This window comes from Leisingera sp. G5_S3_59_S7, assembly GCF_054968485.1.
On record NZ_JBQKUH010000007.1, the window covers coordinates 1 to 113,711 of the forward strand.

98 protein-coding genes and 1 pseudogene (1 of these 99 running past the window's edge) are annotated in these 113,711 nt (G+C 64.0%); 40 read left to right on the forward strand and 59 right to left on the reverse strand.

What is annotated here, in order from left to right; translation table 11 throughout:
• From ACTRWG_RS05565 to ACTRWG_RS05620, 12 genes are all read right to left on the reverse strand, one after another.
• Positions 1–187 (reverse strand): dodecin (locus ACTRWG_RS05565; RefSeq protein ID WP_462829073.1); only part of this gene is annotated, 187 nt, incomplete at its 3' end.
• An 11-nt stretch (positions 188–198) separates the two neighbouring features.
• The gene (locus ACTRWG_RS05570) at positions 199–2,268 is read right to left on the reverse strand and encodes an oxidoreductase (protein ID WP_027233973.1); all 2,070 of its coding nucleotides are present in this window, start codon (positions 2,266–2,268) and stop codon (positions 199–201) included.
• Positions 2,269–2,349: 81 nt separating this feature from the next.
• Positions 2,350–3,312, reverse strand: a complete 963-nt coding sequence (locus ACTRWG_RS05575; protein WP_027233972.1) for a LysR substrate-binding domain-containing protein — start codon at positions 3,310–3,312, stop codon at positions 2,350–2,352.
• 27 nt (positions 3,313–3,339) lie between these two features.
• Complete coding sequence (locus ACTRWG_RS05580; RefSeq protein ID WP_027233971.1) at positions 3,340–4,836, reverse strand: aldehyde dehydrogenase; 1,497 nt, start codon at positions 4,834–4,836, stop codon at positions 3,340–3,342.
• A gap of 22 nt (positions 4,837–4,858) precedes the next feature.
• On the reverse strand, positions 4,859–5,533 hold the full coding sequence (locus ACTRWG_RS05585; protein ID WP_027233970.1) for a DUF1028 domain-containing protein: 675 nt from the start codon (positions 5,531–5,533) through the stop codon (positions 4,859–4,861).
• Positions 5,534–5,654: 121 nt separating this feature from the next.
• Positions 5,655–6,071 (reverse strand): RidA family protein, encoded by a 417-nt coding sequence (locus ACTRWG_RS05590; protein ID WP_027233969.1) that lies wholly within the window; start codon positions 6,069–6,071, stop codon positions 5,655–5,657.
• Between the two features lie 123 nt (positions 6,072–6,194).
• Entirely contained in the window at positions 6,195–7,469 is a 1,275-nt protein-coding gene (locus tag ACTRWG_RS05595; RefSeq protein ID WP_027233968.1) for a flavin-containing monooxygenase, read from the reverse strand.
• A 297-nt stretch (positions 7,470–7,766) separates the two neighbouring features.
• Entirely contained in the window at positions 7,767–9,230 is a 1,464-nt protein-coding gene (locus tag ACTRWG_RS05600) for an aldehyde dehydrogenase (RefSeq protein WP_027233967.1), read from the reverse strand.
• Between the two features lie 320 nt (positions 9,231–9,550).
• Positions 9,551–10,588, reverse strand: coding sequence for an LLM class flavin-dependent oxidoreductase (locus ACTRWG_RS05605; protein ID WP_462829074.1), 1,038 nt, complete (start codon positions 10,586–10,588; stop codon positions 9,551–9,553).
• Positions 10,585–11,511: a flavin reductase gene (locus tag ACTRWG_RS05610; protein ID WP_462829075.1), complete on the reverse strand. Its 927-nt coding sequence runs from the start codon at positions 11,509–11,511 to the stop codon at positions 10,585–10,587. The genes ACTRWG_RS05605 and ACTRWG_RS05610 overlap by 4 nt, the downstream gene beginning before the upstream one ends.
• Positions 11,508–12,311: an alpha/beta fold hydrolase gene (locus ACTRWG_RS05615; protein ID WP_462829076.1), complete on the reverse strand. Its 804-nt coding sequence runs from the start codon at positions 12,309–12,311 to the stop codon at positions 11,508–11,510. Before ACTRWG_RS05615 ends, ACTRWG_RS05610 begins: the two co-directional genes overlap by 4 nt.
• On the reverse strand, positions 12,283–12,885 hold the full coding sequence (locus ACTRWG_RS05620) for an amino acid synthesis family protein (RefSeq protein ID WP_462829077.1): 603 nt from the start codon (positions 12,883–12,885) through the stop codon (positions 12,283–12,285). Before ACTRWG_RS05620 ends, ACTRWG_RS05615 begins: the two co-directional genes overlap by 29 nt.
• Before the next feature lie 119 nt (positions 12,886–13,004).
• Between ACTRWG_RS05620 and ACTRWG_RS05625 the strand changes: the two genes are divergently transcribed.
• Positions 13,005–13,679: a GntR family transcriptional regulator gene (locus ACTRWG_RS05625; RefSeq protein WP_260004742.1), complete on the forward strand. Its 675-nt coding sequence runs from the start codon at positions 13,005–13,007 to the stop codon at positions 13,677–13,679.
• 98 nt (positions 13,680–13,777) lie between these two features.
• On the opposite strand, the gene ACTRWG_RS05630 is transcribed toward ACTRWG_RS05625, so the two are convergent.
• Positions 13,778–14,695, reverse strand: coding sequence for a LysR substrate-binding domain-containing protein (locus ACTRWG_RS05630; RefSeq protein WP_259970043.1), 918 nt, complete (start codon positions 14,693–14,695; stop codon positions 13,778–13,780).
• 137 nt (positions 14,696–14,832) lie between these two features.
• Here ACTRWG_RS05630 and ugpB point away from each other — a divergent pair, with 137 nt between their 5' ends.
• From ugpB to ACTRWG_RS05655, 5 genes are all read left to right on the forward strand, one after another.
• The gene (gene ugpB / locus ACTRWG_RS05635; RefSeq protein WP_027233960.1) at positions 14,833–16,134 is read left to right on the forward strand and encodes a sn-glycerol-3-phosphate ABC transporter substrate-binding protein UgpB; all 1,302 of its coding nucleotides are present in this window, start codon (positions 14,833–14,835) and stop codon (positions 16,132–16,134) included.
• 72 nt (positions 16,135–16,206) lie between these two features.
• A complete protein-coding gene (gene ugpA, locus ACTRWG_RS05640; RefSeq protein WP_027233959.1) occupies positions 16,207–17,088 on the forward strand; it encodes a sn-glycerol-3-phosphate ABC transporter permease UgpA in 882 nt (293 codons plus the stop codon).
• Positions 17,088–17,939, forward strand: coding sequence for a sn-glycerol-3-phosphate ABC transporter permease UgpE (gene ugpE, locus ACTRWG_RS05645; RefSeq protein ID WP_027233958.1), 852 nt, complete (start codon positions 17,088–17,090; stop codon positions 17,937–17,939). Before ugpA ends, ugpE begins: the two co-directional genes overlap by 1 nt.
• A gap of 11 nt (positions 17,940–17,950) precedes the next feature.
• Complete coding sequence (locus tag ACTRWG_RS05650; protein WP_027233957.1) at positions 17,951–19,006, forward strand: sn-glycerol-3-phosphate import ATP-binding protein UgpC; 1,056 nt, start codon at positions 17,951–17,953, stop codon at positions 19,004–19,006.
• Complete coding sequence (locus tag ACTRWG_RS05655; RefSeq protein WP_027233956.1) at positions 19,006–19,947, forward strand: glycerophosphodiester phosphodiesterase family protein; 942 nt, start codon at positions 19,006–19,008, stop codon at positions 19,945–19,947. The genes ACTRWG_RS05650 and ACTRWG_RS05655 overlap by 1 nt, the downstream gene beginning before the upstream one ends.
• An 87-nt stretch (positions 19,948–20,034) precedes the next feature.
• Here the strand turns inward: ACTRWG_RS05655 and hutU are convergent, their stop codons facing one another.
• The 8 genes from hutU to repA all read right to left on the reverse strand — a co-directional run bounded on the left by hutU (position 20,035) and on the right by repA (position 30,455).
• Positions 20,035–21,717 (reverse strand): urocanate hydratase, encoded by a 1,683-nt coding sequence (gene hutU / locus ACTRWG_RS05660; RefSeq protein ID WP_462829078.1) that lies wholly within the window; start codon positions 21,715–21,717, stop codon positions 20,035–20,037.
• Entirely contained in the window at positions 21,714–22,496 is a 783-nt protein-coding gene (gene hutG, locus ACTRWG_RS05665) for an N-formylglutamate deformylase (protein WP_027233954.1), read from the reverse strand. The genes hutU and hutG overlap by 4 nt, the downstream gene beginning before the upstream one ends.
• The gene (hutH, locus tag ACTRWG_RS05670) at positions 22,493–24,016 is read right to left on the reverse strand and encodes a histidine ammonia-lyase (RefSeq protein ID WP_027233953.1); all 1,524 of its coding nucleotides are present in this window, start codon (positions 24,014–24,016) and stop codon (positions 22,493–22,495) included. The genes hutG and hutH overlap by 4 nt, the downstream gene beginning before the upstream one ends.
• Positions 24,013–25,221 carry an imidazolonepropionase gene (gene hutI / locus ACTRWG_RS05675; protein WP_462829079.1) on the reverse strand — a complete coding sequence of 403 codons (1,209 nt, stop codon included), beginning with the start codon at positions 25,219–25,221 and terminating at the stop codon, positions 24,013–24,015. The genes hutH and hutI overlap by 4 nt, the downstream gene beginning before the upstream one ends.
• Positions 25,222–25,323: 102 nt before the next feature.
• Positions 25,324–26,649 (reverse strand): MFS transporter, encoded by a 1,326-nt coding sequence (locus ACTRWG_RS05680; protein ID WP_027233951.1) that lies wholly within the window; start codon positions 26,647–26,649, stop codon positions 25,324–25,326.
• Positions 26,650–26,982: 333 nt separating this feature from the next.
• Positions 26,983–28,122, reverse strand: coding sequence for a plasmid replication protein RepC (gene repC / locus ACTRWG_RS05685; RefSeq protein WP_027233950.1), 1,140 nt, complete (start codon positions 28,120–28,122; stop codon positions 26,983–26,985).
• Positions 28,123–28,305: 183 nt separating this feature from the next.
• Positions 28,306–29,280 carry a plasmid partitioning protein RepB gene (gene repB / locus ACTRWG_RS05690; RefSeq protein WP_462829080.1) on the reverse strand — a complete coding sequence of 325 codons (975 nt, stop codon included), beginning with the start codon at positions 29,278–29,280 and terminating at the stop codon, positions 28,306–28,308.
• The gene (gene repA / locus ACTRWG_RS05695; protein ID WP_027233948.1) at positions 29,280–30,455 is read right to left on the reverse strand and encodes a plasmid partitioning protein RepA; all 1,176 of its coding nucleotides are present in this window, start codon (positions 30,453–30,455) and stop codon (positions 29,280–29,282) included. Before repA ends, repB begins: the two co-directional genes overlap by 1 nt.
• A gap of 517 nt (positions 30,456–30,972) precedes the next feature.
• Here repA and ACTRWG_RS05700 point away from each other — a divergent pair.
• Both ACTRWG_RS05700 and ACTRWG_RS05705 read left to right on the forward strand, forming a co-directional pair.
• The gene (locus ACTRWG_RS05700; RefSeq protein ID WP_462829081.1) at positions 30,973–32,529 is read left to right on the forward strand and encodes a trimethylamine methyltransferase family protein; all 1,557 of its coding nucleotides are present in this window, start codon (positions 30,973–30,975) and stop codon (positions 32,527–32,529) included.
• Between the two features lie 283 nt (positions 32,530–32,812).
• On the forward strand, positions 32,813–33,481 hold the full coding sequence (locus tag ACTRWG_RS05705; protein WP_154667626.1) for a hypothetical protein: 669 nt from the start codon (positions 32,813–32,815) through the stop codon (positions 33,479–33,481).
• Here the strand turns inward: ACTRWG_RS05705 and ACTRWG_RS05710 are convergent.
• Complete coding sequence (locus ACTRWG_RS05710; RefSeq protein ID WP_027233945.1) at positions 33,419–34,054, reverse strand: hypothetical protein; 636 nt, start codon at positions 34,052–34,054, stop codon at positions 33,419–33,421. The two genes, ACTRWG_RS05705 and ACTRWG_RS05710, sit on opposite strands and share 63 nt — an antisense overlap.
• Before the next feature lie 393 nt (positions 34,055–34,447).
• On the opposite strand from ACTRWG_RS05710, the gene ACTRWG_RS05715 reads away from it, so the two are divergent.
• Positions 34,448–34,603 carry a hypothetical protein gene (locus ACTRWG_RS05715; protein WP_154667625.1) on the forward strand — a complete coding sequence of 52 codons (156 nt, stop codon included), beginning with the start codon at positions 34,448–34,450 and terminating at the stop codon, positions 34,601–34,603.
• Between the two features lie 53 nt (positions 34,604–34,656).
• On the opposite strand, the gene ACTRWG_RS05720 is transcribed toward ACTRWG_RS05715, so the two are convergent.
• From ACTRWG_RS05720 to ACTRWG_RS05755, 8 genes are all read right to left on the reverse strand, one after another.
• Positions 34,657–37,299 carry a molybdopterin-dependent oxidoreductase gene (locus ACTRWG_RS05720; RefSeq protein ID WP_462829082.1) on the reverse strand — a complete coding sequence of 881 codons (2,643 nt, stop codon included), beginning with the start codon at positions 37,297–37,299 and terminating at the stop codon, positions 34,657–34,659.
• Positions 37,296–37,628 (reverse strand): nitrite reductase small subunit NirD, encoded by a 333-nt coding sequence (nirD, locus tag ACTRWG_RS05725; protein WP_259970068.1) that lies wholly within the window; start codon positions 37,626–37,628, stop codon positions 37,296–37,298. Before nirD ends, ACTRWG_RS05720 begins: the two co-directional genes overlap by 4 nt.
• Complete coding sequence (gene nirB / locus ACTRWG_RS05730) at positions 37,625–40,066, reverse strand: nitrite reductase large subunit NirB (protein WP_462829083.1); 2,442 nt, start codon at positions 40,064–40,066, stop codon at positions 37,625–37,627. The genes nirD and nirB overlap by 4 nt, the downstream gene beginning before the upstream one ends.
• Before the next feature lie 4 nt (positions 40,067–40,070).
• Positions 40,071–41,753, reverse strand: a complete 1,683-nt coding sequence (locus ACTRWG_RS05735) for an ABC transporter ATP-binding protein (protein ID WP_462829084.1) — start codon at positions 41,751–41,753, stop codon at positions 40,071–40,073.
• A gap of 6 nt (positions 41,754–41,759) precedes the next feature.
• On the reverse strand, positions 41,760–42,833 hold the full coding sequence (locus ACTRWG_RS05740; RefSeq protein WP_027233939.1) for an ABC transporter permease: 1,074 nt from the start codon (positions 42,831–42,833) through the stop codon (positions 41,760–41,762).
• Positions 42,834–42,918: 85 nt separating this feature from the next.
• On the reverse strand, positions 42,919–44,286 hold the full coding sequence (locus tag ACTRWG_RS05745; RefSeq protein ID WP_027233938.1) for a CmpA/NrtA family ABC transporter substrate-binding protein: 1,368 nt from the start codon (positions 44,284–44,286) through the stop codon (positions 42,919–42,921).
• Positions 44,287–44,552: 266 nt separating this feature from the next.
• Positions 44,553–45,731 (reverse strand): CmpA/NrtA family ABC transporter substrate-binding protein, encoded by a 1,179-nt coding sequence (locus ACTRWG_RS05750; RefSeq protein ID WP_259973016.1) that lies wholly within the window; start codon positions 45,729–45,731, stop codon positions 44,553–44,555.
• The gene (locus ACTRWG_RS05755) at positions 45,728–46,312 is read right to left on the reverse strand and encodes an ANTAR domain-containing response regulator (RefSeq protein ID WP_027233936.1); all 585 of its coding nucleotides are present in this window, start codon (positions 46,310–46,312) and stop codon (positions 45,728–45,730) included. Before ACTRWG_RS05755 ends, ACTRWG_RS05750 begins: the two co-directional genes overlap by 4 nt.
• A 340-nt stretch (positions 46,313–46,652) precedes the next feature.
• Between ACTRWG_RS05755 and ACTRWG_RS05760 the strand changes: the two genes are divergently transcribed.
• Positions 46,653–48,074 (forward strand): homospermidine synthase, encoded by a 1,422-nt coding sequence (locus tag ACTRWG_RS05760; RefSeq protein WP_462829085.1) that lies wholly within the window; start codon positions 46,653–46,655, stop codon positions 48,072–48,074.
• A gap of 33 nt (positions 48,075–48,107) precedes the next feature.
• Here ACTRWG_RS05760 and ACTRWG_RS05765 read toward each other — a convergent pair whose 3' ends face one another.
• The 4 genes from ACTRWG_RS05765 to ACTRWG_RS05780 are packed head-to-tail and all read right to left on the reverse strand — an operon-like array spanning position 48,108 to position 52,583.
• Complete coding sequence (locus tag ACTRWG_RS05765) at positions 48,108–49,448, reverse strand: NAD(P)/FAD-dependent oxidoreductase (protein WP_462829086.1); 1,341 nt, start codon at positions 49,446–49,448, stop codon at positions 48,108–48,110.
• The gene (locus tag ACTRWG_RS05770; protein ID WP_027233933.1) at positions 49,445–50,944 is read right to left on the reverse strand and encodes an aldehyde dehydrogenase; all 1,500 of its coding nucleotides are present in this window, start codon (positions 50,942–50,944) and stop codon (positions 49,445–49,447) included. The genes ACTRWG_RS05765 and ACTRWG_RS05770 overlap by 4 nt, the downstream gene beginning before the upstream one ends.
• Positions 50,945–50,947: 3 nt before the next feature.
• Positions 50,948–51,865 carry a dihydrodipicolinate synthase family protein gene (locus tag ACTRWG_RS05775; RefSeq protein WP_027233932.1) on the reverse strand — a complete coding sequence of 306 codons (918 nt, stop codon included), beginning with the start codon at positions 51,863–51,865 and terminating at the stop codon, positions 50,948–50,950.
• A gap of 7 nt (positions 51,866–51,872) precedes the next feature.
• Positions 51,873–52,583 carry a GntR family transcriptional regulator gene (locus tag ACTRWG_RS05780; protein WP_027233931.1) on the reverse strand — a complete coding sequence of 237 codons (711 nt, stop codon included), beginning with the start codon at positions 52,581–52,583 and terminating at the stop codon, positions 51,873–51,875.
• Positions 52,584–52,797: 214 nt separating this feature from the next.
• On the opposite strand from ACTRWG_RS05780, the gene ACTRWG_RS05785 reads away from it, so the two are divergent.
• From ACTRWG_RS05785 to nqrF, 13 genes are all read left to right on the forward strand, one after another.
• Positions 52,798–53,748: a GlxA family transcriptional regulator gene (locus ACTRWG_RS05785; protein WP_027233930.1), complete on the forward strand. Its 951-nt coding sequence runs from the start codon at positions 52,798–52,800 to the stop codon at positions 53,746–53,748.
• 110 nt (positions 53,749–53,858) lie between these two features.
• Complete coding sequence (locus tag ACTRWG_RS05790; RefSeq protein ID WP_027233929.1) at positions 53,859–54,773, forward strand: LysR substrate-binding domain-containing protein; 915 nt, start codon at positions 53,859–53,861, stop codon at positions 54,771–54,773.
• Between the two features lie 95 nt (positions 54,774–54,868).
• A complete protein-coding gene (locus tag ACTRWG_RS05795) occupies positions 54,869–56,023 on the forward strand; it encodes an aromatic ring-hydroxylating oxygenase subunit alpha (RefSeq protein WP_462829087.1) in 1,155 nt (384 codons plus the stop codon).
• Complete coding sequence (locus ACTRWG_RS05800; protein ID WP_462829088.1) at positions 56,020–57,471, forward strand: aldehyde dehydrogenase family protein; 1,452 nt, start codon at positions 56,020–56,022, stop codon at positions 57,469–57,471. Before ACTRWG_RS05795 ends, ACTRWG_RS05800 begins: the two co-directional genes overlap by 4 nt.
• Before the next feature lie 3 nt (positions 57,472–57,474).
• On the forward strand, positions 57,475–57,714 hold the full coding sequence (locus ACTRWG_RS05805; protein WP_462829089.1) for a hypothetical protein: 240 nt from the start codon (positions 57,475–57,477) through the stop codon (positions 57,712–57,714).
• Positions 57,715–57,804: 90 nt separating this feature from the next.
• Positions 57,805–58,899: an alcohol dehydrogenase family protein gene (locus ACTRWG_RS05810; protein ID WP_462829090.1), complete on the forward strand. Its 1,095-nt coding sequence runs from the start codon at positions 57,805–57,807 to the stop codon at positions 58,897–58,899.
• A complete protein-coding gene (locus ACTRWG_RS05815; protein ID WP_027233924.1) occupies positions 58,896–60,020 on the forward strand; it encodes a mandelate racemase/muconate lactonizing enzyme family protein in 1,125 nt (374 codons plus the stop codon). The genes ACTRWG_RS05810 and ACTRWG_RS05815 overlap by 4 nt, the downstream gene beginning before the upstream one ends.
• A 357-nt stretch (positions 60,021–60,377) precedes the next feature.
• Entirely contained in the window at positions 60,378–61,721 is a 1,344-nt protein-coding gene (locus ACTRWG_RS05820; protein WP_027233923.1) for a Na(+)-translocating NADH-quinone reductase subunit A, read from the forward strand.
• Positions 61,722–61,726: 5 nt separating this feature from the next.
• Positions 61,727–62,935 (forward strand): NADH:ubiquinone reductase (Na(+)-transporting) subunit B, encoded by a 1,209-nt coding sequence (locus tag ACTRWG_RS05825; RefSeq protein ID WP_027233922.1) that lies wholly within the window; start codon positions 61,727–61,729, stop codon positions 62,933–62,935.
• Entirely contained in the window at positions 62,928–63,731 is an 804-nt protein-coding gene (locus tag ACTRWG_RS05830; RefSeq protein ID WP_027233921.1) for a Na(+)-translocating NADH-quinone reductase subunit C, read from the forward strand. Before ACTRWG_RS05825 ends, ACTRWG_RS05830 begins: the two co-directional genes overlap by 8 nt.
• Positions 63,731–64,384 (forward strand): NADH:ubiquinone reductase (Na(+)-transporting) subunit D, encoded by a 654-nt coding sequence (locus tag ACTRWG_RS05835; RefSeq protein ID WP_027233920.1) that lies wholly within the window; start codon positions 63,731–63,733, stop codon positions 64,382–64,384. The genes ACTRWG_RS05830 and ACTRWG_RS05835 overlap by 1 nt, the downstream gene beginning before the upstream one ends.
• Positions 64,384–64,992, forward strand: coding sequence for an NADH:ubiquinone reductase (Na(+)-transporting) subunit E (gene nqrE / locus ACTRWG_RS05840; RefSeq protein WP_027233919.1), 609 nt, complete (start codon positions 64,384–64,386; stop codon positions 64,990–64,992). Before ACTRWG_RS05835 ends, nqrE begins: the two co-directional genes overlap by 1 nt.
• Before the next feature lie 16 nt (positions 64,993–65,008).
• Positions 65,009–66,232 carry an NADH:ubiquinone reductase (Na(+)-transporting) subunit F gene (gene nqrF / locus ACTRWG_RS05845; protein ID WP_027233918.1) on the forward strand — a complete coding sequence of 408 codons (1,224 nt, stop codon included), beginning with the start codon at positions 65,009–65,011 and terminating at the stop codon, positions 66,230–66,232.
• A 204-nt stretch (positions 66,233–66,436) separates the two neighbouring features.
• Here nqrF and ACTRWG_RS05850 read toward each other — a convergent pair whose 3' ends face one another.
• Genes ACTRWG_RS05850 through gstA form a run of 4 tightly spaced genes read right to left on the reverse strand, consistent with a single transcriptional unit; the run spans position 66,437 to position 68,618 of the window.
• The gene (locus ACTRWG_RS05850; RefSeq protein ID WP_462829091.1) at positions 66,437–67,408 is read right to left on the reverse strand and encodes an NAD(P)H-dependent flavin oxidoreductase; all 972 of its coding nucleotides are present in this window, start codon (positions 67,406–67,408) and stop codon (positions 66,437–66,439) included.
• On the reverse strand, positions 67,405–67,626 hold the full coding sequence (locus ACTRWG_RS05855; protein ID WP_027233916.1) for a tautomerase family protein: 222 nt from the start codon (positions 67,624–67,626) through the stop codon (positions 67,405–67,407). The genes ACTRWG_RS05850 and ACTRWG_RS05855 overlap by 4 nt, the downstream gene beginning before the upstream one ends.
• A 3-nt stretch (positions 67,627–67,629) precedes the next feature.
• Positions 67,630–68,010 carry a nuclear transport factor 2 family protein gene (locus ACTRWG_RS05860; protein WP_462829092.1) on the reverse strand — a complete coding sequence of 127 codons (381 nt, stop codon included), beginning with the start codon at positions 68,008–68,010 and terminating at the stop codon, positions 67,630–67,632.
• The gene (gene gstA / locus ACTRWG_RS05865) at positions 68,007–68,618 is read right to left on the reverse strand and encodes a glutathione transferase GstA (protein ID WP_462829093.1); all 612 of its coding nucleotides are present in this window, start codon (positions 68,616–68,618) and stop codon (positions 68,007–68,009) included. Before gstA ends, ACTRWG_RS05860 begins: the two co-directional genes overlap by 4 nt.
• Positions 68,619–68,727: 109 nt before the next feature.
• Between gstA and ACTRWG_RS05870 the strand changes: the two genes are divergently transcribed.
• The gene (locus ACTRWG_RS05870) at positions 68,728–69,609 is read left to right on the forward strand and encodes a LysR family transcriptional regulator (protein WP_462829094.1); all 882 of its coding nucleotides are present in this window, start codon (positions 68,728–68,730) and stop codon (positions 69,607–69,609) included.
• Between the two features lie 219 nt (positions 69,610–69,828).
• On the opposite strand, the gene ACTRWG_RS05875 is transcribed toward ACTRWG_RS05870, so the two are convergent.
• The 4 genes from ACTRWG_RS05875 to ACTRWG_RS05890 form a co-directional block, all read right to left on the reverse strand.
• Positions 69,829–70,293 (reverse strand): hypothetical protein, encoded by a 465-nt coding sequence (locus ACTRWG_RS05875; protein WP_259959654.1) that lies wholly within the window; start codon positions 70,291–70,293, stop codon positions 69,829–69,831.
• A 24-nt stretch (positions 70,294–70,317) separates the two neighbouring features.
• The gene (locus ACTRWG_RS05880; RefSeq protein WP_462829095.1) at positions 70,318–71,025 is read right to left on the reverse strand and encodes a hypothetical protein; all 708 of its coding nucleotides are present in this window, start codon (positions 71,023–71,025) and stop codon (positions 70,318–70,320) included.
• A gap of 33 nt (positions 71,026–71,058) precedes the next feature.
• Positions 71,059–72,828 (reverse strand): S8 family serine peptidase, encoded by a 1,770-nt coding sequence (locus ACTRWG_RS05885; RefSeq protein ID WP_462829096.1) that lies wholly within the window; start codon positions 72,826–72,828, stop codon positions 71,059–71,061.
• A 621-nt stretch (positions 72,829–73,449) separates the two neighbouring features.
• Positions 73,450–73,974, reverse strand: coding sequence for a CBS domain-containing protein (locus ACTRWG_RS05890; RefSeq protein ID WP_027233909.1), 525 nt, complete (start codon positions 73,972–73,974; stop codon positions 73,450–73,452).
• Between the two features lie 110 nt (positions 73,975–74,084).
• On the opposite strand from ACTRWG_RS05890, the gene ACTRWG_RS05895 reads away from it, so the two are divergent.
• From ACTRWG_RS05895 to ACTRWG_RS05905, 3 genes are all read left to right on the forward strand, one after another.
• A complete protein-coding gene (locus ACTRWG_RS05895; protein WP_027233908.1) occupies positions 74,085–74,273 on the forward strand; it encodes a hypothetical protein in 189 nt (62 codons plus the stop codon).
• A 67-nt stretch (positions 74,274–74,340) separates the two neighbouring features.
• The gene (locus tag ACTRWG_RS05900; protein ID WP_027233907.1) at positions 74,341–75,375 is read left to right on the forward strand and encodes an FAD:protein FMN transferase; all 1,035 of its coding nucleotides are present in this window, start codon (positions 74,341–74,343) and stop codon (positions 75,373–75,375) included.
• A 33-nt stretch (positions 75,376–75,408) separates the two neighbouring features.
• Positions 75,409–75,648, forward strand: a complete 240-nt coding sequence (locus ACTRWG_RS05905; protein ID WP_027233906.1) for a (Na+)-NQR maturation NqrM — start codon at positions 75,409–75,411, stop codon at positions 75,646–75,648.
• Between the two features lie 84 nt (positions 75,649–75,732).
• Here ACTRWG_RS05905 and ACTRWG_RS05910 read toward each other — a convergent pair whose 3' ends face one another.
• Positions 75,733–77,160, reverse strand: a complete 1,428-nt coding sequence (locus ACTRWG_RS05910) for an efflux transporter outer membrane subunit (RefSeq protein ID WP_036796809.1) — start codon at positions 77,158–77,160, stop codon at positions 75,733–75,735.
• Between the two features lie 388 nt (positions 77,161–77,548).
• Between ACTRWG_RS05910 and ACTRWG_RS05915 the strand changes: the two genes are divergently transcribed.
• Positions 77,549–78,970, forward strand: a complete 1,422-nt coding sequence (locus ACTRWG_RS05915; protein WP_036796807.1) for an aldehyde dehydrogenase family protein — start codon at positions 77,549–77,551, stop codon at positions 78,968–78,970.
• Between the two features lie 71 nt (positions 78,971–79,041).
• Here ACTRWG_RS05915 and ACTRWG_RS05920 read toward each other — a convergent pair whose 3' ends face one another.
• Positions 79,042–80,580, reverse strand: a complete 1,539-nt coding sequence (locus tag ACTRWG_RS05920) for a trimethylamine methyltransferase family protein (RefSeq protein WP_027233904.1) — start codon at positions 80,578–80,580, stop codon at positions 79,042–79,044.
• 17 nt (positions 80,581–80,597) lie between these two features.
• On the reverse strand, positions 80,598–81,950 hold the full coding sequence (locus ACTRWG_RS05925; protein ID WP_027233903.1) for an MmgE/PrpD family protein: 1,353 nt from the start codon (positions 81,948–81,950) through the stop codon (positions 80,598–80,600).
• A gap of 210 nt (positions 81,951–82,160) precedes the next feature.
• Between ACTRWG_RS05925 and ACTRWG_RS05930 the strand changes: the two genes are divergently transcribed.
• From ACTRWG_RS05930 to ACTRWG_RS05940, 3 genes are all read left to right on the forward strand, one after another.
• Entirely contained in the window at positions 82,161–83,048 is an 888-nt protein-coding gene (locus ACTRWG_RS05930) for a LysR substrate-binding domain-containing protein (RefSeq protein WP_462829097.1), read from the forward strand.
• A gap of 81 nt (positions 83,049–83,129) precedes the next feature.
• The gene (locus ACTRWG_RS05935; protein WP_024092785.1) at positions 83,130–83,354 is read left to right on the forward strand and encodes an AbrB/MazE/SpoVT family DNA-binding domain-containing protein; all 225 of its coding nucleotides are present in this window, start codon (positions 83,130–83,132) and stop codon (positions 83,352–83,354) included.
• On the forward strand, positions 83,351–83,737 hold the full coding sequence (locus ACTRWG_RS05940) for a type II toxin-antitoxin system death-on-curing family toxin (protein WP_259972993.1): 387 nt from the start codon (positions 83,351–83,353) through the stop codon (positions 83,735–83,737). The genes ACTRWG_RS05935 and ACTRWG_RS05940 overlap by 4 nt, the downstream gene beginning before the upstream one ends.
• A 131-nt stretch (positions 83,738–83,868) precedes the next feature.
• On the opposite strand, the gene ACTRWG_RS05945 is transcribed toward ACTRWG_RS05940, so the two are convergent.
• Positions 83,869–86,286, reverse strand: a complete 2,418-nt coding sequence (locus tag ACTRWG_RS05945) for a GcvT family protein (protein WP_462829098.1) — start codon at positions 86,284–86,286, stop codon at positions 83,869–83,871.
• Positions 86,287–86,804: 518 nt separating this feature from the next.
• Positions 86,805–87,275, reverse strand: a complete 471-nt coding sequence (locus tag ACTRWG_RS05950) for an Lrp/AsnC family transcriptional regulator (RefSeq protein WP_051357652.1) — start codon at positions 87,273–87,275, stop codon at positions 86,805–86,807.
• Positions 87,276–87,446: 171 nt separating this feature from the next.
• Between ACTRWG_RS05950 and ACTRWG_RS05955 the strand changes: the two genes are divergently transcribed.
• The 3 genes from ACTRWG_RS05955 to ACTRWG_RS05965 are packed head-to-tail and all read left to right on the forward strand — an operon-like array spanning position 87,447 to position 89,796.
• Positions 87,447–88,193: a YqcI/YcgG family protein gene (locus ACTRWG_RS05955; RefSeq protein WP_027233899.1), complete on the forward strand. Its 747-nt coding sequence runs from the start codon at positions 87,447–87,449 to the stop codon at positions 88,191–88,193.
• A complete protein-coding gene (locus ACTRWG_RS05960; protein ID WP_027233898.1) occupies positions 88,190–88,525 on the forward strand; it encodes a cupin domain-containing protein in 336 nt (111 codons plus the stop codon). The genes ACTRWG_RS05955 and ACTRWG_RS05960 overlap by 4 nt, the downstream gene beginning before the upstream one ends.
• Positions 88,522–89,796: an APC family permease gene (locus ACTRWG_RS05965; RefSeq protein ID WP_027233897.1), complete on the forward strand. Its 1,275-nt coding sequence runs from the start codon at positions 88,522–88,524 to the stop codon at positions 89,794–89,796. Before ACTRWG_RS05960 ends, ACTRWG_RS05965 begins: the two co-directional genes overlap by 4 nt.
• 501 nt (positions 89,797–90,297) lie before the next feature.
• Here the strand turns inward: ACTRWG_RS05965 and ACTRWG_RS05970 are convergent.
• From ACTRWG_RS05970 to ACTRWG_RS05995, 6 genes are all read right to left on the reverse strand, one after another.
• Positions 90,298–91,536 carry an MFS transporter gene (locus tag ACTRWG_RS05970; protein ID WP_027233896.1) on the reverse strand — a complete coding sequence of 413 codons (1,239 nt, stop codon included), beginning with the start codon at positions 91,534–91,536 and terminating at the stop codon, positions 90,298–90,300.
• Positions 91,537–91,568: 32 nt separating this feature from the next.
• Positions 91,569–91,802 carry a tautomerase family protein gene (locus ACTRWG_RS05975; RefSeq protein ID WP_027233895.1) on the reverse strand — a complete coding sequence of 78 codons (234 nt, stop codon included), beginning with the start codon at positions 91,800–91,802 and terminating at the stop codon, positions 91,569–91,571.
• A gap of 4 nt (positions 91,803–91,806) precedes the next feature.
• Positions 91,807–95,748, reverse strand: coding sequence for a non-ribosomal peptide synthetase family protein (locus ACTRWG_RS05980; protein ID WP_462829099.1), 3,942 nt, complete (start codon positions 95,746–95,748; stop codon positions 91,807–91,809).
• 129 nt (positions 95,749–95,877) lie between these two features.
• Positions 95,878–96,627: a maleate cis-trans isomerase family protein gene (locus tag ACTRWG_RS05985; protein WP_027233894.1), complete on the reverse strand. Its 750-nt coding sequence runs from the start codon at positions 96,625–96,627 to the stop codon at positions 95,878–95,880.
• A 57-nt stretch (positions 96,628–96,684) separates the two neighbouring features.
• Positions 96,685–97,644, reverse strand: a complete 960-nt coding sequence (locus ACTRWG_RS05990) for an NAD(P)-dependent oxidoreductase (protein WP_462829100.1) — start codon at positions 97,642–97,644, stop codon at positions 96,685–96,687.
• Positions 97,645–97,711: 67 nt separating this feature from the next.
• Positions 97,712–98,248 (reverse strand): TetR/AcrR family transcriptional regulator, encoded by a 537-nt coding sequence (locus tag ACTRWG_RS05995; protein ID WP_462829101.1) that lies wholly within the window; start codon positions 98,246–98,248, stop codon positions 97,712–97,714.
• Positions 98,249–98,569: 321 nt separating this feature from the next.
• Between ACTRWG_RS05995 and ACTRWG_RS06000 the strand changes: the two are divergent.
• A pseudogene (locus tag ACTRWG_RS06000) lies at positions 98,570–99,363 on the forward strand (IS5 family transposase).
• Positions 99,364–99,414: 51 nt separating this feature from the next.
• On the opposite strand, the gene ACTRWG_RS06005 reads toward ACTRWG_RS06000, so the two are convergent.
• The 5 genes from ACTRWG_RS06005 to ACTRWG_RS06025 form a co-directional block, all read right to left on the reverse strand.
• Entirely contained in the window at positions 99,415–100,668 is a 1,254-nt protein-coding gene (locus ACTRWG_RS06005) for an aminotransferase class V-fold PLP-dependent enzyme (protein ID WP_462829102.1), read from the reverse strand.
• 197 nt (positions 100,669–100,865) lie between these two features.
• Entirely contained in the window at positions 100,866–101,594 is a 729-nt protein-coding gene (locus ACTRWG_RS06010; protein ID WP_259959628.1) for an aspartate/glutamate racemase family protein, read from the reverse strand.
• Positions 101,591–102,856: an NAD(P)/FAD-dependent oxidoreductase gene (locus tag ACTRWG_RS06015; protein WP_462829103.1), complete on the reverse strand. Its 1,266-nt coding sequence runs from the start codon at positions 102,854–102,856 to the stop codon at positions 101,591–101,593. Before ACTRWG_RS06015 ends, ACTRWG_RS06010 begins: the two co-directional genes overlap by 4 nt.
• The gene (locus ACTRWG_RS06020) at positions 102,853–105,078 is read right to left on the reverse strand and encodes a TRAP transporter permease (RefSeq protein ID WP_027233888.1); all 2,226 of its coding nucleotides are present in this window, start codon (positions 105,076–105,078) and stop codon (positions 102,853–102,855) included. The genes ACTRWG_RS06015 and ACTRWG_RS06020 overlap by 4 nt, the downstream gene beginning before the upstream one ends.
• Before the next feature lie 121 nt (positions 105,079–105,199).
• Positions 105,200–106,210 (reverse strand): TAXI family TRAP transporter solute-binding subunit, encoded by a 1,011-nt coding sequence (locus ACTRWG_RS06025; protein ID WP_027233887.1) that lies wholly within the window; start codon positions 106,208–106,210, stop codon positions 105,200–105,202.
• 153 nt (positions 106,211–106,363) lie between these two features.
• Between ACTRWG_RS06025 and ACTRWG_RS06030 the strand changes: the two genes are divergently transcribed.
• The 3 genes from ACTRWG_RS06030 to ACTRWG_RS06040 all read left to right on the forward strand — a co-directional run bounded on the left by ACTRWG_RS06030 (position 106,364) and on the right by ACTRWG_RS06040 (position 110,576).
• Entirely contained in the window at positions 106,364–107,287 is a 924-nt protein-coding gene (locus tag ACTRWG_RS06030) for a LysR family transcriptional regulator (RefSeq protein ID WP_027233886.1), read from the forward strand.
• A 276-nt stretch (positions 107,288–107,563) separates the two neighbouring features.
• Positions 107,564–109,255, forward strand: a complete 1,692-nt coding sequence (locus ACTRWG_RS06035) for a thiamine pyrophosphate-binding protein (RefSeq protein ID WP_027233885.1) — start codon at positions 107,564–107,566, stop codon at positions 109,253–109,255.
• A 205-nt stretch (positions 109,256–109,460) separates the two neighbouring features.
• Positions 109,461–110,576, forward strand: a complete 1,116-nt coding sequence (locus tag ACTRWG_RS06040) for a cystathionine gamma-lyase (RefSeq protein WP_027233884.1) — start codon at positions 109,461–109,463, stop codon at positions 110,574–110,576.
• Positions 110,577–110,628: 52 nt separating this feature from the next.
• Here the strand turns inward: ACTRWG_RS06040 and ACTRWG_RS06045 are convergent, their stop codons facing one another.
• Complete coding sequence (locus ACTRWG_RS06045; protein WP_259959621.1) at positions 110,629–111,519, reverse strand: LysR substrate-binding domain-containing protein; 891 nt, start codon at positions 111,517–111,519, stop codon at positions 110,629–110,631.
• Positions 111,520–111,624: 105 nt separating this feature from the next.
• Between ACTRWG_RS06045 and ACTRWG_RS06050 the strand changes: the two genes are divergently transcribed.
• Positions 111,625–113,283, forward strand: a complete 1,659-nt coding sequence (locus ACTRWG_RS06050; protein ID WP_462829104.1) for a GMC family oxidoreductase — start codon at positions 111,625–111,627, stop codon at positions 113,281–113,283.
• Positions 113,284–113,296: 13 nt separating this feature from the next.
• Positions 113,297–113,711, forward strand: the 5' portion of a protein-coding gene (locus ACTRWG_RS06055) for a mandelate racemase/muconate lactonizing enzyme family protein (RefSeq protein WP_027233881.1). 794 nt of this gene lie beyond the right edge of the window; the window shows 415 of its 1,209 coding nt (coding positions 1–415); it begins with the start codon at positions 113,297–113,299; the stop codon falls past the right edge of the window.

Sequence of the window (113,711 nt, forward strand, 5' to 3'; positions counted from 1 at the left end):
TCTTGAGGCCGACCTGATAGTGGGCGACCTTGCCGTCCTCGACATGGCCGCGGATCTCGCCCACCTCGAACCAGCTGATGTGGTCGATGGTCTTGGACGCCCGGGCAATTGCCCCGCTCACCGCGTCCTCGATGCTGCTGGCGGAACTGCCCACCACATCGACCGTCTTGTAAATTGCGTCACTCATCACCTTTCTCCTCACTCTGCGGCCAGCTCGGTGATCTCGCGGCGGAACGGCAGCGCATCGCCGAGGTCCGGCCCGTCCAGCTCGCGCGCATAGCGGTGGCCTGCGTAAGTAGCCCACGCAATCGGCCCCGGCGCGTTCGCATCGCCAATCAGTTTGACCGATTTGATGCCTGCGTCCAGCCATTCCGCCTGGCGGCTGAGGAGGTTTTCATAAAGGGCGTCGTTGCCAATGCGCGAGGCAACCATCACCACCGCGTCCGCTTCGATGGTCCAGGTGCGGTCCGTATAGGTGCAGTTGCTGACCACGTGACCGGCGTGGATTTCGGTAATGCCCTGATTGAGCACGATTTTCACCCCGGCCTCGACCAGACGCGGATGGATTGCCACCTGCTCCAGCGTGTTGTTGGTCCAGTCGCTGACATAGGCCGACGGCGTGACCAGCGTCACCTGCGCGCCTTTCGAGGCCAAAAGCTCGGCCAGAACCCCGCCCATGTAGTAGTGGTCGTCGTCATAAACCACCACGCGGCCCTCGGGGATGGTGCCGTCCATCAGGTCGTCAGGGGTATAGACCTTGGCACCCTCACCAATCGGCATCGGCACCACATGCTGGCGGGAGACCCCGTCACGGCGCCAGGTGGAGCCAGTGGCGATACAGACGTTCTCAAACCCGAACTCCAGGATGCTGTCCGCGTCCAGCGGGCTTTCGCGGTAGATCTCCACATTCGGACGCTGGCTCAGCTGATAGTCGCGGTAGTCCACGACACGCCCCCAAGCGTTAAGGCCCGGCAGCTGGCGCTCGCGCGTTACCCGCCCGCCGATCACGTCCCTGGCCTCCGCAACCGCCACGTCATAGCCGCGGCGGCACAGCGCCCAGGCGGCTTCCAGGCCTGCGGGGCCGGAGCCCACAATCAGCACGTTATCGCTGCCACCCTTGGTGTTCATCTTCTCCGGATGCCAGCCCTTGCGCCATTCCTCCATGAAGGTCGGGTTCTGGGTGCAGCGGCTGATCGACATGGTCATGTCGCCTGTGATGCAGATGTTGCAGCCGATGCATTCGCGGATGTCCTCGATGCGGCCTTCCTCGATCTTTTTCGGCAGGAAGGGGTCGGCAATCGAGGGCCGCGCGCAGCCGATGAAATCGAGCGTGCCGGATTTCACCATCTTCGCCATAACATCGGGGCTGGTGAAGCGGCCGACACCGACGATGGGCTTCTCCGTCAGCTCATGTATGCCGCGCACCAGCTGCTCCTGCGCGGCTTCCTCCTTGAAACGGCTCGGCCCGGAGCAATCCTCCCACGTGCCCTGCGCCAGATCCCACAGATCCGGCAGGTCCTTGTTCATCTCGATATAGTCGCGCACCTCGGCGTTGGAGAATCCGAGTTCACCAATGGTCTCATCCAAGGAAACCCGCAGGGTGATCGCCATGCTGTCGCCCACCGCATCGCGCATATCCGCGATCACTTCCTGGCTGAACCGCGCGCGGTTTTCCAGACTGCCGCCGTATTCATCCGACCGCTGGTTGGTGGCGCGGCTCAGGAAGTGCTGGAAGATGCCGAACCCATGCGCGCCATACAGGCAGATCAGGTCAAATCCGGCCTCCTTGGACCGTTTCGCCGCGTTCACGAACCAGCGGCGCAGGTCCTTGATGTCCCGCTTGTCCAGCGCACGCGCCTGCACCGGGTCATTGGTGAAGGTGCGGATCGGCAGCGCAGAGGGCGCCAGCGGCACCTCCTTGGAATAAAGGTTCGGGCCGTTGATCCCGGAATAGGCCAGCTGGATGCCCGCCAGCGCGCCGTGGGTCTTCATCTTTTCCGACATCCGGCGCAGCTGCGGGATGTCCTTGTCCTCCCACAGGCGCAGTTCGATGAAGGGGGTGATTTCGCTGGTGTGGTGCATCTCGCACTGTTCGGTGAAGATCACGCCCCAGCCGCCTTCGGCCTTGACGCCCCGCATCTCCGCCGCGGCAGAGGGGTCGCGGTAGCCGCCGCCATTGCAATGCGGCACCTGGTAAAACCGGTTCTTGGCGGTAAGCGGGCCGATCTTCATCGGCTCGAACAGAATATCATAGCGGGGATCGCGCAATTTCCATCTCCTTCGGTGCAAGAGCACTCGAAGGGTACAGGACTGGCCAGGGCGCTAAAGGTCAGCTTGCGGAAGCATTGATTAGCCTGCCGCTAAGCCGGTGGCCTGGCCCTGCGGCGCGGCGTTCAGCCCCGGCAGCGCACCGTCCTTCACCAGCTCCGCGCAGTGTTCGACAAAGGAGCGGATAGTGATCGAATTCTCCGAATCCGGCGCCATCAGCAGGCCCATCCGCATCGGGCGCAGATCGCCTTTCAGCGGGATGAACTTCAGCGTCTTGCCGTCGGGGGACTGGTCGTTGACCGGGCGGATGTTGGCAATCGAATAGCCGTAGCCATTAGCCACCAGGCTGCGCATCACCGCCATGTCGCGGGTGCGTTCGGCCACGTTGGGCTTGATGCCTGCCTCATGAAAGAACGACAGGAAATATTCCGCGCTGAACGGCAAGTCCAGCAGCACCATCGGATGCTCGCGCAGATCCTTCACCGTGACCTCCGGCAGATCCGCCAGCGGATGGCCCTCGGCCACCAGCGCATAGGGCGGCAGCTCCGCCAGGGTGACAAAGCGCAGATCCGCCGGGATATCCAGGTTGTAGGTCAGCGCAATGTCCAGCTCCGCCCGCCGGATGCCGCTGAAGATCGCCGCCTGGTCCAGCTCGATCTGGCGCACGTTCACGTCCGGATAGCGGTCCTCGAACCCGCGCCGCACCGCAGGCAGCACCACTTGGGCAAAGGTCAGCAGGCAGCCGATTGCCAGCGGCCCGCGCACCTGGCCGGAGATATCGCCCGCGATATCCATCAGCCTGTCAGCCTCGCGCAGCACGGTGCGGGCCTGCTCCAGCATCACCCGCCCGGCCTGGGTCAGCGCCAGTCCTTGCGCATGCTGGCGCACAAACAGCGGCAGCCCGAATTCCTGTTCCAGCTGCGCAATCGCCGCCGAAATCGACGGCGACGACACATTCACCTTTTCCGAGGCCAGCGCGATGGAGCCCGCCTCCCCCACGGCCACGAAATACTCCAGCTGGCGCAGCGTGTATCTGACTGGCAAGGGCAGGCTCTCCCGGGTTTTGGCGGATCAGGTCTTGTACTTGATCCAGGTGGTTTTCAGGGCAGTGTACTTCTCCAGCGAGTGCAAGGACAGATCCCGCCCGAAGCCGGATTGCTTCATGCCCCCAAAGGGCGTCTGCGCCGACAGCGCGTCCACCGTGTTGACCGAAACCGTGCCGGCATGCAGCCTGTCTGCCACGCGGCAAGCGCGGCTGAGGTTATCGGTCCAGACCGAGGCAGCAAGGCCATAGATCGAGTCATTGGCCATGGCGACGGCCTCCGCCTCGCTGTCAAAGGGAATGACCGACAGGACGGGGCCGAAAATCTCATCCCGTGCCAGCGGGTTATCGTGGCTGACGTCATCAAAAATCGTCGGCTGCACAAAGCAGCCCTTGCCATCAACGGTAACGCGCGCGCCGCCCGCGACCAGCTTGGCCGAGGATTTGCCCGCCTCAACAAACCGCATGATGCCCTCGGTCTGCTTCTCATCGACGATGGCCCCCATTTTCGAGGCCGGGTCCAGCGGGTCGCCCGGCTGGGTGGCCTCGGCGCGGGCAATCAGCTTTTCGACGAATGCATCCTTGATCGAACGCTCCACATACAGCCGTGAGTTGGCCGAACACACCTCGCCCTGATTGAAGAAGATGCCAAAGGCCGCCATGTCCGCAGCCGCATCCAGATCCTCGCAATCGGCAAACACCAGGTTGGGGGATTTGCCGCCGGTTTCGGGCCAGACCTGTTTCAGGTTCGACTGGCCGGAATACTGCATGAACATCTTGCCGATGGCGGTGGAGCCGGTGAAGGCGAGGCAGTCCACATCCATATGCAGCCCCAGCGCCTTGCCCGCGGTGGCGCCGTATCCCGGCACCACGTTGAAAACCCCGTCCGGCACCCCGGCCTCTGCCGCCAGTTCCGCCAAACGCAGCGCAGACAGCGGCGACTGCTCCGCCGGTTTCAGCACAACGGAGTTGCCCGCCGCCAGCGCCGCCGCCGCTTTCCAGGTCGCCATGTCCAGCGGGAAATTCCAGGGCGTCACCGCCCCCACAACCCCCAGGGGCACGCGGGAGACCAGCGCCAGATCGCCCGGCCCGGTTGGCGCCACCTCGTCATATACCTTGTCGATGGCCTCGGCATACCACTGGAAGAAATGCGCCGATCCGGGCGCATCAATGGTGGCGGCATCGGTGACCAGCTTGCCCATGTCGAGGCTGTCCAGCAGCGCCATTTCCTCCAGGTTTTCCCGGATCAGATCCGCCAGCCTTAGCAGCACCGCCTTGCGGTCCCCCGGCGCCATCCGCGACCAGCGCCCGTCCTCGAACGCGCGGCGCCCGGCGGCCACCGCGCGGTTCACGTCCTCCGCATCGCATTCAGCCACCTGCGCCAGAACCTCGCCCGTCGCCGGGTTCACACTGGCAAAGGTCTTGCCCGAGGCCGCATCCGTGAACGTCCCGTCAATGAACGCCTGCCCGCGGAAGGTCAGCGCCGCGGCGCGGCTCTTCCAGTCGTCGTATGTGTAGTCCAGCATGTCTTTCTCCCTGATCCGCCGCTCATTCGTCGCCGGGAACGCCGTAGGACGGCGCCTCGCGCGGGTCGAGCGCGCGCTGGACATAGGCGTCCAGCTGCGGCTTGTAGATCTCCCAGGCGGTGGCGACGGCCTCAACCGGGCAGTCTTCGGTCCAGTCGCAGCGCAGATCAGCCACCGGCCAGCTTACCTTGTCGACCATTCTTATGCCCGCCGAATGCACCGGCCCGGCCTCGCCGCCCGCCGCCAGCCCGACCCGCAAGGCGGCAATCAGCCGGTCGCCCAGATGGCCCTCCGCCGCCTGAAACCCGTCCACAATCGCCTGGCACACCCCGTCATTGGCCAGCAGGTTGCCGCCAGAGGCCGCATCCTTGCCTTCCGCCTGGGTCCAGATGCCAAGGGACTCCGGCCCAGAATGAATGGCGGTGCCGCCAATGCTGTCCACCGCCAGCACCTGCCGGTATTCGATGAACCGCCCGATCTGGCGCACCTTGGCCACCGCGGCGGCAGCCGTCATGCCCTGTTCCATCAGGTCCAGCGCCAAGGGGCCCAGGCTGGGGTCGGTCACATTCTGGCTGGCCACAGCGCCGACACCCGCGCGGGCAAAGGAACAGCGCGCCGCCACCGCCGGCGAGGAGGACGAAATCGCCACCCCGAACATGCCCGTCTCCGCGCAGCGCGCCACAAGCGAAAATGTCATCGTCTTTCCTCCTCACCAGCCGCTGGAGATGATCCGTTCTTCATCTGGCCGGAAATATCCTCGGGGGTGAATTGAGCCGCAGGCTCAAGAGGGGGCAGACAGCCCCCTCCCCGCTTCCGGATCAGTCCGGGATAACCGCCGTGCCGTCGATCTCCACCAGCCACTCGGGCCGCGCCAGCGCCTGCACCACCAGGCCGGTGGACACCGGATGCACGCCTTTGATATACTCGCCCATGGTGCGGTAGACCGCCTCGCGGTGGCGAACGTCGGTGATATAGACCACCACCTTGACCAGATGCGCCATCGAGCCGCCCGCTTCTTCGATCAGCTGCTGGATGTTCTGCATCACCTTATGGGTCTGCTCCACCGGATCGTGGCTGTCGATATTCTTGGCATCATCCAGGTTCTGCGGGCACTGGCCGCGCAGGTACACGGTTTTGCCGCCCTGGGTCACCACCGCCTGGCACAGGTCGTTGTCCAGGTTCTGTTCCGGGTAGGTGTCCGAGGTGTTGAACTTGCGGATGCGGGTATGGGCCATGAAATCCTCCTGATGTGACGGGGCCGGCCGGACAGTGCGGTTGCCGGAAAAACTCTCACGCGCGGCGGGACAGCCAAAGCACCTTCTGGCTACCCCTTGCTTCGGCTGCGGCTAAGCCAGCGCTCAAACCTGGTCCGCGCGGCGCTCGCCGGGGCTGCGGTAGCCTTCATACTGGCGCTGAATGGCGATCTGGTCGGCCACATGCCTGGCATCATGCCAGACCCCCCAGATGAAGGTGGAGCCGCGCCGCGACTGCCAGGGCAGGCCCAGGAAGTAGATCCCCGGCTCGCTCGACACGCCGCGCTGATGCTGCGGGCGGCCCTGCGCGTCAAAGGCGTTGACCTTCATCCAGCCAAAATCCTGGCGGAAGCCGGTGGCCCACAGGATAGTGGTGATGCCTTCCTTCTCCAGATCCAGTTCCCGGATCGGATGGGTCAGGCTGTCCGGGTCCGGATACGCCTCGCGCGCCTGCGGCTCCTCGGGCAGGCCGATCCCGGTGCGCGCCACATAAGCGTCGGCGAGATCCAGCATCTTCAGGTAATCGGCGTCACCGCTGGCGATATTGTCCTGCAGGTCGCCTGCAAACGTCATGGTGCCCTTGTCATAGGACTCGGTCAGCCCCAGCAGGGTCACGCCCTCACCCGCCAGACGGCGGAAGTCCATGGTCCGGCCGCCATAGGCACCGCTGACAGAGATCGTCACATGCTCCTTGCCCGGCTCCTGCGCGGCCTGGTCCCACAGGCCCAGCACCCCCAGCCACCAGACGAAATCTCGGCCCCGGTACATGCGCGGCGGCCGGTCGTGCGGGCCGACCGACAAGTACACCTTGCGGCCCGCCCGGTTTAGCTCATCAGCAATCTGCGCGCCGGAAGACCCCGCGCCCACCACCAGCACCGCGCCCTTGGGCAGCTGCTCCGGGTTGCGGTAATGGAAAGAGTGCAGCTGATTGATACCAGCCCCCTCCGGCACCACCGGCGGGATCACCGGATGCTGAAAGGCGCCGGTGGCGGCAACGATGCGCTGCGCCTCGATCACCCCGTCCGAGGTCTCGACCCGGAACGCGCCGCTGCCATTGACGCGCTCAGCCTTCAGAACCTCGACCCCGGTGCGGACCGGCGCCTTGATGCGCTCGGCATATTCGGCAAAATACTCCGCCACCCGCTCCTTGCCGGCAAAGGCCTCCGGATCGGTGCCGGTGAACTCCAGGTTCGGAAAGCGGTCGTGCCAGGCCGGGCCGTTGGCCACCAGCGAGTCCCAGCGCCCGGTCCGCCAGGCCTCGGCGATGCGGTTCTTTTCCAGCACGAGATGCGGCACGCCGTTGCTGCTCAGATGCTCGCTCATGGCGATGCCCGCCTGGCCCGCACCAACAACCAGCGTGTCTATCTTTTCCATCGCCATCTCCAGACCCTCTCCTGACACTGCGGCACGGGCTGCACGCCTGCCGCGCTTCCTCATCAGGAATTCCACACCGCCGGGCCGGGCAAAAGAAATCTATGGCTTACCTCTGGTTCGCGTGGGGCTAAGCAGGGGTTTCTGTCTTAGTTCAAGGGCTTGAACGAGGGGGCTGTCTGCCCCCTCGCGCTCCCCCGAGGATATTTTCAGCCAGATGAAGAACGGATCCGGTGCCTGCGGCAGGCAAAGGGACAAAACGCCAGGTCAGGCGGCGCTGCCGGAGATGTTAAGGTCCGTCCCGCCCTACCGCATCACAAAGGGGTCCGGGATCGGATCGTCGCTGGTGCGCAGCCAGACCGCCTTCACCTTGGTGTAATCCAGCGCCGCCTGCAGCCCGCCCTCGCGCCCGTGGCCCGACAGGCCGTGGCCGCCAAAGGGCGCAATCGGGCTGACCGCGCGGTAGGTGTTGACCCAGACGATGCCCGCCCGGATGCCCCGGATCATCCGGTGCGCCCGGGTGAGGTTCTGCGTGAACACGCCGGAGGCCAGGCCAAAGGCGGTGTTGTTGGCAATTTCCATCGCTTCTGCCTCGGTCCCAAAGGTGACCACCGACAGGACGGGACCAAAGAATTCGGTGCTGAGGCAGGGCGCCTCCGGCGCGTCCGAACAGTCCAGCACCGTGGGCAGGAAATAGAAGCCCTCCCCTTCAGGCACTGTGCCGCCAGTGACCAGCTTGGCCCCGGCATTGACCGAGGCTTCGATCAGCCGCAGCGCGTGGTCGCGCTGTTTCAGAGTGCAGAGCGGCCCGACCTCCGTCGCCATGTCGTCCGGCGCGCCAATGACCACCGCTTCGGCCTTTTCTTTCAGCCGTTGAAGGAAGGCGTCCTTTATGCCCTTCTGGATCACAAGCCGCGATCCCGCGACACAGCTTTGTCCGGTCGCCGCAAAGATCCCCGACACCTGCGCATTCACCGCGCTTTCCAGATCGGCGTCGTCAAACACGATGAAGGGCGATTTGCCGCCCAGCTCCAACGAGGTGGAAGCGAGGTTTTCCGCCGAGTTGCGCACGATATGACGCGCGGTCTCCGGCCCGCCGGTGAAGGCGACATGGGCCACCGATGCATGGCTGGTCAGCGCCGCCCCCGCCTCCGGCCCGCCAGTGATCACGTTCAGCACGCCGGGCGGGAATCCTGCCTGGTCAAAAATCCGGGCAAACTCCAGCATCGGCGCCGGGCCTTCCTCGGAGGCTTTCAGGACCACCGTGCAGCCCGCCGCCAGCGCCGGGCCGATTTTGACGGCGGACAGGAACAGCTGCGAATTCCACGGCACGATGGCCGCCACCACACCCACCGGCTCGCGGCGCAGCCAGACCTCCATGTCCGGTTTATCAATCGGCAGATGCGCGCCCTCGATCTTGTCGGAAAGGCCTGCGTAATAGCGGTAGTATTCCGCCACATAGGCAATCTGGGCCGAGGTCTCGCGGATGATCTTGCCGGTGTCGCGGGTTTCCAGCTCTGCCAGCTTTGGTGCGTGTTCCGCCACCAGATCCGCCAGCCGCAGCAGAAGCTTGCCGCGCTGGGTGGCGGTCATTCCGGCCCATTCGCTGGAGAAAAAGGCAGCCTCCGCAGCCCTGACCGCCCGGTCCACATCTTCCGCAGATGCGGCAGGCATACGCGCCCAGGGTTTGCCGGTGGCTGGATCGAGGCTTTCGAAGGTGCTGCCTGCGTCCTCAAACGCGCCGCCGATATACTGCTGGAAGGTCTGCATGTTCAGGTTCCTCTATGTCCTAATCCGTCTCAGGGGTGGGACAGGCGAAGTCCAACCACCAGGTGCCTGCAAGTCCATACGGCTCTTGCCAGAGCAACGATGTCTCCGCTGCATCCTTAGACAGATGGCAGGTTCTCGCGGCTGCCCGCAGCATTTTCCTCCGAGGCACCGCTTTGTTGTTCGAGTACCAGAAAGTAGTGACCGTGTACTGAGCCTCTGGAAATCTTGGCGACGGGTTGGTTTTCTCGCTGATTTGGACGCCGCACCCTCCAAGGATTACAGCTATGGCGATCAGAAAACGGCGAGGCATATGGCGCTCCTTACTGAAACGCGGGCATGACTTCGGTGATGAACCGCTCAAGCGAGGCTTTCTTGCGCTCGAAACTCATGCTGGAGTCTATCCAGAACGAGTATTCGTCATAGCCCAGGGCCTCGTATTTCTTCAGCCGCTCGATCACTGCCGCGGGTTCGCCGATCACCAGATCGCGCTCCATCGCCTCGGGTGAATAGAACGGGTGCGCGGCGATTTCCTCGTCGCTCAGCGGGTCGATCAGGCCCTGGCTGACGTCGCGCTGGTTCATGAACCAGGCGCCGAAGTAGCAGTAGAAACGGTTCAGCTCCTCCGCCCCGCGTTTAACATCCGCCGCGCTGTCCGCCACATAGGTGTGCTGCAGCAGCATGATCCTGGGCCGCGGCACATCGGAGTGCTTGGCGCAGGCGTCGTTGAACTTGCCCATGAGGTCCGAAATCTCTTCGTCGCCCTTCCACAGCGGCGTCACCTGCACGTTGCAGCCATTGGCCACCGCAAATTCATGGCTGTTCGGATCGCGCGCCGCGACCCAGATCGGCGGGCCGTTTTCCTGCAATGGCTTGGGCGAGGACGTGGTTTCCGGGAAGGAATGAAACTCGCCTTCCTGCGCGTAATCGCCCTGCCACAGGCCCTGCACCGCCGGGATCAGCTCCCGCATCCGCTGGCCGGCCTCCCAGGCGTCCATGCCGGGCATCATGCGTTCGTATTCGTAGCTGTAGGCGCCGCGCGCGATGCCCAGGTCCAGGCGGCCCTCGGTAATGATGTCGGTCATCGCCGCCTCACCGGCCAGCCGGATCGGGTGCCAGAACGGCGCAATCACCGTGCCGGTGCCCAGGCGCACGTTTTTCGTATGCCGTGCCACGTCGATCAGGTTCAGGAAGGGGTTCGGCGAGATGGTGAAATTCATCCCGTGATGCTCGCCGGTCCAGACCGCATGCATGCCGCCGTCGTCGGCGATTTTGCACAGCTGGATGAACTCGTCATAAAGCCGCTTCTGATCCTGATCCTCAGAAATCCGCTCCATATGCGCAAAGAGGGAAAATTTCATGCGCCCTTGCTCCCTGTCGCCACCGGGCGCACCTGGCCCCGGATCTGGTTTCCGTAATACACCCCGAAATTGCCGATCCGGCTTTCACTGGCGAAGCGTTCCAGCATGGTGCAGACCGCCGCATCGGCAATGTCCATCAGCGTGGTCTGGCTGAGCTGGGTGAAAGCGCCCTTGGCCGGCGTGCCCCCGGCGGACTGGCACAGGAACGAGATGTGCTGATGCTCGCGCGCTTCGTCCTCAAAAACGGAATAGATGAACCCCGGCTCCGCCTCGACCCCGGTTTCCGCAATCAGCCGGGCAAGCGCGGCTGAGGCGCCCTCCTTGCCGACCCGGGTTTCCGGCAGCGTCAGCTTGCCCTGACCGTTGCCCATGAGCAGCACCTTGCCCTCATGCTCAATGAGGGCCGAGACGATCAGCTTGGCGCCCTGTGTCAGCGCCTCGGCCTCGGCGGCGGCGGTCACATAGGCGCCGCGGGCATAGCCCAGACCCGGCGCGGGGGAGGTCTCAAACGCCTCGACCCGGCCGATCAGGATCAGATGGTCGCCCGCCTCTACCCGGTTGTGCATCGAGCAGTCGAACCAGGCGGAAACGCCCTCAAACACCGGGCTGCCCTGCGGTCCCTGCTGCCAGCGGACGGCGGCAAAGCGGTCCTCGACGGGCCGCGCAAAAGTGTTGGAGACGTCCTTCTGGTCCTCTGCCAGCACGTTCACGGCAAAGCCGCCCGCCTGCTCAAACGCGGCGTAATTGCTGGAGGAATTGGCGATGCAGACCAGCACCAGCGGCGGGTCCAGCGAGACCGAGGTGAAGGAATTGGCGGTAAAGCCGATGGGGTTTCCGTCCGGGTCATGCGCCGTCACCACGGTGACGCCGGTCATGAAGGTGCCGAAGGCGTTGCGCAAGGATCTCGGGTCGATATCGCTCATGACGTCGCTCCTTCCGTGTTCAGCCAGTCCCGCAGGGCGGCGTTGACCTCTGCGGGGGCAGTCAGGTTGACCATATGCCGGTGGCCTTCGATGACAACCGCCCTGCCCCGCGGGGCGGCATCAGCCATTGCCTGCGCCATCGCAGGCGTCGAGTTCGGGTCCCCGTCGCCGGTCAGCGCCAGCAGCGGGCAGCGGATGCCGCCAAAGCCATCCGCATAAGTGCTGTCGCCGCGGGCAAAGGCGGAATAGGCGGCAGCGTAACCATCCAGGTTCACCCCCGATAGCCATTCCGCCACCTGCGCCCGCGCGTGCCGGTCGGCGGGGCGGTCCCCGAACCAGCGCGCCAGCGGCGTTTCCAGGTCAAAACTGCCAGCACTGATTTCCGCGGCGCGGGCCTCAACCGCTGCCCTGGCCTCTGCTGAGCGGCGGAACACCCCGTTCAGCAGCGCCACGCGGGCCACGTTTCCAGGATGGCTGACCGCATAGCCGCCGGCAATCAGCGCGCCCATCGAATGGCCGGCCAGGCTGACCGGCCCCAGATCCAGCACCCGCAGCACCTCGTGCAGCCAGGCCACGTAGTCCGGCAGGTCTGCCCCCGCAGGCAGCGGCGCGCTGCCGCCGTGGCCGGGCATGTCCAGCGCGATGACCTCATGGGTCTGCGCAAAAGCCTCAATCTGCGGCCCCCAGGCTGCCGCCTGCATGCCGACCCCGTGGATCAGCACCAGAGGCGTCCCCTCCCCTGCCCGCTGGCAGGTGACGGCCCCGTAAGGCTCAGACAGCGGCAGGGTTGTCGGCGTCATGGCCCAGTTCCTTCAGGTCCTGATAGCGGTCGCCGATGCGGTGATGCGGCCGCCCGCCGATGGAGGCGCCAAGCGCGATCACGATCTCATCCGGCCCCGGCGCATCGGCAACCGACAGCTGGATGGTCAGGTAATGGCTGCGCCGCCCGCCGTCGTTCTTGTCCATCAGCGGGATCTGCAAGGGTGCATTGGCCGGCCCGCGGGTGTTGGTGAAGGCAAGGTAGGATTTCGCCCCCACCGCATCGCGGAAATGGTTGCCGAAGCGCAGCGTGTGGATGAGGGCAGAGGCATGCTCCACCTCGCCGTTCACACCGACGATGGCGGATTTGCCGTAGCCCTCCACCCGGTCACCGCCGCCTGCGGCCTCCAGGATCATCGCGGTCAGCTTCTCCCCCAGCCCCGGCGCGCAGTCGTGGATCGCCGGGCGCAGGTCCTCGACAAACCCCTGCCCCGCCCAGGGGTTTTTGATCACCGCCACCGCGGCAATCATCTTCAGCGGCACCTCTGCTGCCTTGCCGCCCTCAATCAGGGTGTCTTCGACATGCAGCAGCGTCTTGCGGATTTCGGCGGGCATGGGCGGGTCTTTCCTGTCTGATTCCAGTTGCCGTAATATGGTATACCATCATACAGTATGTCAATGCAGCCTTGTTCCGCCCTGCCCCTGTTGCTATCGGAGGTCACATGACCAGCCCAATGAACCAGCCTGTGATGAGCAAAATCGACCACCCCCCGCAGACCCTGCGCGATATCGTGCAGGAACGGATGCGCGAGGCGATCATCTCCGGCCAGTTTGCACCCGGCGAGCGGCTGGTGGAGCGGCCCCTGTGCGACCAGCTTGGCGTCAGCCGCACCGTGGTGCGCGAGACGATCCGCTATCTGGAGGCGGAGGGGCTGGTGGAGATCCTGCCCGGCAAAGGGCCGATCGTGGCGCAGCTCAGCTGGGAGGACGCGCGGCAGATCTACGACATCCGCCAGATGCTGGAGACCGCCGCCGCCACCGCCTGCGCGCAGAACATCACGCCAGAACTGGCAGAGCAGCTGACCGCCGCGCTGCTTGAGCTGCAGCAGGCCGTTGCAGCAGGCGTGCCCGGCCCGATGCTGCGCGCCACGACGGAGTTCTATCGGATCATCTTCGAAGGCGCCGGCCACAACGTCGCCTGGGAAATCGCCCAGCGTCTGAATGGCCGCATCAGCAGGCTGCGGGCGGTGACACTGTCGACCGAAGAGCGGCAGAAACCCGGTCCCGCCCATATGCAGGAAATCTGCCAGGCCATCGTGTCAGGTAATGCCGAGGCCGCGCAGGCCGCCATTGAACAGCATCTGAGCGACGCCAAACACACCGCCGAACGGCTGCTGAACGAGGGGTAACCGACTTCCAGCAAGGAAACCGGCCATGAAAAATCCGATTTTTCACGGCTGAAATCCGCGCCGGATTTCAGTTTGCGTGCCGCACCGCCGGCGCGGCCTCAGATCCGCGGCGGCTGAGGCGGATCGGCGCGGAAGGGCTTCAGGCTGTCCACAAAGGCATCCAGGAAATCCAGCGCCAGCAGCGAGCGGCTGCCCGACACCGGCCGCAGGATCGACAGGCGGTGGTGCAGCTCCGGCGCAAAGGGCACGATGGCAATCCCCTGGCCGCGGAACTGCTCGGCGTCCAGGGCGCTGACGACGGAGGCCCCCTGCCCCTGGCTGATAATGATGCAGGCGGTGGAGAACTGGCGCACCTCGATCCAGCTGTTCAGCTCCACCCTGGCCTCGGAAAAGGCCTTGTGCAGCCTGCGGTAAAACGGGCTGTCGCGCCGGGTGTGGATGATCTTGCGGTCCCGCAGGTCGCGGGGGGTGATAACATCCTGTTCTGCCAGCGGATCCCCTTCGGGCAGCACGCAGACGGTGCGGATCGGGATGTCGATGTTTTCCACCGCCGGATGGGCGGCAAAGCCGTCGGTGATGCCGCAGTCATACTGCTCGCCGATGATCCACTCCAGGATCCGCTCCGGCCGGTCCGGCTCCAGCGTCAGCCGCACGCCGGGGCGGTGTTCCAGGAACCGGGCCAGCAGCTTGGGCAGCAGCGCGGTTGCAAACCCCGGCAGGCAGGCGATGCGCAGATGGCCGGCGGTGCGCTCAGTCAAGTCGCGGTTGAGTTCTTCCAGGTGGTTCAGGCTGTCGAACACCCGCCCCACCTCGGACAAGAGATAGCGCGCCTCACTGGTGGGAATCAGCAGCCCGTCCTGGCGGGTGAACAGCTCCACCGCCACCGACTTGGAAAAATCCGACAGCAGCCGGCTGGCGGCAGGCTGCGAGATTCCCAGCGATTCCGCAGCCCGGGTGACGGAACCGGTGCGGGCGACGGCCTGAAAGGCCTCAAGCTGTCTGAGACTGAATTTCAAGGGGTTAGCGGCCTTTGGCTGGCGGTGAACACGCCGCCGCATAACATGATGTTATGAATTTTGTCAAAAAACTTTTGCTTGAATTATTCCCTTGGCCGGACAAAAGCTTTTGCAGAACAAAACTGGGAGAGAAGCTCATGTCCGTTAAATCCTTGCTCTGCGCCTCGGCCGTTCTGGCCGTTGCCGGCAGCACCGCATTTGCAGAAACCGAAATTCAGTGGTGGCACGCCATGGGCGGCACCAATGGCGAACGCGTCAACAAGATCGCCGAAGATTTCAACGCGACCCAGGACGAGTACAAGGTCGTGCCCGTCTACAAGGGCAACTACACCGAAACGATGACCGCGGCGATTGCCGCCTTCCGCGCCAAGGAACACCCGCAGATTGTGCAGGTGTTCGAGGTCGGCACCGCCACCATGATGGCCGCCAAGGGCGCGATCTACCCGGTCGAGCAGCTGATGAACGACGCAGGCGAGCCGTTTGACGGCGACGCCTTCCTGCCCGCGGTGGTATCCTATTACGAAACGCCCGAAGGCGAGCTGCTGTCGATGCCCTTCAACAGCTCCACCCCGGTCCTGTGGTACAACAAGGACGCGCTGGACGCGGCCGGCGCCGAAGTGCCGGAAACCTGGGACGGGGTGAAAACCGCCGCGCAGAAGCTGGTCGACAACGGGATGAAATGCGGCGTGTCCTTCGGCTGGCAGTCCTGGGTGATGATCGAGAACTTCTCGGCCTGGCACAACCTGCCCACCGGCACCCAGGAAAACGGCTTTGCGGGTTTTGACACCGAACTGACCTTCAACAACGACAAGCTGGCCGCGCGCCTGGATGATGTCGCGTCGATGGGCAAGGACGGCTTGTTTGTCTACGGCGGCCGCCGCGGCGACAGCCTGCCGATGTTCACCAACGGCGAATGCGGCATGTGGATGAACTCCTCGGCCTATTACGGCTCGATCTCCTCGCAGGCGGAGTTCGAATTCGGCCAGAGCATGCTGCCGCTGGACACCAAGGTGGCCGACGCGCCGCAGAACTCGATCATCGGCGGCGCCACCCTGTGGGTGCTGGCAGGCCACGAGGAAGAGGAATACAAAGGCACCGCCAAGTTCCTCAGCTACCTGTCCTCGCCCGAGGTGCAGGCCTGGTGGCACCAGGAGACCGGGTATGTGCCGATCACCACGGCTGCCTATGAGCTGTCCAAGGAGCAGGGGTTCTATGACAGCAACCCGGGCACCGACACCGCGATCAAGCAGCTGAGCCTGAACACCCCCACCGCCAACAGCCGCGGTCTGCGCTATGGCAACTTCGTGCAGGTCCGTGACGTGATCAACGAGGAGCTGGAAGCGCTGTGGGGCGGCGAGAAGACCGCGCAAGAGGCGCTGGATGCGGCGGTTGAGCGCGGCAACGACCTGCTGCGCAAGTTCGAGCGCACCGCCAAGTAACCCATCCCTGACGACCCGGCCCTGCCGCCCCTCCCCCGGGCGGCAGGGCCAATTTCCTGAGTGGGGTCCTTCATGCTCAAACGGGTGCATTTCCCAACTTCGGCGCTGCCCTACCTGCTGGTCGCGCCGCAAATCGCCATCACCCTGGTGTTCTTCCTCTGGCCCGCCAGCCAGGCGATGTATCAGTCGTTCCTGATCGAGGACGCCTTTGGCCTTGGCACCGAATTCGTCTGGTTCGAGAATTTTGAGGTTCTCGCCAACGATCCGCACTACCTGGCCAGTTTCCAGCGCACCGCGGTGTTCTCGCTGCTGGTGGCGGCGCTGTCGATGGGCTTTGCGCTGATCCTCGCGGGCTTTGCGCAGCGGGTGGTGCGCGGCGCCATGTTCTACCGCACCATGCTGATCTGGCCCTATGCGGTGGCACCGGTGCTGGCCGGTGCGCTGTGGGTGTTCATGTTCAACCCCACCCTGGGCATCTTCCCCTATTTCCTGGAATTCGCGGGCATCACCTGGAACCACTACCTCAATGGCACCCAGGCGATGGCGCTGGTGATCCTGGCCGCGGCGTGGAAGCAGGTGGCCTATAACTTCCTGTTCTACCTTGCCGCCATGCAGTCGATCCCCAACTCCGTGATCGAGGCCGCCGCCATCGACGGCGCAGGCCCGGCGCGCCGGTTCTGGACCATCATCTTCCCGCTGATCTCGCCCACCACGTTTTTCCTGCTGGTGATCAACATGGTCTACGCCTTTTTCGAGACTTTCGGCATCATCCACGCCGTGACCCAGGGCGGCCCCGGCACCTCCACCACCATTCTGGTCTACAAGGTGTTCAACGACGGCTTTGTCGGCCTCGACCTCGGCGGCTCTGCCGCGCAGTCGGTGGTGCTGATGGTGCTGGTCATTGCCATGACCGTGGTCCAGTTCCGCTTTGTTGAAAGAAAGGTGGCATACTGATGGTCGAAAACCGCCCCCTCACCGCCTTCCTCACCCATCTGGTGCTGGTCCTTGGCGTTCTGGCCATCGCGCTGCCGGTGTGGATCACCTTTGTCGCCGCCACCCATGACCAGTTCCGCATGAACCAGGCGCCCCTGCCGCTGTGGCCCGGCGATCACTTCCTGGAAAACATGAAGCAGACCCTGTTCGGCTCCGGCCTCAGCGGGACCGAAACCGCGCCGGTCTGGCTGATGCTGCTGAACTCATTGGCGATGGCGCTGATGATCTCCACCGGCAAGATCGCCATTTCGCTGCTGTCGGCCTTTGCCATCGTCTATTTCAAGTTCCCGTTCCGCATGACCTTCTTCTGGATGATCTTCATCACCCTGATGCTGCCGGTCGAGGTGCGGATCCTGCCCACGTTCGAGGTGGTCGCCAACCTGGGAATGCTGAACAGCTACTGGGGATTGTCGATCCCGCTGATCGCCTCGGCCACCGCGACCTTCATGTTCCGCCAGGTGTTCCTGACGGTGCCGGATGAGCTGCTGGAAAGCGCCCGCATCGACGGTGCCGGGCCGCTCAGGTTCTTCTTCGACATCCTGCTGCCGCTGTCGCGCACCAATATCGCGGCGCTGTTCGTGATCCTGTTCATCTTCGGCTGGAACCAGTACCTCTGGCCGCTTTTGATCACCACCGACACCTCGATGACCACCATCGTGATGTCGATCAAGCAGATGCTGGAGGCGGCGGAGCAGAGCCCGCAGTGGAACATCATCATGACCACGGCCCTCTTGGCGATGATCCCGCCGGTGTTCGTGGTCATCGCAATGCAAAAGCTCTTTGTGCAGGGCTTGACGGAAACCGATAAGTAAGGCGCCCCGAAATGGCTGATATTCAACTCAAAGACCTGGTGAAATCCTACGGGCCGACCGAGGTGCTGCACCATGTCGAAGGCGACATCAACGATGGCGAGTTCATCGTCATCGTCGGCCCCTCCGGCTGCGGCAAGTCCACGCTTTTGCGGATGGTGGCGGGGCTGGAAAGCGTCACCTCCGGCGAGATCGCCATTGGCGGGCGCCGGGTGAATGAGCTGGAACCCTCGGCGCGCGATATCGCCATGGTGTTCCAGAACTACGCGCTCTATCCGCATATGTCGGTGCGCCAGAACATGGCCTATGGCCTGAAGATCCGCAAACTGCCGAAGGACGAGATCAACCGCCGCGTCGAGGAGGCGGCGGAAATCCTGGAGATCAGGCAGTACCTTGACCGCAAGCCGCGCCAGCTGTCGGGCGGCCAGCGCCAGCGGGTCGCGATGGGCCGCGCCATCGTGCGCGACCCGCAGGTGTTCCTGTTCGACGAGCCGCTGTCCAACCTCGACGCCAAGCTGCGGGTGCAGATGCGGCTGGAAATCCGCAAGCTGCAGCAGCGGCTGGGGGTGACCTCGATCTACGTGACCCACGATCAGGTTGAGGCGATGACGCTGGGCGACCGGCTGATGGTGCTGAACGGCGGCTATGTGGAGCAGTTCGGCACCCCGATCGAACTCTATGACCGCCCGGCCTCGGTGTTTGTGGCGGGGTTCATCGGCAGCCCGGCGATGAACTTCTTCCCGGCGGAAATCAGCGCCGGCCAGGCCGCCCTGCCCGGCGGCGGCGTGCTGCAGGTGGCCTCTGCCCATAACGGCACCGCCACCCTGGGCCTGCGTCCCGAACACCTGCTGGAGGACCCCGCAGGCCCCATCGCCATCGAGGTGGAGCTGCTGGAACAGCTGGGCGCCAACACCCTGATCCACGGCCGCCTGCCGGGCACGGAGCATACCATCACCGCCAGCGTGCCGGGCCATGCCAATGACGGCACCGGCAGCATCCGCCGCTTTGCGGTGGCGCCGGAGCTGACCCATCTGTTCGATGCCGCCACCGGCAAACGGCTGGAGGCCTGATGCAGTACCCCCAGATCCCCGCCTTTGCCGCCCAGCCCGGCCTGATCCGCCTGATCGGCCACCGCGGCGCCCGCGGCGTGCTGCCGGAAAACACGATGGAAGGTTTCGCGTTTGCCCTGACCGCCGGGGTGGAACTGCTGGAGCTGGACGTGACCGCCACCCGCGACGGCGTGGCGGTGATCACCCACAACCACCGCCTGACCCGGTCGATGATCCGCGGCGCCGATGGCTGCTGGCTGCAGGGGGAAGAACCGAAAGTGTCGGCGCTGACCTATGCCGAACTGCAGGCCTATGACGCGGGCGGGCTGGACGGCCGCAGCGCCTATGGCCAGCGGTTTCCGGACCAGGCGTTTCTGACCGGCGTGCGCATTCCCCGCCTTGCGGACCTGCTGGCGCTGCTGCAGCTGGCTGAGCATCAGAACGTGCATCTGCTGCTGGAGATCAAATCGGATCCGGAGCTGCTGGGCGACACCGCCGCGCGCCAGGCCCTGGTTGAGGCAGTGGTGTCAGAGGTCCGCCAGGCCCGGATGCAGCCGCGCACGGTGCTGCACAGTTTCGACTGGGATCTGCTGGCGGACTGCCAGCGGATCGCCCCGGAAATGCCCGCCTCCTTCCTGACCCAGCTGCCGGACAACGCCGACGACGTGGGCGAGGATTCCTCCAAGGCGGTGAACCCGGTGGCGGGCTGCAGCGCCCTGGACCTGCCGGACCGCGTTGCCGCGGCCGGGGGCCAGTTCTGGTGCCCCTATTTCCTGGACATCACGGCAGACTCCCTGGCCCGCGCCCGCGCACTGGGGCTGGTGACGGTGGTCTGGACGGTGAATGAGCCGGAAGACATCGAGCGGATGATTGATCTTGGCGTCGATGCGATCTGCACGGATTACCCGGGGCGGGTGCAGCGGCTGCTGCTGATGCACGGGCTGCATTGGCGCGCAGACTGAACAAAGCCGTTTCCCTTGCAGGGAAACGGCCATGGAAATTGGATTTTTCATGGCTGAAATCCGCGCCGGATTTCAGCCTTCTCTCAATCAGCCCAGGATGCCGGGCAGGTTCAGCCCGTGCTCGCGCGCGCAATCCTTGGCAATGTCATATCCCGCATCCGCATGGCGCATGACACCGGTGGCCGGGTCGTTCCACAGCACGCGTCCGATGCGGCGGTCGGCGTCCTCGCTGCCGTCGCAGCAGATCACCACGCCGGAATGCTGCGAGAAGCCCATGCCAACGCCGCCGCCGTGGTGAAGCGACACCCAGGTGGCACCGGAGGCGGTGTTCAAAAGCGCGTTCAGCAGCGGCCAGTCGGAGACAGCGTCGGAGCCGTCCATCATCGCCTCGGTCTCGCGGTTGGGGGACGCCACCGAGCCGCTATCCAAATGGTCGCGGCCAATCACCACCGGCGCCGACAGCTCGCCGTTGCGGACCATCTCGTTGAACGCGAGGCCGGCCTTGTGGCGGTCGCCGAGACCGATCCAGCAGATCCGCGCGGGCAGGCCCTGGAACGCGATGCGTTCCTGCGCCATGTCCAGCCAGCGGTGCAGCCCTTCGTTCTCGGGGAACAGCTCCTTCATCTTGGCGTCGGTCTTACGGATATCCTCCGGATCGCCGGACAGCGCCGCCCAGCGGAACGGGCCGATGCCGCGGCAGAACAGCGGGCGGATGTAGGCGGGCACGAAACCGGGGAAGTCAAAGGCGTTCTCCAGCCCTTCCTCCAGCGCCATCTGACGGATGTTGTTGCCGTAATCGACGGTCGGAACGCCCATCGCGTGGAAATCGCACATCGCTTTCACCTGCACCTTCATTGAGGCGCGGGCGGCCCTTTCCACCGCTTTCTTGTCGCTCTCGCGGCGTTCCTTCCACTCGCCCATGGTCCAGCCCAGCGGCAGGTAGCCGTTGACCGGATCATGCGCCGAGGTCTGGTCGGTCACGATATCGGGGCGGATGCCGCCTGCCTCCGCACGCTTCACCAGTTCAGGGAAGATCTCTGCCGCGTTGCCCAAGAGGCCCACGGATTTCGCCTCGCCCGCGGCGGTCCAGCGCTCGATCATCTCCAGCGCCTCGTCGAGAGTTTCAGCCTTCTCGTCCAGGTATTTGGTGCGCAGGCGGAAGTCGATGCTGTCGGGATTGCACTCCACCGCCAGGCAGGATGCCCCGGCAAAGACCGCCGCCAAAGGCTGCGCGCCGCCCATGCCGCCCAGACCGCCGGTCAGGATCCACTTGCCGGTCAAGTCGCCGCCGAAGTGCTGGCGCCCGGCTTCGGCAAAGGTTTCATAGGTGCCCTGCACGATGCCCTGCGTGCCGATATAGATCCAGGAGCCGGCCGTCATCTGGCCGTACATCATCAGGCCCTTCTTATCGAGCTCGTTGAAGTGGTCCCAATTGGCCCAATGCGGCACCAGGTTGGAGTTGGCGATCAGCACGCGGGGCGCGTCCTTGTGGGTCTGGAACACGCCGACCGGCTTGCCCGACTGCACCATAAGGGTCTGATCTTCCTCAAGGTTCTTGAGGGTCTCGACGATCAGGTCGAAATCCTGCCAGGTGCGCGCGGCGCGGCCGATGCCGCCGTAGACCACCAGTTCATGCGGGTTTTCGGCGACGTCGGGATGCAGGTTGTTCATCATCATCCTGAGCGGCGCCTCGGTCATCCAGGACTTGGCGTTGAGCTCCGGGCCGGTGGGCGGGAAGATGTCGCGGGTGTTCTTGCGGGGATCGCTCATGCGGGCCTCCAGGTCTGAAGATCGGTGAGAATTTTGGTGAGATGGGCGCGCAGTTGCTCCGCGCGCTCCGGCAGGTAGGTCCAGGGCGGGCTTTCCTGGCAGTAGGTGGCCTGCGCCAGCTCCATCTGGATGGAGTGCAGGCCGTCCGCAGGCCGCCCGTAGTGGCGGGTGGTCCAGCCGCCCTTGAAGCGCCCGTTGAGGGTGGAGGTATAGCCCTCCGCCGCCTCGCAATGGGCCACGGTCAGCGCCTCGATGGACGCATCGCAGGTTTCGCCCATGTTGGTGCCCACATTGAAATCCGGCAGGCGGCCCTCGAACAGGAAGGGGATGTCGCCGCGGATCGAGTGGCAGTCATAGAGGATGGCAAAGCCGTGAATGGCCTTCACCCGCTCCAGCTCTGCCGCCAGCGCCGCGTGATAGGGCGCGTGATAGGCGTCGCGGCGGCGGGTGATTTCGGCCTCGTCCGGCTCTTGCCCGTCGCGCCAGATCGGCAGCCCGTCAAAATCGGTCAAGGGCACCAATGTGGTGGTGTTTTGCCCTGGATAGAGACTGATACCGGCGGGATCGCGGTTCACGTCGATCACATAGCGGTGGATGGGGGTGCGGACGGTTGTGATCTCCTCCACCAGCCCTTCGTACAGGTCGTGAATGTGCCAATCCGTATCGGCCAGCGCCCGGCCGGTCTCGTTCAGACGCTCCCAGACCTCCGGCGGCACATCGGTGCCGGTGTGGGGCAGCCCCAGCACCAGCGGCGAGGTGCCTTGGGTGACGTCGATCATGCCGTCACCTCCACGCCCGCAGCCGCTGCAACCCGGCCTGCGCGGACCATGGCGCTGGCGGTTTCAATGTCGGGCGCCAGGTAACGGTCCTCGGCCAGCGAGGGGATCTCCTCGCGCAGCATTGCCAGCACGTCCTGCAGGCGCGTTGAGGTCTGCAGCGGAGCGCGCGCCTCCACCCCTTGCGCGGCACAGAGCATTTCGACGCCCAGGATCACCGACAGGTTCGCATTCATCTTCGACAGCCGCAGCGCGCCGTGGGCGGCCATGGACACGTGGTCCTCCTGGTTGGCTGACGTCGGGGTTGAGTCTGTGACGCAAGGATTCGCCAAATGCTTGTTCTCACTCATCAGTGCGGCGGTGGTCACCTCGGCGATCATGAAACCGGAGTTCAGCCCCGGATCGGGCGTCAGGAACGGCGGCAGGTCGTGGCTGAGCGTGGGATCGACCATCAGCGCCACCCGGCGCTGCGCGATGGCGCCGATTTCGGCCACCGCCAGCGCGATCTGATCCGCGGCAAAGCCCACGTATTCAGCATGGAAATTGCCGCCGGAGACGATGCGGCCTTCGTTCACCAGCACCAGCGGGTTGTCGGTGACGGCGTTGGCTTCGATCTCCAGCGTTTTGGCGGCCATCCGCAACACGTCCAGCGCCGCGCCCACCACCTGCGGCTGGCAGCGGATGCAATAGGGATCCTGCACGCGGGTGTCGCCTTCGCGGTGGCTCTCGCGGATCTCCGAACCGTCCATGATCGCGCGCATTTCGCGGGCCACGTCGATCTGCCCCGCATGGCCGCGCAGGGAGTGGATGTCCGCGACCAAGGGCGCGGTGGAGCCCATGATCGCGTCGGTGGTGAGCGACGCAATCGCCATCGACGCCTCTGCCATGCGCCAGGCGTCAAACAGCCCCGCCAGCGCGCAGGCGGTCGAAAACTGAGTGCCGTTGATCAGCCCCAGCCCCTCCTTGGGACCCAGCACAATAGGCTCCAGCCCGGCCTTTTTCAGCGCTTCCGCGCTGGACATGCGGGTGCCCTCATATGTGGCCTCCCCTGCCCCGATCATCGCCGCCGCCATATGCGCCAGCGGTGCCAGGTCGCCCGATGCGCCGACGGAGCCCTGCGACGGGATCACCGGCACCACGCCGCGTTCCAGCATCTGTTCTATCTGCTCGATCACCAGCCAGCGCACACCGGACGCGCCGCGGCCCATCGACAGCAGTTTCAGCGTCATCATCAGCCGGGTCTTGTCCTCCGGCAGTGCCTCCCCTACCCCGCAGCAATGGCTGAGGATCAGGTTGCGCTGCAGGGTGGCGGTGTCTTCCGGTGCGATCTTGGTTGAGGCCAGCTTGCCGAAACCGGTGTTGATGCCATAGACGGCGTCCTCTCCGGCAGCGGCATCTGCAACCATCTTCGCGGCGGCCTCCACCGGCTCGCGGGCGGAGGCGTCGAGTTTGGCAGGGGTCAGGTTGCGGTAGATATCTTCCAGCGTGGCCAGCGTTACCGTGCCGGGGATCATCTCGATCATTGGGTGCCCTCATAGATACGGGTGTAAAGCGGGTTGAAGCCGATGCGGTAGGCGAGCTCTGCGGGCGTTTCCACGTCCCAGACCGCCAGATCGGCGCGCATACCGGCAGCGATCTGTCCCCGGTCTGGCAGACCCAGCGCGCGGGCTGCGTTGCGGGTGACGCCTGCCAGCGCCTCCTCCGGGGTCATGCGGAACAGGGTGCAGCCCATATTCATGGTCAGCAGCAAGGAAGTCAGCGGCGAGGAGCCCGGGTTGCAGTCGGTCGCCAGAGCCATCGGCACGCCGTGGGCGCGGAAGTGCTCAATGGGCGGCGCCTGGGTTTCACGGATGGTGTAAAACGCGCCGGGCAGGATCACCGCAACGGAGCCGGAGGCGGCCATCGCCCTGGCGTCGTCCTCGGTGGCGTATTCCACGTGATCGACTGACAACGCGCCGTAGTCCGCGGCCAGCTTGGTGCCGCCCTGATGGCTCAGCTGTTCGGCGTGCAGTTTAACCGGCAGGCCCAGCTCCTGCGCCACTTTGAACACCCGTTCGATCTGCGCAGGCGCAAAGGCGATGTTTTCGCAGAAGCCATCCACTGCATCCACCAGCCCCTCCGCATGGGCGGCGCGCAGCGCCGGGATGCAGACCTCGCCGATGTAGTCATCGTCGCGGCCTTTGTACTCAGCAGGCGTCGCATGGGCGCCGAGGAAGGTGGTTTTCACCGTCACCGGGCGCAGCTCGCCCAGGCGGCGGGCGGCGCGCAGCATGTTGAGTTCGGTGTCCAGATCCAGCCCGTAGCCGGATTTCACCTCCACCACCGCAGCACCTTCGGCGATCAGCGCATCCAGCCGCGGCAGCGCGTCCTGCACCAGCTGCTCCAGCGAGGCCTCGCGGGTGGCGGAAACGGTGGAGACGATGCCGCCCCCTGCCCTGGCGACTTCCTCATATGACGCGCCATTGAGGCGCATCTCGAACTCCATCGCCCGGTTGCCGCCAAAGACGATATGGGTGTGGCAGTCGATCAGGCCCGGCGTGACCAGCCGACCGCCCAGGTCGCGCTGCTCCCACGGAAAATTGTCAGCTGACAATTTTTCCCGCGGACCGGCCCAGACGATCCTGCCGCCCGAGACCGCGACCGCGCCGTCCTCAATCAGGCCATAGGGCGTGTCCGAACTGGCCATCGTGGCCAGCCGCGCGCCTGTCAGAACAAACTCCCCTGTCATCGGATGCCCGACTCCCTTTATTGCCGTTGCGGCAATAAACTACGCAATTTGGCGGTTATGTCTAGTCATAAAAATGGGGGCCGGGCCCCCTGCCATGGTGTGTCAGCGCGGCGTTTGCTGCGGATATTGCGGGTGCAGATCGTCGATGATGATCGGATGCGCATGCGGGCGGGCGCCCTGCAAATGCGGGTGGTCCGGCGGCAGATCAGGGTGGCTGTGCGCAACGGGGGATGCGCTGTCCCTGGGCCACAGGCGCTGCGCGGCGATCAGCCCTGCCGCGGCCAGCAGCGCCAGCGCCAGCATCGCCGCGCCCCCGCCCCAGGCGGCCATCAGCCAGGCCGACAGCGGGTAGAACAGCAGCCAGCAGGCATGCGACAGGGTGAACTGCGCGGCAAAGACCGCGGGGCGGTCCGCCGCATGGGCCGAGCGCGCCAGCAGCCGCCCCGAAGGTGTCAGCACCGCGGAGTAGCCCGCGCCGATCACCGCCCATCCGATTGCCAGCCGTGCAAACGTGAGCGGCTGGGCCAAGGCCGCCAGTGCGAGGATGGCCATGGCAGCTATGCCCAGCCCTGCCCCGGCCAGCATCACGGTCCGGTCCGGCAGCCGCTCCAGCAGCCGCGGCAGCAGCATGGCCGACAGCATCGAGCCGCCGCCGAACGCCGCCAGCGCCAGCGCCACCGAGCTTTCGGGCAGCGCCATGCCTGCGCGCACCAGCACCACCGTGTTGACGATCACCATAGCGCCGATGGCGGACACCACCCAGTTCAGCGCCAAGAGCCCGCGCAGCCGCGGGGTCCTCAAGTAATTGCGGATGCCGCGGGTGGTGCGCTCCCAAACCGGGCGCGGCGCCTTGGGCGCGGGTGACGGCAGCGCGATTGTCAGCAGCAGCAGGGCCGACCCGGCGAACCCCGCCGCGGTGCCCCAGAACAGGGTGCCGGAACTGACCACCAGCAGCAGCGCCGCGGCCAGCATCGGGCTCGCCAGGCTCTCCAGCTCAAACGCCAGCCGCGACAGCGACAGCGCCCGGGTGTAGTCCTTCTCCTCCGTCAGCACATCGGGGATCGAGGCCTGGAAGGCGGGCGTGAACCCGGCAGAGGCGGATTGCAGCACGAAGATCAGCACATAGACCTGCCAGACCTCGGAAACGAACGGCAGACAAACCGCCACCGCCATCCGCACCAGGTCCAGGCCGATCAGCATTTTGCGCCGGTCCGTCTGCTCTGCCCAGGCGGCGGCGATGGGCGCCACGGTGACATAGGCCACCATCTTGATCGTCAGCGCAGTGCCCAGCACCAGCCCGGCGCGTTCGCCTGCCAGGTCAAAGGCCAAGAGCCCCAGCGCCACGGTTGCCAGCCCGGTGCCGGTCAGCGCGACGATCTGGGCCAGGAACAAATGCCGGTAGGTCCGGTTCTGCAGGATGGAAAGCAAGGGCGGCGGGATCCTTGGCTGGGAGCGGTCCCGTCACTGTGGCCGCGGGCTGGCCCGGAAAGCAATGGCCCGGATCATCCGGACGCGGCGGCAGAGGAAAATTGTCAGCTGACAATTATAGCGGCGCGCGTTCTCCTGCACGACACAAGGGCGGGGCGGCCTCTAAAAACGCGCGGACCATGACCGTTCGGTAAGCTGCGCACATCGGCCGGGAGAAAAATTGTCAGCTGACAATTTCGCTGCAGGGGCCAGCAAAAACGCAGTTCAGCCAAGGCGCGGGGCAGGGTGTTTGCCGGGACCGGCAGGCTGCACCCCCCGCAGGACTGAAAATTGTCAGCTGACAATTTCCGCCCGCTGTCCCTTTTGCAGCAGCGCATTCAGCATCGGTGCGGTGGAGAATTGACCCGCCCGGGCCTTTTGCGCCAGCCGCCGCAAGTAGGCGCCAGGGCTGCGGATGGTTGCCAGCTTTTCCAGGATGCACATCACGGCGGTTGCCGCATCTTTGCGGCCCATCGCGGCACGGGCGTCGCTGAGAACGGGCAATTCGATCCCTATCATCGGTGACAGCATCTCGGCAATCCTGTCGGCATCCTGCCAGCTGCGCAGCCTGCCGGGGTAATAGCTTTGCACCTCGGGACAGGCGCGCACAACGGTGCTCAGGTCACTTGTTTTCTCAGCAGTCCCATCCTCTGCCTCAGTGCGCACCGGGTCAGAGCAGGAGGCTTCGGCCTGCGGCCCTTCAGAGTCAGAATCTTTTTTTATTGAATACTGTATGTGCCGCTCATTCTGGCCGGTGCTGCCGCTCATTTGGCGCGCAGGCAGTGCGGTTTGCCGGGGCGGGTCTTCCGGTGTCCGGCGGGCAATTTCTTCCTGCAGTGCCGCAGCCATCCGGGTCAGCTCTGCCTCGCAGGGTTTGCGGCGCAGCAGCTTGCGGGCGGCTTCCAACAGGTCAGCGGCAGTGTCCGCCAGGTCCATCAGCTGCTGCCGCAGCACGGCCACACGGTCGCGCAGAACCGCCAAATGCTCAGCCCGGGCCTTGGCCGCCAGCGCGGCGTCAAAGATCTGGCCTGCGTGGCGGGCGAGGGGGGACAGGTCAAAGCCGAAGGCCAGCGCCGTGTCATCGCCGCTGCGGCGGGCATAACGCTTGCGGTTGGGGCTGTTCTTCCGGCTGACAATTCCCAGCCGCGTGAGGGTTGCCAGATGGCGGCGCAGGGTGCTTTCAGGCATCCCATTGAGCCGCTCCATCAGCTTGCGGTTCGAGGGGAAGACAATGGCGCTGTCCGGCTCCGCGCTGAGTGCGCGTTCCGGCAGGAAGGTCAGCAGGGCCTTGAGCACCCCAAGGGTGCGGTGGCTCAGTTCGAATTCCGCAGCGGCATGGGTGAGCGCAGCCAGAAGGTCCCACTTGTCGTGAGTACCCGCCAGCCGGCCGCGCTGATCCATCCGCCCAAACGCGATTTGGGACGCATGTTCCATCTTTTTTTCACGAAAGACAAAAAATACCCGCCCCCATGCGGCGCATGGAGTTGACACTGACGAGTCTGAGAGGCTATTCCAAAGGTGCTAAATCTGAGAACGGCCTTCTGGGATGTAATGTCCTGGGGGGCTTTTCTTTTGCCTGCTGCTCGTGCCTCCTGTCCTTTTTGTTTCTGCTCTTGCTCAGTCTTCCGGCTGCTCAGGCTGGTCTTGCTGCCAGCGGCCGTGAAGTTCTGCCATGATCTCTTCCGCGTTAATGTCGAACCAGGTGTCAAAGCCCGGCGCGTCCTTGGCTGAGATCGTCAGGGTGATACCCTTGGCGGTGGTCTTGATGCCCGCGACCTCAGCCCCGTTGCTGCCGGGGAGGGTGCGGGTTTTCGGCGGGGCAGGGGCCGGTTCCGGCTCTTGCGGCACGTTCTGGGCATGTTTCAGAACGGCCTCGAACCGCCCGTCGGAGTCATAGGTCGTGAAATCGGGCCGGTTTGTCCGGGTGATCGCCCGGGCCCGTGCTGCGGGATCGTTGAACAGCTTGACCAGCATCATCCAGCGGTCGCGGCCGATGCCGGGGGCAGAGCCGATCGCCCGCAGGAAGGGCAGATCAAAGGCGGTGCCGACCTTCAGCATCCGCGATACCATCGGCAGGTCGATCGACAGCGCGGCGGCAATTGTCTGCCGTCCATAGCCATCGGCCTGCAGCTGCGCCGCAAAGGCGGCCTTTTCGATAAAGCTGAGGTCCTGGCGCGAGGTGTTTTCCTGGCCTTGGGCCATCACCAGCGCGTGGTCGTCCAGCTGCCGCACCATCGCCTTGACGGCCATGCCCAGTTCGCGCAGCGCCTTCAGGCGGCGGCGGCCATAGACGATTTCGAACCGTCCCGGTGTCTGCGGGTGCGGGCGCAGCAGCACCGGCACCTGCTGGCCATAGGTCTGCAGGCTGTCCTTCAGCTGGTTGAAGGCGGCCCCGTCCATACCCAGCCGGTCCTCATAGCCGGCATCGTCGATCAGCGCGGTGTCGATCTCCTGCACCGCGCTTTCCTGCAGCTTGCTGAGCGAGGATTGCAGCGCCCCGACCGCGCCGCGCGGCATCATCTTGGGTTTCGGCCCGCCAGCGGATGCTGCCGGGCTGCTGAGTGCTGTGCTGAGAATGCCTTTGCGTGCCATCAACGCCTCCATGCTTGTTGAAGGAGCGACTCTATTTCATCGTTAACTTGATTCAGTGAATCGACCGCACGGTCATAGGTTGACCTGTGAAACTGGGATCTTTCGACCTCGTAAACCGTCTGCTGGGTCAGGCCCGCATCGGAAATCGCAGTGGATTTCAGCATCGGGGCAACCATGACCTCCTCGCCGAACAGCTGCCGCATGAATGCAACCACCTGTTGCTGCGGACCGTCGTTGGGCTCGTACCGGTTGATCAGGAAGCGCAGGAAATCGAACTCCAGAGCTGCCCCGGCATTGGAGACAACATCCAGCAGTTCGGCTGACATCTGCAGGAACTGCGACATCGAGGCAATGTCGAGCATGTTCGGCACCACGGTGATGATCACGCCGGTGGAGGCGCAGAGCGCCGACATTGTCAGATACCCCAGCTGCGGCGGGCAGTCGAAGATGATCACGTCGTAATCCTTCTCGACCTCCTCCAGTGCCGCGGCCATGCGCGCGAAAAACGCGGGCTGCACGTTGTTGATCAGCGCCTGCGGGGTCTCATGCTCGAATTCCTGCAGGATCAGCCCGCCGGGCGCCAGGTCCAGGCCGGTGAAATAGGTCTGCTGGATGATCTGGCGCAGGGGCAGGGGGTCATCATAGCGGATTGCGTCATAAATCGTCCCTGTCTCAAGGAAATCGACCTCCGGCCTATAGCCGAAAAGCGTCGTCAGCGACGCCTGCGGGTCGATATCCACCGCCAGCACCCGGTAGCCCTTGAGCGCCAGCCGCTGCGCGGTGTGGATGGACGATGTGGTCTTGCCCGATCCGCCCTTGAAGTTCAGGAAGGACAGCACCTGCACCTTGTCGCCCTCGCGGCGGCCGCGCAGGTAGGTGCCCGGCGTCTTGGCCGAGGCATCCAGGACCTTGCGCATTTCCAGCAGATCGGCGGCGGAATAGTGGCGCCGCCCGCCCGGTGTGGTGTGCACCTCGGGGAATTTGCCGTCAAAATGCAGCTTGCGCAGGAAACTGGGGGAAATGCCCAGCATTTCCGCCGCTTCCCCGGCGCTGAACAGCCGCAATTCCTTCCTTGCATCCGGCGCGAAACTCGCCAGCATGTGGCTTTCGAGGGCCGCACTGAGGTTCTCCGCGTTCTCGCGGATTCGCTGATTGATGTGGAGTGCTACTGCCAACTGCTGCCCTCTCGGTAGTAACGCTGTTTTGCGTCAGCGCTTTATTTATCGTTTCTATACGCAATGCGAACAGCGTTTTGCAATAGATTCCTTCATTTACAGGTTGCAGACGTGTTCTGCGGATTTCTGCCGGATTGCGGAACCCGCATCAAGTTTTCGCGTAAGGCGATGAAACTAAACATTAAAACCCTCCATCAAACGGGCAGGGGAGGGGAGGGCGCAAAATTCTTGTCTGCAAAATCCGTGGCGCGTGTGCAGCATCCAAGCGGGTGGCGAAGGGCGAGTCGCAGCCGACCGGAAAGTCCTGCCGGATCAGCAGTATCAGGCTCTATTCAGGGTCTAATCCTGCGCCGGCGGGCGCTGTGCCCCCTCGAACGGGCACCGCTGCCGGGCAGCGGTCCCGCGGTCCGCGGCGGATCCTTTTAACAGAGTGTCGGTTTTTGCAACCGCATTTCGGAATCCTGCAGGTGGACCCGCAGACATTCAGTGAAACTCGGCCTCAAAGGAGACCCCCGCGATGACTGAACACGCCACTGCCCCCCGCGCCCGCTCCGGCGGCCGCACCGCCCGCCGTGCCCTGCGCACCGCACCGGATTTCAACATGCTGCCGGGCCTCAGCCGCAATATTCCCTGGTGCGAGGTGATGGACGGCGCCCAGGTCGAAATGATCGACAACGCCTCGATGGGCATTCTGGAAAACGTGGGTGTCCAGTTCCGCGATCCCATCGCGCTGGAGGACTGGAAGCGCGCCGGCGCCAAGGTCGAGGGTGAACTGGTCTATCTGGACCGCGGCCTGGTCCGGGAGCTGATTGCCACCATCCCCAGCGATTTCACCTATCACGCGCGCGACCCGGAAAAGAACGTGCGCCTGGGCGGCAAGCATTCGATCTTTGTGCCGATGACCGGCGCGCCGTTCCTGTGCGGCCTGGACGATGTGCGGCGCAATCCGACGCTGGACGACCTGGCGATGTTCCACAAGCTGGCGCATATGATGCCGGCGCTGCACTCCTCCGCCCACCATATTGTCGAGCCTTATGATCACCCGATCAGCCAGCGGCATCTGCGGATCACCTATTCGTCGATGAAATACTCCGACAAGACGTTCATGGGCATGACCACCAGTCCCAAGAACGCCGAGGACGTGATGGAGATGTGCGCGATTCTGTTCGGCGCGGATTTCCTGGAGGACCACCCGGTCACCACCGGCAACTGCAACGGCAACTCGCCGCTGGTCTGGGATGAAACCATGCTGGGGGCGATGCGGGCGTTCTGCCGGCGAAACCAGCCGGTGCTGTGCTCACCCTTTGTGCTGGGCGGCGCCAACACCCCGGCCTCGGTCCCGGCCACCGTGGCGCAGCTGAACGCCGAAGCGCTGAGCGCGCTGGCCTATACCCAGGTGATCCGCAAGGGCGCGCCTGCGATCTATGGCCACTACCTGTCGACCGTCAGCATGAAATCCGGCGCGCCGATGGCCGGCACGCCGGAAATCAGCTTGATGAACTTCATGATCGGCCAGATGGCGCGGTACTACGGGGTGCCGTGGCGGACCTCCAGCACCCTGGGCGGCGCCAAGACATTCGACGCGCAGGCGGGCTATGAATCGGCCACAACGCTGTCGGCGGTCATTCACGCGGGCGCCAACTACATCTGGCACTCGGCGGGCTGGAATGAGGCGGGGATGCACTGCTCGGTTGCTAAATTCATCGTGGACGCGGAGCAATGCGCGATGGCTTGCCGGATGGCGGAAGGCCCGAAATGGCATGACTTCGATCAGGCGCTGGCGGCGGTGCCGGATGTCGGCCCCGGCGGCCACTACCTGGGGCATCCGCACACTCAGGAGAACTTCCAGGAGGCGTTTTTCATGCCGGAGCTGTTCGACAACAACTCCATCGAGCAATGGCAGGCCGAGGGCAGCGCCGAGATCACCGAACGCGCCCTGAAGCGCGCCAGAAAGCTGTTGGCGGAATACCAGGAGCCCAAGCTGGACGAGGCGAAGAACGAAGAACTGCTGGAGTATATCGCCCGGCGCGAGCGCGAAATCCCCGCCGCGGATGAGCTGAACCAGAGCTATTGACCGTTTCCACCGGCTGGCCCGCCTGTAAACCGGACGGGCAGGTGCGAAACCTGCCCGGTTCGGGCTGCCTGCGCCGGATCCCACGCCGCAGGCGCCCGCTTCAAGAACGGTAAATTTGCCTTTCCGCTGCTGGAAACCGGGCGGCCTGCAGAATTCCTGGTGCTTCCCTGATCCGGTGATCCGCATCCTGCGGGAAAGACCTGTTTTACAACCAAAAATGAGGGAATCTTACTCCTGCACCCGCCTTGCGAGTGCAGCATTCCATTTTTGTAAGGAGAAAAACATGGAACGTAAGAGCATCCTCACACACATGCGGGCCATTGAAGGCAGGTTCAACGCCGAGGGCCTGACGCTTTACGTGTGCACAGACCCTCAAGAGCTGCCGGCCCTGCTGGAGGATGTGGGCAAGAAGCGCGTCCATCCGATGTCCGAAGTCAGTGACGATGACCTTGAGTCAGGCCGGGCATTCTGGCTGTTCCTGAAGCGGGAGGACCGTTGCATTACCTGCATCTCAGCCAAGAGCGTGGATCTTGGCGGCAAGGACTTCGGCAACTACTTCCGGGGCCTTGCGGCCTCCCGGTACGGCGGCCGCGACGAGGTTGTAGCGAGCGTCTCGCAGCCGCTGGTCGATGAACTGCGGGGCAGGCTGATCTACTTTGGCGGCATCGAGGTTGCGCCGGACGAACGGGGCGGCATCCGCAGGCTTGGCGACTTTGCGCAATATGTGAAGCTGCTGGCCGCCACGCGGTGGGATTTTGATTGGATGTACACGATCATTGCCTACAAGCACCGCCGCCTTGCTGACGATTACGGCTTTAACGGCAAGTACCGGAATGCGATCTGCTGGTCGGATCCGGTGCCGGAGGGCCTGGCAAACGATCAGATGATCCTAGGCCTCAACGCAGTCCATTTCTCGCACATTGTCAGCAGTGTCGAGCCAGGTAATCTTTGAGAAAACCGCAGTGACCGGCGCCCCTTGGGGGCCGGTCACCCGCATCGTCACCTTGCGGTAGCCGCCCCGCACCCTCAGCCCCTTGATGATCACGTCCAGCACTTCGTCCGTCACAATGTAGGGAACCTCTTCGAGCATCCTGTGCGACTGCATCGCGCGCTGGATAATCCTCTCTTCGAAGGTTCCGACGATGCGGTAGAAATCACGGTTCCCGGCAAGCATAAGCCGCTCTGCCGCGGCGCTGCGTTTGCCGATCTGGATCGGGTGCATAATCCGGTCTGTGGGTTCGAGGGGCTCATAAAGGTCAACCTGGTCCTCGAACCACTCCCAGTTCTGCAGCTGCCCTCCCTCCTGGTGGAACCAGTCCAGGATGTGGTCCGTCGTGACATTGAATCCGGCCCTGGAGCACGCGGCAAGTTCGGTATTGGCGGTTTCGGCCGCCCGCCATCGGTTGAGTTTGGCTGCGGAGGCGTGGTTTCCGCCGGGCAGGTCGAAAAAGAACTGAATGGGGATGCACAAGCCGGCGGACAGCAGCGCCAAAGAGGACGCGGGGATTTCCCGGTTGTTCCTCATCTGGCTTCTGAGGGTGCCGTAATTGACCCCGGAAATCGTGCAGGCTGTTTTTAATCTTACGCCTGCGATCTTGCAGGCGGCATCAATACGGTCGGCTATCATATGCACCTCAAAAGTTTACATATGTGAATTATTAAACCAATAGTTGACACGTATCAGCCAAGGCATCAACAATCAATGCGTGTGTAGCGTTTATCAGCGGGTGAGTTTCCATTGGAGTGGACAGACGGAAAGATGCATCGCGCCGGAGGGAGCGGCAGGGGCTGTTCCCGGCGCGAGCTTGAGCTTCTCAGGAAGGCCAGCGAGGCTTCGGGGAGAAGCCTTGGCTTTTGGTCTGAACTAACCGACGGACTGGACCAAAAGTCGCTTGCGCTGCTGGTTTCAAGGGCCCACATGGTGTCGCCTGAGAACTCCCGGTCCTGCGATGCGCTGGAGCGGGACCAGCGCGAAGTGCTCACCATGCTGTCGCAAGTCGGCCATCGTGACCGCGGCGTGTTCATGAGGGCGCTGCGGGGGCTGATTGAACTCCGCAAGGGGCGGTTGAACTAGGGCCGGGACCCCAGAGCAGAGCGCGTGAACCGGGGGAGGGGGCTGCGCAAGCTCTATTCTGCGGCCGGTTTGCAGCGCCGGCGGGCCAGCAGCGCGGTGATTTCCGAACGGCAGGATCCGCAGCCGGTGCCCGCTTGCAGCGCCGCACCGACATCAGCGGCACTGAGGAGGCGGCCCGTTTCGATGGCGCGCAGAATCGTATTTGCCCCGACATTGAAACAGGCGCACACCAGCGGGCCCGCGTCCGGCAGGTCTTCGGGCGGCTGACCGGTCAGCACGCCGGATGTGCAGGTGCCGGGCAGTCCGGCCAGGTAGCTGCGGCGGACGGCAATTGGCTGCGGCGCAATGAACAGCGCCGCCGCCAGCCTGCCGCTTTGGTGGAGGGCCACCCGGGCAATGCCCTTGCGGCTGTCCGTCATCATCTGGATCGCGGCATCCGGCAGGGCGAACAGCTGGCGCGCTGCGGCCTCCGGATCGCGGAGCGGCGCCGCGCCTGCCAACTCCGCGCGGTAGCCGGTCTGTGTCCGCGCCAAGGCCCAGTAGTCCGTTCCGGGGGTCGTTCCGGGGGCCATGGGCCGGCAGGACACGGCAAAGCCGTACCAGGACGCTTGAAAGCGTTCGGCTGCCGCCACAGAGGCCTTGCTTTCGGGTTGTCCGGAGACCGGGTCGGCCGCCGCGGCAACAAGAGACGCGATACGCGCCGAAGGTGCTGTTTCCCCGGTCCAGTGAATCGGCACGAACAGGTCGCCGGGCTGGACATCCGCCGTGATCCGCGCCCGCAGGATCGCCTGCCCGTGCGGGCTGCGCAGACGCAGCAGGTCCGCGGGCTTTACCCCCAGGTCCGCGGCGTCGTCCGGGTGAATGTCGGCGAAGGGTTCGCCAAGATGCCCTGACAGGCGCGGAGACTGGGCCGTCCGGGTCATCGTATGCCATTGATCGCGGATGCGGCCGGTGTTCAGGCGGAACGGAAACTCTCTGTCAGTGGCAGCCGCCGGCGGCTGGCAGCGGACGGGCAGCATCCGTGCCTTGCCGTCCGGGTGATAAAACCGGCCGTCCGCAAAGAAGCGCCCGCCCCGGCGGCGGCTGACCGGCCAGCGCACCGGCGCCAGCCCATCATAGCCTGCATCGGACAGGCCGCTGAGACCGGAGATATCGAAGTCCAGCCCGAAACGGCCCGCAAGGCCCGACAGTGCTGCATGTTCGCGGAAGATCTGCGCCGGCGACTGGTAGTCAAAAGCTGCAGCCCAGCCCATGCGCCTGCCAACGTCTGCCAGAATGTCCCAGTCCGGGCGGGCTTGGCCGGGCGGCGGCAGAACCGCGCGCTGGCGGCTGATGGTGCGGTCCGAGTTGGTGACGGTGCCGTCCTTTTCCGCCCAGGCGGCGGCGGGCAGCAGTACATCTGCCAGCCGCGCGGTATCGGTCGCGGCGGTGATGTCGCTGACCACGGTAAAGTCGCAGGCCTTGATGGCAGCGGAGACGGCATCGGCCTCCGGCATCGTCACGGCCGGGTTGGTGTGGATGATCCACAGCGCCTTGAGCCGCCCGTCGCCCGCGGCGCGGAACAGGTCGACGGCTTTCAAGCCCGCGCGTTCCGGCATCGCAGGCGCGCCCCAGAAGTCCTGCACCGCAGCCCTGTGCCGGGCGTTTTCCAGATCCATGTGGCAGGCCAGCATATTGGCCAGCCCGCCAACCTCGCGCCCGCCCATGGCATTGGGCTGGCCGGTGACTGAGAATGGCCCGCAGCCAGGCTTGCCGATCCGCCCCGTTGCCAGGTGGCAATTCAGGATCGCATTCACCTTGTCGGTTCCCGAGCTGGACTGGTTCACCCCCTGGCTGAAGATGGTCACGACCTTTCCGGTCCGCCTCCACAGATCGCAGAACTCCGCGATCTCGGTCGCCTCCAGCCCGGTCACCGCAGCATCCGCGGCAAAGGCGGCCTCCAGCGCTGCGCCCAGCCCCTCCACATGGCGCAGATAGTCCGCATCCAGCGCGCCGCCCTCATAAAGCGCGGCCAGCAGGCGGTTGAACAGTGCCACATCGCTGCCCGCCCCTAGCTTCAGGTGCATGTCCGCCTGATCGCAGCTGGCGGTGCGGCGCGGGTCGATCACCACCAGTTTGGTGCCGCGCGCCGCCCGTGCGGCCAGAATGCGCTGGTGCAGCACCGGGTGGCACCAGGCGAGGTTTGACCCCACCAGCACGATCAGATCGGCCTCGTCGAGATCCTCATAGGTGCCGGGCACCGTGTCGGTGCCAAAGGCGCGTTTGTGCCCCGCGACGGTCGAAGCCATGCACAGGCGCGAGTTGGTGTCGATATTGGCGGAGCCGAGAAAACCCTTCATCAGCTTGTTGGCGACGTAATAGTCTTCGGTCAGCATCTGGCCCGACAGGTAAAAGCCGACGCTGTCCGGGCCGTGCTGCTCCACGGCTTTCTGGAACTTGGCGGCGACCAGGTCCAGCGCGCTGTCCCAGCCGGTGTCCCGGCCGTTCACCCGCGGCGCCAGCAGGCGGCCCTCCTGTCCCAGCGTCTCCCCCAGTGCCAGCCCCTTGGAGCACAGCCGCCCGCGGTTGGCCGGGTGGTCCGGGTCGCCGCGCACCTCCAGCCCGCCCTGGCCGTCCGGACGCAGCAGCAGGCCGCAGCCGGTGCCGCAATAGGGGCAGGCAGAGCGCACCTCTGCCGGAGTGCCGCCCGCCGTCACGCCGCGCTCCGCTTGCCGATGGCGGTGCCGTCGATCAGCAGGCGGCCCGCCTCGACGCGCAGCGGATAGGTCTCGATCCGGCCTTCATCCGCCCCCAGGGCCTGGCCTGTGTTCAGGTCGAAGACCCAGTTGTGCAGCGGGCAGGTGACGCTGTGCCCGTGCACGATGCCTTCCGAAAGCGGCCCGCCCTTGTGCGGGCAGCGGTCGGCGGCGGCAAAGACCTGCTGCGGGCCGGTGCGGAACAAGCCCACGCAGCCCCCAGGCGTCTTCACCACCCGCGCGCCGTGCAGCGGGATGTCGTCGATATGGCCAATGTCGATCCAGCTCATTCGGCGGCCTCCAGTGTGAGATTGGCTAGCGGCGCGTATTGCGCCCGCGTGGTGCGGTCCTGCGCGTGTTCGGCCCAGGGGTCCTTGCGGTAGACGGATTGCGACAGCTCGAACCGGGCCGCCAGCGCCTTGCGGTTTTCCAGGTCGTCGACGATCTGCGCCTTGACCCAGTCCAGCCCCACTTTGGCGAGCCACTTGTAGATCCGGTCCAGGTACTTGGCGTTTTCGCGGTAGATCTGGGTCATGGCGGAGATCACCTCAATCGCCTCGTCCTCGGTCGCCACTTTGCACAGCAGCTCGGTGCCCTTGATCTCCATGCCGGCGGCGCCGCCCACGTGAATTTCATATCCGCTGTCGACGCAAATCACGCCAATGTCCTTGCAGGTCGCCTCAGCGCAGTTGCGCGGGCAGCCGGAGACCGCGAGCTTCAGCTTGTGCGGCGTCCATGACCCCCACAGGTGTTTTTCCAGCTTGATGCCCAGACCCGTGGAGTCCTGGGTGCCAAAGCGGCAATGGTCGGTGCCGACACAGGTTTTCACCGTGCGCAGCCCCTTGGAATAGGCATGGCCCGACACCAGCCCGGCGCGGTTCAGGTCGGACCAGATGCCGGGCAGGTCCTCGCCCCTGACGCCCAGCAGGTCGATGCGCTGGCCGCCGGTGACCTTGACCGTCGGCACATCGTATTTGTCGGCGGCATCGGCAATCGCGCGCAGCTCGTCCGGGGTTGTGATACCGCCCCACATGCGCGGCACCACGGAGAAAGTGCCGTCTTTCTGGATGTTGGCGTGCTTGCGCTCGTTCACAAAACGGCTTTGCGGATCGTCCCGGTACTCCAGCGGCCAGTCCGCCAGCAGGTAGTAATTCACCGCCGGGCGGCAGATATGGCAGCCGTTGGCGGTGGTCCAGCCAAGCTCCTGCCAGACCGCGGCCTGGCTTTTCAGCTCCTGAGATTTGATCAGGCGGCGCACGTCCTCGTGCGTGTGGCTGGTGCAGCCGCAGATGGGCTGGGCCTGGGGCGCCGCATAGCCATCATCCAGCGTCACCGCCAGCAGCTGTTCCACCAGCCCGGTGCAGGTGCCGCAGGAGGCGCTGGCCTTGGTTTTGGCGCGGATCGCGCCGAGGTCGGTGGCGCCGCCTTCGATGGCGCTGGTGATCTGTCCCTTGCAGACGCCGTTGCAGCCGCAAATCTCCGCCTCAGGCGGCAAGGCTGCAACGGCTGACAGAGGGTCCGCGGAGGTGCCCCCCTGAAAGGCCGGGCCGAATATCAGCGTCTCGCGCATCTCCTCGATATCGGTGCCGTCCTTGATCAGACCGAAGAACCAGCTGCCGTCGGCGGTGTCGCCGTACATCACGGCGCCGATCAGCCGGTCGTCTTCGATGACCAGCCGCTTGTAGATGCCGCGGGCGGGGTCGCGGAAGACGATATCCTCGCGGGTCTTGCCCCCGGCAAAGTCGCCCGCGCTGAACAGGTCGCAGCCAGTGACCTTGAGCTTGGTCGCCAGTTCCTTGACGGCAAAGGCATTCGGCTGGCCCAGCAGGTTGTCCGCCAGCACCTTGGCCTGATCGTAGAGCGGCGCGACGAGGCCGAACAGATGGCCGTCAAACTCCACGCATTCGCCCACGGCATAGATATCCGGGTCGGAGGTCTGCATCTGCGCGTTCACCTCGATCCCGCGCGCCACATTCAGATGCGCGTCAGTGGCAAGCCGGGTTTCCGGGCGGATGCCCACCGCCATCACGACCAGATCGGCCCCCAGCGTCTCGCCGCTTTCCAAAAGCACCGCCTTGGCGCGGTCCTCGCCCAGGATCGCCTTGGTCGAGGCCTGGGTCTTCACGGTGATACCGCGCGCCTCCAGATCCTTGCGCAGGAGATACCCCGCGGCCTCGTCCAGCTGGCGCTCCATCAGGTGGCCCATCAGGTGCAGCACGGTCACGTCCATGCCGCGCTCCTTGAGCCCCGCGGCGGCTTCCAGCCCCAAGAGCCCGCCGCCGATCACCACCGCCTTGCCGCCCTTGGCGGCGGCGTCGATCATTGCGTTGGTGTCGTCCAGATCGCGGTAGGAGATCACGCCCGGCAGGTCGTGGCCCGGCACCGGGATGATGAAGGGGGCAGAGCCGGTGGCGATCACCAGCTTGTCGTAGGGAACATGACCGTTTTCGCCCTCGACCACCTTCATCTCAGGGTCGATCTTCACCACATGCTCGCCGAACCGGCAGGTGATGCCGCGCTCCGCGTACCACGCGTCCGAATGGGTGACGATCTCCTCATAGGTCTTCTCACCCGACAGCACCGGGCTCAGCATGATGCGGTTGTAATTGCCGCGCGGCTCGGCATTGAAAAGCGTGATGTCATAGGCGCCGGGGTCCGCGTCGAGCAGATGCTCGATCACCCGGCCAGAGGCCATGCCGGCCCCGATAATGACGAGTTTCTGGGTCATGGTCTCACTCCGCTGCAATCTGGTTTGCGGCTGCTTTGGGCTTGGGTTTCGCGCCGTGCTCGTATTCCTCCAGGAAATCGAGCACCTCCTGCCGGTAGGTGTAGTAATCCGGGTGCTCCAGCAGCGCCTTGCGGGTGCGCGGGCGAGGCAGGTCGACGTCGGTGATCTTGCCGATGGTAGCCTGGGGCCCGTTGGTCATCATCACCACCCGGTCGGCCAGCAGGATCGCCTCGTCGACATCATGGGTGACGCAGATCGCGGTCACCTTGGTGCGGGACCAGACCTCCATCAGCACCTCCTGCAGCTCCCAGCGGGTGAGGCTGTCGAGCATGCCGAAGGGTTCGTCGAGCAACAGAAGCTTGGGCGAGAGGGCAAAGGCGCGGGCGATGCCGACCCGCTGCTGCATGCCGTTCGACATGGCGTTTGCGGGCTTGTCCATCGCATCCGCCAGGCCGACGCGCTCCAGGTAGTATTCCACCACGTCCTGCCGTTCCGCCTGCGACGCCTTGGGATAGACCTTGTCAACGCCGATGGCGCAGTTCTCCCGCGCGGTCAGCCAGGGGAACAGGTTTGGCGACTGGAACACCACCGCGCGCTCGGGATCGGCGCCCTCGACATGGCGGCGGTCCAGCTTGATCGCCCCCTTGGAGATCGGGTTGAGGCCCGCGGCCATGGTCAGCACGGTGGATTTGCCGCAGCCCGAGTGGCCGATCAGCGAGATGAATTCACCCTTGCTGATCTTGAGGTTGAAATCCTCGACCACAGTCAGCGGCCCCTTGGGGGTGGGATAGATCTTGTGCAGCTGCGAGAAGTCCAGGAAGCGGTCCTCCGTCAGCGACTTGGAGGCCTCGGCCACGGCGGCGGGCAGACCGTGGACCGGGGTCACATCCGGCAGGGTTCTGGTGCTTTCGATTTTGGCCTCGATCCCCGCCTCCATCAGGCAGGAGGTCACTTCCCGCCGCAGACGCTTGAAGGTTGCGTCATTGTTCATCGCAGACCGGTCGCGGGGGCGCGGGATCGCGACTTTGAACTCCTCGCCAAGGGTGCCATCGGGGTTGAGCGCGATGATGCGGTCGGCCAGCAGGATCGCCTCGTCCACATCATTGGTGATCAGCACGCAGGTCTTCTTGTCGGCCTCCCAGATCATCTCGATCTCATCCGCCAGATTGGCGCGGGTCAGCGCGTCCAGTGCCGACAGCGGTTCATCCAGCAGCAGGACCTCCGGGTCCATCGCCAGCGCGCGGGCCACATTCACCCGCTGCCGCATGCCGCCCGACAGCTCCGCCGGGCGGCGGCCGGCGGCGTGGCTGAGGCCGACCATCCCGACGTAATGGTCCGTCTTGGCCTGTTTTTCAGCACCGGAGAGGCCCGGAAAGACCGTGTCCACCGCAAGGCGCACGTTGCCGTTCACCGTGAGCCAGGGCATCAGCGAATAGCTCTGGAAGATCACCCCGCGTTCCGGGCCGGGGCCGGTGATCGTCTTTCCCCGGAAGGCGGCTGTGCCCTCGGTCGGTGTCTCAAGCCCGGCCATCAGGTTGATGAGGGTTGTCTTACCGGTGCCGGAGAAGCCCAGAAGCACCAGGAACTCCCCCTCCTGAACACTCAGGCTGATGTTTCTGAGCACGGAGGTTTTGGCCGTGCCTTCCCCGTAGCTTTTGGAGACATTTCTGAATTCAAGAATGCTCATGACGGCTCACCGGTTGTTCGTGAAGGTAAACAGCGACTGCAGCGCGTACATCACCCGGTCCAGCAGGAAGCCGATGATGCCGATGGTCAGCACTGCGACGATGATCCGGGCCAGCGACTGCGAGGAGCCGTTCTGGAATTCGTCCCAGACGAATTTGCCGAGCCCGGGATTCTGCGCCAGCATCTCTGCCGCGATCAGCACCATCCAGCCGACCCCCAGCGACAGCCGCAGGCCGGTGAAGATCAGCGGCAGCGCCGAGGGCAGGACCAGCTTGGTGATCTTTGTATAGGTGTTCATTTTCAGAACCTTGGAAACATTCACCAGGTCCTTGTCGATGGAGGCCACGCCAAGCGCGGTGTTGATCAGGGTCGGCCACAGCGAACAGAGCGTCACGGTGATGGCGGAAACCAGGAACGACTTGGAAAAGAGCCCGTCGTTGCCTGCGTAGAGGGCAGAGACGATCATCGTGACGATCGGCAGCCAGGCCAGCGGCGACACCGGTTTGAAGATCTGCACCAAGGGGTTGATGGCAGAGTTCGCGGCCGGCGACAGCCCTGCCAGGATGCCCAGCGGGATCGCCACGGCGGAGGCGATCAGGAAGCCGAAGAACACGGTTTTGATCGACGTCCGGATCTGCTGGTAATAAGACGGCGCGCCGGTATAGGGGATGTCCTTGACCCGTTCCGGCTGTCCGCGGTCGATAAAGCGCTGGTTGCGGGCCTCCACCTTTTCGTAGTGGGCCTGTTCCCTGGCGGCCATTGCCTGCGCGTCGCGGTGCAGGTTCACCGCTTCGGTCCAGACCGCAGCAGGGCCGGGGATCGCGCCGAGCGAGGTCTGCACCCTGGGCGCCAGCGCAGCCCAGAGCAGGAGAAAAGCGGCAATTGCGATGACGGGGACAGCCAGCAAGTGCCAGATTTCCTTCATCTGCGCCTTGGGGTTGTCGCCTGCGGCGGCTTTCAGGACCGGGGTGATCCAGGCCAGGCCGAAGACCTGGAACCAGGCATCCAGCCTGTTGATCCGGGTAAACAGCCGCGCGCGGCGGGCCTCGGAGCTGAGGGTATCGGGGTCGGCGGTGGTCATGGTCTTGTCCTTTGCGGAATGCGGGGGGAGGGGAACGGCGCTTGCTCCTGCCGGAGCATCGCCCCGCCCGCCCTCCCGTCCGGGGTCAGCCCTGAACGGTGCCGCCGGTGATGGTCTGGCCGGATTTCAGGCCGATCGGCAGGCTGTCGATGTAAGCGTTGGGTGCTTTGGCATCGAAGGGGATGCCGTCGATGATGTCCGCGGCCGGGGTCGGGGCCTTGTAGCCGTCGCTGTCCCAGGGGAAATCTTCGGCGCTGGCAAGCCCCTCATCCACCAGCATTTTCGCAGCTTCCAGATAGATCTCCGGCTTGTAGACGGAGCGGGCAACCTCGTCATACCAGCTGTCGGGCTTTGCGCCGGCGATCTGGCCCCAGCGGCGCATCTGGGTCAGGTACCAGACCGCGTCGGAATAGAACGGATAGGTCGCGTTGTAGCGGAAGAACACGTTGAAATCCGGCACTGCGCGGGTGTCGCCCTTCTCATACTCGAAGGTGCCGGTCATCGAATTGGCGATCACATCGTAATCGGCGCCGACGTATTCTGGGCGGCTGAGGATATCCACCGCTTCAGGGCGGTTGGCGTTATCGTTTTCGTCCAGCCACATGGCCGCGCGGATCAGCGCCTTGACCACCGCCAGCGTGGTGTTCGGATTCTCATCGGCAAATTCCGCGGTGATGCCAAAGACCTTTTCGGGGTTGTTCTTCCACAGCTCATAGTCGGTGATCACCGGCACGCCGATGCCCTTGAACACCGCCTGCTGGTTCCACGGCTCGCCCACGCAGTAGCCTGCGATGGTGCCGGCCTCCAGTGTGGCGGGCATCTGCGGCGGCGGGGTCACCGACAGAAAGGCTTCGGCGGCGATCTGGCCGGTCACGTTTTCGGGGGAGTAGTAGCCGGGGTGGATGCCGCCGGCCGCCAGCCAGTAGCGCAGCTCGTAATTGTGGGTGGAGACCGGGAAGACCATGCCCATGTTGAACGGCTTGCCCCTGGCGTTGAAGTCTTCGATCACCGGTTGCAGATGGGAGGCGGAGATCGGGTGCGAGACCTTGCCGTCCGCGTCGGTGGGCAGGTTCGGCTTCATCATCTCCCAGACCTCGTTGGAGACGGTGATGCCGTTGCCGTTCAGATCCATCGAAAAGGGGGTGATGATATGCGCCTCGGTGCCATAGCCGATGGTGGCGGCCAGCGGCTGGCCCGCCAGCATGTGGGCGCCGTCGAGCGTGCCGCCGATCACCCCGTCCAGCAGCACTTTCCAGTTGGCCTGCGCTTCCAGCGTGACAAACAGCCCCTCATCATCGAAGAACCCCTGCTCATAGGCGACCGCCAGCGGCGCCATGTCGGTCAGCTTGATGAAGCCGAAGGTCAGAACGTCCTTTTCCAGGTCCAGCATGTCAGCCAGGGCCGGGGCGGTCAGGGCGGTGGAGCCTGCGAGGGCAAGGATCAGGGTCTTCATCGGGACGGTTTCCTTTGTTTGCTGCGTCCGGGGCACACGCCCGGACAGAAAAAAGCCGCTGACACGCACCGCCGGGAGGAGTGGCGGTGGGTCGAGCGGCTTTGCTCAGTGCAACCCGGTCTTCGGGATAATCTCTGCGTCAGGCTCCGTTGCCTGTCTGGGTTCAGTGTGCGGGATGATCGGCGCGGCGCCAAAGGTTTCTTTGCGAGCGCAGCGAAAAATTCTGCAATGCAGCATGGGCGTTCAGCGGATTGCCTGCTTTTTCATCAGCCGGCGGCCAAGGGATCAAAAACCCGGCCATCGAAAAACCGGTTCGGCAGCAGATTTACCGGGTCCGATTCCCCCGCGGCCAGCGTTCCGGCTTCCAGTGCGCCTTCCAGCCTGGACGACGCGCCCGGCAGAACCGCGCCGGTTCCGGAAAGGGCGGTGCGGTACAGATCGCTGCGGAAAACATGTTTTGCCTTTTGCAGCGCGGCCTGCTGATCGAGGCCGTTTCGTTTTGCCAGCCGCAGGGCCGTCCACTGGGCCTGGCTGCGCCAGGGATACCCGGCGGCGCCGTCATGAAAGCCGACAAACCCGGGCGCCTCGCGCTGCAGCCCCTGAGGTGTGACGGTGAACTTCCCGGACAGGCCGCGCTCGATGATCTCGGCGGGCAGGTCGAGATACCGGCGGGAAGACAGGATCTCAGCCGCCAGGCCGCGGCAGGAGGGGTCGGCCAGCCAGCGCCCCGCGCGCCACAGGGCCCGGACCAGCCGTCCGGACAGGGCGGGTTCCGTTTCGGCCCAGCCGCTGCGGACGGCCAGCACCTTTTCCGGCGCAAAGGACCAGATCGCCCGCCCGGGCAGCAGCAGTGCGCCGTCCCCCTGTTCGACGGCAATGGAGCCCCAGGGTTCGCCGACGCAGAAGGCGTCGATGTCGCCGCTGCGGATCGCGCGGGCCATCAAGGGCGGCGGCACCGTGCGGATAACGATGTCCTGCGCAGTGTTCAGCCCCAGCCCTTCGAGCCAATAGGTCAGCAGCTCGGCATGCATGGAAAAGGGAAACGGCACACCGATCCGCAGTGGCCGGTTTGAGGCGGCCATCAGGGCCTGTCCCGCTGACACGGCGTCGTCAAAGGAAAACCTGTGCCCCGCGGCGGTCAGCCTGCCGGCCAATCTGCTGCCGGCACCAATCACCGTGCCATTGACCGACAGCACCGAAAGAACTGAAAACTGGGCGCTGGCCCCGCCCAGGCCCAGGGCTGCCGCCACCGGCACCGGCGACAGCATCTGGGCGGCATCCACCTGGCCATAGGCCAGCATATCGCGGAGCGATGACCAGGACGGCGCGCGGTGCAGATCCAGTGTCAGCCGCTCTTCGGCCGCAAAGCCCATTTCCTGTGCGGCGATCAGCGGCGCCGCATCCGTCAGCGGGACATAACCGGCAGGGATCCTGGTCAAGCTCATGCCAGCAGCCCCGCCGCCGTCACAAGCGCCTGCGCCACCTCCGCGACGCGCTTGTTCTGGTCCATCGCGGCCTTGCGCAGCAGCGCATAGGCCTCATCCTCTTCGATGCCCCGGGCCTTCATTATCATGCCCTTGGCGCGGTCGATGACTTTGCGCTCCTCCAGGGCGCGCTTGGCCTCTGCAAGCTCTGTGCGCATCCGCTGAAACAGCCGGAACCGCGCGATGGCAGCGTCCAGAACCGGTTTCAGCCGGGAGGGCTGCAGCCCGTCGACCACATAGGCCGAGACGCCGGCTTCCACGGCTGCCGCCGACAGCCCGTCGGCGCTGCGGTCGACAAACATTGCCACGGGGCGTTCCTTGGGGCCGGACGCCAGCGTGAGTTCTTCCAGCACATCGCGCGAGGGGTCCGCGATGTCGATGAGGACGACATCCGGATCGCGGGCCTCTATCCGGCGCGCAAGGCCGGAGGGCTCCGATATCACCTGAATGTCGAACTCCCCGGCTTCGCGCAGGCCGTCCGCAATCATGAACGCGCGTTCGCGGTCGGCTTCGACGACAATGATGGACAGGGGATCGGGCATGACCACTGCATCGGCCCTGCAGGAGAATACTGTAAAGACCAGCAATGCCATGCAGCCTGCCTGGACGCCGGTTATGCTCAACTTTTAAGCAAACCGCCCGCACATCCGGCTGTTGCAGAAGTAACTGGCAGGCCCCGGCAGCCCCGCCGGCAGGCAACCGGAAGGCCGTGCGCTGACACGCAAAGCGCGGATTGCCAGCGGCCAATCTCCGCTTGCCCGTTGCTGCGCGCCCGGCGGGACATGGCAGGGGATCAATCCGGATCGAGCTCATTATTCGCACGGCAATTCCCACCGGCTGGCCCATACTGGCCGGAGCGCACGAATCTGCAAGGAGAAGCCCATGGCACAGGAGTATCCCATTTATGGCCGGATCGACGGTCCCGTCGTTATCATCGGCTTCGGGTCGATCGGCAAAGGCACGCTGCCGCTGATCGAACGCCATTTCGACTTCGACGCCTCCAAGCTCACGGTCATCGAACCCGATGCCGCCAAGGCGACTTTCCTGCGCCAGCACAAGATCAACCACCTGCAGGTTTCGCTGACGCCGGACAATTACAAGGATGTGCTGGGCGGCCTCTTCAGCGAGGGCAAGGGATTCTGCGTCAACCTGTCGGTGGACACCTCGTCGCTTGAGCTGATGACCTTCATGCGCGAACTGGGCGTGCTGTATATTGATACGGTGGTGGAGCCCTGGGCGGGGTATTATTTCGGCACAACCGACAACGCGGCCCGCACCAATTATGCGCTGCGGCAGGCCGTCAGGGATGAAAAGGCGCGCAATCCCGGCGGCACCACGGCTGTCAGCTGCTGCGGCGCCAATCCGGGCATGGTCAGCTGGTTCGTCAAGGAAGCGCTGCTGACGCTGGCCCGTGATACCGGGCGCGGCGTTGAGGCCCCTGCCAGCCGCGGGGACTGGGCGCGGCTGATGCAGTCGCTGGGCGTCAAGGGCGTTCACATCGCCGAACGGGATACCCAGGCCCGCCGGGTGCCGCGCGCCCGGGGCACCTTCGTCAACACCTGGTCGGTCGAGGGCTTCATCGCCGAAGGCTTTCAGCCTGCCGAACTGGGGTGGGGCACCCATGAGACATGGTTCCCCGAAAACGGCCACCGGCAGGACAGCGGCTGTCAGGCCGCCATCTGGCTGGAGCGACCGGGCGCGATCACACGCGTGCATACCTGGTGCCCGACGCCGGGGCCGCAGTTCGGCTTCCTGGTCACCCATAATGAGGCGATCTCGATCTCGGACTATTATACCGTGGGCGCGGGGGCCGATCCCGAATACCGCCCCACCTGCCACTATGCCTATCACCCCTGCGACGATGCGGTGCTGAGCCTGCATGAGCTGTTCGGCTCGGGCCAGCAGCAGGAACGGCACCACATCCTGACCGAGGACGAGATCATCGAGGGCATCGACGAGCTGGGTGTGCTGCTTTACGGCCATGAAAAGAACGCGCTGTGGTTCGGCTCGCGCCTGTCGAACGAGGAGGCCCGCGACCTTGCGCCGTATCAGAACGCGACCGGGCTGCAGGTCACCTCGGCGGTGCTGGCCGGTATGGTCTGGGCCTTGGAAAACCCCGGAGCGGGGATTGTCGAGACGGATGAGATGGACCACGCCCGCTGCCTTGAGGTGCAGCGGCCGTATCTTGGCCCGGTCGAGGCGCATTACACCGATTGGACGCCGCTGCAGGACCGCTGGGCACAGTTTCCGGAGGACATCGACGAAAGCGATCCCTGGCTGTTCCGCAACGTGCTGGCAAGCTAATCACGGCGGGGGCGTCCGGCCGGATGCCCCCGGCTATTCCTTGCCCGACCGCCATTCCTTCCACATCAGGTAGGTATTGGCGCCAAGCGCGGCAAAGGGTTCCGGCGGCAGCCTGGGCGGTTCCGGCTGGGCCAGGAAATGGCTGGCAATGTCCGACCCGCCCTGCAGCACCAGTTCGGCAATGCCCATCCCTTGCAGGGTGCCGCGGGCGATGCCGAGGCCGTTCTGGCAGCAGGCCGAATAAACACCCTGGTCCAGCGCGCCAAAGGCCGCCGATCCGTTGCGGCTGAGGCACAGCATCCCGGCCCAGCGGTGCTCCATCCGCACGTCCCCCAGCTGCGGAAACCGCTCCTTGAACTTGCGGTCATGCACCCAGCCGGCATTGCGAAGGCGCATTTCGCTGGTTTCGATGGTGGGATGGAAGCTGGAGCAGGTCCGGATCAGGATCCGGTCGCCGAAAGAGCCGGAAATGCGCCGCACGGAGGTTCCCATCGGGTCTGCGGGTGTTACCGACCAGCGCGGTGTGCCGCCCAGCCGTGTGATCTGCTCCGGCGTCAGCCGTTCGGTCATCGAGGCGTAAAGGCAGATGTGCATCAGGCGGCGCTGGTAGAAACCGAAGCTTTCCAGGTGGCCGTTGTTGGCCAGGATCACACGGCCGGTGCTGATGCGGCCCTTGGGGGTGCTGACCAGCCAGCCGTTTCCTTGTTTCCCGAAACCCGTGGCGGGGGAGTTTTCGAAGACGCTGATCTGTCCCGCCAGATGTGCCGACAGGGCGCGGATATAGGCGGCGGGCTGGATCATCACCGTGCCCGGCGCATAGAGGCCGGAGGTGTAATGCGCACTCCCGGTGCGTTCCTGCATTTCCTGCCGGCTGAGCAACCGGTGCGGTTCGCCCAGCCGGTCCAGATGGGCTGCGAAATCGCGGTTGTGCTTGTCGCCCGCACGGGTGGCGGCGGCGTTGATCTTGCCCGCTGGGTCGAACATCTCCTGCGGCAGCGCGCAATCCTGTGCCACTTCGGTGGCAAAGGCGATGGCCTTGCGGTTCATGGCAATCGCGGCCTTGTCGGCCTCCAGTCCCGTTCCGGCATAATTGTCAGATGACAATTCATGCGGCAGGTCGATCATGAAACCTGAGTTGCGCCCGGCGGAGCTTTCGGCAAAGCGCCCGGCCTCCAGCAGCGCGACCTTCAGGCCGGGGTCCAGCTGATGCAGGCGGCGGGCGGCGGAAAGCCCGGCAAATCCGCCGCCGATAATGGTGACATCGGCGGTCAGATCCTGTTCCAGCACCGGCAGGGGCGCTTGCGGCGGCAGGATCGCGTTCCATCCCGCCGCACCAGTCTGCCGGGGCAGGCGTTTGGCGTCGTAGCGGCTCAATCCACGGCCTCGTCTGCGTCGTCGGCCAGGTCGATCCAGATGGTTTTCAGCTGGGTGTACTGGTCGTGGGCATGCACGGAGTTGTCGCGGCCGCCGAAACCCGACTGCTTATAGCCGCCGAAGGGGGTGGAGATGTCGCCCTCGCCAAAGCTGTTCACGGTCACGGTGCCCGCCCGGATCGCCCGGGCGCCGCGGATGGCGTGTTTGACGTTGGCGGTGAAGATCGAAGCGCAGAGGCCGTAATCGGTGTCATTGGCGATACGGATCGCCTCGTCAAAGCCGGTGACCTCAATCACCGACAGGACGGGGCCGAAGATCTCCTCGCGCGCCAGCACCGCGTCATTGCCGGGTACCTCGACCACGGTGGCCTCGACAAAGGCGCCGTCATGGGCCTTGCCGCCCAGCACCACGTTGTCCGCCTGCTCCAGATAACTGCAGACCTTGTCGAAATGCGCCCGTGACACCAGCGCGCCCATACGGGTTTCCGGGTCCAGCGGGTCGCCCACGTTCCACTGCTTGGCGTGATGGGCGATGCGCTCCAGCAGCTCTGCCTTGACGTCCTTGTGCACGATCAGGCGGGAGGAGGCGGAGCAGTTCTCGCCCATGTTCCAGAAGGCGCCGTTCACCACATGCGCGGCAACGCGGTCCAGGTTTTCGGCATCATCCATGACGATGGCAGGATTTTTGCCGCCCATCTCCAGCACCACTTCCTTGGCATTGCTTTCTGCGGAGTAGCTGAGGAATTTCTTGCCGGTCACGGTGGAGCCGGTGAAGGAGACCATGTCGACATCCATATGCCGCCCGATGGGTTCGCCGACCTCGGCGCCGCCGCCGGGGACGATGTTCAGCACACCGCGTGGCAGGCCCGCCTCCATCGCCAATTCGGCCACGCGCAGCGCGGTCAGGGTGGTCTCGGCGGCGGGTTTCACCACAACGGAGCAGCCTGCGGCCAGCGCCGGGCCGATCTTCCACGCCAGCATCAAAAGCGGGAAATTCCACGGCAGCACCAGGCCGACCACGCCGATGGGTTCACGCACCACCATGGCGATGTGATCGTCGGAGGCGGGGGAGACCTGATCATAGATCTTGTCGATCGCCTCGGCGTGCCATTTCAGGCAATGGATGGTCTCCGGCACGTCGACGGTTTCGCAGTCATAGATGGTCTTGCCGCTGTCGAGGCTCTCCATCACCGCCAGTTCGCGGGCATTGCGGGTCATCAGCTTGGCGAGCCGGATCAGCGCATCCTTGCGCGCGGACGGGTGCAGGCGGGACCAGCGGCCGTCGTCGAAGGCTTCGCGCGCCTTTTCGACCGCGACATCCACGTCCTCGGCACCGCAGGCGGCGATATCCGCCAGCTTCTCACCGGTGGCCGGGTTCACGGTCTCAAATGTCTTGCCAGAGGCCGCCGGGCAGAACTTGCCATCAATGAACGCACCGGTGGGCAGGTCCAGATTGGCGGCGATGGATTTGTATTCGTCCTGAGTAAGCAAAGTCATTCCTTAACCCTCCGCCTCGATATCTGCGATTTTCTGTTTCAGCACCCGCACGACCTGTTCCAGTGCGCGTTTGTCGTCCTTGTTCAGGCCTTTCAGCGGCGCACGCATGGCGCCGGCTGCGATGCCGTTCATGGTGACGCCGTGCTTGATGGTCTGGATGAACTTGCCGCCCTGTTCGAGGACTCGCATCAGGGGCATCATCGCTGACATGATGCGGCGGCCCTTGGCGAAGTTGCCTTCGATCACGCAGGCATTGTAGAGCGCGACGTGCTCGCGGGGCAGGAAGTTGGAGCCGCCGCAAACCCAGAAGGGCGCGCCCCAGGCAAAGAATTCCAGCGCCTGATCATCCATGCCGCAGCCCAGCTGGATGTGGGGATAATCGCGGGCCAGCAGATGCACGCGGTTGATATCGCCGGAGCTTTCCTTGATGCCGCAGAAGTTCCGGGAACGGCCGACCCGGTCGAGAAACTCCTCGCCCATCATGGTGCCGGTGCGGTGCGGGTAGTTATACAGCATCACCGGCAAATCCGCCGCCTTGTCGATGGCCAGCGCATTCAATGCGTTTTCGCGGTCGGTCGGCACCGAGTAGGGCGGGGAGGCCAAGAGGATCGCATCGGCGCCGATCTTCTTGGCGCCGGTCGCCAGCGCGATGGAATCGCTGGTCAGCATCGCGCCGGTGCCCACCACCAGCGGCAGGCGGCCCTTGAGCCGGTCATGGGTGAAGCGGGCGAGGGCGATGCGCTCTTCCACGGTCTGGGCATAGTTCTCGCCCGTCGAGCCGCCAGAGATCAGGCCATGCACGCCGGCGCCGATCAGGTATTCGATGACATCGGCCAGCGCGTCCCAATTGACGCTGCCGTCCTCGAAATGCGGCGTCACCACAGGGGTGTATATCCCCTCGAACCGGAATATTGGGGTCATCTCGTCCTCATGCAGGGGTTTTGCGCGCCACCGTCCCCAGCGGCACGTCAAGCCCGGCGGGCATGACGAACAGCTCGATCTGGTCGCGTGACAGGTTCCAATGGTCGATTGCCAGCTGCCCCGCCGCCGCCGCGTCGCCCGCTTCGATGGCGGCGATGATGGCGTCGTGCTGGGCGCTGGCCTCATCCAGGTTTTCCGCCATCCGGGCGTCCTGAGGGCGGTAGAAGGTCATGCCGATGCGGGCATGGTCGATCAGCAGCCGCTGAAAGGACGGCAGCAGATAGATGTTGTCCGCCATTTCGCCGGTGATCTCGTGAAAACGGTTGTTGGCCATGGCCCGGTCGGCGCTGGAGCCGGTGCGCAGGGCGGACTTGAAGGCTTCCTGCGCCTCTTTCAGCGCCGCGATCTGCGCGGGCGTGGCGTGTTTGGCTGCCAGTTGCATCACCGCGCCATAGATCATCGGCGCCGCCAGGAAGAAATCGCGCAGGGTCATGTGCGACATCTCGCTGACCCGCGCACCGCGGTTTTCCCGCAGATCCACATAGCCTTCGCCCGCCAGCTGGCGCAGCACCTCGCGCAGCGGGGTGCGCGACAGGCCCGACTCCTCAGAGAGTTTCGCCTCATCCAGATCGGCGCCGGGGCGCAGCTCCAGCGTCATGATCGCGGTCTTCAGGCCGCTGTAGAGCGCAGCCTTCCGGTTCTTTGAGGCGTCTTTCATGGGCTTCTCTCCTGCCGTTGCTGCGGAGCGGGATTCTTGGGTTCGCGGGTTCTATGACATAAAAATACATATTGTGTACACAGGAAAAATATGGTGTGTGCAATCAGCGGGCGCTTCGCGGCTTGCGGCAGGCGGGGCAGGGGGCCTAGCCTGTCCGGGCTGCAAGGGCAGTGCAGCCAGGCCCGCCCAGCGTTTCTTGTCAGGCGGTTGACCCATGACCAAAACCCAGCATTTTGCCTTTCTGCTGGTGGAGGAATTCTCCCACCTCGCCTTTTCCTGCGCGGTGGAGCCGCTGAGGATCGCCAATCTGGTCAGCGGTCGGGATCTTTATGACTGGTCGTTCGGATCGGAGAACGGCGAGACAGCGACCTGCTCCAACGGATCGGTGACGCTGGTGCATTATGGTTTCGATGCGATCCCGAAGTGCGACCGGCTGTTTGCGCTGTCGGGCATCCATATGCGCAAGCATGTGACCAAACCCTTGCTGGCGGCGCTGCGCCGGGAGAAGGCGCGCGGCGTTGCGGTCGGCGCGCTGTGCTCCGGTGCCTGGGTGCTGGCAGAGGCCGGGTTCCTGGACGGCATGCAGGCCGCGATCCACTGGGAATACCACGACAGCTTCATGGAGGCCTTCCCGGAAGTGAACCTGGTGCGCAGTGTGTTTGTGGCGGATGAAAAGCATGTGACCGCCTCTGGCGGCACCGCCACGGCGGATCTGATGCTGCACTTGATCGAGAGGATGCACGGCTATGACCTGGCGGTCGCGGTGGCCGACCAGATGGTCTATAACGCGGTGCGCAATGCCACCGCCGAGCAGCGCGTCTCGCTGCAATCGCGCAACGGAATGCGCAACGCCCATCTGGCCCGCGCGATCCAGATGATGCACGACCACATAAGCGATCCCATTTCCCCCGCCCGCATTGCAGAGGAGATCGGCATTTCCACCCGACAGCTGGAGCGGCTGTTCGGCAAGTATCTCAACACCTCACCCAAGAAATACTCGATGGAGATGCGGCTGGAGCGTGCCCGCAACCTGCTGATCCAGACTGAGGCCTCGGTCACCGAGGTGGCACTGTCCTGCGGTTTTGACAGCCCGGGGCATTTCTCGCGGGTTTACAAGGCGGCCTTCAACGTGACGCCGATGCTGCAGCGCGGGCGGATCGGGTGAGACAGCCGGAAACCGGCACCCGCCTGAAATTTCCGGTCTGGCCTTCAAAGATGTTTTCCTCATATTGAAATGAAGCCCTTTCATCCCAGCCCCCAGGCCAGGAGCCGCAGATGTCCCGCCGCCACTACAACCTGCCGCCGCTCACCACCTTGGCTGCGTTTGAGGCCGCGGCGCGGCATCTGAGCTTTAAGAACGCGGCGCAGGAGCTGTCGGTGACCCCCGGCGCGGTCAGCCATCAGGTCAAGGCGCTGGAGGCCGAACTGCAGGCGCCGCTGTTTCAGCGCAAGCACCGGGGCGTGGAGCTGACCGAGGAGGGCGAGGCGCTGTTTGAAACCCTGGCCTCGTCGTTTTCCAAGATCTCCCTCAGCCTCAAGACCATCCGCGACCGCCAGACCGGCGATACGGTGACTATCGGTTCCACCTCCGCTGTCGCCTCGCTGTGGCTGTCGCCCTCGGTGGTGCGGTTCTGGCGCAAGCACCCGGATGTGAACGTCAACCAGATCGTCAACGACCGGCCGCTGCGCAGCATGCCGGATGTGGATTTCTATATCCGCTACGGGCGCGAGCGGGATAACCGGCTGGAACAGACCGAGCTGTACCGCGACCATCTGGTGCCGGTCGGCAATGCCGAACTGGCCGGGAAACTCACTGGCTGCCCGCTGGAGGAACTGGCGCAGCAGCGGCTGCTGCACCTGGAGTCCGACGACAGGAGCTGGACCACCTGGGCGGACTGGTTCCAGCAGCTGGGGTATGGCGGCCCCATTGCGCCGGGCGTGCGGGTCAACAACTATGCGGTGGCGCTGCAGGCGGCGCAGGACGGGGTCGGGCTGGTGCTGGGCTGGCAGCGGCTGCTGAACCCGCTGCTGACAACCGGCCAGCTGGTGCCGATCGGCCCGCATGTGCTGGCGGCGCCGCACGGGTTCCATCTGGTCGGCCGCCCGGACACGGAATTGTCGGAATCCGCCCGATTGCTTCGCAATTGGGTGATTGACGAGGTCAATCGAAGCTCGGATGAATCCAGCTAATCCCAGCGCGAATTTTCCTGATATTGAGTGAATCCCCTCTCTGCCTTCAATGGCGCAAAACGCGCACATCTTTTCCCAGGTTTGGAGAGACCCAGATGAACAAGCATGACACGCTTGCCCCGGTGATGGCTCCGGTCAATGTCGCAAACGGCCTGCCGAACGCTCATTACATCGACCCCGCCGTCTTTGCCGAAGAGAAACGCTCGGTTCTGTTCAAAAACTGGTCGGGCATCGGCTTTGGCAAGGACGTGCCGGAACCGGGCTATGCCAAGCCGGTGGATTTCCTGGGCATGCCGCTGCTGATCGTGCGCGACAAGACCGGCGAAATCGGCGTCTTTCAGAACACCTGCCGCCACCGTGGTATGATCCTGGTCGAGAAACCCGGCAAGATCCGCGGCGCCATCCGCTGCGCCTATCACAGCTGGTGCTATGGCCTGGATGGCCGCCTGGTCTCCACCCCGCACGTCGGCGGCCCCGGCAACAACAAGCATGAAGACATCAAGCTGGACGAGCTGGGCCTGGTGCGCATCCGCTGCTATGTCTGGCGTGATGTGGTGTTCGTAAACGTCGACGGCTCCGCGCCGGAGTTTGAGGAGGCACACGCCGGCCTGCTGGAGCGCTGGAAGGAGTTTGAGACCCCGTTGCATCACGGCGGCGAAGGCTCCGGCTTCAAACTGGAAGTCAAAACCAACTGGAAACTGGCGGTCGAGAACTACTGCGAGAGCTATCACCTGCCGTGGGTGCACCCGGGCCTGAACAGCTATTCCCGGCTGGAAGACCATTACAACATCGAGGTGCCGGGCCACTACTCCGGCCAGGGCACCCTGGTCTACCGCCAGCTGAAGGGCGAAAACGGCGAGGTGTTTCCGGATTTCGAGGGCCTGAGCAGCAAGTGGGACGAGGGCGGCGAATATGTGGCTGTCTATCCCAACGTCCTGCTGGGTGTACAGCGCGACCACGCGTTTGCGATCATCCTGGAGCCGGTCGATACCGAAAACACCGTCGAGCACATCGAGTTGTATTATGCGAAGTCCTCCGACGATACGCCGGAACTGGAGCAGCTTCGCGATGAAAATGCGAAACTGTGGAAGACCGTGTTCGAGGAAGACGTCTTTGTCGTCGAGGGCATGCAGAAGGGCCGCCACGGCGAGCTGTTTGACGGCGGCCGGTTCTCACCTGCGATGGACGGGCCGACCCATAACTTCCACGCCTGGGTGGCCGATCAGGTGACCAAGGGCCGCGAGGCATGAGCTCTTTCCTGAAGGACGGGCTGGCCAGGAACTTCCTGGCTGGCGAATGGGTAGAAGGCGACGGCGGTGCGCGCATAGCCGTCGAAGACCCGGGCAACGGCAGCCACGCGGGCGACTGCGCACTTGCGGGTGAGGAAAGCCTGGCAAAGGCGCTGGAAGCGGCGCGGACGAGTTTCGAGCGCGGCGATCTGGCCGCGATGAAGCCCGCAAAGCGCGGCCAGCTGATGCAGCGCATCGCGGCGGAGATCCGCGGCATCGCGGACGAAGGCGCAGAGCTGCTGTGCCGGGAAAGCGGCAAGAGCCTCAGCGCCGCCCACGACGAATTCGAAGAGGCCGCACAGTATTTCGAATACTACGGCGGCATGGCCGACAAGATCGAAGGCAAGTCGATCCCGCTCGGCCCCGATTACGCTGACTTTACGGTTTATGAGCCTTACGGCGTCTCTGCCCAGATCGTGCCGTGGAACTTCCCGGTGTCGATTGCGGCGCGGTCGCTGGCGCCTGCGATGGCGGCGGGCAATTCGGTGATTATCAAGTCGCCGGAGCTGGACCCGATGGCGCTGGCGATGCTGGGCGTGGCGCTGGAACGCGCCGAGGTGCCTGCCGGGGCGGTCTCAATCCTGAACGGCATCGGCTCTGAACTCGGCGCGCGTCTGGTGGAAAGCCCGGCGGTGGATCAAATCGTTTTCACCGGCTCGGTGCCGACCGGCCAGGCAATCCTGCGCGCAGCCGCCAGCCCGGTGACACCCGCGCTGATGGAGCTGGGCGGCAAGTCCGCTGCGGTGGCCTTTGAGGACGCCAATCTGGACACGCTGATGTCCTCCCTTCAAAGCGGTATTTTTTACAACGCCGGGCAGGTCTGCTCTGCCATGTCGCGGGTGCTGGTGCACCGCTCGATCTATGACGAAGCGGTGGAGCGCGCTGCAGCGCTGGCAAACGGCCTCAGCGTCGGCCACGGGCTGGAAAACCCCGGCCTGACCCCGGTGATCTCTGCCCGCCAGCTGGACGGCATTGAAACCCTGACCGCGACCGCCCGCCACAGCGGCGCGCGTGCGGCCTCCGGCGGGGCCCGGCTGGAGCGGGAGGGGTATTTCATGGCGCCGACAATTCTGGCGGATGTGGACCCGGCGGCCCGCGTGGCGCAGGAGGAAATCTTTGGCCCCGTCACCTGCTTCACGCCTTTTGATACCGAGGCGGAGGCGATCGCGATGGCAAACGGCACCGAATTCGGGCTGGTGGCCGGTGTCTTCACCCGCGATCTGGCGCGGGCGCACCGGGTGGCGAACCGTCTGCGGGCGGGGCAGGTGTTTGTGAACGAATGGTTCGCGGGCGGCATCTCCACCCCCTTCGGCGGTGTCGGAAAATCCGGTTTTGGGCGCGAGAAGGGCTTGGAGGCGCTTTATAATTACGTGCGCACCAAGAACATCGCGATCTCGCTGAAAGGCTGAGCCATGAACCGCGACGAGCTCGACCGGGCGCTGCTGCAGGCGCATGAGGACAAGGACAGCGTAGAGCAGGTGCGGCTGTACACTCTGGCCGGTGATCAGGCGGAGGCCGCGGGCAACATTGATGCGGCCTGCTTCTACCTGACCCACGCCTTTGTCTTCGCGCTGGAGGCCGGGCTGCCGGAAGCGAAAGAGCTGAACCGCCGCCTGGCGGAGCGCGGCCGCGCGCATCCGCTGGAGCTGTGATACACGTTTCAGGGTGCCGTTCCTGCGGGGACGGCACCCTGCTTTGGCCGGCAGGGGAGGGCCGGCCAATCTATTCAGGGAGGTAAGGGCATGATCCCCAGCAAAATGGCGGCGGTTCTGCTGACCGGCCACGGCGGCATCGACAAACTGGAATACCGCACCGATGTGCCGGTGCCGCAGCCCGGGCCGGGCGAGGTGCTGATCCGCGTTGCGGCGGCGGGGATCAACAATACCGACATCAACACCCGCATCGGCTGGTATTCCAAGGCGGTCGACGCCGACACCAACGCTGGCGGCGCCACAGGTTTTGACAGCGTCAATGACGACGACGCCAGCTGGTCCGGCAAGCCACTGGAATTTCCCCGTATTCAGGGCGCGGACGCCTGCGGGCATATCGCGGCAGTGGGGGAGGGTGTTGATCCTGCCCGCATCGGCGAGCGGGTGCTGGTGCGCAATATGCTGCGCTCTTACGTCGATTACCGGCCTTATGAATGCTGGACCTTCGGCAGCGAATGCGACGGCGGATTTGCCCAGTTTGCGGTGGCGCCCGCGCGCGAGACCCATGCGGTGAATTGCGATTGGTCGGATGCGGAGCTGGCCTCAATCCCCTGCGCCTATTCCACGGCGGAGAACATGCTGCACCGTGTCGGCTTGGGCGCGGAAACAGTGCTGATCTCCGGCGCGTCCGGTGGTGTGGGTTCCGCCGCTGTGCAGCTGGCCAAACGCCGCGGCGCCACCGTGATTGCGCTGTCCTCTGCCGCCAAGGCGGAGGAGGTGCTGGCACTGGGGGCGGACCGCGTTATCGACCGCAACGCGGATCTGCGGGCAGAACTGGGCGAGGGGTCCATTGACGTGGTGGTTGATCTTGTGGCCGGTGAGCAATGGCCCGCTTTTATGGATGTTTTGCGGCGCGGCGGGCGTTACGCCACCGCCGGCGCCATCGCCGGGCCGATCAGCGAAATCGACCTGCGCACGCTCTACCTCAAGGACCTGACCCTGATGGGCTGCACCTTTCAGGAGGATGAGGTGTTCGCCAATCTGATCGCCTACATCGAGGCCGGTGAAATCCGCCCGCTTGTCGCCAAGACCTATCCGCTGAGCGAGATTGCCACGGCGCAGGAGGATTTTCTGAGCAAGAAACACACCGGCAAGCTGGTTCTGATGATCCCCGAGGTTGAGGCATGAAGATCAGAAAGATCGAACTGTATCAACTGGATCTGCCATACTCGGGCGGCGTCTACAGGCTGTCGGGAGGGCGGGAGTACCGCAGTTTTGATGCCTCTTTCGTGCGGATCACCACCGATACGGGGCTGGAGGGCTGGGGCGAAAGCACGCCATTCGGCTCCAGCTATATCGCCGCGCATGCGCTGGGTGTGCGGTCAGGGATTGCGGAGATTGCACCGTACCTGCTGGGCCGCGACCCGCGGCAGATGGACCGCATCAATGAGGCGATGGATGAGGCGCTGCTGGGCCATAACCATGCCAAATCCGCGATTGATCTCGCCTGCTGGGACCTGTTCGGAAAGTCGGTGAACATGCCGGTCTGCGAATTGCTGGGCGGCTCCACCGGCAAGCGCTTGCCAGTGATCTCCTCGATCTATGCGGGCAGCCCCGAAGACATGCGCGCCCGCGTCGCGCGGCACCGCGAGATGGGATACCTGGGCCATTCGGTGAAGATTGGCGCGCTGGATGCCGAGGGCGGCCCGGAGCTGGACGCCGAGCGCATCCGAGCGTCGCTGGCCGACCGGCAGCCGGGCGAGTTCTTTCTGGTGGATGCCAATGGTGGCCTGACGCCGGAAACCGCGCTGCGGATGCTGCGGATGCTGCCGGAGGGGCTCGATTTCGTGCTGGAAGCCCCCTGCAGGACCTGGCGCGAGACCATGTCGCTGCGCAAGCGCTGCACGGTGCCGATCATCCTGGATGAGCTGGTGCAGCAGGATGAGGACATCGCGCTGATGCTGGCACAGGATGTGGCCGACGGTATCGGCCTCAAGATCTCCAAGGCGGGCGGGCTGACCCATGGGCGGCGGCATAGGGACATCTGCCTGGCTGCCGGCGCCACTGTCAGCGTGCAGGACACCGTCGGCTCCGCCATCGCGTTTTCTGCCATTGCCCATCTGGGCGCCACGGTGCCGGAGCGGTCACTGCGCTGCATTCTGGATTGCCGCGATATGGTGACGCTGAAAACCGCCGAGTTCGACGCGCCGGTCAAGGACGGCGGCGTTCTGGTGCCGGATGCGCCGGGGTTGGGGATTACCGTCGACCGGGATCTGATGGGCGCGCCGCAGGCCGTCTGGGACGCCTGAATACGCAGTATTTGGTAGAATCAGTTTCAACCGCCTGTTGCGACTGGCAGGCACGCTGGCCCGCCCTGGCTGGGCCTGCCGGAAAGGCGTTGCCGTTTCTGCCTGTCAGCTTTGACGGTTTCCCGAGCATCGTGAGCGCCAACAGTCTGATAAAAGCGCGCAGTGCACAGGAAATTGGGGAACAGGCCGGGGGACAGCCTTGCCATTCGGTGCCGAATTTGATTCGAGTGCGCCGGAAATCAGGACAGGCTGTGCGGATGTGCGGAAAACGGCGTTTTGTGCGTTTTCTTTGCCGCCGCTGCCGGAACGGGGTAAGAACCGCCACGGGATTCGGCCTTGGAGGGACGTAGCGCAAATATGAAAACATTTAACTTGAGAAAGGGGCTGGATCTGCCGGTGACAGGCGCACCGGAACAGACAATCCACCCGGGCCCCGCCATCACCTCGGTGGCCGTGCTGGGCCCCGACTATCTGGGTCTGAAGCCCCGCATGCTGGTGCAGGAAGGCGATGATGTCCAGCGCGGCACCCCGCTGTTCTGCCATAAGGACGCGGAAGACGCCGTGATGGTGGCGCCGATGACCGGCAAGGTCGTGGCGATCAACCGCGGTGCGCGCCGCGTGCTGCAAAGCGTGGTGATCGAGATTTCGGATGCCGAGGACAAGGGCATTGATTTCTCCGCCGTTGGCGATGCGGATACCGCCGAGGGCCTGACCGCCAAACTGTGCGCGGCCGGCCTGTGGAGCGCGTTCCGCACCCGTCCCTATTCCAAGATGCCGCAGCCGGGCTCCAAGCCCGAGGCGATTTTTGTGACCGCGATGGACAGCGAGCCGCTGGCCGCCGATGCCGCAGTGATCATCAATGACGCTGCGGAGGCGTTCGAGGCGGGCCTGAAGGCAATCACCCTGCTGACCGACGGCACCACCTTCCTGTGCCAGAAGGCAGGCGACAGCATCCCCGGCACCGGCGTTGCCGGTGTGGAAGCGGCCGCCTTTGACGGGCCGCATCCCTCGGGCCTGGCCGGCACCCACATCCACTTCCTGCACCCGGTCCGCGCGGACGATCAGGTCTGGACCGTGTCCTATCAGGACGTGATCGCCATCGGCCGCCTGCTGATGACCGGTCATCTGGACCCCTCTGTCGTGGTTGCGCTGGCCGGTCCCGCTGCGCGCGCGCCGCGTCTGGTCCGCACTGTGTCGGGCGCCTCCACCGACGAGCTGACCCGCGGCGAGATCGCCGTGGACGGCCCGGTGCGGGTGATCTCCGGTTCGATCCTGTCGGGCCGCCAGGCGGCAGGCCCGCTGGCCTACCTGGGCCGCTTTGCGCGCCAGGTCGCGATCATCGAGGAAGACCGCGAGCAGATCCCGATGGGCTGGATCCGCCCGATGCCCGGCAAATACGCCGTGCAGCCGGTGCTGGGCTCTGCCCTCAGCCGCAAGCTGTTCAACCTGACCAGCAACCTGAACGGCGGCCGCCGGGCGATGGTGCCCACCGGCACGTTTGAGCGGCTGATGCCGCAGGACTACCTGCCGACGCAATTGCTGCGCGCGCTGCTGGTGATGGACACCGACTCCGCACAGGAACTGGGCGCGCTGGAGCTTGACGAAGAGGACCTGGGCCTCGTCGGCTTTGCCTGCCCGGCCAAGTACGAATACGGGCTGGCGCTGCGCGACAGCCTGACCAAGATTGAAAAGGAGGGCTGAGCCGGATGGGATTGCGCAGCTTCTTTGACAGGATCGAGCCGCATTTCGAGAAGGGAGGCAAGTACGAGAAGTACTTCCCCGTCTACGAAATGGTGGAGTCCTTCCTTTATACCCCGAAAACCGTCACCACCGTGGCGCCGCATGCCCGCTCTTACATCGATATGAAGCGGATCATGACCTATGTGGTGATCGCCACCATCCCCTGCATTCTGTGGGGCATGTACAACACCGGCTTCCAGACCAACTCCGCGATTGCGATGCTGGGGGCGGACGCGGCCACCGGCTGGCGCGTTGCGGTGCTGCAGGCGCTGGGGATTTCGCTGGATGCGTCGAACCCGCTGGCCAATATCGCGCACGGGTTCCTGTATTTCCTGCCGCTTTATATTGTGACGCTGGTTGCGGGCGGCATCTTTGAAGTCATCTTTGCCACCGTGCGCGGCCATGAGGTGAACGAGGGCTTCCTGGTGACCTCGATGCTGTACACGCTGATCCTGCCGGCCTCGACGCCGCTGTGGCAGGTGGCGCTTGGCATCATCTTCGGCGTGGTGATCGGCAAGGAAGTTTTTGGCGGCACCGGCAAAAACTTCCTGAACCCGGCACTGACCGGCCGTGCGTTTCTGTATTTCGCCTATCCGGCCAATATGTCGGGCGACTCTGTCTGGACCCCGGTTGACGGCTTCTCCGGCGCGACCGCGCTGGGGGTCTCTGCTGCTGACGGTTTCCAGGCACTGGCCGCCAAGGGCATTGAATGGTCGGACGCCTTCTATGGCACCATCCAGGGCAGCTTTGGCGAAACCTCGACGCTGGCCTGTGCCATCGGACTGGTCTTCCTGCTGGCCACCAAGATCGCCAACTGGCGCCTGATCGTGGGCTGCCTGGGCGGCATGATCGCCTTCTCGGTGCTGCTGAACCTCATTGGCTCTGACACCAACCCGATGTTTGCGATGCCGTGGTACTGGCACCTGGTTCTGGGCGGCTATGCCTTTGGCCTGGTGTTCATGGTGACAGAGCCGGTTTCGGCCAGCCACACCAACGCGGGCCGCTACATATATGGCGCGCTGATCGGTGTGATGGTGGTGCTGATCCGGGTGCTGAACCCGGCCTTCCCCGAAGGCATGATGCTGGCGATCCTGTTCGGCAACGTCTTTGCACCGCTGATCGACTACTTCGTCGTGCAGGCAAACATCAAACGGAGGGCGCGCCGCTATGGCTGATACCCAAAGCAAGGGCCTGATTGGCCGCTTCCTTGCCGCATCGCCGGATTCGGTTGGCAAGACCGTGTTCATCGCTGTCGCCGTCTGCCTGGTGGCCTCGATGATCGTGTCCACCGCCGCCGTGTCCCTGCGTCCGGTGCAGGAAACCAACAAGAAGCGCGACAAGCAGCTGAACGTTCTGCAGGTGGCCGGCCTTTATGAGCCGGGCCAGAATGTGGCCGAAGCCTTTGCCGCGTTCGAGCCGCAGGTGCTGGATCTGGAAACCAACACCTTCACCGACCAGTTCGACGCTGCCACCTTCGACGGCCTAGCCGCCGCGCAGGACCCGGAACTGAGCCGCGAGCTGGAGAACGACCCGGCGGGCATCGGCCGCCAGTCGCGCTACAAGACCGTGTATCTGCTGCGCGAGGAAGACGGCGATCTGGACAAGGTGATCCTGCCGGTCCACGGCTATGGCCTGTGGTCGACCCTCTATGGCTTCATCGCGGTGGAGGAGAACGGCAACGACATCTTTGGCCTGCAGTTCTATCAGCACGGCGAGACCCCGGGCCTGGGCGCCGAGGTGGACAACCCGCGCTGGAAAGCGCTGTGGCATGGCAAGGAGCTGCGGGATGAAGACGGCGATCTGGAGATCACCGTGTCCAAGACCGTGCCTGCCGCCGGCCCCGAACACCACATCGACGCCCTCGCCGGTGCGACGCTGACCTCTGTCGGGGTCGATAACCTGGTGCGGTTCTGGATGGGCGAAGAAGGCTACGGGCCGTTCCTCAAGTCACTGCAAGCGGGAGAGTTCTGATGTCCCAGAGCAAGAAAGACATGCTGATCGACCCGTTGGTCGACAACAACCCGATCACCCTGCAGGTGCTGGGCATCTGCTCGGCGCTGGCGGTGACCTCGTCGCTGCAGGTGGCCTTTGTGATGACCCTGGCGGTGACTTTTGTGACCGCGTTCTCGTCGATGTTCATCTCGATCCTGCGCAATCAGATCCCCAGCTCGATCCGGATCATCGTGCAGATGGTGATCATCGCCTCGCTGGTGATCCTGGTGGACCAGGTGCTCAAGGCCTACGCCTTTGAGATCTCCAAGACCTTGTCGGTCTTTGTCGGCCTGATCATCACCAACTGCATCGTGATGGGCCGCGCCGAGGCGTTCGCCATGAGCAACCCGCCGGTGGCGTCCTTCATCGACGGTCTGGGCAATGGTCTGGGCTATGGCCTGATCCTGATGCTGGTCGGTGTGGTCCGCGAGTTGTTCGGCTCCGGCTCCCTGTTCGGCATCACCATTCTGGAAACCGTGAACAACGGCGGCTGGTATGTGCCGAACGGCATGCTGCTGCTGCCGCCCTCGGCGTTCTTTGTGATCGGCCTGCTGATCTGGGGTTTCCGCACCTGGAAGCCGAACCAGGTGGAAGAGCGTGAATATAAAATCCAATCCGTGGAGGCGCACTGATGGAAGGGCTGATTTCACTCGCCGTTAAGGCCATCTTTGTCGAGAACCTCGCGCTTTCCTTCTTCCTGGGCATGTGCACCTTCATCGCGGTGTCCAAGAAGATCTCCACCGCGCTGGGGCTGGGGATTTCGGTGATGCTGGTGCAGGCCATTACTGTGCCCACCAACAACCTGCTGCTGACTTACCTGCTGAAACCCGGCGCGCTGGCCTGGGCGGGCTTCCCGGATGTGGATCTGACCTTCCTCGGCCTGATCTCCTATATCGGGGTGATTGCAGCGATGGTGCAGATCCTGGAGATGATCCTCGATAAGTATTTCCCGCCGCTTTACAACGCGCTGGGGGTCTTCCTGCCGCTGATCACGGTGAACTGCGCGATCCTGGGCGGTTCGCTGTTCATGGTGGAGCGCGACTACAACTTTGCCGAAGCGGCAACCTACGGCCTCTCCTCCGGCTTCGGCTGGGCGCTGGCGATCACCGCGATGGCGGGCGTGCGCGAGAAGCTGAAGTACTCCGACGTGCCGGATGGCCTGCAGGGCCTGGGCATCACCTTTATCACCGCGGGTCTGATGGCGATGGCCTTCATGTCCTTCAGCGGCGTCAAACTGTAAGGGAGAGCGCGGAAACATGGAAACTTTCACGCTCGGCGTTGTCCTGTTCACGGTGATCGTGCTGGCGCTGGTGGCCATCATCCTGGCCGCCCGCTCCCGCCTGGTCGCGACCGGCAATGTCAACATCACCATCAACGGTGAAAAAACCATCTCGGTGCCTGCGGGCGGCAAGCTGCTGCAAACGCTGGCGGCAGAGAAGCTGTTCGTCCCCTCCGCCTGCGGCGGCGGCGGCACCTGTGCCCAGTGCCGGGTGCGGGTGCATTCCGGCGGCGGCTCGATCCTGCCGACCGAGGAAAGCCACATCACCAAGCGCGAGGCCGCCTGCGGCGACCGCCTGTCCTGTCAGGTTGCGGTCAAGCAGGACATGGAAGTCGAAGTTCCCGAAGAGGTCTTCGGCGTCAAGAAATGGCGCTGCAAGGTGCGGTCGAACGACAACGTGGCGACCTTCATCAAGGCGCTGGTTCTGGAACTGCCCGAAGGCGAGGATGTGAACTTCCGCGCCGGCGGCTATATCCAGATCGAGGCGCCGGAGCACCAGCTGGCCTATACCGACTTCGACATTCAGGAGGAGTACCGCGAGGATTGGGACCGCTTCAATCTGTGGCAGTATAAATCCGTCGTGGACGAGCCGATCGAACGCGCCTATTCGATGGCGAACTACCCGGACGAAAAGGGCATCATCATGCTGAACGTCCGTGTGGCGTCGCCGCCGCCGGGCTCCACCGACATTCCGGCGGGCAAGATGTCGTCCTACATCTTCAACCTGAAGCCGGGCGATGAAGTCACCATTTCCGGTCCGTTCGGCGAGTTCTTTGCCCGCGACACCCAGAAGGAAATGGTCTTCATCGGCGGCGGTGCCGGCATGGCGCCGATGCGCAGCCACATCTTTGACCAGCTGAAGCGCCTGGAGAACCGGGACCGCAAGATCAGCTTCTGGTACGGCGCGCGCTCGAAGAAGGAGATGTTCTTTGTCGAGGACTTCGACCAGCTGGCTGAGGAGTTCGACAACTTCGAATGGCACGTGGCGCTGTCCGATGCGCAGCCGGAGGATGACTGGAAAGGCTACACCGGCTTCATCCACAACGTTCTCTATGAGGAATACCTCAAGGATCACCCGGCGCCGGAAGACTGCGAATTCTACATGTGCGGCCCGCCAATCATGAACCAGTCGGTGATCAACATGCTGCTGGACCTGGGCGTCGACCGCGAGGACATCATGCTCGACGACTTCGGCGGCTGAGCCGGAGTGCACAGAGGAAAACCAAAAGCCCCGGATGGAAACATCCGGGGCTTTTTCACGTCTTCAGGCGAAAGCAGGGAAGGGGGTGCCTTGCGTACACCCCCTGTGCACCGTGCGTGCACCGCCTGTGCTGCGGCCTGGACCACTTGGCATATCAGGCAGCCAAGCCCGTTCAGATCCGTGCCGCGGGGCACAGCGGGTCATTCAGCCGCCGGCAACGGACGCCGCTGCCGCCAGGCACCGCTGTGCATCTGCAGCGAGGCTGACCAGGATTTCGCCGGCAGGCGGCGCAGAGCGGATCAGCCCGATACCTTCGCCGGCAAAGGCGGTCGCGACATCCGGATCCCCGGCATCCTGAGCCGCCGCCCATTGTGCCGCTTCGGCGCCCGTTCCCAGCCTCAAGGCGTCTTCGGAGCCGTGCCATTTCCGGATAAACGGGTTGCGCAGCACCCGGCCGTTGTAGCGGCCGGGCCAGTCAATACCGCGGACCACGTCCACCACCCGCGTGCGGATGGTGTCGTCCCCCGTTGCCGACAGCGCGCGCGCCAGAATGCGCGGGTGCACCAGCGCCTCGCGCGAGGCCCAGAACCGGGTGCCGATCACCGCACCGTCCGCCCCCAGCATCAGGGCCGCAGCCAGACCGCGCCCGTCGGTGATGCCCCCGGCCGCGCACAGCAGCGCCTTGCTGTTCCGGTGCGCGATCTCGTCAGCGATTTCGGGCACCAGGGCAAAGGTGCCGCGGGCCTCGCCATGGCCGCCGGCATCCGCCCCCTGGGCGACAACGATGTCCGCGCCGCAGTCCAGTGCCTGCCGCGCATCGCGCAGGGTCTGGACCTGGCAGATCAACGGCACGCCGGCGTCCCGGACCGCCGGTGCAAAGGGTGCCGGATTGCCGAAGGACAAAAACAGCGCCGCCGGATCGCGCGCCAGCACCTGATCCAGCAGATGCGGCTGTTGCGCAAGCTTCCAGGTGATCAGTCCGCAGCCCGCGCGCGTGCCGGCGGCGATATCGAACTGCTGATTGATCCACGCGGCATCGCCGTAGGCGCCCCCGATCATGCCCAGCCCGCCGGCATCCGTGACGGCGCTGGCCAGCGCGCCGCCCGCAGCAAAGGCCATCGGCGCCTGGATCACCGGACAGGCGATCCCCAGCGCCTCTGTCAGCCGGGTCTTCATTGCGCCTGGGCCCGGTGCTCCTGCACCGGCAGGCCGCCGATGCCCCAATCCTCCAGCGGGACCTCGTCGATCACCACAAAGGTCGTCGCAGGGTTTTTGCCCAGAACATCGTGCAACAGGCCGGTGACACCAGCAATCAGCTGCGCCTTCTGGTCTGCACTCGGGCCGGTGCCCTCGGGGCCGCCTTCGCGCGTCACCTTAATATTCACATAGGGCATCGGTCAGTCCTTCCGCGGGGCATATGAGAACACTTTTGCAACGATGCGCCATTCGGCGCCGTCGCGGACAAGGGTCAGCAGATCGTGATACTCCCGCCCCATCATGGTCATGCGGGCGCTGACACGGGCCAGCCTGCTGCCGGCAAAGGCAATCTCCAGGATCTCCTCCTGGCGCGGCTCGCCGCGCCTGGCCGGCGGCTCGCGCCCGTCCACGCGGCCCATGTAGGTTTCAAGATCCAGATACAGCTCATCGCCTTCGGTGGCGCAGACATAGGCCAGCTGCGGGTGAAACACCTGGCGCAGCATGGTGCTGTCGGCCTGATGCAGGCCTTCGAAATAGGCCTCCATCAGGCCGCCGACCTTTTTGTGGTCTGCGGGCGTCATTGGATCAGCCCCTCGGCGCGCATCGCCGCCTGCGCCGACGGGCGGGCAGCGCAGCGGCTTACAAATGCAGCCAGCCGGGGCCAGCGGGCCAGGTCGATGCCGGTGAAATTGGCCCAGTTCGAGACCACGAACAGATAGGCATCAGCGACGGAGAAGCGGTCCGCAACCAGCCACACGCGGCCATCCTCCAGCTGCGCCTCGATGATATCGAACTTGCCTGCAACAGCGGTGCGCGCCGCATCTCTACCGGCCTCGGATGTGCCCTCGCGGAACAGCGGGCCGAATGCCTTGTGCAATTCGGTTCCGATCCAGTTGAGCTGTTCCTGCATCCGGGCCCGGTCCATTGTTCCGGCGGCGGGCGCCAGGCCTGCATCCGGGCTGCTGTCGGCGATATACTGCAGAACCGCCGCTCCTTCGGTCAGGACGCTGCCGTCGTCCAGATGCAGGGCCGGCACATAGCCTTTGGGGTTGATCGCGCGGTAATCTGCGCCGCTTTCGGTGCGGCCCGCCGCGGTATCGACGGCCTCGATTTCAAACGGGCGGCCGGTTTCCTGCAGGGCGATGTGGCTGGCCAACGGGCAGGCGCCGGGTTTGTAGTACAGTTTCATAACAATCTCCTGTGTTGATTGATACGTCCTGACTACCCGCCGAAATGATAGATTGATAATATTGTGTTTTCACCAATATGATTAGAAAAACTGAACAAGTTGCAGGCCGATGAAACACGACCAGCTCATTGCCCTGGAGGCCATTGTCTCAACCGGCACGTTCCGCGGCGCGGCCGAGCGGCTGCACAAATCGCAGTCCGCCATCAGCCACACAATCCGCCAGCTGGAAGAGGAACTGGAATTGGAGCTGTTCAGCCGTGCGGCCTACCGGCCCGTGCTTACACCGGCGGGTGAGATTTTCTACCGCGAGGCGTCGCGGGTGCTGCGGCAGATGCAAGGGCTGCGCAGCACCGCAGCCCGGCTGCGTGCCCGCGAAGAGCCGGAGCTGACAGTAGCTGTCAGCGCAACCATGGATCTGGATCCTTTGCTGCCGGTGCTGGCGGACACCGGGCAGCGCCACCCGGCTACCCATCTCCGGCTGCGGATGGAGATGATGGGCGGCCCGATTGCCCGGCTGATGGAAGGCAAGGCGGATATCGCGCTTGCGTCCCTGGACGGGGTACCCCTGGATGACGTGGAGGCGGAGCCGGTTGCAGAGGTGATAATCCGGCCGGTGGCCAGCCCTGCCTTGAACCTGGCCGCCGGCTCCCGTGCGCTCTCGGTTTCCGAGATGCAAGGCCATGTGCAGGTGGTCGCCGCCGGCACGGGCGGCGCGGCGCACGAACAAAGCCGCGATTTGCTGCCCGGCGGGTTGAAATGGACGGTCTCCGATCTCACCGCCAAGAAAAAGGTGATCCTCGCCGGTCTCGGCTGGGGTGGTCTGCCTGACCACATGACCCAGGACGAGCGGCGAACCGGGGCCTTGCTGCCCCTCAGCGTGGAAAGGTTTCCGGTGCGGCGCACGATGATTTTCAAGATGAGACGCAGAGATCAGCCGCCCGGCGCCGTGGCGGATGAGCTTTGGCACAGGATCGGGGCTGCCGGGCGCTGACACCGCCCGCCACTGCGGGCCCTTAGAACCTGAGGCGGCGCGCCGGGGTGGCCGGGCAGGGGGATGGGGCAGCAATGAGGGCACACTCCAACACCGAGCAGCCGCTCAGGCTGGGCTGAAGAATCCGGCCTTCTCAGCGATCCATGGTTTGTTCGTCCGCGATGACAGGCGCGCTGACGGGCTGGGCCAGGAGGCCGGGCGGCCCAGTCCGGACATTGCTTAGTCTTCGGCCAGCCAGCCGATGACCGCACCGCTGCCAAAGGCGATCAGAGCCACCGTCACGGAAATACCGATTGTCACAGGCTCACGCTCATCGGTGGCGGGCAAGGTGAACTGATCAAGGTCGATCCCGTAGCGCTCAAAAAGCGCGCGAAAAGCGGCCATGGCGTCTGGGTCGCTTTCAAGCTGCTTCTGGATCACCGGGCCATAGGCCTTGATGACGGCATCGTAATCCTGCCGCTCAAGCGCATCGGACAGCAGTTCGACAAGCCGGGCTATAAGCGCGTCGAGCGCAGCAGGATCGCTGGCGGCGCGCTCGCCCCTGCCGTGGGTCGTGCGCGGCGCGGTCGTGATCGGCGGCGGACCGAACGGGCCGCCGGGCCAGGGGTCGAAGGGATCGGGAAAGGGCGGAAAGGTTGGCGGAGGGACAAAGATGGTTTTGGTCGGGTCGAGTTTCGCAGGCATTGCTTTTCTCCGGATCGGATTGAGTTAATCGACGTATTTCTTCCACAGCTTCTTGCCGGTGCTGCCCGTGGCGAGGCCCGCCGCGAACAGCCCGGTGACGGCAATGAACGCAGGGACAAAGCGTTCGCCGTCATCGGAAGAGAATTTTTCGATCAGCTTTTCGATAATGGCATTCTGGATGATGATCGGCAGGATGATGGGAAAGGGCGGAAGGAAGGCGCGATTGTCATCCTCATCGTCTTCGATCAGCTCTCCGGCCAGCCAGACGCCGCCGGCAACCACCCAGGGCGCCAGAAACCAGACGGCGCGCTCGTCAGCGTTGGGCGAGCTTCCGGGCTCGCCTGCTCCTGCGATCGCCTTGTCGATCTGCCCTTGTGCATAGGGCATTTTTCGAAGGTTTTTCAGCCAATCGGGCAGCAGAATGCACCCGCGGTCAAGACCGGCCATGGACAGCGCATCGAGCGGCGGCGCTTTGGTATCGCCCATCGTTCGGCTGGACCGGTTTCCCGATGCGGCCGCGGCCGGAGCTGTGCCATTGCCGGTCTCAGGCGTGCCGCGTGTGCTGCTGCTGCCCGTGCCCGCCCCCGAAACGGCGCCGGAGTTTTCCAGCATGGCAACCAATTCCGACAATACATCCTCGACCGAGCGTTCGCCCGTTTGCGACCGCTCATCCGGGGAAGGTTTGGTTCTTGTGCTGCGCTTTCCGCGCGGATCAGAATATGTTTTCGACATGAATAGACCTCCCTTTGCTTGGAGTTTTAAACTTCAACTAGGTATGGACGCGCCGATGAGGTCTTGCGCTGCACCTGTCAGAGCAAGCACTGCGGCGTCTGTGATGTCGTCTGGATGTTCTCCTCCTTTCATGAATTGAATGATGGTTTCGAGAACGGTCTGCGCCCTTTGCCGGAACGCGATGTCGCTCTTGAGCAGCGAAAGGATAATGAAACGCCGGGTGTTCAAATATGCGAGGATGGCCTGACCCGCGGCACTGGGCGCAAGGTAGGCGGCGGTGAAATCATCAATCAGGCCGATGTCGGCAAGGGCGGGGCTGCCGCGTAGCGCTTCGATAAGAGGCGAAATACCCTCCAGCGCCCGGGCCGCATCGACCCTGCCGTATCCGTAGAACCGGCTGTGGCCGGTATTGTCGTATTCGCCTTCTTCCGCATCTATCTGGACAGCAGTTGACCGCAGGATGGCGCGGACTTCGGCGCCGGTCAGTGAAGGGCAGACCGACAGCATAAGCGCGGCGACACCCGCCACCAGCGGCGCGGCCGATGACGTTCCGCCGAAAAAGCTGGTATAGCCCCCGTTGGACGACGTGGTGATCGACCGGAAACCGCCGCTGCTCGGGGCGCAGACGTCGATCTCGGGGCCGAAATCGCTGTAGCCGGCGCGTTTGTCGATATCGGTCGAGGCGGCGACGGCCAGCGTCTCGGGGTGGCTCGCCCATTCATCGTCTGAGACCGCCTCATTGCCGTTGCCTGCCGCCCACACTATCACCGCGCCGCGCCCCTGCCGGCCGAGCGCGATGGCTTCTTCCATCGCCGCGCGCACCACGTCGGGCAGGATCCAGGGCCGCCCGTCATAGCCGAAACTGCAGGAAATCACATCGGCCCCCTGCTGCCAGGCCCAGGAAAACGCCTCCGCCATCCTGACATGCTCGCTGATACCGGCCCGGCGAATGGGCATCAGCCGGCAATTGGGCGCAATGCCCACCACATCGCCCGTGCCCCATCCGGCCACTGCCACGCCCGCGCAAGAGGTGCCATGGGACGATGCCATGGGGGCTGGATCAGTGTCGCCATCGGCGGCGTCAAAGGGCGCCACGATCTTGCCCGGCGCGGAAAACGACGGATGAGCAAGCTCAACGCCGCTGTCTATGATGCAGACAACGATTTCGGGCGCGCCGCGGGTGATACGCCAAGCGGCGCGCGCGTTGACATCCGCGCCCGGCAAACCGCCTCCCTGGCCGGTATTTTCGAGGTGCCATTGTTCTGCGAAAAGGGCATTCGGCGGTGCCTCGGCGCGGCGCTCGGGGACCTCCTCTATGAAATTGGGCGACGCAAAGCGCACGCCGGGTTCGCCGGCCAGAGCCAGAGCAAGCGCAACTCCGTCCTCTTCGGGTATTGTGACAAGCCATGCGGGGGCCGAAAGCGGCAGCCGCCGCAGGATCCTGGCGCCGTAGCGGGCCAGGGTGGCCAGGGCGGCGTCCTCGGTGATGTCCGTCTCGAACCCCACCGCGACCTCGCCGGTGGGCAGCAAGAGCGCCCCAGTCTCGTCCAGCACCGCTGAGAACGCGCGCCCGCCAAACGCGGCCCGGAGCGAGCGCTCAGCACGGTTTTCGTCCTCTGTTTCGAGTTTGGCCTCGGCTTCGCGCAGGATGGGGATCAGGTCCTCAATCCGCCGCAGCTCTGTGGCGCGTTCGTCGATCAATTCGCCGTTGACGACCAATTGGAAGCGTTTGCTGCTCAGGGGCACGGTACGCCAGCCTGGCAACGACACTGCGCCGCGTTCGGGATCGACGGGGACAACCATGGCGGATCTCAAACGTTGCCCTGCGCGCAGTTCACCTCCGGCGAAATATTCTACCTTTACCATACGTCACTTTAGCACATGCACGTGAGTCGCCAGAAACAGAAAGCCCGGACAAGGGCGGCGGAAACAGGGGGCCGGGCGGCGGATTCGAAAGCCTGGGCGGCTGCCGGTCACGCCGGGCGCGGCGGCCTTGCTGATGGATTGGCCGGGGCTGAGCGGCTACCGGACCGGGAGGCCCGGCTCAACCGCAACCGCGCGGGTCTTGGCAGCCAACCCGCTTGGAGCGGAGCCTTTGGCGTGATCCCGGCCGCCTTTGGACCGCACGGCGCGTCCTGATGAACGCGGGTGATGGATGTGATGATAAGGGCCACGCATCCGGGGGGATGTTCTTTTAAAGCATGGAAAATTAGACAAATACCCGCTTTTGCAGGCTGCGCCAGGGCGTGCTGTCGCGTAAAGTATGGATTATCATGTCCATCATCCGCCGCCCGGCCATCGCACGGCGGAACGGCGGTTTTCAGGCATCGCCCGGGCCCTCCCGCACGATGCGGCGCAGGCCCGGGCTTTGGTCAGCTTCCCGGGCCGGTTCAGATACCGGTGGCACCCGCTGATGCGTTCAGCTCAGCCGACAATCATCTGCTTCATGCGCAGGGCTTCGTATTCCAGCTCCTGCAGGCGGAAGTTCACCACGTCGCCCACGGTGATCATACCGCAAAGGCGGTCGTCCTTAACCACCGGCAGGTGGCGGAAGCGGCCCTCGTTCATTACCTTGGCAACGTCGATCAGCAGGTCGTCCGGAGCGCAGGTCTTGACGTCGCGGGTCATGATGTCCTCGACCAGCTGCGGCAGGGTGTGGCCCGGCGTTTCCGCCAGCCGCCGCACGATGTCGCGCTCCGACAGGATGCCCTGCAGCGCACCGTTCTGATCGGTCACCACCAGCGCGCCGATGCGCTTGTCGCGCAGGGCCTCCACCGCATGGCCGACGGTGTCATTCGGGCGGATTGCAAAAACCGCGTCGCCCTTGGCCTCCAGTAGTTTCGCAACGGTCGACTGGCCGTGCGACAAATTCGACTCGGGCGACTGGCTGTGGCTTTCCTGGCCGGCCTTGTCGCCCCGGGTCGGAGGCTGGTATGAGAACGGTGCCATGCGCGGGTCTCCTCCTATCCTGCATCAGGTCATACCCCCCATCTTAACGGCGGATTGCGATCCGGAAAGGGGCGAAATGACGCGAGCGCTAACAAAGGCCGGAAAACAATATGTTCGATTCCCTCTACCTGACCCCCGTGACCGGCGCGCTGACTGTGTTCCTGGTGGTGGTCTGCGGCCATCTGTACCGGCAGAACTGGAAGTCTGAGGCACCGGACGCGCGGCTGAGGGCGTGGCTTTACGGCGTGCCGGCTGCGATTGGCCTCTTGGCGCTGGCCTTTGTGCCGCTGAAGTTCTGAGGCTGCATTTGACTCTGGCGCGGGGCAGGGGCATAGCAGCGCCAGTTTTTTGCCCGGAGGTTGACCGATGCCCAGACGGTTTCTGCTTGCCCTGATCCTGCCCGCGGTGCTGCTGGTGACCGGCTGCTGGTTCGGCAGCGAGCCTGAGGAGGTCCGCTTGTCGGGCCAGACAATGGGCACCACCTACAGCGTGATCGCCATCGGCGTGGATCTGGACCAGGAGGCGCTGGCGGCGGAGGTGGACGCCACCCTGGCGGCGGTTAATGCCAAGATGTCGAACTGGGATCCAGCCTCGGAGGTCTCCACCTTTTCCGCCGCGCGCAGCACCGCGCCGGTGCGGGTGTCGCCGGAGTTTGCGCACGTGCTGGCCGCGGCCAACGACGTGCATGAGAAGACCGGCGGCAAGTTCGACGTGACCCTGGGCCCGCTGATCGAGCTGTGGGGGTTCGGCCCGCGCAAGCCGGAGGACCCGGTGCCGTCGGATGCGGCTATTGCTGAAGCGCTGGAGGGAGTCGGGCAGGCGCGGCTACTGACGCTGGATCAAGAGGCTGGCACCCTGAAGAAATCCGCGCCGGAGACCGGCATCAACCTGTCCGCCATCGCCAAGGGCTATGGCGTCGATGCGGTGGCGAAGACGCTGCAGGGCTTTGGGGTTGAGAACTATATGGTGGAGATCGGCGGCGATCTGGTGACCAAGGGGCAAAACGCCAAGGGCGAGGCCTGGCGCATCGGCATCGAGAAACCGGATGCGGCGGCGCAGACAGTGCAGCTGATCGTGCCCGTGAGCGACCTTGGGCTGGCGACCTCCGGCGATTACCGGAACTATTTCGAGCATGAGGGCCAGCGGTATTCCCACATCCTTGACCCCGTGGCGGGGCGGCCGGTGACGCACCGTACCGCCTCGGTCACGGTGATTGCGGAGAACGCGATGCTGGCGGATGCCTGGGCGACCGCGATGCTAGTTCTGGGCAGCGCGGAGGGGCTGAAGCTTGCCGAGCAGCATAAACTTGCCGTGTTTTTCATAGATCGGGACGTGCAAGCCGGCGAAGATGCCTATATGACGTCTGCCAGCAGCGCCTTCGAAGCGCTGACCGGAAACTGAGCCGCGTACTGAGCAATACTGCGAGGGACCCCTATGAGCACCTTTCTTTTGGCCTTTATCCTTCTGCTGATCGTGACCCTGGGCATGTCGCTGGGGGTGATGCTGATGGGCAAGAAGATCAAGGGCAGCTGCGGGGGCTTGAACGCGATTTCCGGGGCCGACAAATGCGTCGTCTGCTCCAAGGACATCGACCCCGACAGCCCGCTGCGCGACAAGCTGCAGTGCAAGCGCGCCCGGCAGATGGTCGAGCAGATGCAGCAGGAACAAGCCTGAGGCCCGCGCTGCGGCACGGCGCGGACGACTTCCGCGCTGCGAAATGGGTGTGCGGGTCTGCGGCGCGCGGAGAACGGTTTTATCTTACTCAGTCTCAGGGTTTGACCCTGCCGCCGCCAAGGCCGCCGCTGCGCTGGCCGGGCTTTGATCCGGCGCCCAGCCCTTGCCCAATGCGATCTGCAGGCGGGACCAGGCCAGCGCCAGGTCGCGCCGGGCTGCGATCAGGTTCAGCTCATTGTCGCGCAGCGCCTCTTCGGTGTTCAAGAGATCGAACAGGGTGATTTCATTGGCCCGGAAGGTCTCGCGTGCAAGATCGGCAACCTTGGTGCCAAGATTGACTGCCCGCGCCTGTGCAGCTGTGCGCTGGCGGGCAGACTTCAGCGCGCTTTGCTGCGCCTGCACCTCTTCTACTGCGCCGCGCACTGCCGCGCGGTAATCGTATTCGGTGGCCTTGGCCTCGGCGATGGCGCGTTCGTGAAAGGCGCGCAGAACCGGGCGGTTGAACAGCGGCAACCGCAGCGACGGGCCGATCTGGTAAAGATCTGGCAAGCCGCGGAACGCCTCGATGGAGCCGGTCACCTCCAGCGACGGATACAGCTCAGCGTCGGTGACACCGATATCGGCGGTGGCGCTGCGCAGCTGGGCCTCGGCCAGCAGCACATCGGGGCGGTTGCGCAGCAGGCTGGCAGGCACCCCCAGTTCGGGCTGGGTCGATGGATAGGGCTGGCCGGAACCGCGCTGCATCATCGCAAAGACCTCGGATGCGTCGCGGTCCAGCAGTGTCGCGAGGGCAAAGACCGCGGCCTCATAGCCGGAGATGAAGCCCGGCAGATCCGCCTTGGCGCTGGCGACCTGCAGTTTGGTGCGCTCCAGATCCAGCGCCAGGACCGCGCGGGCGGCCTTCAGCTCCTCCACCGTGGCCAGGATCTGCTGGCGCAGCTGGATCGTCTTGCGGGTGACCGCTGCGCCGCGCTGAAAGAACCGCGCCTCGATATAGGTGCGGGTAATCGCGTCGACGATCGCCAGCCGGGTGGTGGCCATCTGGTAGAATTGCGCGTCGCGTTCAGCAACGGCCCGTTCTGAGCGGCGCTGGAAGCCGCCGAACAGGTCGAACACATACGTGGCGCCGATCTCGGCGGAATCGAGGCTGGTTGAGCCGTCCTGCGATTCCCGGCGCGAGAAGATCGAGCTGCCTTCCAGATCGCCGCGCACCTGTTCCGGGCGGCCGCTGGCGCGGCGCACGGCCTCGGCGGCCTTCAGGCGCTGGCGGGCAGACTTTATGTTCAGGTTCTGCGCCAGCCCTGCCGCCACCAGCCGGTCCAGGGTGGCATCGTTCAGTCCCTGCCACCATGTCTCTGCCGCGCCCTGCGCGGTGGCATAGGTGCGGGTCTGGTAGTAGCTGGCCGGCACCGCGAAGGCGGGACGCTGGTAATCCCGGCCCGCGACGGTGCAGCTGCACAGGAGAGTTCCGGCCAGCAGCACGGAACGGGCTGTCCAATTGGATCTGCTCATGGCTTGCCTCTGGGCGCCCTGTCTGATGCGGGCATTACCGGAATCTTAGTCAGCCCCTGCTTGCGCAGGGAACACCTTCGTGCCGCAAATGGGGAGATTGCAGGGTACTGATGCGCGCGGCCCACAGGGCGGCAGCTGCGGAAAACCGGGCCATTCTGCCGGTTTTGACCCCTCCGGCAGGGCAAGGGCGGGTCATTCTGCCAGCCCTGTGAGCAACGCTCTGCTGGACATAAGGAGACGGCCAGCCAGCTTGCACCTGTGCTTGACGCAGGCAGAGGGCCCGTCCACTGTTTGCCAGGGCGCGGGCCGGCCTCCAGCCAAAGCGCCCCGCCAGCGGCCCTTCCGGACAGCTGAACCGCAACCGCGACGTGAAAGTGAGAACAACCTGATGGACCTGCAAAAATTCTATATCGGCGGCGACTGGGTGACGCCGCATGCGACCCGGGAATTCCCGGTTCTGAACCCGGCAACAGAGGAGCAGATCGGCACGATCATCCTCGGCGGAGATATGGATGTGGATGCTGCGGTGGCCGCGGCCAAGGGCGCCTTCGGCAGTTACTCCCGGACCACGCGGGAGGAGCGGATTGCGCTGCTGGAGCGGCTGCTGGAGATCAGCATAGAGCGGCGCGAAGTGCTGGCGCAGGCGATGCGCGCCGAGATGGGCGCGCCGATTTCCATGGCGCGCGACGCGCAGGCCGATTCGGGGATCGGCCATCTGGAAGCCATCCTGGAGGCGCTGAAAGCCCAGGAGCTGCGCGAGACGCTGCCGAACGGCGACACCCTGGTGCGCGAGCCGATCGGCGTCTGCGGCCTGATCACGCCGTGGAACTGGCCGGTGAACCAGATCGCGCTCAAGGTGCTGCCGGCGCTGGCCACCGGCTGCACCTGCGTGCTGAAACCGTCGGAGCACACGCCGATGTCGGCCGCCGTCTATGCCCAGATGATCCATGATGCGGGCTATCCGGCGGGCGTGTTCAACCTGATCCACGGCGACGGGCCAACCGTCGGCGCCGGCCTGTCGCGGCATCCTGACGTGGACATGATGTCCTTCACCGGCTCGACCCGGGCGGGCATCGCAGTCTCTAAGGACGCCGCCGACACCGTCAAGAGGGTAACGCTGGAGCTGGGCGGCAAGTCCCCGAACCTGGTGTTTGCCGATGCCGACCTGGAGGAGAAGGTCACCGCCTCGGTGCTGGAGTGCATGTACAATACTGGCCAGAGCTGCGACGCGCCGACCCGGATGCTGGTGGAGCAAAGCTGCTATGACCAGGTGCTGGAGATCGCCAGGGCGGCGGCAGAGGGCCAGGCGGTGGGCGACCCGGAGGAGGAGGGCGATCACATCGGCCCGATGTTCGATCGGATCCAGTTCGACCGGGTGCAGAGCATGATCCAGACCGGCATAGACGAAGGCGCCACCCTGCTGGCGGGCGGCCCTGGCAGGCCCGAGGGTCTGGACAAGGGCTGGTATGTGCGCCCCACTGTCTTTGCCGATGTGACCAACGATATGGCCATCGCAAGGCAAGAGATCTTTGGCCCGGTGCTGGTGATTATCCCGTTTGAGGACGAGGAAGACGCCATCCGCATCGCTAATGACACGCCTTACGGTCTGGCGGCCTATCTGCAGACCGGCGATCCGGAGCGGGCTGAGCGGGTGGCCGCCCGGTTGCGTGCTGGCGCAGTGCACATCAACGGCGGCGGCTTCAACTACGGCTCTCCCTTCGGCGGCTACAAGCAGTCCGGCAATGGCCGCGAAGGCGGCATGCTGGGGCTGGAGGACTACCAGGAAGTCAAAACCCTGCACTTCGGCTGAGGCGCGCCGGGGCTCATCTTTCCGGAAATACTCCGGGGAGCGCGAGGGGCTGGCCCCTCGCACTTTCGCTCTTAAGGCTCGCCGGCGCCGATTTCCTCCCGCCGCCGCGCCGCGTAGGCGTCCAGCTCCTCGCGGATGGCGGGGTCCATCGCCGGTTCCTCGTAATCGCGCAGCGCCTGCTGCCAGAGCCCGGTGGCACGCTGCAGCGCGTCCTTTGCGCCTGCGGCTTCCCAGTTCTCATAGTTCTGCCAGTCCGACAGCATCGGCCGGTAAAACGCGCTCTCATAGCGCGCCATCGTGTGTTCGGCGCCAAAGAAATGGCCGCCGCTGGGCACCGACTGGATGGCGTCAAAGCCCAGCTCGTCCGCATCGAATTTCATCGGCTTCAGGAATTCGATCATGTTCTGGATGATCTCCACATCCAGGATGAACTTCTCATAAGACGCCGTCAGGCCGCCCTCCAGCCATCCGGCCGCGTGATAGACGGTATTGGCGCCGCCCAGCACCGCGCCCCAGGTCGCCATCATGGTTTCATAAGCCGCCTGCAGGTCCACTGCATTGGAGGCATTGGCGTTGGAGGTCCGGTAGGGGATGCCATAGCGCCGCGCCAGCTGGCCGCCGGCGATATTGGCCTTGGCATTTTCCGGCGTGCCGAATGCGGGCGCACCGCTGCGCATATCCACGTTCGAGGTGAAGGAGCCATACATCACCGGCGTGCCAGGGGTCACAAGCTGGGTCAGCACCACCCCGAACAGCGCTTCGGCGTTCTGCTGGGCCAGTGCCGCCGGCAGGGTGACCGGGGTCATTGCGCCCATCAGGGTGAAGGGTGTCACCGTCACCGGCTGGCCGTATTCGGCCATGGCGATCAGCCCGTCGCCCATCGCATCGTCAAACAGCCGCGGCGAGTTCACTGAGATGATGGTGATCACGCCGGGGTCGCCCTTCAGCTGCTCCGGCGCCTGGCCGCGGGAAATGGCCATCATGTTTATTCCGTCCAGCGCCCGGCCGCGGCCGATGGCAGAGCAGTGGAAGGACAGATCCGAATAGGTCAGGTTGGCCAGATAGGTGTCCAGATGGCGGTTGTTGGCAGGCAGTTCCAGCGGCGCGGTGACCTGGTTGCCGATCAGGTGGATGGCGTTGAAATGATGCGCCAGCTTGATGAAGTTCTGGTAGTCGGTGAGGTTGCCCTGCCGCCGCCCGTTGACGCAGTCATGGACATTGGGCGGCCCGGCCACCAGTCCGAAGGTCACGTTGTCGCCGCCCAGGGTGATCCGCTTTGCGCGGTTGCGGGCGGTCAGGGTGAACGTGCGCGGCACCGTTTCCAGCGCCGCGGCAACGATGCTTTCGTCGATGCGGATGGTCTTGTTATCACGGTCGACGATGGCGCCCGCAGCTTCGAAAATCTCCATCACGTTTTCGCCCATCACCCGGATGCCCGCTTCCGACAGGATCCGCATCGAGGTGGCGTGCAGCTGGTCCATCTGCTCCGGGTTCAAGAGCTCAAACGGAGGGCAGGTGTTCTTCACCTGGCTCCAGGGCAGTTGCTCGATACTGCCGCCGGAGCGGGAGGATTTGCCGCGGCGTCCGCCGCTGCGCCTTTCGCGTGCCATGTCATCTGTCTTTCTGTTCAGGGTGCGGGCGCGTCATAGATCAGACGGCCCAGATCGGAGAATTTGCTGTCTGCGCGGGTGAACCCCAGCACCGCATCGCGGATTGCGCCGGCGCGGGCCTCGCCCAGCACGGGGGCGGCGAATTCCATGAATTTGCGCACCACGTCTTCCTGAGAAAACGGCGCCTCGGGGCCGCCGCGGGCGTGGACATCGCCGGACTCGATCACCCGCCCGTCGGTCAGGGTGACCACAACATCGGCCACCCTGCAGGCGGGGAAGCGGACCGAATGGCGCGCGGCCTCCGCGACCGAGATCCGCTCGTGGATCGAGGCCACAAGCGGGTCCGCCAGGCCCTCGCCCGAGATATGCTCCACCCCGATCCGGCCATAGGCCGCCTGCACCGCCACCGCAAAGCCCAGCGAATACTGCGCCTGGCTGGTGGTCGCAGGGATACCCGGGTAGAGGCAGGCGCTTTCGTAGAAGGTGTTGATGCGGATCCGGGCAAGCTGCTCATGGGTCAGGCCGTGCTCCAGCATCACCTGCCGCAGAGCGTCGATCGGGGCGTGGGCCCAGCGGCAGATCGGGTAGGGCTTCACGTATTGGTGTTCCATCTGCCAGAAGCTGCCGAGATCCTCCCAGTGTCCCGCCACCCGGTCTTCCTCAAGCGTGATCGCCGGGGCGCCGGTAAAGCCTTTCTCCGCCAGAACCGCAGCCGACATCCCGGCCATCGCGCCCCAGCCGGAGCCGTCATGCAGCATCGAGGGGCTGGCGATCTCGCGCATCATCTGGCTGCGGGGGCCGTGGAATTCGGCGATCCCCAGCGCCTCGCGCAGCTGGGCGCGGGACAGGCCGCGCATCCGGGCCGCAATTGCCGCCACCCCCAGCGCGTTCCAGGCGCCGGAGGTGTGGTAATCGCTGACGGTGGCGTGCAGTGACAGGGCCGCGCGGCCTGCCAGTTCATACCCCAGTGTTGTGATGGCCAGCGCCTCGGGGCCCGAAAAGTCCGGCACGGTTTCCGCCAGCGCCGCGATGGCCGGGATCACCACCACGCCGATATGGCCCTTGGTCGGAGCATAGCCGTCGTGGCCGTCCAGGTTGTCGGTGGCGGTTGCAGCGGCATAGGCGGCCCCTGCAACGCTCACCTTGCGGCCGTCGAACATCACGCGCGCCGCCAATCCCTGCGCGCCGCAGCCGTAAAGCGCCACGGCGGTTTCGCGGGCGATGCGGCCGGCCTCCATCGGGGTGGCGCCGATGGTGATGCCCAGGGTGTCGAGAAACATCAGCGATGCCGCCTCGCGGGTGGTGTCCGGCAGGGCGGCGGCGGTGAAGCCGAAGGTGAAGTCGGCGGCGCGGTCGAAGGTGGCGGTCATGGCGGAACTCTTGCAGGGGCGGTTTCGGCGTCAGGCTAGGGTGTCCGGGGGCCGGTGACCCGCAAATAAACCGGGGCCATAGGGGTGGGATATTTCGTGAAATGCGTGCTAGACGTCGTTTTCAGACCAGTCCGGGCCGCTAACCCTTGGGAATTGCGGCGCCTTTCAATGCATGTGAACATGGCCCCGAAACCGCCAGCGGACCGCCTTATGAAGAATCTCCCCCACCTGACTTTCCTGCGTTCGTTCGAGGCCGCCGCGCGTTATCTCAGCTTTACCTCAGCGGCGGATGAGCTGAACTGCACCCAGTCTGCTGTCTCAAACCATGTGCGCAGCCTGGAGGAGTTCATCGGGCGACCGCTGTTCGTGCGCCACCCGCGGTCCCTGTCGCTGACGGATGTGGGGGAGGCCTATCTGCCCTCGGTCCGCCACGCGCTGCAGGAGATTGATTCAGCAACGCAGCTGCTGATTTCGCAAAGCCATAAGCGGGAGGTGGTGATTTCCTGCCCGGTCAGCCTGGCGGAGAAATGGCTGATCAATGTGGTGGAGGATTTCACCAAAGCGCATCCGGACATCGATCTGACCATTCACAGCACCATTTGGGTGGATGTGGAGACCAACGTCTCCGACATCTCGATCACCATCAACCACGTCGATGATGTGATGGGACCGGCGGTGAAGCTTTGGGACGAGAAGCTGGCGCTGGTCTGCGCGCCGGAGTACCGGGTCGGCGGCGCGGCGCTGACCCGGCCGGAACAGCTGGCGGAGGCCAAGCTGATCCACATCCTGGGCCGCCCGGTCTATTGGGAGAAGATCGCCAGGCACTTCGGGCTGACCGGGATTGAGCATAAGGGCGGGCTGCAGACCAACTCCTCCAACATGGGGCTGGAATTTGCGGTCAACGCGCTGGGGTGCGTGGTGCTGCCAAAATCGCTGGTGCGCCAGCAGGTGGCCAGCGGTCGGCTGGTTGAGCCGTTCGCGTTCGACCTCGACTGCCCCTGGACCTATTTCGCCACCTTCAAGGACAAGGCGGCGACGCCCTCGGTCAAGCATTTCAAGACCTGGCTGCTGAAGGCTGCGGCGGAGATGGAGCTGTAAGGCCGGACCGCTCTCTGCCACGGGCATTGAAAGCCGGCGGTTGTTGGCGTATATACGGGTATATATACATGAGGCCTGCCAATGATTGAGACCAAGATCAGGAAAGTCGGAAACTCCGCTGTCATCACGCTGACGACGGAGATGCTGACAATGCTGGACGCCAAGGAAGGCGATACGCTGTTTGTGGTGCGCGGCGATGATGGCAGCCTTAGGGTTATGGCGCATGACCCCTCGGTGGCGGAGGCGCTGGCGGCGGCGGAGATCGTGATGGATGAGAACCGCGATCTGCTTCAGGCGCTTGCGTGAGCACTTATATATGGGTGCCGCTGGCGGCGGTGACTGTCATTCATGACCGGCAGATTGCCCGCCACGGCGGGGCGGCGGGGATGCGTGACAGGGCATTGCTGGAAATGGGTTGCGCGCGGGCGATGAACCTTGCGGCCTATTCGGATGCGGGTGTGGCGGAGGTCGCCGCGGCTTATGCGTTTGGCATTGCCAAGGCGCATGCCTTTGTCGATGGCAACAAGCGCACGGCGTTTGTGACCGCCGTTACCTTTCTGCGCCTGAACGGATACCAGTTCCGCCCGGACCCGGTGGAGGGCGTGCGCATGATGGAGGACCTCGCCACCGGTGAGGTGGGCGAGGGGGCATTTGCGGAGTGGCTGACGGCTGGGATGCAACCGATCTAGCTCTGCCTTACAGGTAAGTTCCGCCCGGACGAAGGCCGGGCAGCGCCCGACCCTCCCCACGGGAGGGCGCTTTCGCACCCACCCAGGGTCGGGCGCTGCCCTTGGTGTTTCAGTCCGGCCATGCCGTTTGGTCAGGCCCGCAGACGCGCGCCGGAGGGGTCGAAAGCTGCCGCTTCCAGAATGCGCGCCTTGTGCGGCTTGCCCAGGATGAAGACCTCAACCTCATCGCCCGGCTTGGCAACTGCCGGGTTGGCATATCCCAGCGCCAGCGACTTGCCGACGGAATAGCCATAGGCGCCGGAGGTGACCCGGCCCACCGGCTTGCCTTCGGGGGTGAAGATGGGCTCGCCGCCCGAGGCATCGGCATCATTCACCGCGTCGATCTCAAAGGCAGACAGCATCTCGCGCGGGGCGTTGTCCTTGACCCTGAGATAGGCGTCTTTGTTGAGGAAATCCTTGTCCAGCTTGATGAGACCAGCGAGGCCCACCTCCTGCGGCCAGTATTCCTGGCTGTATTCGCGGCCCCAGGAGCCATAGCCTTTTTCGATCCGCAGGGAGCCGAGAGCACGGCCGCCCACCGGGCCGCCGTCGAATTCTGCGGCGGCTGCCAGCAGGGCGGAGTACAGTTTGACCTGGTCCTCTTCGGCGCAATGCAGTTCCCAGCCCAGATCGCCGGTGAAGGAGACGCGGATCGCCAGGCATTCGACGCCAGCCACGTCGATGGTTCGGGAGCGCATGAAGCGGAAGGCCTCGTTCGACAGATCCGCATTGGTCATCCGCTGCAGCATCTCGCGCGATTTCGGACCGGCGACGTTGAAGCCCGCGATGCGGTTGGTGGCGACTTCAAAGGTGGTGCCTTCCGGCAGTTCCACCATGTTGAAGAACCGCTGGTGATAGCGTTCCGCCATGCCGGAGCCGACCATCATGTACTCGTCATCCGCCACCTTGGTGATGGTGAAATCGCCGGCCACCCCGCCGCGGACCGAGATCAGCGGAGTGAGGCAGGAGCGGCCCACCTCGGTTGGCACCTTGTTGGCGACCAGCTTGTCCAGCCAATCAAACGCGCCGGGCCCCTTGATTACGTAGTTGGCGAAGTTCGAGATGTCGATCACACCGACGTTTTCGCGCAGCATGTTTACTTCGCGGCCCACCGTCTCCCACCAGTTTTGGCGGGTGAAGCTGTTGGTGTCCTGGGTGCCGGGCGTGCCGGAGAACCACAGGGGATGTTCCCAGCCGCAGTTGAGGCCGAAGACGCAGCCCATTTCCTTTTGCAGCTCATATGCGGGGCGCACACGAGCCGGGCGGCCGGCGCTGCGTTCCTCGTTCGGGAAGTGGATGGCGAAGCGGTGCGCGTACTGGTCTTCGACGCGGGCCTTTGTGAATGTCTTGTCGGCCCAGTCGCCGAACCGCGCCAGATCCCAGGCGAACATATCGTATTGCGGCTCACCCTCGATCATCCACTGCGCCGCCAGCAGGCCGAGGCCGCCGGACTGCGAGAAGCCGGGGATGATGCCGGTGCAGCAGAAGTAGTTCTTCAGCTCCGGCACCGGACCCCAGATGGCGTTGGAGTCGGGCGACCAGATCATCGGGCCGTTGATGACGCGTTTGACGCCAGCGGTTTCGGCGCAGGGAACACGCTCAGTCGCGCGGATCACGTTTTCCATGATCCGGTCCAGATCGTCGGGGAAAAGTTCATGGGCAAAGTCCAGCGGGGTGCCGTCCTCGGCCCAGAACCGCATGTCCTTTTCATAGGCGCCGATCAGGAAGCCGTTGCCCTCCTGGCGGAAGTAGTATTCGCCATCGCGGTCCGCGATTGACGGCAGGCGGCGGCCCAGGTTGGCGACCTCGTCGATGGACTCCGTCACGAAATACTGGTGCTCGGTCGGCTGCAAGGGCAGGGTGAGGCCCGCCATCGCCGCCACCTCGCGCCCCCAGAGGCCGCCTGCGTTCACCACCCACTGGGTATGGATGTCGCCCTTTTCGGTTTTCACGATCCAGGAACCGTCGGGCTGCTGTTCAGTGCCGATCACCGGGCAGAAGCGTTCGATCTGTGCCCCCATCGCGCGGGCGCCGGCCGCATAGGCCATTGTCACACCGGAAGGGTCAACGTTGCCGCCATCGGGTTCGAACATGATGCAGCGGATGTCGTCGAACTGCGCCAGCGGGTGCAGTTCCTTGGCCTGTTCGCGGCTGACCTCATGAAAGTTCAGGCCGTAGTACTTCGCCTTGGCCTCCTGCAGGCGCAGCTGGTGCTCGCGTTCTTCGGTCTTAGCCAGATAGAGGGACCCCGGCTGGAACACGCCGCAGCCCTGGCCGGTTTCCTTCTCCAGCTCCTTATAGAGGTTCATCGTGTAGTGCTGGATGCGGGTCACGTTGTTGTTGTCGTGTAGCCCGTGGATGTTGGCCGCCGCATGCCAGGTGGAGCCTGCGGTCAGCTCATCGCGTTCCAGCAGAACCACGTCTTTCCAGCCGAGTTTCGCCAGGTGGTAGAGGATCGAGCAGCCGACCAGCCCGCCGCCGATGACAACTGCCTGTGCATGGGTTTTCATGCGTCTTGTTCCCTTGCCTGCGTGCCTGGAACAGCGCGCCCTGCAGGCCGGGGCGGGCCGCCAATTCCTTCCGCGCGACCCTAGCGGCGGCGGAGCTGGATGACCCGTGAAGAATTCAGACCCAATGGCCCCGGATTCGATGGGTCATCCGGCGGCTGCCCGGTCATCTTTTTCATGACACCCAGGAATTTGTCGGACCTTTGGAAATCGATGCGGCGCTCAGTCCGCCATGATGACGAGGGCTTCCGCCTGCCTCCGGTTCTTCTCGACGGGCCGCCGGGGATGGGGCAAGAACATGCGGGCGCGTCAGCTACGTTCAGGTGTTTGGGAAGCGGATTGGTTCACGCCGCGCCGCTCAGGGGCCCTAGTTGTCTTGATCCAGTCATAAAGCGTTGGAGGAGACACATACTTCTGACCGCTTTTCAGGCTGGACGGGGGGAACAACGTCAAAACCTTTGGATCAAGCAAAAACAGAACCTTCGGTGTTTCTTGCTCGAATGCGGCCAATGAAATGTCCGTTAGACGTCCGCCTCACCGTCGCGCCGCGAATTGGATCGCGGATCGCGCCACGTTGTCAGGATCGAATTTGTGTACATTGTCTGAACCAACGGGTGCCTCGCAACGCTGTTCCGCACGTTCTCAACAACTTCCACATCCTTGGCTTCCACCAGCACCATCATGTCGATATCGGAGGATGAGATGCTCCACGCGCCCAGGATCTCGTCGTGCTTCTGCAAGTCAGCAAACAGCTGCCTGCAGTTAGGCGCGACCAGGCGGATATTGAAGAGTGCTCTGAAAGGTTGCGAGGTGAATTCTGCTTCCTGCGCGAGCTCTATCGTGAACCGTTTGATGATCTTCTTGTCAACCAGGCGGTCGATCGTCTCTTTGACCTTCTTGCGAGACGCACCAAGCTCTGAGGCAATGTCAGAGACTGAGGCCCGGCTGTTTTCGCTCAGGAGGCGAATGATCTTTCTCTGAAATCCATCCATAAGTCATACAGTTTTTGCGCAATTGACTGTGCCTAAGCCCAATCTGAAACGTCTTTTCCCAATAAGCGTCTTTCTGGGAACAGTCTGGGCGTTCATATCACACGCAAGCCTCGAACTGCCAGAGGTTATCCGCCCTGCGCGAGGCCCAAGCAAAGATATGAGAGACAGTTTATGACCACCAAGATTATCTACAGTCGGGTTGAAATTGACAGCGAATTCGATGCAACTACCTGGCAGAAAAAGATTTTCAACGAGCTGGCGACCAATTTCAGGTCTCGCTCCCGGCTCTTCCCCTGCACCTTTGGCGTCGCCGGTTTCGAAGCAGATCAGCTACGGTTTGCCTTTTCTGAAAACATGGACCCTGACGAAGTGTCTTCAGCCCTGAAGTGCTATCTGAAAGACGCCAAATCGTTCGGGAAGAATACCTCCCTGCTCGTCTTGTCGCGTCCGGGTCCGATCCAGAGCCTGGAGCATTACCGCGCGCGCTTCTGGTCAACCCTGGATGGTATTCACCAGACCGATGACACAGAGTGGCCCGAGAGCATTCCGACTGAGATCGACAGTGCGGGATGGGAGTGGTGTTTCGGCGGCGAACAAATCTTTGTGGTTTGCAACACGCCCGCGCATGTCAACCGGCAGTCACGGCGGTTTTCGAGCTTCATGCTGACGTTCCAGCCGCGGTGGGTTTTTAACGGTATTCTGGACACACGAGAGACCGCCGAGAAAGCCACCTCCAAAATCCGTTCCCGCATCTTGCAATACGACCTGATCAATCCGTCGGAGGATCTGGGCTTGTACGGCGACCCCGACAACCGGGAGTTCGCGCAGTATTTTCTAGATGACGAAAACCGCGCGGCCACGTGCCCGTTTCACAGCTTTACCAAGAAAAACCAAAATGAAGAGGAGAAGGTGGCATGATTTCATCACCTGGAAAATCTGTCGTCGTTCACTCAGCCGCTGCTGATTTGTCGGACTTCAGAGGGCTTGTTGAACGCTGCATGCCTGAACAGGGTTGCGTCGAAGTCCAGAATGACCAGTCAGACAAGGAGCATCCCTGGCACCAGCACGATACCGACGAGACCATTGTCGTGCTGAGCGGGCAGCTCCTGTTTTACTGGGAAGGCGGCGAAGCCGTTTGCAAGTCGGGGGATGTGATCGAGCTTCCGAAAGGGGTCAGGCACGGTTCGAAAGCAAGTTTCGGGGACGTGCAGTATCTGATTTCCTTTGCCAATGTGGATTTCGCAAGATGACAGATCTCAAAAAGACGCTGGGCCCGCTGAAAGGGGCGGGCCTGATGCTCAATATTGTCATTGGTGCAGGGCTTCTGAGTTTGCCGGGGCTTGCCTACCAGCAAGCCGCAGAGAACGCGATCTGGGTTTGGGCCTTGTGCGCTCTTGTGGCTCTGCCGCTTCTGTCTGTCTTTATCATAATGGGAGCAAGATTTCCGGATGCCGGAGGTGTGTCCGCCTTTGCGCAGAAGGCGTTTGGCAAATATGCATACCTAGCCAGCTCCTTTATCTTCCTTGGCGCGGTATCTTTCGGCCTGCCCGCTATCGCACTCACCGGCGGCCATTATCTGTCAGTTCTGGTCCCGGTGGATCCTGCAATTCTGGCAATAGCCTTGCTGCTGATCGCGACCGGAACACAACTTGCTTCACCGGAGGCGGCGTCAAGGATTTCGGCCATGGTTGCCTCTGCAATTCTGTTCTCGCTCCTGCTGATTGTTGCGGTTGGACTGTCCGGTATTTCACCTGAAATGCGTGAAGCCCGCGCCTTGACCGGTCCAACCATCGGATTTTCACAGCTGAGCGTCCCGTTCATGATGATCTTCTTCGCCTTCACGGGCTGGGAAGTCTCCGCAGGGACGTCCGAGGAGTTCAGAAACCCTAAGAGAGACTTCCCGCTGGCGATGGGCTTGTCGTTCCTTGCCGCTATGATGCTCTACTTCAGCATGGCTGTGATCGTCCATTTCACGCCGGTTGATAGCAATTACGAGGCTGCATTTTCTTCTATTATGCAGCGCCACCTTGGCGTCTGGGGCGGCAATTTGATGTCAGTTCTGGCTGTTGTCATAATCGTGGCCAACTTGATGGGGGCGATCTGGGCCGTTTCGCGGATGCTGTTGTCGCTTTCCAGGGAAAGTGTCGTCCCGCTGGACCTTTCCGCCGACGAAACCGGTCGCCCGCTGAAGGCAGTGTTTCTGGTCGTGGCGGTTCTGCTGGCCGTGCTCTGCCTGGATCTTTTCAACATCCTGGCGATTGAAGATATGCTGTCTTTGGCCGGTCAGAATTTCATCATCCTCTTCGCGGTCGCGGCTGCCAGCTTGATGACGCTGACGTCAAGCCTGTTTGAAAAACTGGTGGCGTTTATCGCGGTGGGTACTGTCGGTGTGCTGCTGGCACAGCAGGACGCAGCACTGTTGTACCCGGTGCTTTTGTCCGTTGCCGCAGGGGTCCTTTGGGCAGTCCAGAACAGGATGAATAAGACGAACATTCGAAACAGCCCGCGCAGTACGAGCTGAAGGAAAACACCTGGAAGTCTTCCTGAAGTGACGTTCTCCGTCACTAACTGGACCCGGCTGGTAATGCCGGGTCTTTTTTCTTTCCGGGCTTTTGGATACCTAGTCGGACGGCTGAGCCGGATGCTCCGCCGGCAGCCAAGACCTCACCGCGAAAACGGGCTCTGGAAAATCCCGTTGCGGCCCCGGATCGCGTTCGCACGGTTCATGGAGCAATCGGCGCAAATCGCGCCCGCCCGGGTCTGGATCAGATCATTTCCGCTGGCAGGAAGGGCGGCACGCTGGTTGCACCGGAACCAGACCGGCTGGCGGGATCGGTCCCGGATGCCGGTGCCATTGCCGGCCAGCTTCAGAAAAAGGAGGGAAGTTCGCCTCTGGTGTTTCCATCAGCGGGCCTTTTTGCGCGGGGCGGCTTTGTCTCAGCATTGGCAAAAACTGATGCTATCCCCGTTTTGCAACAGGGATAGCGCGGCAGGACAGAACCTGCTTGGGGAGGAACGGGTTTCAGCTGGCCGCGCGCAGTCCGCGGTCTAGGGAAACGCTACGCAGCATGGTGGAGAAGCGTTTGTAGCTTTCAGGAGAGTAGCGAACAGCCAAGAAGATCATCAGAAGCGAGCCTGCCGCCATCCCCAGCCAGACGTTGCTGAGGTCCGACATCGCATCCCGGACGGCGCCGGCAAACAAGGGCACGAAGCTTGCCAGGATATAGCCGCCGCCCTGCACGAAAGAGGTGAAATTGCCTGCGGTGGTGGGATCATCAACGTGGTCGATGGCCACGATGATCGACAGCGGGAACAGGATGCCGATGCCGACACCCAGCAGCGCCATTGCCAGGAACGACATGTCAATCGGAGCGGTGTAGAGCACGCCAAACCCCAAGGCTGTCATGATCAGCGCGAAGACCAGCGGACCGCGGCGGTCCGGGAAATGGTGGATGAAGGCTGCCACGCCCAAGGCTGTGACGGCTTCGATCACCGTCAATGCAGACAACAGCAGGCCCGCAGCCCCTTGATCAAGCCCCTGTTCCAGATAGAACGGCGGAATCCAGGCCATGACGAGCATAAACGCCCCGGTGCCGACCCCGAAAAACAGCATCAGCGACCAGCAGCGTGCATTGCGCCAGAACTGCGGCGGCGTGGTGCCGGCAGCGGGGGCAGGCGCGGTGCGCTCACTATCGGCGTTGCGCGCGGCGATGACCCAAATCAGCGCTGCAAGAACCGCAGGCAGACTCCAGGCCGCCAGCGTGCCTTCCCAGTCCAGCGAAGACGCAAGCCCTGCAGCCGTGCCCGCTGCGATGGAGGCACCGGCCACGATCCCGGTGGAGTAGAGGCCGATCACCCGGCCGGTTGCAGCGCCGAAGTTGCGCTTGGCGAAGCCCGGCATCAGCGATTGCACAATGGCAATGCCGATCCCGGCCCCTGCGGCGGTGACAAGAAGGCCGGCACCTGTTGGCAGCCACAGGCGGGCTGCGCAGGCCAGGGTGATGATCAGCGCGCCCAGCGTGATGCCGCCGCGCTCCCCCAATGCCGCGCGCAACTGGCGCACGTAGATGGCGCCAATGCCCATCAGAAACACCGGGATCATGGTCAGGAAGCCGATGATAGTGGAGTTTACACCGGTTTCGCCCAGGATTTGCGACACTAGCGGGCCGATGGCGGCAACTGCAGGGCGCAGGTTCAATGAGATCAGGAATATTGCGAACAGCAGTAACGCTGGTGACGCTTTGGCTATGCGTGTGGTCATGGGATACCCTTTCAGGAGGTGGTATGCGGGGGTTAAGCCGCTGAATAATCGGGTGATTTGATCAATTCTTGCGGATGGTTTTGGATGTCTGGAACAAAGACGCTGCTGTGCCAGTCATCGGGCGCCACGGGACGCAATGCGATGGAAACCGCGTGCGGGGAGCAGCCAAAGGCCTGAGTGACCGACTGGGTGATGGCTTCGGAGAGTGTTGCGTGCTGTTCCACTGTCAGGGTGGCGGCAAAATGCTTAATGATGACATGGGGCATGGGATCAGGCCTCTTGCAGGTCACGGGTTTCAGGCTGGGCCGGCTGCCATGCTGGAACGTGGCAGCGGATTGCAGCGGCCAGCTCGGAAACACCGCCGGGTTGCAGAAGTTCGTAGTGGTCGGCAGCCAGCGCGTGGACCGGTGCCGGAGCGGCGAGAGTGCGTGTGGCCTCCTCCAGGAAGGAAAGATTGTCTCCCGCCGCCTTGAACAGGCGCACAGGCGCCGCCACCTGCCGTTCTTCGATTTGCAGCCCGTATTCGGGCGCATAGGTCTGTGCCACCAGCCGGGTGATGCGCAAGATCGTGCCCGGGTCCAGATCGGGCTTTTCAGCGGCGATGTACGCCACGAAGCCTTCCAGATCCGAGACCGTTTCAATAACCGGGGCCACGCGTTCTGGAGCGATGGTCTGGGAAAACACCGAATAGAGGATGGTCAGAAAGGACGCATCGCAGAACAGCGAAGCCTCATCCGCGCGCACCGGATCGCCGCCGGGCAGCTCCGGGGAGCCCGGCGCGATCAGGGTCAGCTCCGCCACCTCGCAGCCAGCCTGTTCCAGCTGATAGGCGGTCTCATAGGCCACCCGTGCTCCGAAGGAGTATCCCCAAAGCGTGTAGGGGCCTTCCGGTTGCGCCTCCCTGATCAGCTCGGCATCGCGCGCTGCCATTTCCTGGATTGAGCCGCAGACCTGCTCGCCGGGGTTCACGCCGGAGGCCTGAATGCCGATGACGGGACGGGGCGTGTCGAGCTCCCGCGCGAGGTGGCGCAGGTTCATCGGATAGCCGCCAAGCCCGGGCCAGCAGAACACCGGGATGCCGGCACCTTTCTTCAGCGGCACTGCGCGCGACAGGCTGGAGCCAGTGCCGCCGTCCGTCAAGCGGCGTGCCAGCGCTTCGATGGTCGTGTCCTCGAACAGCACCTGCACCGGCAGGCTGGTATCAAATGCGCGGTTGATGCCCTGCACCAGTTTGACGGCCTTCAGAGAGTCGCCGCCGATTTCAAAGAAATCATCCTGTACCGAGACGTCCTCAAGGCCGATTTGCGCGCACCAGATCTCTGCCAGAGTGGTTTCCGTATCGTTGCGGGGTTTAATGACCTCACGCTCGGCAGCGGCATCGTCGAACTCGGGGAATGCCTTGAGAGCATTCACATCCACTTTGCCCGAAGCGCTGTAGGGCATCGACGGTACCAGCGCCAGTTTGCTGGGCACCATGTAGTCGGGCAGCAGTGACTGCAGGTCGCGGCGTATCAGTTCAGCCGGGCCTTCCATATGCACGCTGTCTTCATGCATGCCTTCATGTGCAATCTGCTCGACGCTGACCTTGCCGAATACCGCGCTGTAGCAGGCGCCAGAGGCAAGCCCATGCTCGTTCAGGATCTCTTTGAGACGGGTGGCCGCGACGAGGTCGTTGCCGGACTTGGAACTGTAGCCGGAGGACATGGTGCCGATCCGGCAGCTGTTCTGCTGCACCCGCTGCAGGCTGCGGCCCAGGTCGATATAGGCGTGCCAGCGCTCTGCGTCCCGGCTGACCATCGAGATCATGCCGCTGGCGCGCTGATAGACACGCTGGTTGATCGCGATCACATGGCGCTGTTCCATGATATGGCGCGAGAACTGGTGCAGCCCGCCATCGCGATAGGCATAATGTCCCGGCGCCAGCCCGGAGATTTTGCTGCCATGGGCCTGGACGTAGAAACCCACCGGCAATTCGGTCCGCCGGTCTGCATGTGCAGTGACCGCATAGCCGGCAATATAGACGTGGCCCGGGCCGCAGTGCAGATGGGGCAGCGCATCCGGAACGTCCGTGCCTGCGCCGATACCCAGGCCATGGGCCGGCAGGATGTGATCCATCAGGCCCAGGATATGGCCGGTCTCGAACTCCAGCACTTCACGGATGTTGTTCTTGTAGACCGGTTCGATCGCCGGAATCTTGCCCACAAAATGCAGCTGCATCACAGGTGTGTCTGAAGCCGGGCGCGGCGCGGTCAGAACCAGTTCGTGCCGGGCCGGGTGATAGTAGTAGTAGCCGGGTTCAAACCCTGCCACATTGGCCAGCTCCACATAGACTTGCGTTGCATTAAGCGCGCCGGGAGAGGCATAGGCGTGTTTCGGCAGCAGCCGTTCCGCGCTGGTGAACTGGCCAAGCCAGCGGAGCAGATATCCCAGATCCTGCGCACTGAGCTCTTCAAGCCCACCGGTGCCGGAGGCGGGCTGCTTCTGTTGCGAGAGCACCGAAAGGACATCCTCGGCCGAGACCTCTCCGCCCTCGTAGAAACGATAGGTCTTACGGGCAAAAGCAAGCCGCCGCTGAGCCGCGTCCGCGTCTTTGCCTGCAAGGGCATAGGTCTTGCGCCCTTCGATTTCGGCGTCCGTGCGCAACCCGGCGCCAGACAGCTGGGCCCGCACTTGCAAGCGGCTTTTTTTGCTGTGGTGGTGGGCGCCGGCATTGCCCTGATCCATCAGTGGCGCTTCGCGCGTGTTCAGTTCAATACCCGCAGCAAGCACCGGCTGGCCGGTGCGGGCATGGGGTTTGATGAACACGCCGGCAGCTTTGACCCAGTCGTGGTTCTCGATGGCCAAGCGGATTTCATCCAGTTCTATCCGGTAGCCCCGGAATTTGACCTGATTGTCGGCACGGCCCTGAAACTGCAAGCCGCCATCCGGATTGCGGCGCACCAGGTCTCCGGTTTTATAAAGCCGCAGCGGCAAACCGTCAGCCGGGCTGACCCAGGTGATGAAGCGCTCGGCCGTCAATTCGTCGCGGTTGTGGTAGCCATTGGCCAGCTGGCGGCCGCCAATATACAGCTCGCCCGAAGCGCCATCGGCAACCGGCTGCAGGTTTTCATCCAGTACCCAACAGCTGGTGTTCGCGGCGGGCTGGCCGATCGGGATCATTTCCGGGCCGTTTTCCAGCCCTGCCGGATCCACAGTCTGGGCGGTGGCATTAATCGTGCATTCGGTCGGGCCATAAAGGTTTACCAGCCGGCAACCGGGGCGGGCTTCGAAAATCCGGGTGGCCAGCTTGCGGGTCAAGGCCTCTCCGCCGCTGAACAGGCTGGTGAGAGTTGTGCAGGTTTCGAAATCCGGAAGGTCAACCAGTGCCTGCAGCAAGGTTGGCACCCCCTGCAGCATAGTAACCCCATGCTGTTTGATCTGTTCAATCAGAGCTTCCGGGTCACGGTAAACGCCGGGACGGCCCATCACGACCTGAACGCCGCAGCAGACTGCCAGCAGTTCCCATTGCGCGGCGTCAAAGCTGACCGGGGTTTTCTGCAGGATAACTTCACCCACCCGCAACTTCTGCTCGGTCTGCAGCCAGGTCAGCTGGTTGAGGATCGCAGCATGAGAAATGCCCACGCCCTTGGGCGCACCGGTGGTGCCGGAAGTATAGATCATATAGGCCAGATCGTCCTCCAGCAGGGCAGGGCCGCACAGGCAATCGCTGTCTTCCCGTCCAGGGACCGCATCCAGCGCATCCAAGGTGATCACGGTAACTCCCGGCAGGATCATCTCGGCCAGGCGGCCACGCAGCTTGTCCTGGGTGACAATCACATCAATACCCGCATCGCGGATCATATAGCTCAGCCGGTCCACTGGGTAATCGGTGCCCAGTGGCAGGTAGGCACCACCTGAGAACAGAATTCCCCAGAGGCCGGCCATCATCTCGGCGGAAGAGTCCGCGAACAGCCCCACCCGGCTTCCCGCGCCGACACCTGTGCGTTTCAGACGGGCGGCCAGGCGAGCGGCGTATTCGGCCAGATCGCTATAGCGCAGCGCGCTGGTATCGTCGCATACAGCGATTTCTTCACCGCGGCAGCGCACCTGCAGCATCAGCATATCTACCAGCGAGGTGCGTTCCGACGCAGTGCGCAGCAGCGCGCGGGTGATGTCGGTTTGCTGAGGCCGGTCGGTAACGGGTTTGGAAAGGAGCGAGTTGGGGGTGCTCATGGTATGTCCTGTCAAGTATTGGAATGGTCATTACAAAACTGGCGGCCACTCACCGCCGCGGCAGGCCGGCAGTGAGTAAGTTGCTATTCAGAAAAATGCCAGCAGCAGGTACGCCTGCTGCGGGATGAGTCAGTGGTTTTCGTAGAGAAAACCTCGGCCGGAAATCGGGTCGGTCACACCGCAGCTACGCAAGGCGTGCCAGTAGAGAACCGCATTATTAGACATTACCGGTTTTCCAATCCAGGTTTCCGCGGCGGCGGCAAAATCTGCCATGGGAACATTGGTTCCCACTTGGACAATGGCTTCCACATCCGGTCCGTCAACGTCCAGCACCGCGTCACGCAGGTTTGCCGGGGTAACGTCGGAGATGTTTGACGGCGTCCGTCCGCCAAGACCATGCATGGCCGCAACCTCGATCCCGCTATCGGTGAAGAACCGCGAAACCGGTTCATCGCCCAGCTCCAGATAAGGAGAAATCAGGCCAATTCTCCGGATACCGCCAAGCGCTTTTAGCGCTGCCAGGATTGCGTCTGCGCTCATGATGATCTTTGCACCGCCTGCTGCTTCCGCAAGGCGGCCATTCAAAGCCTCATGCGCAGAGTGGCCTTCCCAATATCCATCTGGAGATACCGCAACAATAATCGCCCCGGTGCCGCAATGGCGCAGGCTGCGTATGGCGTCCGGGGTGGAGCTGCGGATGTTTTCAATGACCCGATTGAAGCCCGCCTCATGGGTCAGGGAATCATCGTCGATGATCATCCTGCCGATGTGGTTTGTAACGCCAAGGGGACGCATGGCCTCCATCTCTGGCTGAGCCGAAGTGTTGGTCGATGGAATGGCGACACCGACGCGCAGCCGTTTTCCCAGAAAATTACTCATGATTAAATCCTGTAATTTTGAAATTTTCGATCAATGGCTTGGGGCGCAGCTGTGCTGCTAGGCAAGAAACGTTGCGGCCATATCGGCGCCGCCATGGCCTTGGTCCTGCACCCGCCTGTAGCGGTTCAGGCCTGCCTCGGCCAAATCCAGCTTCACCCCGGTCTCCAGTGCGGCCTCAACAATCAGAGCACTGTCCTTGACCGCATTATCGATGGTGAATGCCGGAGTGAAATCCCCCGATGCCATAGCCTGGGCTTTCAATTGAAAGAATGGGGTATCCAGTGGCCCGCCACGCACGGTGTCCGCCACCAGTTCCGGATCCAGTCCCAAGCTGCGAGCCAAGGCCAGGCTCTCTGCCGCTCCATGGGTCAGAGCGAAAACCCAGCTGTTCAGCGCCAGCTTCAGCCGGGTCGCCATTCCGGGGGCGGTGTCAAGCCAGCGTGTGGCTTTGCCAACAGCATCCAGTACCGGCTGCACAGCTTCCTTAGTGCTGTCCGGACCGGCAGCCAGCACTAGAAGCTGGCCGGCCTCTGCGGGTTGGCGGGTGCCAAGCACAGGTGCGTCGATCAGGGTGAGCCCTTTGCGGGCCGCCAACGTCTCCAGCCCGGACATGTCGGCCGGCCCGACTGTGCTCATTTGGAGCCAGCTGACGGGTGCCGCGGGGGCGCTGTCTGCGTCCGGCAACGCCGACATGACTTCTGCGATCGCGTTGGCGTCTTTAAGCATAGTCAAAATGACACTGGCATTCAGAACCGCCTCGGCAGGATCCGCCGCCGGGGTGATGCCCGGTGCGGCCAAGGCTGAAGCCTTGTCAGCGGAACGGTTCCATACGCTGACTTGGCAGCCGGCGGCAGCGATGTTGCGGGCCATCGGCGCCCCCATCAGCCCGGCTCCCAGAACTGCTACCCGCAGGGATGGGCAGGATGGCGGCAAAATAGTGTCAGTTGTCATGTTAAACCTCTGTTTTCCGGGTCCAAGAGACTGCTGTGGCGCCAAGCCCACTTGGGCGGCCGGCATCTGAAGCCGCTTATGGAACAATCATTCCATAACAGTCAACAACCAAAAGGAGATCTTCATGCTGATGTTACACCGTTTCGATGGAGGCTTCGACGATACTGTGCAGATAGGGTTTGCGGCTGGCCGCTGGGAGGCCCTTGCTGATGACTCTAAGGCCTTGTATTATCGCAACAAAGTAACGGGATAGCATTTTGCAGTCCCGATCAGGCGAAATTTCGCCGCTCTTTTGGCCGTGCTTCAGGAGGCGCAGCAACCCACTTTCCAACCGCTTGAAATGCTGTGCGACCAGCGCGCTGAGTTCAGGGTCCCGGCCGGAAATCTCCAGGCTGCTGTTGGCGGCGAAACAGCCAAAGCCCTCGTGGTCGCTCAACTCGTCGTCAACGATGGATAGCAGCAGTGACCGGAGGCTGCCGCGCACATCTGCGGTGCGGGAGATCTTCGCGACATTCTCAGTGGTTACCCGCCTGTATTCTTTAAGTGCAAGCGCAAAAAGCGTTTTCTTGCCCCCAAAGGAGTTATATATCGTGCTGCGGGACAGGCCGGTTGCTTCCACCAGATCATTCATGGAGGTCGCAGCATAGCCATTGCGCCAGAATGTGCGCATGATTGCGTCAACCACCGCGCCTTCATCAAATTCTCTAGGCCTCATAGTGCTCTCAACCGTTCTGTACCGAATGTTTCAGAACTATGCCAGAAGAGAGATCCATGCAACTATGTTGTGCAGGTGATCGAGCGCAGCAGTGGCGGACACATCAGCAACTCCTACCGGTACCCGATGCAACTGGATCTGGCTAAGTGCTGAAAAGGGTTCCGGCCTTTGATCCCAATGGGCTGGCATGCGCTGAACCTGCTGTCCTGTTAGGCTCCAGACCCATTGATTTCCTTCTGGCAGCGTGGTTCATGGTTCGAGAAACGAGCGGTGAGCATGTCGGATCTCTTCTGGCTTACGGACGCGCAGATGGCGCGCCTGGAGCCCTGTTTTCCGAAGTCGCACGGCAAGCCGCGTGTCGATGACCGTCGCGTGTCGAGTGGGATTATCTTCATCAATCGTAATAGGTTGCGCTGGCGCGACGCTCCTGCTGAATACGGTCCCCACAAGACGTCGTATAAACGGTGGAAGCGGTGGAGCGGCAAAGGCATCTTTGCGCAGATGATGGCTGGATTGGCTGCCGGGCATGGCGAAGAGAAGACCGTGATGATCGCGCGACCTACCTCAAGGCCCACCGGACAGCGACCAGCATGGGCATGAAAAACGGAGGCGCGGTCGCCTGATTGGCCGGACCAAGGGTGGCATGAACACGAAGCTGCACGCGATCTGCGACAGCCATGGCCGACCACTCAGCTTGTTCGTCACTGCCGGGCTCCTTCTCGGCGATGCAAGCATCGCCTGCCAGGCAACGGGTCAGCGACTACATAGGCGCGCGGGCTTTGCGCAGCAGCCTTCCGGATGTCGAATGGCTTCTCGGGGACCGTGGCTACAACGCTGACTGGTTCAGAGAGGCGTTGAAAGACAAAGGGATACGCGCCTGCTACCCGGGTCGAAAACAGCGCAAGACGCCTGTGCAATACGACAAGCGCCGCTACAAGCGGCGCAACCGCATTGAGGTCATGTTCGGCAGGCTCAAAGACTGGCGGCGCGTAGCGACCCGATACGACAGATGCCCGAAGGCCTTACTGTCGGCTATCGCACTCGCTGCAACCGTCATCTATTGGCTATGAGTCCTGGTCATCTAGCAGCGCATGAGGGGGGTGTGATGTCAAAAAGTTCTCTCACCCGGTAATCTCTTTCATCACCCCCAGAAACTTCGCCACTTCGCCCACACTGTTGTAATGGCACATGGAGACGCGGACACAGCTGTCCATGCCAAGCGGCGCCAGGATGTTGCCGGAGTAATGGTCCGCCTTGCGCAGGTGGGTGCGGATACCCTGCTCGTTCAGGCGCTTTACCACATCCACCGAGGGCACGCCTGCGACGGTCAGCGAGACCAGCCCCTCCCTGGCGGGATTATCGGCACCGCCCAGAATGGCAACCCCCTCCATCTCTGCCAGGCCGGGCAGGTTGCCGGTGCCATGGATCATCGCGTCGGTCAGCGCTTTCTCGTGGGCGTGGATCGCCTCGCCCGCGGCCACGACCTTGGCGCGCCGGTCCGTTGCGTCGCTGACCTCGCCGCCGAGCCATTCCAGATAACCGGCTACATCCGAGAGCGTCGCATAGCTGCCGGTGTCGCGGGTGCCCATTTCCCAGTTGTCTTCCGGCCCGCCGATCAGCGCGTTGTGCGGCAGTTTGGTCAGCCGGTCCGAGATCCAGGCGAGACCGTAACCGTGGCGCGAGAACATCTTGTAGGGCGAGATCACATAGCCATCGACGCCGTATGCAGTCAGGTCAATGCGCCCGTGGGCCGCGTGCTGGATGCCGTCAACGATGATCAGGCAGTCTGGGGCCACCGCGCGGATGGCGGCGGCGCAGGCGGTCAGATCAACGCCCATGCCAGTGACCGGAGAGGTATGGACGATGGTTGCCACCACGGTGTCCGGCGTGACCGCACGGGCATAGGCATCGGCGGAGATAGTGCCAGTGGCGTCGTCATGCGGGATCAGCACGTGTTTCTGACGTGCCACCCCGGACCAGCGGGCGCAGGCGGAGCGGGTGGCCGGGTGCTCCAGCGTCGAGCCCAGTACGGTGCCGCCTTCCGCGGTGCCGAGGCAGGCGTTCATGATCAGGCGGAACAAGAGCTCTGTGCCGCTTTCGCCGACGAAGAACTGGCCGCCCGGGGCGTTCATCATCACGCGCATGTCGTCCTTGGCCTTGGCGATCACCCGCACCAATTCATGGCTGCCGGGATTGTCGCGGCCCTGGTTGTCGGGAATGGCAGCATAGCGGGCGGAGGTTTCCACCACCGAATTCAGCGTCAGCGCGCCGCCGGCGTTCTCAAAAAACACGCGCGGCCCCTGCTGGGGGCATTCGTCCACCTGGGCGAAACGGGCGCGGATCTGGTCCAACAGGGCGTCAGTGATCTGGGGCATGGCAAGTCCAACCGGAAGGCGTTTGATTTGCCGTCACACTAGGGGGATTGCCGGGCGAGTACATCCAAAAAAATCCGGGGCTAAGCGCCGGAAATATTTGTGAGGAACTGCCCGGCGGAACGCCGGGCAGCACCCGTCCGCCCCGTCAAACCAAAGGTTTGCCTCCGGCAAAATGGGCGGGCGCTGCCCTCACTGGGTCAGGTGATAAACCCCGAAAACGGCACACGCAGGGCGGCCCGGTGCACCATCTCCGACAGGGTGATGATGTCGAACACCGGACGGTTCAGCGCGGCCTGAAGCGCATGGGCATAGGGCGGCAGGTCGGTGCATTCCAGCACGATCGGGCCGATTTCCGGGTTGCGGGCGATCATGCCCTGGGCAGCGGCCAGCAGCTCTGCCTCCACCTTGGCCAGATCCATTGCCGTGCGCTCGTTGCGCAGGATCACGGTGGAGAACTCCTCCGCATCGTCCAGCCCCTGCACCACGATGGGCGTATTTTCAGCGCCGACACCGCGCAAGTGCGCCTCCGTCAGGCTGCCGGCGGAAGCGGTGATCACACCCACCGTGCGGCCGGTCATCTGATGCGCCAGCGGCACCTGGATCAGCGAGGAGACGAACACCGGCACATTCACCGCTGCCGCGATCTCCTTCTGGAAAATCGCCAGGAACCCGCAGGAGCCGGTGATCGCCCGCACGCCCTTGGCCTCCAGCCGCTTGGCAGCGTCGATCAGCCGGTCCTTCATCTCACCCGTGGGGTTGGCCAGCAGTTTTGGCACGGTGATCCCGTCCAGCATTTCATACAGCGTGGTGAACTGCAGGCTGGAGGGGTTCTTGATGTGGCCAGGGGGCTTGGGGAAATAGCTCTCCAGCGCCAGCACGCCGATGGAGACGCCGCAGATGTTTTGACCGCCGGGGTGGATGGTCATGCCTTGATCCTTTCATAGCGCCGTGTGCGGAATGGCGAGAGGTCTTCATTCACAGGGGTTTGGCTGACGATATCGGCCACCAGCCGCCCGGTCTTCGGCGCCATCATCAGGCCGTAGTGGCTGTGGCCGAAGGCGGCGATCAGATCGGGGAAGCCCTCGACCTCGCCAATGCAGGGCAGGCTGTCGGGCAGGCTGGGGCGCTGGCCTGACCAGGTGTCCATATCGTCTGCCCGCAGATCAGGCAGCAGCGCGCGGGCCAGCTTGACCAGCCCGTCGAGCCGTTTCTGGTTCACGGGCTGGTCGAGACCTGCAAACTCGGCGGTGCCGGCAACCCGCAGTCCTTCCTCCATCGAGGAGGCCACGAATTTCATGTCCATATCCATGATCGAGTTGTTGAGCGCGACGCCAGGGGAGCGGAAGGACACATGATAGCCGCGTTCGGATTCCATCGGGATCCTGATGCCCAAGGGTTTCAGCAGTTCGCCGGACCAGACGCCCATGGCCAGCACCAGCTTGGGCGTCCATTCCTGGCCCGCCTCGGTCGTATAGCTCCAGCCGCCGGTTCCGGACGGTTGGATCGCCCGCACGGTTTGCCGCAGGATTTCCCCGCCCATCGCTTGGAACTTCTCCGCCAGAACGGTGCCGATCCGGCCCGGGGAGGTTGCACGGGCTTGGCCCTTGATCAGGATCGCAGCCTGGAATTCCGGCGTCAGCGCCGGTTCCAGATCGCGCAGCTCCGCCGTGCCGATACGCTCCATATCGGCCCCGCGGTCGCCGCGCATCCGGTAATCCACCGAATTCAGATCGGCTGCGTCCGCGTTGCGGAAGGCGTGGACGTAATAGCTGTCCTGCACCAGCTCCTCATGCCCGGTGCCCGCCAGATGCTGGCGGTACAGCTCCACGCAGTTGCGGTTGAGCATGTCCATCGCGTCGGAGATCTGCTGAATCCGGCCCTCGCGCCCCTCGGACAGGAACCGCAGTCCCCAGGGCGCGACCTTTGGCAGGTAGCCGGGTTTCACTGAGACCGGCCCCAGCGGGTCCAGCAGCCAGCCCGGCACCTTCTTCCACAGGCCGGGCATGGATTGCGGCACCACCGACCAGGGGGAGATGATGCCGGCATTGCCGTAAGATGTCGCCTGGCCGGGGGCATCCCGGTCGATGAGCCGGACCCTGAGGCCCCGCCCGGCCAGGGAGAGGGCCGAGCAGATGCCAACGATCCCGGCGCCCAGGACAGTGACATCAGGGGAGGCGCGGCCGCTCATTGCGCGGCCTCGGTCTGGAGCTTGCGCTGCTGGCCCAATTGCTGGACCAGCACCGGCGCCATGACCACCATCGCGGCGATGTCGGAGCCGCCGGACGGCGCCACCAGCAGCAGGCCGCCAATGGCCATCAGCAGCCGCCAGATGCCGTTGAGCGGGGCCAGGAAGTAGGCCGAGACAGCGGTGGCGATGGCAAAGACGCCCGCCGCGCAGGTCAGGGTGACCTGAGTGAAGCTCAGCAGCGTGAAATGCTCCGGCAGCACGATCAGCATGGTCGGCGCATAGACAAACACCATCGGCACCATCAGCTTGCCCAGCCCCAGGGTAAAGGCATTGAGGCCGGTGCGGAACGGGTTGGAGCCCGCAATCCCGGCCGCCGCATAGGCCGAGGCGCAGACCGGCGGGGTGATCTCGGAAATCACACCGTAGTAGAGCACGAACATATGGGTGGCTAGCGGCGGCACGCCCAGCTGGCTGAGGGCAGGCGTCGCAACCGCCACCAGCATGATGTAGAGCGCGGTGGTCGGCAGGCCGGCCCCCATCAGGATGCAGGCCATGGCGATCAGCACCAGCGACAGGAACTGCTGGATCGACGGCTGGCTGAACGCCTCGATGGAGGTCCAGTCGAGGAACGGCGCAATCGCTGCCGCCATATCCGCCGCGCCGCCGGTGACCATAAAGCCGAGGCGGAAGCCGACGCCGGTGGTGTTGATCACACCCACCACGATGCCCACCGCGGCAGACGCCGCGCCAACGGCCAGCGCGTATTGCACGCCGACGTGGAAACTGTCGAACAGGTCGCGGAAGTTCTGGCGTTCATTCCTGTGCAGGCAGCCGATCAGGGTCAGCGCGGCCAGCATTCCCGCCATCACCGGGGTATAGCCTTCACCGGAATAGGGCGATGCCTTCCAGAAGATGAAGCCCAGCAAGGCCAGCGGGATCACCATGGTGGCTGGCTTGTTGAAGGCACAGAAGCCCACCACCACACAGAGGCTGAGACCGATAAAGGCCGCCATATTCGGCGAATAGCCGGAAAACAGCACCAGCAAAAGCGCGATCAGCGGAATGATTGTGTACCAGCCGTCCTTCCAGACCTGCAGGAACTTGGGCAGCTGATCCTTGGGGTAGGCGGTCAGGCCAAGTTTCTTGGCGGTGAAGTGCACGATCGAGATCACCCCGATATAGTGCATCATCGCCGGCACAATCGCCGCAATCACGATGGTGGTGTAGGGCACCTCCAGATACTCGGCCATCAGGAAGGAAGCCGCCCCCATGATCGGCGGGGTGATCTGCCCGCCCGCCGAGGCCGCGGCCTCAACCCCGCCTGCGAAATGGCCGGGGTAGCCCATTTTCTTCATGTTCGGGATGGTCAGCGAGCCGGTGGAGACCGTGTTGGCAATGGACGAGCCGGAGATCGTGCCGAAGAAGGCTGACGACACCACCGACACCTTGGCCGGGCCGCCGGTGTAGCGGCCCGCCAGCAGCATGGCATTGTCGACAAAGAACTGCCCCAGGCCCATCCGCTGCGCCACCACGCCGAACAGCACAAAGTGGAACACCACGGTGGAGACCACCCACAGTGTCACGCCGAATATGCCTTCGGACGGGAAGTACATGTTGTTGACGAACTGCTGCCAGTTGACGCCCGGGTGCTTGAGGATCTGCGCGGGCATGTAGGGGCCGAACAGCGCATAGACCATGAACACCAGAATGATCAGCGGCAGCACAAAGCCGATGGTGCGGCGCGCGATCTCCAGCACCGTCAGGATCAGCACCGAGCCAAAGAATACATCCAGGCTGGAGGGATTGCCCTGCCGCAGTGCCTGTTCGCTGATGTCAAAGCCGAACATGTCAAAGCCGCGCCAGCTGACCCAGAGAAACAGCGCCGCTGCCATGCTGAGGCCGGTCAGCGCCCAGTCATAGAGCGGCACATTGCCGGGACGCAGGAGGCTGGGGCCGCGCCATTCCAGGCTGTGCGCGGTCCGGATCATGGGGAAACCCACAAAGATGAACAGGAACAGCCCTGCCAGGTGGATGCCCATATGCACATGGTCCACCGGCGTGCCGAAGCCGGCCGTCCAAAGATGATAGAGGGCAAAGGCGATGCTGGCCCAATAGATGACGCCAGTCAGCCTGGGGCCGTTGTTACGAGTGTTGAGGGCGGAGTCGTACTGCTTCTCCAGCTCCTCAAGCGCCTTGTTGTCGAGATGGGTGTCCAGGGACATCGGGGTCTCCAGTCCGGGGCCTTGCCGGCGCGCGCCATTGATCCGCACTGCGGACAGGGGCGCCGGGAAACAAAAGGCGGCAGCAGAGCGCACCCTGCTGCCGCAGTTCAGGGGGGAGGAATTACTTCAGCATGCCGATTTCGCGGTAGAAGCGCTCAGCACCCGGGTGCAGCGGCACACCGATGCCCTCGACGCCGTCCAGTGCGGTTTCCAGGGTAATCGCCTTGCCCTTGGGGTGGCCGTTGTCCAAGAGCTTGCGGGCGGTATCGGACCACATCGCCTTAGTGATCTCATAGATCAGCTCTTCGTCCATGTTGGCATTGGTGACCAGCATGCCGGAGACTGCCACGGTGTTCACGTCATAGTCCACACCCGGATAGGTGCCTGCCGGAATGGTCGAGGGGATGTAGTAAGGCACGGTGGTGTTGGCCTGTTTGATCTCTGCCTCGGACCAGTTGTGCAGTTCCATGCCCTTGGTGTTGTCGAGCTGGATCATTGCGGCAACCGGTGTGCCGGCTGCATAGAAATAGGCGTCCAATTGGCCGTCGGCGATGCGCTCGGCGGACTGGGCGTTGTTCAGCTCAGCCTCGTCGATGTTATCGCGGTTGACGCCGTGGTCGTTCAGGATCAGCTCCACCGCGATCTGGGTGCCGGAACCGGCCTGGGCAATGCCGACGCGCTTGCCCTTAAGGTCAGCAAGGCTCTCCAGCTTGTGGCCCTCGGGCAGCACCAGGTGCAGGTCTTCGGGGAACAGGTTGGCAATCACCCGCAGGTCGGGCTTGGCGTTGCCCTCGAACTTGCCCTTGCCGTGATAGGCGAAATGCAGGGTTGCGGCACCGGACAGGCCCGCTTCCATCTGGCCTGCCTGGATTGCGTTCACGTTATGGGCCGAGGCGTTGGTCGACTGGGCCATCGCCACCAGTCCAGGAACGCCGCAATTGCCGCCCTCGTCACAGGAGCGTGACCCGGGCGGGTTGGAAATCGCATTGGCAATGATGCCGCCGATCGGGAAATAGGTGCCGCCTGCGCCGCCGGTTCCGATGCGGAAAAACGTCATGTCCTGCGCCACAGCAGCTCCGGTCAGCATGGTGCAGGCCAGCGCGGCCCCGGTCAGTTTCTTGAAAAATCCCATTGTCTCTTCCCTTGGTTATTGGCTGCGGCCTTGCCCGGCAGCTCTCTCCTCCGATTGTTGCATCATGATAAAGGAGAAGCATAAGTACAAATTTAAAATTATACTGTATGTATAGATCAAATTTATGATAGCTTTGCGCCAGGGATCCGGAACATGAACTCACATCAGCTTGCGGTCTTTCATGAGGTCATGAAAACCGGGTCGGTCAGCCAGGCGGCGCGCAACCTGCACCGCACCCAGCCAGCGGTCAGCGCTGCCATCAAGACACTGGAGGAGGAGCTGGGCCTGACCCTGTTCCTGCGCGAAGGCCGCCGCCTGGTGCCGGTGCCCGAAGCGCAGTATCTGATGGAGGAGGCGACCGAAATCCTGTCGCGGCTGGAAACCGCGCAGCAGAACCTGGCCAATATGCGCGACCGGGTGCAGGGTTCGATCCGTATCGTGGCGATGCCGGGGCCGTCGACCTATCTGCTGCCGGAATTCATCAGCCGGTTCGTGGCCGGCAAGCCCGAGGTGCGGGTGACGCTGGCCACCCGGTCTTCGCCGCAGGTGCGCAGCCTGGTTGCGGCCAACAGTTTCGACATCGGCTTCTGCGACATGACCCGGTTCCGCGGCGACCGCAAGCTGTACGCGGCGGAGGAGTTGCCCAGCAACTGCCTGTGCGCCGTGCCGGCCAGCCACCCCCTGGCAGAACGCGAGGCGGTCACGGCGGCCGATCTGAACGGTGTGCCGATGGGGGCCTTACAGCCGGATCACAACACCTATCAGGCCACCTCGCAGGCGTTTCTGGCCGCCGGCGCCGAGTTCAACCTGCGCTACGATGCGCAGTATTTCCTGCCGCTGTTCCACTTCATCGCCGCGGGCCAGGCCTGTGCTGTGGTCGATGTGCTCAGCGCCGAAAGCTACCGCCGCAGCAACGCGGGCGAGGCGCGGATCCGGTTCCTGCCGTTTGAGCCGCAAATTTCTTTTGGCTATTCGATCCTGACCCCTAGCGAGCGCCCCCTGTCGCAGCTGGCCGCCAGTTTCGCCAAAGCCTGGCGGGAGTATGTGACGGAAATCCTGGCGGAAGCTGCCGGGTAACCGGATTCTGGGAAAATCCGGAGCCCCGCACCAGCTGCGCCCGCGGCGTTTTCTGCCGGCCCGCGCCCGCCCGCTTTACCATCCGGGGAGTGCCTCCGGCACAGCCCCTGTAGCGCCCCAGTGCTCCGGCGGGGCGGGCGCTTGGTGCATTAATCCGGCCGTTTTTGAGTTGCCTCTATTTTGGTCTTCACATCTATCTACATAACTGTATACAGTTTGGAGTACGAATCCCGGGCCGCGCCCCGGGCGGGTTTTACGACGAGTCAGGGAGCACCCATGATGAACACGCTAAACGGCGCCGAGGCGATGGTGCGCTCCTTGGAGGCGCATGGGGTCACCCATATCTTTGGCCTTTGCGGCGACACCACGCTGCCTTTCTATGATGCGATGAACCGGCTGGACCATGGCATCACCCACGTCCTTAGCCGAGATGAGCGCAGCGCGGCCTATATGGCCGACGGCTTCTCCCGCGTGACTGGGCGGGTGGGGGTCTGCGAGGGGCCATCCGGAGGTGGTGCCACCTATATTCTGCCGGGGCTGATCGAGGCCAACGAAAGCTCTTATGCGGTGCTGGCGATCACGACGGACATTCCGGTCGGCTCCTACGGGAAGTACCCGCTGACCGAGGTGGATCAGGAAACCCTGATGGGGCCGCTGACCAAGTTCAATACGGTGATCAAGCGCGCCGGCCACATTCCGCGGATGGTGCGCCAGGCGTTCCGGGCGATGACCACCGGCCGCTCCGGCGCGGCCCATCTGGGGCTGCCTTATGACATCCAGTACGATGATGTTTCCGCCGACGACATCTGGGGCGATCCCAAGCACCAAAGCTACCCCGCCTACCGCGCCGCGCCGGAGCCGGGCGCAGCGGAGGATGCGGCGGAGGCCATCCTGTCCGCAAAGTCGCCGCTGATCGTCTGCGGCGGCGGGGTGGTGATATCCGGTGCGATGGAGGAGCTGGGCAGGCTCGCCTCCCGCCTTGACATAGCCGTCGGTACCTCGATCTCCGGAAAAGGGTCACTGGCCGACACCCACCCGCAGTCGCTGGGTGTGGTCGGCTCCAACGGCGGCACCGATGAGACCTGGGAGATGATGGAAGCCGCTGATCTGGTGGTCTTTATGGGCTGCCGGGCGGGGTCCACCACGACGTCGCGCTGGGAGGCGCCGAAGCCCGGCCAGCGGATCGTGCATTTCGACAACGACCCGATGGTGATCGGGGCGAACTACCCGGCGGAGGTAGGTGTGGCCGCCGATCTGAAACTGGCTCTGCAGGCGGTGAATGCGTACCTGGACGGGCGTGGGGGTGATTTGCCGTCCTTCGGCGCTGCCGCCAAAATCGCCGATATCAAGCAGCGCAAGTTCGCCAAGTTCGAGGCGCTGGCGGCCAGCAAGACCGGTCAGGTCCTGCCGGAGCAGATCATCCATGCGTTGAACCGGAACCTGCCGGAGGACTCCATCGTGGTCTCCGATCCCGGCACCAGCTGCCCCTATTACAACGCATATTCGCATCAGAAACACCCGGGCCGCCGGTACATCACCAACCGCGCGCATGGGGCGCTGGGGTATGCGCTGTCGGCCTCGCTTGGTGCCTGGTTCGGCCGGCCCGGGGCCAAGGTCGTTGGGATGATGGGCGACGGCTCCTTTAGCTTCACCTGCGGCGAACTGGAGACCGTGGTGCGCTGCAACGCGCCGATCACCTATGTGGTGTTCTCCAATGCCAATTTCGGCTGGATCAAGGCGAGCCAGCGCGACAATTTCGAAAAGCGCTACTACAACGTGGACTTCAACCGCACGGACCACGCGGCGGTGGCCGAGGCGTTTGGCGTCAAGGCATGGCGGGTGGAGAAGCCGGAGGACCTGGACCAGGCGATCAAGGAAGCCTTTGCGCATGACGGCCCGACCCTGATCGACGTGGTTTGCCAGGCGCTGGAAGAGGCCGCCGCGCCGGTGCGCCGCTGGATGGGGTAAACACTCGCAACAACCTGCCGCCCGGCAGCACCGCCGGACGGCGCCCGTCCACCCCCATGGGCGGGCGCTTCGCTTCCGCCCGCGGACGGGCGCTGCCCTCTGTTTCAGGTTTCGAATTTCCCCAGTCCTGCTGCTCCCGATTTTCTTTTCCGTGCTGGCCGGTTATCACTCCGGGGACACCACCCTCAGGAAAGGCGCCCGCACCATGGACAAACCCACCGCCCCCAAACCCGGAGCCATGCTGCATCTGCGCGGCAACACGCTGTCCGAGGGCGACCCTGTGGCGCTGCCGCTGACTCACAGCTCGATGTACCACGTGCCGGGCGATTGGAACGGCGGCCCCAGCTATGGCCGCGCCGACAACGCAACCTGGGAGCATCTGGAGCACGTGCTGGGGTATCTGGAAGATGCACCGGTGCTGGCCTTCCCCTCTGGCATGGCGGCCATAACGGCGTCGCTGTTTGCCACGGTCAAGGCCGGGTCACGGATCCTGATCCCGTCCGACGGTTATTATGTGACCCGCCGTCTTAGCGAGCGCTTTCTGCAGAACCTTGGCGTGGAGGTTGAGCAGCGCCCCACCGCCAGCTTTGCCGAGGGCGGATTTGAAGGCTTTGATGTAGTTTTTGCGGAGACCCCGTCGAATCCCGGTCTGGACCTCTGCGACCTGCGCGCGGTCTCGGACGCGGTTCATGCGGCAGGCGGGCTGCTGATCGTTGACAACACCACCATGACCCCGCTGGGCCAGCGCCCGCTGGAGCTCGGCGCGGATGTGGTTGTCGCCTCCGACACCAAGGCACCGGGCGGCCATTCCGACGTGCTGATGGGGCATTTGGCGACGCGCAGCGAGGATGTGCTGCAGGCGGCGCGGGACTGGCGGATGATCGGCGGCGGCATCCCCGGCCCGCAGGAGGCCTGGCTGGCGCATCGCGGTCTGGAGACGCTGGAAGTGCGTTTCGACCGGATGTGCAACACCGCGGAGGTGCTGGCGGAGCGGCTGGCCGCGCATCCGCTGGTGCAAAAGATCCGGTTTCCGGGGCTGAAATCCGATCCCTCGCATGAACTGGCCAAGCAGCAGATGGCACGGTTCGGCTTCCTGATCTCGATTACTCTGGACAGTGCAGGGCAGGCCGATGCCTTCATCAACAATTGCCCGCTGATCCGGGCGGCGACCTCCTTTGGCGGCGTGCATACCTCGGCCGAGCGCCGCGCCCGTTGGGGCGATGCCGTGGCGCCGGGCTTCGTGCGGATTTCCGTCGGCACCGAACCGGCGGAGGAGTTGTGGAGCGCGATGGCAGCTTCGCTGGACGCGCTGCAGACCTAGGGCCGCCAGAGGTCCCGCCGCTGTCCCTGCAGGGACAGGCAGGGAATCCGCATCAGATCAGCGCCTGATAGAGTGAGGTGAGCCAGCCGGCCACCGCCTTCACCTCCTCCCGCTGGCCCGCACGGTCGTTGATCACCATGTAGTGCGAGCGGCGTTTCGGCAGTTTGAACGCGGTGGGGGCGATGACCAGCCCCTGCTCAATGTATTGCCGGGCAAAGCTTTCCAGCACCATCGTCACCCCATGGCCCGCCGCCACTGTTTGCAAGGCGAGCAGAGAGGAATCGGCCTTGAGCCAGTCGGTGGTCACTTGCAGCGTCAGCCCGTGCAGGTCGGCCAGGCGGCCCCAGTCGGTTTCGGAGCCGATGATCTGCACGACATCGGCGCGTGCCAGGTCCTCAATGGCGGGGCTCCCGCCAAGGGCCTTGGCATAGACGGGGCTGCAGACCGGAATGGCGTTTTCGTGGCCCAGGTGCAGGATCTGCGCCTCCTGCCAGTCGCCGGAGCCATAGCGGATGTCGATGTCCAGCGCCTCCTCGTCGAACCGGCTGGCCCAGACCGTGGTGGACAGCTGTACGAAGATGTCGGGGTGGTCGGCCTGAAACCGGGCCAGCTGCGGCGCGATCACAAGGGCAGCGCAGGAGATCGTTGCCCGCAGCCGCACCACACGCTTGCGTTTCTTGCTGAACAGGCCGGTGGTGGCGCGCTGCATATCGTCAAAGGATTTGCGGATCGGCTGGGCGTAGGCCTGACCGGTGTCTGTCAGGGCAACGCCGCGGGGCAGGCGCCGGAACAGCCGGGTGTCCAGGTGTTTCTCCAGCAGCCGGATCTGCTGGCTGACAGCGGCAGGGGTCAGGCCCAGCTCCTCTGCCGCGGCGGAGAAGCTGTTGAGCCGTGCGGCGGCCTCGAAGGCTTTGAGCCAGGTGACATGGGGCAGATCGGTCATGGCTTAGCTATAAGCACAGTTTAGCCTTAGGGGCAAAACACATTGTTTGATTTGCACCTAAGGCGCCGTGCAAGGTCGCGGGAGATCGAAGGACTCGGGCTGGCCATGGCGCAAACATTTGATTTCATTATCGTTGGGGCCGGATCGGCAGGCTGTGTGCTGGCGGACAAGCTGACGGCAAACGGCCGTTATAAGGTACTGCTGATCGAGGCCGGGGGCACGGACCGGAGGTTTTGGATCAAGGTTCCGGTCGGCTATGGCTTCACTTTCTCCAACCCGGCTGTGAACTGGCGCTATTCGGCGGCGGCGGACCCGGGGCTGAACGGGCGCGAGGCCTATTGGCCGCGGGGCAAGGTGCTGGGCGGATCAAGTTCGATCAACGCGATGGCCTATGTGCGTGGGCTGCCGCGTGATTTCGACGATTGGGAGGCCGCAGGCGCCACCGGCTGGGGCTGGGAGACTGTGCGCCGCGGCTATGAGGCGCTGGAGAGCAATGACGAATGGCAGCAGGGCCGCCGCCGGTTGCGCGGCACCGGACCGGTGCGCGTCACCGACCTGAGCGAGCGCATGCATCCCTTTACCCGCAACTTCCTGGCCGCGGGGCAGGAAATGGGCTGGCCGGTCCTGCCGGACATGAATGGCCCTGCTGATACCGGAGCCAATACGCTGCCCAGCGAGGGCATGGGGTATGTCCGCAGCACGGTGAAGGGCGGGCGGCGCTGGTCCTCGGCGGATGCGTTCCTGCGGCCCGCGATGCGGCGCGGCAACCTGACCGTGGTGAGCGGCGCGCTGGTGGAGAAAGTGCTGACCGCGGGCGGGCGTGCCACCGGGGTGGCGTACCGGGTGAAGGGGCAGACGCAGCTGGCCACGGCAGCGCGGGAGGTGATCCTGAGCGCGGGCGCGGTGAACTCTCCGCAGCTGCTGCAGCTGTCGGGGATCGGGCCGGCGGCGCTGCTGCAGCGGCATGGGATCGCGGTGAAACACGATTTGCCGCAGGTCGGCCTGGGGTTGCAGGATCATCTGGCGGTGTCGCATTTCTTCTGGGCCAATACCGCGACACTGAACGACAGGCTGGGCAGTTTCGCCGGGCAGATGAAGGCGGGGTTGCAATATGTGCTGGCCCGCAAGGGGCCGCTGAGCGTTCCGGTCAACCAGTGCAGCGGTTTCGTCCGCACCCAAGGTGCAGCGCTGCCGGACGTGCAGGTCTATTGCAATCCGGCCTCTTATTCGACGCGTCCCTCGGGCAAGCCGCAGATTGACCGGGACAATGGTTTCCTGCTGTGCGTGCAGCCGGGCCGGCCCACCAGCCGGGGGCAGATCGCCATCCAATCCGCCGACCCGGCGCAGCCGCCGCGGATCGAGCCGAACTCGCTGGCGACAGATGAAGACAAGGCTACTGCCGTGCGCGCCAGCCGCTTGCTGCAGGCACTGGCAGCGGTCCCCGCCATCAAGCGCGTCACGCGGGAGCGGCGGGCGCCGGACATTCTGGAGATGGACGACGCGGCGCTGCTGGAGAACTTCCGCAACCGCGCGGGCAGCGTGTTCCATGCCTCCTGCACCTGCCGGATGGGCCGTGAAGCCAGCGACTCCGTGCTGGATGCGCGGCTGCGGGTGCACGGCATGGCGGGCCTGCGGGTGATTGACGCCTCAGCATTTCCGAACATTACCTCCGGCAACACCAATGCGCCGACCATGATGCTGGCGGCCCGGGCCGCGGATTTGGTGCTTGAAGACAATAAAAACAGGCCCTTGGCGGCTGAATGACAGGGAATACCGGATGAAACTCGACAGCATCGAAACCTTTGTGTTCGGCAATCCGCCACCGCGCCACGGCGGGCGCTATTTCATCTTTGTGCGCCTCACCACCGCTTGCGGCATCACCGGAGTGGGGGAGATTTACAACGCGACCTTCGGCCCCGATCTGTGCTGTGCCATGGCTCAAGAGATGTTTGCCCGCCAGTTTGCGGGCTGTGACCCGCATCATATCGAGAAGCTGTGGCGGAAATCCTACGGTGCCGGTTACACGCTGCGGCCCGATGTGACGGTGATGGGGGTGCTGAGCGGTCTGGAAATGGCCTGCTGGGACATCATCGGCAAGGCGGCGGGCAAGCCGGTTTACGAGCTGATGGGCGGCCAGGTGCATGAGCGGCTGCGCAGCTACACCTATCTGTATCCGCCGGAAGGCGATGTGT

What these genes read in the sequence shown, in the direction of transcription:
- ACTRWG_RS05785 (WP_027233930.1), top strand. Translation starts at nt 52,798, where the DNA reads ATGACCAAAACCCAGCATTTTGCCTTTCTGCTGGTGGAGGAATTCTCC.
- ACTRWG_RS05930 (WP_462829097.1), top strand. Translation starts at nt 82,161, where the DNA reads ATGAAGAATCTCCCCCACCTGACTTTCCTGCGTTCGTTCGAGGCCGCC.
- ACTRWG_RS05995 (WP_462829101.1), bottom strand. Translation starts at nt 98,248, where the DNA reads ATGCGCACATTCTGGCGCAATGGCTATGCTGCGACCTCCATGAATGAT.
- ACTRWG_RS05755 (WP_027233936.1), bottom strand. Translation starts at nt 46,312, where the DNA reads ATGCCCGATCCCCTGTCCATCATTGTCGTCGAAGCCGACCGCGAACGC.
- repC (WP_027233950.1), bottom strand. Translation starts at nt 28,122, where the DNA reads ATGGAACATGCGTCCCAAATCGCGTTTGGGCGGATGGATCAGCGCGGC.
- ACTRWG_RS05900 (WP_027233907.1), top strand. Translation starts at nt 74,341, where the DNA reads ATGCCCAGACGGTTTCTGCTTGCCCTGATCCTGCCCGCGGTGCTGCTG.
- ACTRWG_RS06005 (WP_462829102.1), bottom strand. Translation starts at nt 100,668, where the DNA reads ATGCCCCAGATCACTGACGCCCTGTTGGACCAGATCCGCGCCCGTTTC.
- nqrF (WP_027233918.1), top strand. Translation starts at nt 65,009, where the DNA reads ATGGAAACTTTCACGCTCGGCGTTGTCCTGTTCACGGTGATCGTGCTG.
- gstA (WP_462829093.1), bottom strand. Translation starts at nt 68,618, where the DNA reads ATGAAACTGTACTACAAACCCGGCGCCTGCCCGTTGGCCAGCCACATC.
- ACTRWG_RS06015 (WP_462829103.1), bottom strand. Translation starts at nt 102,856, where the DNA reads ATGAGCGGCCGCGCCTCCCCTGATGTCACTGTCCTGGGCGCCGGGATC.
- ACTRWG_RS06030 (WP_027233886.1), top strand. Translation starts at nt 106,364, where the DNA reads ATGAACTCACATCAGCTTGCGGTCTTTCATGAGGTCATGAAAACCGGG.
- ACTRWG_RS05790 (WP_027233929.1), top strand. Translation starts at nt 53,859, where the DNA reads ATGTCCCGCCGCCACTACAACCTGCCGCCGCTCACCACCTTGGCTGCG.
- ugpB (WP_027233960.1), top strand. Translation starts at nt 14,833, where the DNA reads ATGTCCGTTAAATCCTTGCTCTGCGCCTCGGCCGTTCTGGCCGTTGCC.
- ACTRWG_RS05610 (WP_462829075.1), bottom strand. Translation starts at nt 11,511, where the DNA reads ATGAGCGATATCGACCCGAGATCCTTGCGCAACGCCTTCGGCACCTTC.
- ACTRWG_RS05715 (WP_154667625.1), top strand. Translation starts at nt 34,448, where the DNA reads ATGGTGTCGCCTGAGAACTCCCGGTCCTGCGATGCGCTGGAGCGGGAC.
- ACTRWG_RS05580 (WP_027233971.1), bottom strand. Translation starts at nt 4,836, where the DNA reads ATGCTGGACTACACATACGACGACTGGAAGAGCCGCGCCGCGGCGCTG.
- ACTRWG_RS05625 (WP_260004742.1), top strand. Translation starts at nt 13,005, where the DNA reads ATGAACCAGCCTGTGATGAGCAAAATCGACCACCCCCCGCAGACCCTG.
- ACTRWG_RS06025 (WP_027233887.1), bottom strand. Translation starts at nt 106,210, where the DNA reads ATGGGATTTTTCAAGAAACTGACCGGGGCCGCGCTGGCCTGCACCATG.
- ACTRWG_RS05780 (WP_027233931.1), bottom strand. Translation starts at nt 52,583, where the DNA reads ATGAAAGACGCCTCAAAGAACCGGAAGGCTGCGCTCTACAGCGGCCTG.
- ACTRWG_RS06045 (WP_259959621.1), bottom strand. Translation starts at nt 111,519, where the DNA reads ATGACCGATCTGCCCCATGTCACCTGGCTCAAAGCCTTCGAGGCCGCC.
- ACTRWG_RS05905 (WP_027233906.1), top strand. Translation starts at nt 75,409, where the DNA reads ATGAGCACCTTTCTTTTGGCCTTTATCCTTCTGCTGATCGTGACCCTG.
- ACTRWG_RS05920 (WP_027233904.1), bottom strand. Translation starts at nt 80,580, where the DNA reads ATGGCACGCGAAAGGCGCAGCGGCGGACGCCGCGGCAAATCCTCCCGC.
- ugpE (WP_027233958.1), top strand. Translation starts at nt 17,088, where the DNA reads ATGGTCGAAAACCGCCCCCTCACCGCCTTCCTCACCCATCTGGTGCTG.
- ACTRWG_RS05700 (WP_462829081.1), top strand. Translation starts at nt 30,973, where the DNA reads ATGACTGAACACGCCACTGCCCCCCGCGCCCGCTCCGGCGGCCGCACC.
- ACTRWG_RS05985 (WP_027233894.1), bottom strand. Translation starts at nt 96,627, where the DNA reads ATGAGTAATTTTCTGGGAAAACGGCTGCGCGTCGGTGTCGCCATTCCA.
- ACTRWG_RS05965 (WP_027233897.1), top strand. Translation starts at nt 88,522, where the DNA reads ATGACAGATCTCAAAAAGACGCTGGGCCCGCTGAAAGGGGCGGGCCTG.
- ACTRWG_RS05950 (WP_051357652.1), bottom strand. Translation starts at nt 87,275, where the DNA reads ATGGATGGATTTCAGAGAAAGATCATTCGCCTCCTGAGCGAAAACAGC.
- ACTRWG_RS05620 (WP_462829077.1), bottom strand. Translation starts at nt 12,885, where the DNA reads ATGCCCGCCGAAATCCGCAAGACGCTGCTGCATGTCGAAGACACCCTG.
- ACTRWG_RS06020 (WP_027233888.1), bottom strand. Translation starts at nt 105,078, where the DNA reads ATGTCCCTGGACACCCATCTCGACAACAAGGCGCTTGAGGAGCTGGAG.
- ACTRWG_RS05825 (WP_027233922.1), top strand. Translation starts at nt 61,727, where the DNA reads ATGGGATTGCGCAGCTTCTTTGACAGGATCGAGCCGCATTTCGAGAAG.
- ACTRWG_RS05835 (WP_027233920.1), top strand. Translation starts at nt 63,731, where the DNA reads ATGTCCCAGAGCAAGAAAGACATGCTGATCGACCCGTTGGTCGACAAC.
- ACTRWG_RS05980 (WP_462829099.1), bottom strand. Translation starts at nt 95,748, where the DNA reads ATGAGCACCCCCAACTCGCTCCTTTCCAAACCCGTTACCGACCGGCCT.
- ACTRWG_RS05760 (WP_462829085.1), top strand. Translation starts at nt 46,653, where the DNA reads ATGGCACAGGAGTATCCCATTTATGGCCGGATCGACGGTCCCGTCGTT.
- ACTRWG_RS05915 (WP_036796807.1), top strand. Translation starts at nt 77,549, where the DNA reads ATGGACCTGCAAAAATTCTATATCGGCGGCGACTGGGTGACGCCGCAT.
- ACTRWG_RS06050 (WP_462829104.1), top strand. Translation starts at nt 111,625, where the DNA reads ATGGCGCAAACATTTGATTTCATTATCGTTGGGGCCGGATCGGCAGGC.
- ACTRWG_RS05735 (WP_462829084.1), bottom strand. Translation starts at nt 41,753, where the DNA reads ATGAGCATTCTTGAATTCAGAAATGTCTCCAAAAGCTACGGGGAAGGC.
- repB (WP_462829080.1), bottom strand. Translation starts at nt 29,280, where the DNA reads ATGGCACGCAAAGGCATTCTCAGCACAGCACTCAGCAGCCCGGCAGCA.
- ACTRWG_RS05775 (WP_027233932.1), bottom strand. Translation starts at nt 51,865, where the DNA reads ATGACCCCAATATTCCGGTTCGAGGGGATATACACCCCTGTGGTGACG.
- ACTRWG_RS05830 (WP_027233921.1), top strand. Translation starts at nt 62,928, where the DNA reads ATGGCTGATACCCAAAGCAAGGGCCTGATTGGCCGCTTCCTTGCCGCA.
- ACTRWG_RS05605 (WP_462829074.1), bottom strand. Translation starts at nt 10,588, where the DNA reads ATGAAATTTTCCCTCTTTGCGCATATGGAGCGGATTTCTGAGGATCAG.
- ACTRWG_RS05970 (WP_027233896.1), bottom strand. Translation starts at nt 91,536, where the DNA reads ATGACCACACGCATAGCCAAAGCGTCACCAGCGTTACTGCTGTTCGCA.
- ACTRWG_RS05795 (WP_462829087.1), top strand. Translation starts at nt 54,869, where the DNA reads ATGAACAAGCATGACACGCTTGCCCCGGTGATGGCTCCGGTCAATGTC.
- ACTRWG_RS05960 (WP_027233898.1), top strand. Translation starts at nt 88,190, where the DNA reads ATGATTTCATCACCTGGAAAATCTGTCGTCGTTCACTCAGCCGCTGCT.
- nirB (WP_462829083.1), bottom strand. Translation starts at nt 40,066, where the DNA reads ATGACCCAGAAACTCGTCATTATCGGGGCCGGCATGGCCTCTGGCCGG.
- ACTRWG_RS05875 (WP_259959654.1), bottom strand. Translation starts at nt 70,293, where the DNA reads ATGCCTGCGAAACTCGACCCGACCAAAACCATCTTTGTCCCTCCGCCA.
- hutI (WP_462829079.1), bottom strand. Translation starts at nt 25,221, where the DNA reads ATGACAGGGGAGTTTGTTCTGACAGGCGCGCGGCTGGCCACGATGGCC.
- ACTRWG_RS05925 (WP_027233903.1), bottom strand. Translation starts at nt 81,950, where the DNA reads ATGACCGCCACCTTCGACCGCGCCGCCGACTTCACCTTCGGCTTCACC.
- hutH (WP_027233953.1), bottom strand. Translation starts at nt 24,016, where the DNA reads ATGATCGAGATGATCCCCGGCACGGTAACGCTGGCCACGCTGGAAGAT.
- ACTRWG_RS05975 (WP_027233895.1), bottom strand. Translation starts at nt 91,802, where the DNA reads ATGCCCCATGTCATCATTAAGCATTTTGCCGCCACCCTGACAGTGGAA.
- ACTRWG_RS05855 (WP_027233916.1), bottom strand. Translation starts at nt 67,626, where the DNA reads ATGCCCTATGTGAATATTAAGGTGACGCGCGAAGGCGGCCCCGAGGGC.
- ACTRWG_RS05740 (WP_027233939.1), bottom strand. Translation starts at nt 42,833, where the DNA reads ATGACCACCGCCGACCCCGATACCCTCAGCTCCGAGGCCCGCCGCGCG.
- ACTRWG_RS05860 (WP_462829092.1), bottom strand. Translation starts at nt 68,010, where the DNA reads ATGACGCCCGCAGACCACAAAAAGGTCGGCGGCCTGATGGAGGCCTAT.
- ACTRWG_RS05800 (WP_462829088.1), top strand. Translation starts at nt 56,020, where the DNA reads ATGAGCTCTTTCCTGAAGGACGGGCTGGCCAGGAACTTCCTGGCTGGC.
- ACTRWG_RS06040 (WP_027233884.1), top strand. Translation starts at nt 109,461, where the DNA reads ATGGACAAACCCACCGCCCCCAAACCCGGAGCCATGCTGCATCTGCGC.
- ACTRWG_RS05595 (WP_027233968.1), bottom strand. Translation starts at nt 7,469, where the DNA reads ATGGCGATGGAAAAGATAGACACGCTGGTTGTTGGTGCGGGCCAGGCG.
- ACTRWG_RS05590 (WP_027233969.1), bottom strand. Translation starts at nt 6,071, where the DNA reads ATGGCCCATACCCGCATCCGCAAGTTCAACACCTCGGACACCTACCCG.
- ACTRWG_RS05945 (WP_462829098.1), bottom strand. Translation starts at nt 86,286, where the DNA reads ATGAAAACCCATGCACAGGCAGTTGTCATCGGCGGCGGGCTGGTCGGC.
- ACTRWG_RS05880 (WP_462829095.1), bottom strand. Translation starts at nt 71,025, where the DNA reads ATGTCGAAAACATATTCTGATCCGCGCGGAAAGCGCAGCACAAGAACC.
- ACTRWG_RS05745 (WP_027233938.1), bottom strand. Translation starts at nt 44,286, where the DNA reads ATGAAGACCCTGATCCTTGCCCTCGCAGGCTCCACCGCCCTGACCGCC.
- ACTRWG_RS05600 (WP_027233967.1), bottom strand. Translation starts at nt 9,230, where the DNA reads ATGCAGACCTTCCAGCAGTATATCGGCGGCGCGTTTGAGGACGCAGGC.
- hutG (WP_027233954.1), bottom strand. Translation starts at nt 22,496, where the DNA reads ATGATCGACGTCACCCAAGGCACCTCGCCGCTGGTGCTGGGGCTGCCC.
- ACTRWG_RS05710 (WP_027233945.1), bottom strand. Translation starts at nt 34,054, where the DNA reads ATGAGGAACAACCGGGAAATCCCCGCGTCCTCTTTGGCGCTGCTGTCC.
- ACTRWG_RS05890 (WP_027233909.1), bottom strand. Translation starts at nt 73,974, where the DNA reads ATGGCACCGTTCTCATACCAGCCTCCGACCCGGGGCGACAAGGCCGGC.
- ACTRWG_RS05870 (WP_462829094.1), top strand. Translation starts at nt 68,728, where the DNA reads ATGAAACACGACCAGCTCATTGCCCTGGAGGCCATTGTCTCAACCGGC.
- ACTRWG_RS05810 (WP_462829090.1), top strand. Translation starts at nt 57,805, where the DNA reads ATGATCCCCAGCAAAATGGCGGCGGTTCTGCTGACCGGCCACGGCGGC.
- ACTRWG_RS05750 (WP_259973016.1), bottom strand. Translation starts at nt 45,731, where the DNA reads ATGAGCTTGACCAGGATCCCTGCCGGTTATGTCCCGCTGACGGATGCG.
- hutU (WP_462829078.1), bottom strand. Translation starts at nt 21,717, where the DNA reads ATGAGCGATCCCCGCAAGAACACCCGCGACATCTTCCCGCCCACCGGC.
- ACTRWG_RS05650 (WP_027233957.1), top strand. Translation starts at nt 17,951, where the DNA reads ATGGCTGATATTCAACTCAAAGACCTGGTGAAATCCTACGGGCCGACC.
- nirD (WP_259970068.1), bottom strand. Translation starts at nt 37,628, where the DNA reads ATGAGCTGGATCGACATTGGCCATATCGACGACATCCCGCTGCACGGC.
- ACTRWG_RS05615 (WP_462829076.1), bottom strand. Translation starts at nt 12,311, where the DNA reads ATGACGCCGACAACCCTGCCGCTGTCTGAGCCTTACGGGGCCGTCACC.
- ACTRWG_RS05955 (WP_027233899.1), top strand. Translation starts at nt 87,447, where the DNA reads ATGACCACCAAGATTATCTACAGTCGGGTTGAAATTGACAGCGAATTC.
- ACTRWG_RS05850 (WP_462829091.1), bottom strand. Translation starts at nt 67,408, where the DNA reads ATGAAGACCCGGCTGACAGAGGCGCTGGGGATCGCCTGTCCGGTGATC.
- ACTRWG_RS05895 (WP_027233908.1), top strand. Translation starts at nt 74,085, where the DNA reads ATGTTCGATTCCCTCTACCTGACCCCCGTGACCGGCGCGCTGACTGTG.
- ACTRWG_RS05820 (WP_027233923.1), top strand. Translation starts at nt 60,378, where the DNA reads ATGAAAACATTTAACTTGAGAAAGGGGCTGGATCTGCCGGTGACAGGC.
- ACTRWG_RS05935 (WP_024092785.1), top strand. Translation starts at nt 83,130, where the DNA reads ATGATTGAGACCAAGATCAGGAAAGTCGGAAACTCCGCTGTCATCACG.
- ACTRWG_RS05585 (WP_027233970.1), bottom strand. Translation starts at nt 5,533, where the DNA reads ATGACATTTTCGCTTGTGGCGCGCTGCGCGGAGACGGGCATGTTCGGG.
- nqrE (WP_027233919.1), top strand. Translation starts at nt 64,384, where the DNA reads ATGGAAGGGCTGATTTCACTCGCCGTTAAGGCCATCTTTGTCGAGAAC.
- ACTRWG_RS05705 (WP_154667626.1), top strand. Translation starts at nt 32,813, where the DNA reads ATGGAACGTAAGAGCATCCTCACACACATGCGGGCCATTGAAGGCAGG.
- ugpA (WP_027233959.1), top strand. Translation starts at nt 16,207, where the DNA reads ATGCTCAAACGGGTGCATTTCCCAACTTCGGCGCTGCCCTACCTGCTG.
- ACTRWG_RS05655 (WP_027233956.1), top strand. Translation starts at nt 19,006, where the DNA reads ATGCAGTACCCCCAGATCCCCGCCTTTGCCGCCCAGCCCGGCCTGATC.
- ACTRWG_RS05910 (WP_036796809.1), bottom strand. Translation starts at nt 77,160, where the DNA reads ATGAGCAGATCCAATTGGACAGCCCGTTCCGTGCTGCTGGCCGGAACT.
- ACTRWG_RS05885 (WP_462829096.1), bottom strand. Translation starts at nt 72,828, where the DNA reads ATGGTTGTCCCCGTCGATCCCGAACGCGGCGCAGTGTCGTTGCCAGGC.
- ACTRWG_RS05805 (WP_462829089.1), top strand. Translation starts at nt 57,475, where the DNA reads ATGAACCGCGACGAGCTCGACCGGGCGCTGCTGCAGGCGCATGAGGAC.
- ACTRWG_RS05815 (WP_027233924.1), top strand. Translation starts at nt 58,896, where the DNA reads ATGAAGATCAGAAAGATCGAACTGTATCAACTGGATCTGCCATACTCG.
- ACTRWG_RS06010 (WP_259959628.1), bottom strand. Translation starts at nt 101,594, where the DNA reads ATGACCATCCACCCCGGCGGTCAAAACATCTGCGGCGTCTCCATCGGC.
- ACTRWG_RS05770 (WP_027233933.1), bottom strand. Translation starts at nt 50,944, where the DNA reads ATGACTTTGCTTACTCAGGACGAATACAAATCCATCGCCGCCAATCTG.
- ACTRWG_RS05990 (WP_462829100.1), bottom strand. Translation starts at nt 97,644, where the DNA reads ATGCCGGCCGCCCAAGTGGGCTTGGCGCCACAGCAGTCTCTTGGACCC.
- ACTRWG_RS06035 (WP_027233885.1), top strand. Translation starts at nt 107,564, where the DNA reads ATGATGAACACGCTAAACGGCGCCGAGGCGATGGTGCGCTCCTTGGAG.